The organism is Legionella qingyii, from assembly GCF_003184185.1.
This window is the reverse complement of record NZ_QHJG01000002.1, coordinates 74,900-190,242: the sequence shown is the minus strand read 5'-3', so window position 1 is coordinate 190,242 and position 115,343 is coordinate 74,900. Positions and strand designations below refer to the sequence as shown.

Sequence of the window (115,343 nt, the reverse complement as noted above, 5' to 3'; positions counted from 1 at the left end):
ATGACCAATGAATTCCAGTCGGAGACGATTGAAATCATTGATAAAACGAGGATCAATGGACACATCTATAGAATTTAATTTACCTAATTGTTCGGCAGTAATTGCGATAACATCAACCAATTGATCATTTACATAAATTTTAAGTTGTGACAGTAAAGGAATCAGTGCTGGTGATGGTGTAAACTGGAGATGCAATACCGCCTGAAATACCAGTTCATCTTTGCGTATACTGAAGTCGATATTTCTGCCTGTAGAGAAGCTACCTAAAGTAAAGTTCCCCTGCTGCTGATTTAAATCATTAAAATACAACTGAACTTTTCGTGTTGGAACATTGGCAGGAGTAGATAATACAGGCTTTGTAGGAGCGGGATTTGCTGAAATATAAGGAGCAGCATATAATCCAACGTTCGCGCCCCCCAAGGCCAGCAATATAATCCAGATTACTCTTCTTATCATTATCTCATCCATTAGTTTTTAAATTTTATTTCAATTCAGATAATCCATGATTACAGATTACTCTTTAATTGAGGCTTATGTGGAAGAAATGTCCCCATCCAAATAATAGCATTGGTAAACCATAAGAGTATTTTTCGAATTCTTTGTGGTGTATATTCTATGATATCGTAATAACCACGCAAGTCCAGAGTAACTACATCTTGCATGCTTTTAAGAGGATTATCCTGGCTAAACCCTTCGTGCCACAATAACCAAATATCCGCTCGCGCGAAAGTACATTGGATAAAGTCAATATTTTGCCTCAGAGATAACTCATACAATCGAATGCCTGCCTTGCGATGAAATGTGTAGGCAATGGTTCCAGGGAAAGCAAATTCATCGTCTTTGTGTTTAAGTAGAAGGCTTACCCCCTCTCCTGCACCCAGCAAATCCTCATGCTCCATTTGTATCCCCACCCCTTTATCAGAATAATCCCTCAAAGTGCATTGAAATACTTGACCATCCGATCGCCTGATCGCTGCAGGCATAACAAAAGTTACACGAGGTGCTTTACGTCTTTGCCTTGCTTCAATGCTTACTCCAAGAGCCCCTCCAAGAATAGCTATATTATATAAAGACCAGGTTGCAGTTATAAGAACAGCTAAAATTGTTGCCGCTGGATCAAATGTCAAACGAAAGCCTACTGCGATTAAGCCAGCAATATTAATGCATAATAATATGATATAAGGTCGTGCGGTCATCCAATCTACATGTGTTTCTGGAGTAACATCTCCTTTAGGTGTGACGTTAAATCGACCCTTATGTGGATTGATTAAAGCCATAGTCGTAGGGACCGCAATATACCAGGCCATCACTGTTTCATAGATTTCATTCCATAGGAAATGACGGAACCGTCCTTGAATTTGGTTATTCGTCACTACTGCATGAACAATATGAGGTATGGCATAAAGTAATATCATCACTCCAGATGCATAAACTACATAAGCATTCAAAATTAAAAATGCCGCAGGGGTGATGAAAAAGATTAAGCGAGGTAGCCCAGAAAGAAAATGCAACATTGAATTAAAATAGCAAAGTCGTTGGCCAAAGGTTAAGCCTTTACCCAACAAGGGATTATCCATACGCAAAATCTGTATCATACCACGGGCCCATCGAATACGTTGACCCACATGGCTCGCAAGGCTCTCAGTTGCCAGGCCTGCTGCTAATGGAATTCGAATGTAAGCAGAATTATAACCGAGACGTTGCAGTCGTAATGAGGTATGAGCATCTTCGGTAACGCTTTCTACCGCCAGACCACCAATTTTTTCCAATGCAGAACGGCGCAAAATACCGCTCGAACCACAAAAGTAAGTTGCATTCCAGGTATCATTTCCATCTTGAACTACACCATAGAATAAGGCACTTTCATTGGGTGTTTTCCGAAAAGATTTCAAATTGCGCTCAAAAGGATCTGGTGAGAAAAAGTGATGTGGAGTTTGTAAGATAGCAAGATTAGGGTCTTTTAAAAACCAACCTACAGTCAATAGCAAAAAAGGATTGGAAATCACATAGTCGCAATCAAAAATTGCCACTAACTCACCATTTGTCTGCTTCAGAGCATAGTTGATATTTCCAGCTTTTGCATGCTCATGGTTAGGACGCGCTATATAATGTACACCGACCTCCTCAGCAAATGCTTTAAATTCGGGACGATTACCATCATCCAGAATATATATATTAAGTTTTTCTTTTGGCCAATCCACACCCAAAGCAGAATATATCCCAGGTTTAAGGATACTTAAATCTTCATTATAAGTTGCGAACAAAATATCTACCGTGGGCCATGTAGAAGGATCAACGGGCAATGGTACAGGCTGACGCTGTAATGGCCAAAGACTTTGAAAATATCCCAATACCATCACTAGCCAAATATATGTTTCAGCAAAGATAAGTAAGCTCCCAAATACAACACTTGCGGTATCATCCCAGACCAACGTATATGCGTATCTCCACCACAAATAACGACATGAAACAATCACAGAAAGAACCACTAGCATAACAGTACTGACACGACCAGGAATTTTACGAATGCTCATAGCCATTACCCAGAGGAGCACTACGAAAATAAATTGTGCTACCGGCGCAAATGGTTGAGTAATACAAATTAATAACAATATGGCTGAAAAAATACTTAATATAATAAACACTGCACGGCGTACAACATTATTTACTTGTCCAAAATGTTTTATAGTTTGCTTCGCTACTTTACTGGCTATAATCTTTGAAGGTAATTGTTCTATCCAGGAATAGTAATAAGCAAGGATTCTTTTCAAAAAAGTATTTGTACCATAAAACGTTCTTCTACTTGATTCAGGAAAGAACAAAATAAACCATAGGCTTTGAATTAAATAACGAAACATGTCTCCGGGACGAGGATATTTCCTTGAGATATGTGGAAAAAAATAGTGATGATTCTTAAGTACCATTTGCCAACTGCGTGATTCCAGTCTTAAAAAAGTCCAGCCTATTAATTGGGATAAAATAATGAATGTTGTAGTAAAAAATGAAGTTTGATGTCGCCGAAAATGATGGTAAGTTTTTTCAACTTTTTTATATGTATTATGAGACAAAAGTAAATACAGGACATTACTCATTTTGTATTTCCAAAATCATAGCTCATGCACCAATTGGCTAATGCTTTGCTATCCAAATAAGAGTGCACCCAAGTCAGGCCCACAGCAATCGAGGTAACACCGATCCCTCCTCAAACATAGCCCTCTTTGAGAAAAAAAGCAATTTTATCTATGATGTTACATTTCAATTCATTGCAGTCTGTGTTCTGCAAAGCGAAACAGTAATTTACCGTTCGATTTCTCGAGTTACGATATGCATTTTTACTCAAGCTACAACCCACTGGCATCACTTTAAGTGAGTTAATGAAGCATGAATTGACTCCCTCCTTTTTTCAATGAGCTCCTCTGCTTTAACAATGATTAGATTTTCTTGTACGCTTTCCCCTGGATGAGTTTGTTTGTGGAGTTTTTTATATTGCTCTAACTCTTGTTCTCGCATATAGAGTTCAAATTCCTTGTAAAAGGCCTTTCCCTTCTCATCGCCTAGAATATCAATGAATTGTTCATATAAACCTGTTTTGGGATTACTATAAAAACATATATCCATAAATTTTTTTTGATAAATAGATGAGAACTGATAGGGTTCACCGACAAATTCTGGTATTTGGTTAAACAGGATATCCACGCCTATTGCCTGAGATGAATTTTTTGCTTGATATAAAAGCTCTATCACTTGCTGACGTTTTTCTTTAGGAACAATAACGGAGCGAACCGCTGCAAATTTTTTGTTTTCATCATTTAAAAAAGGAGCGCCACCTACCCGAGCACCTCGCTCAGCAAGCGAGAGTTTCATATGTTCATCTGACATATTTTTCAATGTGGCAAGAACACCATGACCAGTAAAACCCGTTGCCTGAAAAGCCATACCTTCTCTATCTAAACGACTTAATATATCCTCAACTGTGGTATCAGATTGAAGTTGATTTAACGCAGCCAATAAAGGTTCGAATTGTGAAGCATATTCTGGATGTTTTTCCCGAATAAAGTCATTTAAATACTCATCAAGTACCTGAACCCCTTCATCGAATAAACCGGAACCAAACTTGACATCCGCGTTAGGAAATTTAAGAACCTCATTCAACTTTTCTCCACCGAATATAAAGTAAAGTCTTCGCCTGGCATAATATTCTCTATAATCAAGTTGATGAGCATCAAACAAAAGTTTAAGTATTTCCTGGGGAAAGGTATTCAAGGCAGTTATGGTAATAACCGATTGATCTTTATCGTTTTTGGCTAAGAAATTAGCTCCCGCTTTCCTCAATATTGGTATAGCCTCCAGATTATGAGATTCGACAGCCGACAATAAGGCAGTATTGCCCTTAGCGTCTCTTAGCTCAACCAACTGAGCTTTTTTTTCAGGTTCCTCACGAACCAAACCCATGATGTGCTCTATTTCTTCATTGTGCTTATTTAAAATCGCTGTATGTAAGGGTGGTTCTCCTTTATTATTTTTTTTCAAGATCAAATTAGGGCTATGAGTATAAAGGTACCCCGTAGCATTTCCCCAATACCCCTTGGCGAACAACAAATGAAGCGCGGTATTTCCTTCTCGATCTTGTACCTCTAATGAACCCCCATTTCGATGCAAGAGTTCAACAAGTATTTCGGAGTTAATTTCTGCGGCTACTAATAACGGAGTTTTTCCTTGTGAATTTCTATCTTCCAGCGGAAAAAGATCTTTAGCAATTAAATGCTCCACAACAAAAACCTGTCGGTTTTTTATTGCCACAAACAATACGTTATCACCCTCGCCATCCTTATCATGAATAAGTGAAGGATCTAAACTAAGAAAATAATCAAATAATTTTATATTACCCAATTGTGCCGCTAATAGCAGAGGAGTCATTTGAAATTTATCCATCGCTGCTAAAGAAGCGCCATGTTCCATCAACCATTGTACCGCTACTAAATCTCCTCTATTTACGGCATCAATCAAAGCATAGTCTTTTTCATTTGAAGTACTACGGGCCACTAATAAATCAGCGATCTCAAGTTGAGACGCCTCTAAAGCAAGTTGAAAAGCTGATTTTCCTTGATTGTTTTGCAAATCTACAGATAGACCACGCTCCAACAGATATGAAACACACGCTACATGTCCCTGGCGTGCAGCCACGAGCAAAGCGTTTTCACCATTATCATTCACTATTGTCAGGTCTGCACCTTTTTCTTCTAAAAACTTAAGTGCATTTAAATGTCCATTTTCAGCAGCAAAAATAATCGCCGCTTCCCCTTGATTATTTTTTAGATGCAGGTCCACCCCATTTTCAAGTAGGTACTCAATAATTTTTAAATTTCCCCTTCCAGCAGCAACCATTAAGGGAGTATTGCCATAATTATCTCTAACTTTTGCGGCAAATTCTTCTGGAAATAATTTAATTGCATCCAATCGATCATTCAATGCGGCGAAATGAACTCCAGACCAGCCATCTTTGGTTTGATAATGAAGTAAATTTTCTTTATTTCTTGTAATATTTAAAATAATCTGCAATGCCGTAACGTCACCTAAGGCACTCGCAACCAGGGCAATTTTTTCGAGTCCTTCTCTACGCAAACCATTTGGGGGCAAGCCCTTCAATCTATCATACTGTTTTGAGATAACCAGCTTCGTAGAGGCACTTAATTGAGGATTAGATTCTAATAATGACAGCGTCTTTAATGATGAATACAAGTAACAGCACTCTAAAGGGGTAAATCCATTGTCATTGGTAATTTCAAGTATTGAACTATTAAATTCTTCTGCTTTACTCAGAAGCACTTTCAGAATTTCAGGTTGATCATATATTGCAGCCAGATGCGCAAGTGTATTACCGTTTTCATCTGTCATTAGAAAATTTTCTTCATATACGCTGGACATGAGCTTTGCGAATTGAACCAAATTTCCCTGTCTAATTGCAGCTTTGAGTAATTCCTCTTTTCCCATTAAATATTCATCCTATCTATCACTCTATTAATCAAAGTATAGTTCGATTGAATGAAATACTATGAGAAAGTAAATAAGCAAATCCTGCTGTAAGAGCCAAATCAAAGAAAAATCTCAACATCATACATCAGATGGATTATCCATTCTGATAAAGAGTTAACTCACGTAATATTGCTGTGGCATATGCTCCAGCAGGCAAACTAAAAGATAACTCAGCTAAATTATCCTTAATTATGCAGGTGAATTGCTTTACATGCAGAATATTAGCCCGCCAATCCTCATCCAAGCCATAATGCTCCAAAGCTGCTAACCAGGGTTGCCAATCAAGATAAATTTTATTAATCAATTGCAATGCTTCATCTTTGACTTTGTATTTACTTTTTCCAGGTAAAGGACTCGCGGGAGAGATATCTTTGTCTTGAATCCTTTGAAGTAATTCATTATCAACGTGATCGATAACAAAAATACTGTTTGATCCTTGAAGTTGCATCACATCACCAGGCAGGGGTTTATTCCAGCATTGTTCTCTAACACGATGCGATAAAATCAAATTGTAAATCCATGAGCGTGCGGCAGAACAATACATGCCCCGTAAAAAACGGTCTTTCACTTTACGACCACGGACAAGCATCTCTTCTGCTTTTAACATATTGCCTGCATTGCGACCAAATCGCTGTTCTCCAAAATAGTTTGGAACGCCATGCTTTTTTATCCGCTCGATGCGTTCGAGTAAATCTTCTTGATTAGAGATTTCGCGCAAACGTACAATAAACTGATTTCCAGTCAAAAAACCCGGTTTCAGTTTTTTATAATGGCGCGTGCATTCTAAAATGCGCCAGCCAGGTGCCGCAAGCTGTGCAATTTCTGGAATCTGCTCCCCCGGAGCATGAATACTCAACCATTGGGTAGTCAGTGCTTGTCTGTCTTTTAACCCCGCATAGCCAATAGATTTTTCTGGCTTATGTACTAATTTTGCCAATGACTTAACCACCTCCATAGTGGTTAAGCCTGTTTTTTCTATTTTCAGGACAATATGTTCGCCTTCTCCAGAAAATGGACTATCAAAAAATTCATTCACCTGAAAATCTTCTGGGGTACATTTAAAATACGAAGTGGACTTTGGTAGTCCATTAACATAGGACCAATCTAAAGAATACATTGACAACAACCCTTGCTGAAATTTACTCTACCTTTTACCAAAAATTTGATAAAAAACTATATAAATCAAAAAATTTTAAGTGCATACTCAAATATTTGCTGCACAATTTATATTAATTGTTACTAAATGGATAGATTAGCAATGAATGCAACATTTCCACGAATACGTAAAGCGGTATTTCCAGTAGCTGGTTTAGGGACTCGATTTTTACCCGCAACGAAAGCAGCCCCCAAAGAAATGTTAACTGTAGTCAACAAACCTTTGATTCAATATGCGGTTGAAGAAGCTTATGCTGCCGGCATACGCCAAATGATTTTTGTCACATGTCATAATAAACGTGCCATTGAAGATCATTTTGATCTTGCCTATCAGCTTGAAAATGAATTAGAACTTCATCATAAAAATGAACTTTTATCTATAGTTAAATCAGTAACACCTGATGACATGGAATGTTTTTATGTACGACAGGCAAGGCCCCTTGGTCTGGGACATGCCGTTTTATGTGTTGAACAAATCGTTTGCAATGAAGCATTTGCTGTAATTCTTGCTGATGACTTAATGACAAATACACCACCTGTTATCCAACAATTAACCCAAATGCATGAGCGGTATGGGCATAGTATTATCGCGGTAGAAAATGTTCCTCAAGAATTAACAGAGTGCTATGGTATTATTCAAGGCGCGCCTTGGGAACAAGGCCTTTTGAGCATACACCATCTGGAGGAAAAACCTAAACCCCACCTTGCTGCATCAAATATTGCAATCGTTGGCCGTTATGTTCTAACTCCGGGTATTTTCGAGCAAATTAGAATGTTGCCACGTATGGACCATAAAGAAATTCAATTAACTGATGCAATTAATGGGTTAGTAAAGAAGGAAACTGTTTTAGCATTACCTTATGAAGGAAAACGATATGATTGTGGAAATGTCCTCGGTTTTCTTAAAGCGAATGTAGACTTAGGAAAAGAGCACCCTACTGAGGGAAAAAATTTTTCCGAGTGGCTTTTAACTTAAATAATTTAGATTGAGAATGTATATGGAACAACTTACGAAAATGAACTCCTGGAAAAAACTCGAAAAATTGGCCAAAACATACAATAGTCAAAATCCAGAAGCAAAAATTTTCTCTATATCTAGTGACAACATTACTCTGGACTACAGTGGACAACACGTTAATGCCCAGATCATGGATTCACTTATTGAACTTGCTAATGAATGTAATCTGCATGAGAACATTAATGCCATGATGAGTGGAAAGCCTATTAATAATACCGAAAATAGGCCAGCCTTACATACAGCTCTTCGTGCCCCTGACAATAAAGTCTTATTAGTAAATGAGAAGAATATTATTACTGATATAGTCAATGTTCGTAACTCGATGAAGCTTATTTCCACAAAAATTCGAAATGGGGAGTGGCTTGGTTATTCTGGTAAGCCTATTACTGATGTAATTAATATAGGAATAGGCGGCTCTATGCTTGGCCCCTTATTTTGTATCAATGCATTAAGTGATATAGTAACGGACAAATTAGACTTTCATTTTATTTCCGATTTAGATCCAAACGCATTTCCACGCGTGACTAAAAAACTAAATCCCGAAACCACGCTATTTATTATTTCCTCGAAGTCATTTACTACACCGGAAACCTTATCTCATTTCCAAAATGCCTTATCGTGGATCAATCAGAAACAACATTTTAATCAACATTTTATCGCAATCACTGCAAATGTTAAGAAAGCAGAAGAAATGGGGTTTGAAACTATTCTTCCTATATGGGATTGGGTTGGAGGACGCTATTCCTTCTGCTCGGCAATTAATTTAATTTCCTGTATTGCCATCGGTTTTGAACATTTTTCAGAAATCCTTGATGGGGCATACCATATGGATATGCATTTCTGCACCGAGCATTTTAATAAAAATTTACCGGTTCTTTTGGCTTTATTAGGAATATGGGACATTAATTTTTTAAACATTCATAACTTGTTAGTTATGACTTACTCCCAAGACTTACAATATTTTGTTCCTTATCTTCAACAACTTGATATGGAAAGTAATGGAAAATCAATAAACAAGCAGGGTCGTAGAGTAGAATATGCAACTGGCCCCATTATCTGGGGAGGCTTGGGTAATCATGCACAACACAGTTACTACCAGCTATTGTGTCAAGGAACTAATAAAATAGCGGCTGATTTAATTTATCTTCGTAGTTTCGATGATAGTGTAATTAATAAAATATGTCATGCTCACAAGGAAGTCTTAATAAAAGGTGGAAATCATAGTGAGAATCCTCACAGTTACATTCCAGGGGAAATTCCTGTAAATCTTCTCAGCATGAACGATTGCTCTCCACGAACTCTTGGCTCATTAATTGCCTTATATGAACATAAAATTTTTGTCCAGGGTGTTATTTGGAATATCAATTCATTTGATCAACCTGGAGTTGAAAGCGCTAAAGAACTATTTAGACAGAATCAATGGATTAGTTAATGCTTATAGCAAGATTCGCTCTATGTTTGTTTAGCATAATCGTTTTAAAAGCGCATGCTGTTGATATTAATCCGAAACAATTTCTATTGAATCAGGTGATTTGGGGTGAAACCTATTATCGTGATGATTTTGTGAAGAATTCGCTAAATCGCTTACAATTGATCGCCCCTAATGACCCTGATGTTCTTGCAGCGCGAATTAGACTAGCTATACGGCAAAAAAACCTAATTCTCGCAGAAGAGCTGCTTGAACTATTAAGGCAGAAGGCACCTAATTCAATGGATTACAAACAGGCTCAAATGAGCTTATTTCTAACTGAAGAAGATACAAAGCAAAAACTTCAGCGAGCAAGAGTAATGGCGATGTCTGGGCATCTCGATTTGGCTAAAACTCAATACGATGCGCTATTTCATGGGGTTTTTCCCACTCCTGAATTAAGTGCTGAATATTGGCGCATCTTATCCAGAATTCCAGCGCAACGCCAAAATGCGTTCAATCACCTGCAAGAAATATATAATTATTTGAATGAACATCAAGTTTATTCGAGTAGTAACAATCAAGATAATTGGTCCTATGCCCTCAAAGAAACCCTTTCAGATTTATGGGTTTCTAGTGGAGAAATCGCATTTCAATCGGGTAATATGGATTTGGCTGAAAAAAGATATCAGCAAGCACTCCTACTTGATAAGACGAATTATGATGCTTGGGTAGGAGTAGGTGAAGTAGGTTTTGCCCGAAAGAATTTTGTCGATTCAGAAAAAGCATTTAAACAAGCTTTACTCGTTAGCCCAGGCAAAAGTAGTGCAATCTATGGGCTACTTGGCATCTACAAACGTCAATCATTACAAAAGGCATTAAATTACCTAAATAGTTTACCCGAAGATCTAAAATTAAAATTTAAAGACGCAATGCTCAGTTTGGAGAGTTCTTCGTTCCAAGAACAAGCAGAACAACTTGAAAAAACAAACAAATGGATAAAAGCAATAGAGAGGTACACCCAAGCACTAAAAATTGCTCCAGATGATGTTTGGTTAACTTATCATTTAGCCTTAGCGTTGAACCATATAGGTCAATCCAAAAAAGCAGATGAGTTGTTTCAACGATTGATAGCAAAACAAAAAATGAATCCGGTTCAAGTATATGCTTATGCACTTTATTTATCGAGCACTGATCAGTTGCAAAAAGCATTGGCTCATCTTCATACCATTCCACAAAAACAATGGAATGTAGGCATGCATCAGTTGGCAGAACGGATATCTACTGAATTGATTTTACAACATGCACAGCAGTTGCGAGATAGCGGCAATATACAAGGTGCAGAAGCTTATTTAATGAGTCAAAAGCAAATCACTCCCATTAAACTCACTTTAGCAGATTGGGCTTTATTGGATGGTAAATTTGTAAAAGCACTAGACTATTATCAAGATGTGAAAATTCATGAACCACTTAATGCTGATGCAAATCTCGGGGTTATAGAGTCACTAATCGCTCTAGGAAAAAAGAGTGAAGCACGCCAATTGCTAGAACATTTACGAGAAATGGAATTAAGGTTCAATCCCAACATGCAAAGAAAAATAGCAAATGCTTGGAATGCTGTAGGGGAGCCTCAAAAAGCATTAGCTATGTTTAACCAAATCAAAAAAGAAAGCATTCATGCGGCACCCAGCCAAGATAGTGCGCTGATCATGCGTGATGCAGCCCGCTTGGAAACACAACTTAGAATACCAAAATTAGCACAAGAAGATTACAAAAGATCCATGCTCCAAAGCAAGATAACATCAATATGGCCTGCCAGCAACGACTATTATACTTGGCTGACCCGTAATCATGTAGAGGATGATTGGCTAAAACGCAGCATCCGTTCTGAGTCAGCCCTACTTTATCAGCAGCAAGAAACACGCATTACTGTAGACGAAGATTATTGGCGATTGGCAGGTACAGCTGGGACCTCCGAATTGCGTGCCGAAGATACCATAGCTCAAGCAGATTGGGGTTATGCCAACGGTCGTGCATTTTTAAGAGCTGATAGAGTCAATTTAAGTGCAGGAAGTTTTACTACAGTCAATGGAGTTTATTTTGATGATTTTGGCACTTGTGCGATTAATGGATGCACTACTGGCATCGCACAACGAGCTAAGGGTATTGGCTGGGACGGAGGATGGCAAAATCCAACTTGGGGATTTGATATTGGCGAAACACCTATAGGATTTCCTGTGGGAAATTGGATTGGGGGTATCAATTATAGCGGTGAAATACGACATATTGGCTGGACGATTACGGCATCACAACGCCCAATGACTAACACGCTACTTTCTTTTGCAGGAGCAGTTGATCCAAATACAGGAATTGCATGGGGCGGGGTTGTTGCTACGGGACTTACTTTATCGCTCAGTTATGATCGGGGCGAAGCAAATGGTTTCTGGGCAAATATCATTGGTAGTGAATTAACTGGGAAAAATGTTGAGTCTAATACCCGTATTCTTTTATTGGATGGTTATTATTATAAAATAATCAATGAAGATAATCGCCGTTTTATCATCGGACTTACAAATATGGTCTGGCACTATGATAAGAATCTATACGGCTTTAATATTGGACAAGGCGGATATTATAGCCCTGACTTTTTTTTATCATTTACAGTCCCAATTAATTATCGACGACGAGTCGCAAACTGGTCTTATGAGTTAGGAGGCACAGTAACCTGGTCACGTGCGGTAACCCAAGATCTTGTTTCATATCCACTACCCAACCTTATTCCAAATTTTGACACTACACAAAACTCCATTCAAACTGGTGGGCCTAGCGTAGGTTACGGTTACTCATACCACGCATTAATAGAACGTCGGCTAGGTTCGCATTTTATTATAGGGGGACTGGTAGATATCCAACAATCAACAGATTATACGCCTAGCCATCTCTCTCTCTTTCTTCGTTACTCATTCGAAGGTTGGCAAGGTGACATGGACATGCCTATTGTCCCACTAATACCCTACTCCAACTTTAGATGATATACCTTTAATTGTTAGCTGGTGAAATGTTACTCGGGTTTTAAAAATGAAGAAACCGCTCAATCCCAGGTTACGTTGCGTTTCACCCTGCTCCTCATTTGAATAGGTTAATTAGTAATTGCTAAGGATAAGGTACCCAGTTACTTTCACCTTTCAATAAAATATAAAATTTATCTTGATATTTCATCACAGTTACGCCTTGATTGGATGAAACAAAGGGGGTCTTTGGCAAGTTTTGTGTTAATGTTTCTAAACTTACATAATCCTGATTAAAGATTTTTCCATCAATCAAACGAGCAATTAATTCTGAAACAGCCAAATAACTGCTTGGATCATTTATTTGGATTTGTGCAGGCTTTGCTTTCATCCCAATAAATTTAATACCTACAGGAACATGAGTAACACTCGGGCCAGGAATATCACGTAAACCTGGCATTTGTAATTTATCACCAACAAGATTATCTCCTTGATCCGGGATAAAAACTACCATCACTTTATGACCTGACTTTTCTAATGCAGTGAAAAAATTCATCGTTTGATCTAAAAATCTTTTTGCTCGCGGTTCATAAGGTGCCGGTTTATTTTCTCCAACAAAAGTATTACCATCATGGAGTGAGATATCATTAAAATAGGTAGCATTCCGTTTCATACCTGAGAGATTTCGTTGCTTAATCCATCGCTCCTGTAATTTACTATCATCTGAAAGCAGTTTTCCATCAAATGAAAGCACATCAGGGGGTATACCTGCTCGTGACATTAAAGGTACATTAGCTAAGCCACCATATTCTTGTATCTGTTTAAGAAAATTATCAAATAAACCATCATGGTCAAGCACCATCTCCAGAGAAAAACCAAGTTTAGCCAGGTTATCTAAAATATAACAATCTTGAGCAACTGGTTTATAAAGATCCGCATGTGGCGTCTGGCCGCAGCTTGCACGTAATAAACGTATTGCTGCAGGACCGCTATACGATGAAACCGAATTAAAATCATTAAACATAATATCAAATTTACCCCATATAGGATGATCTCTTAAATGCACGGCCTCTATATCTGCCCAAGCCAACGAACAGATCTGAATAAAAATTATGTCAAAAGTCTGTGCATCAGTAGCAAGAGAACTGGGGAAAGAGGTACGTAATTTTTTTTGCTGCTCATAAAATTGATTCAAGTACGCATTAAGATTTTCATTGGTAGGTGGCAAATTACTGCTGAGCTCTGTTCCACTCGTCTTAACTTCAGTCTCAGCTAGAACGTTATTTGTAACGCTCTTGGTTTGAACTGGCGAAAGGTTAATGGTTGGGGCGGTCAGTGTGAGAATGTTTAGCCAAGTTAAGGCAATTACAGTAAACGAAGTAATTCGAATCCACTGAGAAAGAAACAGGTAGGCGACTAAGAGTACAAAAGCCATTCCCACCAGTTCCCAATTAATAATTCGATTTAATAAGTCAATAAGGTAGCTGAAGTTGAAAGCCAAAAGATTTGTCCACTGACTCGCAATTGTACTGAAACCAGGTAGCCAGGTATCATTGTAAAATACCGCTAGACCTATTGGAATAGCTATCCAATTACGACAACGATGGAGTAGTCTTGAAGGTAATGGAAACAACAAAAACGCCAAAAAAACCAGATTATTAAAAGGATGAAAATTTAGATATCCAGCCCATAAAAGAGCAAATTTCAATAAAAAATAATAGTTCCAACCATCTATATCACGCCACTTGGAATGGATTTCTTGTTGTAGCTGTACTGTTTCCATCATTTCTATTTTTAATCCATAATAATCGATAAATTAATTTATCTATCTAACCTTATCAACAGTATTTTACAAAAGATATGACAGAACCGACAGGATAGGCGTTTTTAACTTTTTTTAGTTTAACAGGATGTGCAATATATTCAATGTAAAATAGTAATTTTTCATTTGCTCTTTCTCAATCTATTCTTGACAGACACCCCTTCATCTTGGTACTTTTTGGATAAAATTTAAAATATAAGTCAATATGCTCAAGTTTAATACCATTTCTATCATTGGTGCAGGTCATTTAGGAAGTGCTTTAGCACGTGGTCTCATTAAAAGTGGATATCCTGCAAGTTCAATAACATTCAGTAATCGCGATCCCAGTAAATCAGAACGTTTAGTTAAGGAACTGGGCGTGCAGTCAGCAAAAACCAACATTGAAGCGGCTCAAAACGCGGAGATCCTTATTTTTGCTGTAAAACCTCAATATATGCAGGAAGTATGTCAGGAAATTGCGCCAGCCATGCAATCAAGAGAACCTATGATTATTTCTTTGGCAGGTGTAATAGACATTGATAATATAACTCGTTGGCTCAACAAGAAAAATCTGGGGGTTATTCGTGTAATGACCAATACTCCAACTGAATTTTGTAAGGGAACCTCTGCTTTATTTGCTAACTCCTTCACAACATCTGAAAAAAAACAATTAATTGAAACTCTTTTTAATGAAGTAGGATACACTTTTTGGGTAGAGCAAGAATCCATGCTTGACACACTTACAGCCCCGATTGGTTGTGCTCCGGCTTATGTCTTTCTATTTCTCGAAGCGTTGCAAAAGGCGGCCATGAGTAGAGGTATCCCAGAAGAGCTCTCAGAAAAAATCGCCCTGGAATCTGTGTTTGGTGCAGCAGAACTTGCTAAAAAGTCTGGGCGCTCTTTTGCCCAATTACGAGCAGGTGTAAGTACTCCTCATGGTGTAACAGCCCACTCCTTAGAGAAACTGTCTTTTACTGATTTTTTTGATCTCTTTAAACAAATCTATGAAGCAGCAGAAGAACGTATTGAACAAATAACCCAAACATTGAATATTCGAGAGTAAGATTGTAGCACTGTATAACTCGCAAATTTTTAGTCGCCGTAACCCGGGTTACCCCGTACTTCAACCAGGCTACAATTCGTAACCGTTTAGGGAGTATGCTTGGATCTTGGGAAACGGTTGGATTTTCGAGGAAGAAGTGCCAAATACAGCCGTTCAGTGAGTAGGGCGTAAACACTTATTACAGTTCTAATGATTTTTTATGTTCAGCCCTAGGTAACTTATCCAAGACTCGATACAGGCCTAACCCAAGGATTTAATTTAGTTATAGCTGTTGGTAACTTACCTATGCTACGTTGTGCTTCAGCCCTGTTTTTATATTCCCCCACCGTCAGCACATACCAAACACCTTTAGCATTGGTAAAATGTCTTATTTTAGCATTTTCGGCAAGTAACTTATTATTCTGCTGAAAACGTTCTATATCTTTTTTATTATGGCTCGCAGCGACTTGTATGGTATACAAGTTGATAGTTGTATTATTACTTGAAGATTGATCTTTCTTATCTTTATTCTGTTTTGTTGCTGGAATTTCAACTAATTTTGATTCACGCTTGAGATCTGACTCTGGGTTTTCACGTTGAAACTCAGACTCAGGAATTCTGGCCTCTTGTTTTGCAAGGCTCTGCATTTGCAATTTAGGAATCACAACGACCTTATCAATAATTGCTACAGGAGGATCATTGAGCATCTCATCGTTAATATCATCTAAAATCTGTTTTTTGGGTAAGGAAGAGTATACTAACTGTCGCGTTGAAGAATCTTGCCAAGAAGCAATTTGGCTCTCAAGTACTTCAGGTTGTGCCTGTTGTTTTATTGCTAGATCTCTTACATTTCTATTTTGGTTAGAACCAGTTATTGAATGATAAAATGATGAAAGATCATAGTTTTGAGCAAAATAAAATCCCACAAGCCCCGCAATAAATGCCACACTCGCAGCAAGGCTTGCTTTTTTAACCAGTTTTAAGGGTTCTTTTTTCTTTTGGGTGGCGCACTTAAATACAAATGCCTCTAGATTGCTGTTAATCTTTGCTAGATTCCCTTTTGTTAATTGATAAAACTGCTTAAACTGTGTATCAGTTAATGGTTTACTGATCAAATGTGTAGCCATAGCACGTTGTAATACATAAGTCCTTGTTTCGCTTTCATTCAATGAGCCCAATTCAATAGTGTGGACTAAATTCTCAAAAAAAGAAGCGACTAAATTATTAAGCGTTGCAACGATTGAATAGTCAGATATTAAACAAAGATGGAAAAAACTGAAATTCTCCTGGCTCTTTATTGCTAGCATTGCTTCCTTGATAAAAGACTCTGGCAAATGTTGCGCATCATCAATCAGTATCAACACATGTGCTTTACGTTCGTTTATTTGTGCCACTAAAGAACTAATATCAGTATGTTCATCGCAATTAAGATGCAGCTGAGTTGCAATATCCTCAATGATGTTTTCTCGATTGCAAGGAGGCTTCACGGTAATAAAAATTGATTTGATCTGTTGATCTAAGTTGCCTTGCAACAAAGTACCAAAAGAAGATTTACCTCCTTCTTTTTCAGATAAAACCGTAACGAGCACGTTATTAAAAAGAATCAAATGGTTAATGAAATCAATCTTAGCGAGCCAAGATCCTGGTTTAAATAATACTCTTGGTTGAATAACAGCCGCTAAATCAGACTGAATCATTCCCTCTTTCATTTTTATTCTCCTCTTACAGCTGCAACAAGTGCATTACCCAAACAATCTTCTGTTACTTCAGAGTCGAGATAACAATCACCAGGCTTTCTAATCAGCACAAAGCGTAAACGGTTATTTTTAATTTTTTTATCCGATTGCATCAACTCTTTGAGTTTTTCTAAATTGATATTTCGTGGAATTTTATGTGGTAGACCTGCCAGTTGCAGAATTTGCTCTACTTGTTCGACCAATTGTTCATCAACTAAATGCATTTTATACGACAGAACTGCTGCACAATATAAGCCAATTGCTACTGCTTCACCATGTAACCATTGTTGATAATGGGTATAAGTTTCCAGTGCATGAGCAAAAGTATGGCCAAGATTCAATAAGGCTCGTTGCCCAGTTTCCTTTTCATCCGTTACAACAAATTGAGCTTTAATACGGCAGCACTCAGCTATTAATTGAGGTAACTGCGGGTTCTTGGTAGTTAATCCCTGTCGGAGCGCTTCACTAAGCAGTTTGAAAAATTCATCGCCAGCAAGCAGAGCATATTTTATCATTTCCGCCAAACCAGCACGAAACTCTCTTTCAGGAAGAGTGTTTAATGTATTTAAATCAATAACTACTGCTTGTGGTTGGTAAAAACTGCCAATCATATTTTTACCCAAAGCATGATTAATTCCTGTTTTTCCACCCACGGAAGCATCAATTTGCGATAATAAAGTTGTAGGAATTTGTATCAGCTTTACTCCACGCTGATATGTTGATGCTGCAAATCCAGTCATATCACCAATTACTCCTCCACCTAAGGCTATAAGAGTCGTATCCCTATGGTGTTTTTTCTGGATTAATGCATCATAAATAGCGAAAAGACTTTGTTGATTTTTATATTGTTCACCATCTTCTAAAATCAACACGTCACACTGAGCTTTGGTAAAAGCGGACTGCACGTAGTGCAAATAAAAAGGAGCTATTGTTTGGTTGGTAACAATTAAAATTTGCGAAGAAGTTACAAGAGTTTGCAAAAAATCCGGATTTTGCAAACCATTGCGACAAATAACAATAGGATATTGATGTTCCGTTAAAGAAACATCAACCCGATCATAAATCTCAAAGTTCGCCATAAATATATTTTATTATATTGTTTGCAACAGCCTTGACTGTTAATTTATCTGTTTCAAAACTAACATCAGCTAACTCATTGTAGAATGGCTCTCGCTCATCTCTCAATAATTCCAATCTTCCTTCAAGATCTGTTGTTTGTAGCAAAGGACGCTTGGTATCTCGCTTAGTTCTTTCAAATTGTTGTTGCAATGAGGTTTTAAGATAGATTACGGTGCCACGTCCTGCTAATGCATTTCTGTTTTCAGGAGTAATTACAACACCACCACCCGTTGCCAAAACAATATTGGTTTTTTGAGTTAATTCTTCTATAACTTTTTGTTCGCGACGTCTAAAGCCCTCTTCTCCTTCAATATCAAAAATCCAAGATATATCGGCGCCAGCACGCTCTTCAATAACTTCATCCGAATCAAAAAATTCTAATTTGAGCTCCTTTGCCAAAGCACGACCTATAGTGCTTTTACCTGCACCCATGGGTCCGATGAGAAAAATATTTCGTACTTTAACTATGCTCATTTTTTATCACATACCTCTTTAACTGAAATGTCATTAATTAAAGATCGAGTCCGAAATAACTTCCCATTTTAGCATTGGACTAAAATATGATTCAGTAGCCAAAAGTGGGGGATATTTGGGGCTCAACCCTAACTGTATTTTTCGCAGTTAGAAATTCCCGCCCATTATTCTACAACAAATGAGCATATTTTATAACTATTTACTCTTATTCATTTATATTATATCACTTCATTAATAAAAAAATGCCCTGTTAAAAGCAAATTATAAATAAAACAAACCTTAATTGCTGAATTCATAGCAATTTCTCTAGGGTCTGTTGGCATTTCATTTAATTCCACCTAGTTTCTGCGGCTTATGCACGGGCTCTATACGGAGACACACTAAAATCTACCTATTTTCAATGCCGCCTTTACTGGATTTCGCGCATAAAGTGCAGTGCGTAGATAAATGAAGCAATTGTCAACAGCCCCTAATCACTTAATAAATTTTATTTTTCATCAAATCGAACTGCTTTTCTCCCCTCAATTGCCGTAATTGATAATGAATTTGTTATTATTTTGGGGGTTATAAAAATAAGTAACTCATCATTTTGAATACCAATTTGCGTGTTTTTGAATAAATTTCCAACTACCGGCAACTGACCAAAAAATGGTACCCTCGTAATGGTCTTACTCTTATCTTGCTGATAAATCCCACCAAGCACTATGGTTTGTCCATTACTGACCAGAACATTCGTCTGAATTTCTTTAGTTGCAATTGCTGGCACCCCATTAAATGTCAGGTTGGGCAATGCCCTATCCTGATTAATCTTCAACTCCATAAGTATCTTGTTGTCCGGGGTAATTTGTGGTGTTACCTTTAGGCTTAATACAGCCTTTTTAAAGGCCACTGCCGTAGCACCACTTGAAGTCGCTTCTTGATAAGGAATTTCCTGTCCTGAATCAATTACAGCAGGCTGTTGATTTGCTGTAATGAGCCTTGGACTGGATATCAATTCAGCTAGTCCCTCACTTTCCAAAGCGGAAAGTTCAAGATCAAGCAGAATATTATCGCCAAGCTGTGCTAATGCAATACCTACAGAAGCTGGGGTAGCACCGGTTATTGGGGCAGCGACTAAATCCAGGTTTAATCTGTCTGTAAAGGGTTTGACATTTGCAGGAGCGACGCCCTGCGCTAATTGATTTGCCCCTTCTAGAGTACCACTGAGATGGGTTGGTTTAGATACCCCCCAACGAATTCCAAGGTCCTGAGCAAAATCTTTCGTTACTTCGACGATACGAGCCTCAATAAGCACTTGTTTGACAGGTATATCTAACTGCTTAATCAAATCTCTAACTTCATCAATTTTAGAACCAATATCTTGAATCCAGATGGTATTTGTACGTGTATCGACACTCACGGTACCCTTCTCAGATAAAAGAGAATTTTGTTTGTCTTTAATCAAAACGGCAAGATCGGTTGCTTTAGCATAATTAATTTGTATTAGCTCAGAACGTACAGGCTCAATTTTTCGGATGTTTTGTTGGGCCTTGAGTTGTTCTGCCTCCATTTTCTCAAAAACCCCTTTTTTATCAATCAGAATTACATTACCTGTTTGCCGCTTTTCTAAACCTTGGGTAGTTAAAATAATATCCAATGCTTGATCCCATGGAACATTATTCAATCTCAGAGTAATATCACCTTGAACCTGATCACTCACTACGATATTAATTCCTGTAAAATCAGCCAGCAACTGTAATACGGCTCGTATGCTGATGCTTTGGAAATTTAAGGAAAGTCTTCTCCCAGAGAACACTTTCTTTTTCAATTTGCCCTGTTGCACCTCTTCTGGAGTTAAAGGAATTACATCAATCATAAATTGTTTATTAACCTGATATACAGATTGGCCAAAGCCCCCTTTATTGAATAAAGTCATATGTGCATTTTTACCAACTTGCTGAAAAGTAACTATTTGTACAGGGCTGTGGAAATCTGAAACATCGAATCTCTTTCTTAAGTTCGGAGGAACTTTAGTATTTAAAAATTTAACTAGAATTTCTTTACCATGCTCTTCAACCTGGGTCGGAACACTCGTGCTGGAAACATTGACTATGGCCCGACCGCCCTGCCGTTCAATTCCTCGAAAATCAAAATGATTAATCACATAATTTGTCTTGGCTGGGCGATGAGTAATTATAAGTTCTTGGGGCGGTTGGAATAACTCATTGCTTTTGCCATTCAAAATAAGAGTATAAACTTTCCCAGAAATTGTACCTGAAAAAGGCACTGAATAATTTAACTCCAATACAGCCCGAACACGCGAACCCACCGCAACAACAGAGTACTTATTAAGCGATCCCAATTTAATTTCTTTTGCTCTCTGTTGGGGAGCTATCTGCAGATTCGAGTCAATAAAATCAAGAACAATACGTGCCGGGCTTTGGGTGACAAAACTTGCAGGCTCTTGCTTTATCGGCTGGGTAAACTCGAAATCCATACGCAACTTTTCCTCCGGTAAAGGAATTACCCCACTTTCCTGAAGATTGTGTTGTTTCTATTAATTGAATTGAATTATTCTTAATTGAAACAATACGACCATAATTTTGTCCCATATAATTACCTATTCGGACATGAGTAATATTCTTGTCAGGTAATTTAATCAATGCCCATGTTTCGTTTCCTTGCGTTAAAGTACCTACAAATTTTAATGCGTCTAAAGGATATGCCTCCAAAGGTTCCTTTGGCCTATTTTTATCTGGAGCATTAACATCAACTTCCGTCCTTTTTTGAGCCGTAGGCTTAAATGGATTTCGCCTGTTACTATTATCAGGAAATTTAAAAGTAGGTAAAGGTGTAAATGAAGGGATTGGTTCAATATCTCGTGTTTTTCTAAATTTTACTTCATGGATGTATCGCACCAAATCATCATTACTACTGGAACAAGCAACCAATAGTAAAGATAATGAACAGATAGAACTAATCCCTAGTTTTCGTCTCATCATTGTGTGCGATATCGATATATTTTGGCAGTGATGCTCATTATCAACTCATCCCCCGAAACTGCTTTATCATCTTTGGAAGACACCCTTTCAATACTAAAGTCATGTAACGTTACAATACGATCCATTTCGGCTACACGACTAATAAACATAGCCAATTGAAAATAAGTTCCTACTACTGAAATTTTTATAGGTAACTCAATATAAAAATCGTGCATTACCTCAGGCTGTGGCGCAAATAACTCAAATCTTAAACCTGATGCGACTCCTGTTTTGGAAATTGTTTCCAACAAGCCAGGCATCTGATTTTTTTCTGGGAGCTGTTTAAGCATTTCGGCAAATCGCCCCATCATAATCTGCAATTGTTGGCGATAAGCTGGCAAATTAATTAATTGGCGTTGCTTCCTTTCAAAATCAGCCTTCAAAGTGACCTCTTGAGCTTGTAATTGATCAAACTGAGTAAAATTATCTTTTATGATCAACCAATACCCTAGAGCAACAATCAAAATACTAACACCAACAAGAACACAGCTCTTCACTACTAATGGCCATTGTCCCACATTTTCCAGAGTTAATTCATTCAGGTTAATACTGTTCATAGTTTTAACCCAATCTGGAATTGAGGAGCAAGCACAAAAGTTAACTTAAACTCATTCTCTGCTGACTCCTTTATAGCTTTTTCTTTATCTGTATCTTCTCTTTTGATTTCACTTAGAACAGGATCATGAATCCATTCATTATTTTCAATGTTTTTCATTAATATGGAAACAAAAGTATTTGATTCAGCATAACCAGTGACTGAAATAACATCTCTTTTTCCCTCTATCTGAGTAAAATAGATACCTGCCGGGATTACATGAATCAATTCATCAAATAAATGAACCATTAATGTTCGCGTAGACTGTAAATGCTGAACTATAGACATTCTGGAAATAAGCATTTCTCTAGTTTTTTGTAAATTTTTTATTTCGCTTATTTGCGCATCCATTTCATTAATTTCTTTCTGAAGCATTTGATTCCGTATAATTTGATTGCTTACCAAACCCGTGGCATAAGAATTAATTAAAAATACAATAAACGCAGCGAATACGATGCACAAAAGCAGCATGGTCATAAACAGCTTTTTCTCCTGATCACGCTTGAGTTCTCGCCAAGGAAGAAGATTAATTTGCGTCATATGGTCTCACTTAATTTCCCTTAGAGCCAAACCACAAACTACCATAAGCCCTGGTGCATCATTATTTATAGAATCTAAATGTACCATTTTACCTGGAGTCATGTGTGCAAATGGATTGGCGATCGTGGTGCTCATCCCCAAACGCTCTTGAACCAAAGCCACTAAACCTGGTAAATTAGCTAATCCTCCAGCTAATAAAACATGATCTACATCTCCATCCTGACTTGTGGAATAAAAAAACTGCAAGGTACGTTTGATTTGCAACAAAATGTCTTCTTTAAAAGGTTCTAACACTTCCTTTTCATAATCCGCAGGTAACTCTCCATTATCCTTAGCCAACGCAGCTTGCTCCGAGGTCATTTTGTAGTGTTCGGCAATCGAGTCTATTAATTGTTTTCCTCCAAATTTTTCTTCTCTTGAGTAAACTAATTTCATTCCTTGTAATACAAATAAATGGGTGTAGATTGCACCAATATCAATGATGGCAATTGTTTTATCTTGTCCAGATGCAGGTAAATCTTTAGCAATTTGTTGCGCTGCTCGTTCCACGGCATAAGATTCTACGTCGATCACTACAGCATCCAAACCTGAATGAACTGCAATATCAACACGTTGATTCACATTTTCTGCTCTTGAGGCAACAATAAGCACGTCGAGCATATTCTGGTTTTTTTCGGAAGGACCTAAAATTTCAAAGTCAAGGTTGATTTCATCAATTGGATAAGGAATATATTTATCTGCCTCTGTAACAATCAATTCTTCCATCTCTGCGTCATTTAAACCCTCATTGATTTGTATTACTTTACTGATTATTGAGGAATCAGGCACAGCTAGAACGGCTTGTTTACATGAGGTATGTAAGCGGTCAATTATTTTCTTGATACACTGGGAGACTGCATCAATATCTTTAATGGTGTTTCCATCCATTGCATTTGCAGGCAATACTTCTCGACCATAGTTTTCAATAATAAGTTCATAGCCTTGACCTGAAAGCTCCAAGATTTTAACTGCTGTTGATGTAATGTCTATTCCGAGAATTGAACGATGCTTGGGCTGAAACAATTTGAGCATGTCTCTTATTCCCTTGAGTCTTCCATGCATTCAAAAAATACTCCTCTAAGATCATATGTTGATGTTAACGTAACCTATTAAAAAATTACAATGTTTTCTACCTAGTTAAACTTATTAAAATGATTACATGTTGTCATTTTCGCCATTCAGTTAAAACAACTTGCACTACTCAAAAACATTTAATATAGTGAAAGACCAACTTGTAAGGGGATTTCGCATTTATGCTTTGAAAAGGAGATTTTCATGACTAGGTTAGAAGAGTTAATTTATGCATTGGCAACCGTTATAGTTCGTTATCATGACAGCCAAGACAATATCGAGGCTAAAGATAAACTAGTTACTGCAGTTGACCCTATAATACACAGAAAAAAATCTCATGATCGTGCAGTAGAAATAATTCAAAACGAAAATTTTGTTCCGTACCTAGAAGGAAGGATCGCTGCGTGTACAAAGGGTTATCATGGTCGAGAAGAATTCCTTTTTTTCCTTTTAAATAAGATCTCTTTTCTAAAGGAACAACTCGATATTAAAACTCCGTTCAAGGAACACGAATTAAAAGTATTTCAAGAACAATTAACTCAATTATTCATTGATTTTAGAAAGTTATTAAACATAAAAAAAGGGTTTAAGCATCCAGTAATGCTCCAAGATTCTAAAGTTAAAGAGTTATCTGGTTTATTGAATGATCGATATATAGGAAGTAAATACTGTAACTCAGGTCAACTACTGATTGATGAAGTTCTTTTTGTACTTCATATGACGCCCGAAGATTCTAATGAAGAACTCAAAGATATTGCAGCAAACATCTGTTCAGAACAACAAACTCTTCTCGAGTTGCAAAGCGAAAAAGTGAACAAATCAGCTAAAGAATCAGACAAAGAATCTGAAAAAATAGAGTTAGAACAACTAAAATTGTTAGTGAAGACACAAAAATCTGAGTTTGAAACCCGGATAGAGGCGTTAAATGAAAAAAATAAAGAACAGCTTACGACTATTGATGCATTAGCTAGTGAACTGGAAAAAAGAAAAGCGGAATTACAAAAACTACAGTCAGAGCTCGAGAACATCAAAAGACAAAGCGAAGGCGAAGCACCCTTCAGACGTTTCTCAGCATACCCTCCCATTTTTGGTCTTGCTGGAATACCCGCATTACAAAGACATGGAGGAATTAATTCTCGATTTTTTTCACCATCAATCCAAAATCTGCCTTCCTCATCTCAAATTGGATCAACAATAGAGGAGCTTGATGATAATGTTTCAAAGGTGACAATGGAGTAAAGCATCGATATATTTAGGCAACTCCCTATGTTTCATTGGATTTTTACTACAAAATTCAATGAAACATTAGAAACCAGTGTAAAATTACCCTCTTTTTTGCACAAAACTCGCAATCTTATAGAGAATCACTGTATAATATCCCCCAAATTTCATTAAAATCACATGACTCTATGAAAATGGCATACTTCTGGCGTAAAGGTCTATGGGCGCTGATGAGCCTGTCTTTTGTTTTAATTGTAGCAGGCTGTCTGTTGTACCTCTATCTTGAAAGTCAACTTCCCAATGTAGATTCGTTGAAAACAGTACAATTACAAGTACCGTTACAAATTTTCAGTAAGGAAGGTCTGCTAATTCAGGAATATGGCGAGAAAAAACGAATCCCAGTTACTTACGATGAAATACCACCTATGTTGATCAATGCTTTGATTGCCACTGAAGATCAACGTTTTTTTGAACACCCTGGTGTGGATGTTCTAGGTCTTGGCCGTGCGGCAGTTCGTATGGTGAAAACGGGTACAAAATCTCAAGGTGGCAGTACCATTACCATGCAGGTTGCGCGTAATTTTTTCTTAAGCCGTAAAAAAACCTTTTTGCGCAAATTTAATGAAATTATGCTGGCCATAAAAATAGACCGAGAGTTGAGCAAGGAAAAAATTCTCGAACTATATCTTAACAGGATCTATTTAGGTAATCGTGCTTATGGCGTTGGCGCAGCAGCAATGGTTTATTTTGGAAAGCCGCTCAAAGAATTAAATCTAGCAGAACTAGCAATGATTGCAGGGCTTCCGCAAGCCCCTTCAACACAAAACCCCATCGCAAATCCACTTGCTGCGAAAAAACGTCGAGATCACGTCTTAGAACGCTTGCTTGAAGAACATTATATCAACGAAGAACAGTATCAAAATGCCATAAATCAACCAATTACTGCTAAGTATCATGGCAGTCCTATTGACGTAAAAGCTCCTTACGTTGCTGAAATGATTCGTCAATCTTTATACGACAATTTCGGCCCTGATGCTTACACTAAAGGCTACAAAGTTTATACGACTATTGATGGGAAATTACAAAACACAGCCAATGATGTCGTCGAAAAAAATTTGATAGCCTATGACCATCGGCATGGTTATCGAGGACCTGTTGCCACTATTGGTGAGAATGACAGCAAATCCTTAAACTCAATTCAAAAAATTCTAGAAAAATATCCAGAACTGAATCATCTTACGCCAGCAGTCGTTACCGAAGTCGGTGATAAAGAGGCAACAGCCACCTTACAAAGTGGGCGCGCTATTATTATTCCTTGGGCCGGTTTATCTTGGGCTAGACCAGCACTTAAAAATGGCTGGGTTGGAAAATCGCCATCTAAAGCCATGCAAGTTGTTGCTGTGGGAGATATTATTTATGTTCATTCAACAAAGGAGCATTGGGAGTTAGCACAAATTCCTGAAGCTGAGTCAGCAATGGTAGCACTCGATCCTAAAAATGGTGCTATAGAGGTCCTGGTTGGAGGGTTCAACTTCCAAAAAAGTAAATTTAACCGTGCAACTCAATCAAGTAGACAACCTGGATCCAGTTTTAAACCTTTTGTCTATGCCGCAGCATTAAATAATGGTTATACCTTAGCAACATTAATTAATGATGCACCTATTGTCGTTGATGATCCAAGCCAACCGAACTTATGGCGTCCTCATAATGTGAATCTTAAATTCAATGGACCAACACGTTTAAAACAAGCTCTGGTTCAATCAAAAAATCTCGTGTCCATACGTATCCTTGATGATATCGGTATTAATTACACGATTGATTTCCTGGCTCGTTTTGGATTTAATAAGAAAACTCTTCCTAGAGGCTTATCTTTGGCTTTAGGTAGTTTGTCAGTCAGTCCTATGGATCTTACTGCTGCTTATGCAGTGTTCGCTAATGGCGGTTATAAAATTGAACCTTATCTCATCGACCACATTACTGATAAAGATGGTAAAATTTTATTACAAGCCAAACCAACTGTTGTTTGTAACAATTGTGACGGCAATGTAGATCATTCAACGTTGGCACCACGAGTTATTCCTGAAGATATTAACTTTTTAATGTATACCGCTTTAAAAGATGTAATTCAGCATGGCACTGCCCGCGCAGCCAGAGTGCTTAATCGTCAGGATATAGCAGGCAAAACCGGAACAACTAATGATCAAGTGGACGCATGGTTTGCTGGGTTTAACTCTGATCTCGTGGTAACAACCTGGGTTGGTTTTGATAATCCTAAATCCTTACACGAATATGCAGCAGGACTCGCCCTGCCCTTATGGATCGACTTTATGAAAGTTGCTTTGAAAGGAAAACCTGAAAGTGAAATAAAACAACCTGAGGATGTAGTCGCAGTTCGTATTGATCCACACAGCGGCTTATTAGCACATCCAAATCAGGCAAATGGTATTATCGAGTATTTTCGTAATAAGGAAGTTCCATCGGAAGAAGATCCAACACCTATCTATAATGCGAATAATGATCAGCAACCACTTCCAATGAGCGAAGATAGTCTATTTTAAAATCAATGCAGCCCGGGAGCAGCGAAGCGCCCCCGGGTATCCTAATAAAAACTCCCAAGTTACGGCACACGTCCTTCACTCAGACTACAAAACACTCAAGTGATGCTATTTCCATCTAATAATCGTGTCAGAACGCGCCTCTGTTAAAGCAATAATATTGCTCTGTTACGAGCCAATACCAACATCATCACTACAAAAAAAGTTCTCACTCTGTCAGGTTACATTCATAAAGTTTAAAAATTGTGACACTTAATATTCACTTAATATTAATACAATATGATATAACCATAGGCAGAGTGTTTTTTCATGAATCCCAAGCCCTATTTGAATAGATATTTGGTGCACAATCAGATAATCAAGAGGTCATTATGAAAACGAAATATGATTTTTTTTCCGATAAATCAGAGACAGTTAAACATAATTTTTGGAATACATTTCGTCAGGGGCCAAGCAGTAACGCAACCTTTCAACTGAGAACACTTGCTAAATTATCCAAAGTTGGTTTTGTAGGTACTTTAGTTGGATGCACAGTACTCTATGGATGGGATCAGTACGAGCAACATAAAACCCGGGTTATTTTTGACTCAACAAAACCCAAAGGACATGCCACTTTGGAAAGAGCAACTGCTCTCACTCCCAAGGACTTAGATACTTGGGACTATAGTAAGGAAAATAGCCTTGTCCAAAGATATGGTCAAGGAGCCATGGTAAAAATTGGAGGAGGAAAAAAGGAAGGATTTAGAGGCATAATCCCCTTCCCTGCATGGTTGACATGGTTACAACCGTCCGAGAAAGTTCGTTCCAAACCATTAGATGTATCTGATGTTTGCCATGTTGGTATTGTTATTGAACCTGTCGATGGTGATAAAGAAAGTCGTCCATTAATTATTGGACGCCAAAGTCCGATGGGCCCATTACCAACCCTAAAGTCAGCAATTGAAGCTGGATGGAAACAATATGTTAATCCAGCACCAGGATTGACAATTACTTCTGTGATGACAGAAAAATTAAAGACTACCATTGCAAATGAATCTCCACATATTGCTAAAGGAACTTCTTTTGATGCCACGGTAATTCATGATTTAGCAATCCCGATTGAATTTGTCGAACAGGCGATTAAGGCAGCCGAAGACGATTTGAACCCTGTAATGACATTTGCATGGGATAATTGTATAACAACAAAATCATACGTTTTATTAAAATTAGCACAAAGTGTTGATGAATGGGCTAAATCTGCAAAAGAAGATGCACCAACCAGGGAAAAGGCAGATAAATTTATTATTGGCTGCTATACAATAATCGGAGATGATATGCATAGAGGTTATGGAACGTTGAATAATCCCAAAATAGCTCATGAACTAGAAGAATTTGGCAAAGTAACAAAAAGAATTGGGCGCGATGAAGAAAATTTAAATGCTAAAAATAAGTCCGTTCCAACTCTTTAATGCGGATTCAAAGATTTAATTCTGGTTGTGTTCGTTTTAGAGACGATGCATTTCTCCTGAATTACGACCCAACATAATCCAGGAGAATGTTTACTCTGTTAATTGAGTATTATCGTCCAGCCAATGCTATAGCTGCAGGTGTATACTCATAACCTAAATCACGAGCAACTGCATCAAACGTAATCTTACCCTGATGAACGTTTAATCCATTGAGTAAATGCTTATCATTCAATAAAGCCAGCTTCACACCTTTAGTTACAATACTTAAAACAAAAGGTAATGTTGCATTATTCAAAGCAAACGTTGATGTTCTTGGCACCGCGCCGGGCATATTCGCAACGCAATAATGCACCACATTATCAACAACATATGTAGGCTCTTGATGTGTTGTGGGACGGCTTGTTTCAAAACATCCACCTTGGTCAATAGCCACATCAACTAATACTGAACCAGGGCGCATTGATTTAAGCATAGCTCGAGTGACTAATTTTGGAGCTGCTGCACCGGGGACTAATACTGCACCAATTACCAAATCAGCACTGGCAACATATCGCTCTATAGCATCAGCAGTGGAATAAATCGTATTGATCTTAGAACCAAATTGGAAATCCAATTCATTTAAACGTTGCAAAGAACGATCCAGAACAGTCACTCGTGCTTCCATACCCATAGCCATACGTACTGCATTGGTACCAACCACACCACCACCAATAACTACTACGTTTGCCGCAGCTACTCCAGGAACACCACCTAATAAAATACCACTACCACCTTGAGCCATTTCCAAGCAATGAGCACCTGCCTGAATAGACATACGTCCGGCAACTTGTGACATAGGAGCCAATAATGGCAAACCACCACCTTCCTCAGTTACTGTTTCATAAGCAATAGCAGTAACTCCAGACTCTTTCAGCATACGCGCTTGGTGAGGATCTGGGGCCAAATGCAAATAGGTAAATAAAGTTTGACCTTCACGAAGACGCTTGCACTCAATAGGTTGTGGCTCTTTTACTTTTACAATGAGTTCAGCTCTGGAAAACACTTCATCTGCGCTATCCACAACCTCAGCACCAGCATGTCGATAATCATCATCAGAAATACCGATTCCTAATCCAGCACCCTTCTCAACTATAACAGAGCTCCCTACTCTTATAATTTCCCCAATACTAGAAGGAACAAGACCCACGCGATTTTCTTGAGGTTTAATTTCTTTTGGAACACCTACTAACATACATTTTCCCCTCTAACGGTTTTTTAATTGTGCTATTAACTGCGGCACGAGCTCGAATAAATCACCAACCAAACCATAGTCAGCGATTTGAAAAATAGGGGCATCTTCATCCTTATTGATTGCAACAATAATCTTAGAGTCTTTCATCCCTGCCAAATGCTGTACAGCGCCAGAAATTCCCACAGCAATATAAAGCATTGGTGCAACTATCCTTCCGGTTTGCCCCACTTGATAATCATTAGGAACAAACCCTGCATCTACAGCAGCACGGGATGCTCCCACAGCAGCACCAAGCTCATCAGCTAATTCTTCGATCAACTGAAACTTCTCAGCACTTTGCAACCCTCTTCCACCAGAGACAACAATTTTGGCACTGCCTAAATCAGGTCGCTCAGACGTGCTTAACTCATGCTTAACAAATTGGCTTTCTTTGGCGATAAATTCTTTATCAATTTGTTCAACCAAACAACTTCCCTGACTTGCGGTTACTGGATTAAATGCTGTTGCTCTAATGGTTAAAACTTTTATGGAATCAAGAACGCGTACTGTTTCTATTGCATTACCTGCATATATTGGATGTTCAAAGGTATCTTTATCAATAATTTTACTAACATCAGAAACTTGAGCTACATCCAGTCGAGCTGCGATACGTGGAGCAATATTTTTACCAAAAGTGCTGGCAGATACGATTATGGCATTAAATGAATGCGCAAAGGAAAGAATCAAATCGCTTAATTGCTCTGCTAAAGCATGTTCATAACAAGGTTTATCAACGTACCAAACGGCATTTACTCCTGCAAGAGTTGCAGCCTGCTCTGCTACTGCCTTGCATTGATGTCCTACAATAAGTAAGGTCGGTTCTTTATCCAACTCCAATGCCGCAGCTAAAGCATTACGAGTAGATGGGTGTAATGTTTGATTATCATGTTCAACGAGTACTAAAGTGCTCATCACTCCCCCTTATCAAAGCACTTTGGCTTCATGCTGTAATTTATCCAATAATTCGGTCACTGAGTCAACTTTAACTCCACCACTACGAGTCGGTGGAGCAGTAACATTTAATACTTCAATATGTTTTTTAAGTGACAATCCCAGACTATCCAGTTTCCTAATATCCAACGGTTTCTTTTTGGCTTTCATAATATTGGGGAGGCTGGCGTATCGTGGCTCATTTAAGCGTAAATCGGTACTCACTACTGCGGGCAAATGCACACTTATTGTTTCAAGACCTCCGTCAATTTCACGAGTGACTTGCAGATGATCGCTTGTTGCTTCTATTTTAGAAGCATATGTAGCCTGTGGCCAATTTAATAGAGCAGCCAACATTTGTGGCGTTTGATTATTATCACCATCAATAGCTTGCTTACCCATCAATACTAAATCTGGTTTTTCATCATCAACAATCTTTTTTAATATTTTAGCGATATTAAGGCTTTCCAATGAGTCTTCAGTATGAACCAAAACGGCTCTATCAGCACCTAATGCCAAAGCATGCCGCAATGTTTCTTGCGAACTATCTCCGCCAATACTTACTGCAATCACTTCGGTAGCCCAATTATTTTCACGTAAGCGTAATGCTTCTTCTACAGCAATTTCATCAAAGGGATTCATTGCCATTTTAATATTTTGTGTTTCAACTCCGGAATGGTCCGATTTGACCCGAATTTTGACATAGGGGTCGATTACACGCTTCACTGCCACGAGAATTTTCATAATTCCTCACTGGATAATCAAAACAAATGCATCTTGCCAGAGATACCGTGCTAAATTCAAGGGGTTATTTTTATTTAACCGAATTCGATAACGATATCGTCATCAGATATAATGCATAAAATTTAGTATGAAACAAGATAACTAGTCGCAAAATTGCTTTTCTATCGCCAAAGAACTAAGTCATACCCAATAAAGAAAGTTGTATCTGAGAGTCTTCTTTTAGGAGATTAATTACACGTTCAGCCCGATCAACTGCTAAGGCGGTTTTTCCTCCCTCAGTATAAACACTGGGATTTTCTTTCACAATTTGCAACGCTTCATAGGTTTGAGCAATTTTCTCTTCAATCTTCAATTCATCGTCTTTATCTATAACACGCATTCTCAATAAAAATGCATCTAATGCGCGATATTTCCCGCCTCCTGCTCGCCAATTTCTAAAAAATTGCAGTTCTAATAATCCAAGGTACGATTCAATTGGCGCCGCAATCATTTTTAATTGGGGGGTTTTGAAGTTCTCACTAACACTTTGATTTTGACTTGCAAGAATTAATTCGCGGCATAAATTTTCATCGACCATTGATGCATCAAATTTCATTTCAGGAGAAGCACAAATTAATGGCGTTAAAAGAGAGGAGCCTATTTGCAGACTCATCTCATAGCATTGTCTGGATGCCCAAAAAGTCATTTCAAGTAAACGAACTAATAAAGTAGTAGTGGTTGTAGCAGAAACCATAGTAATTTTTTGCAAAGTAGTTCCAAGTTTTTGCAATTCTTGTGAGTTGGTAGACCCAATATACTGTCCACCTTTTAACAAAGCGAAATAAAGTGCATAAACAGCAAATAATTCTTCTACAAAAACAAAAGTACCAAAACTAATGAAAACCATTGGAAGAAATGAAATTAAAGCACGTATACCCTTCGGTTTTATTTTTCCGACTTCGTCAAAATATCCTGTTGACTGGTCAAGCAATCCTAGAAGGCTTGCATAAAAATTACGCTCGGTAAATGTTCTAGAAGTATTCCTTAAATGTTCTATCCACTTTTTAAGATCTTCCCGAGTAGTAATTTCATCAAATTTAATGGATTTAAAATCCTGGGGTGAGGTAAGTTTTCCGTAACAGAGGCTTAATGTTTTAAAACAAGCCCCGTCATTGCGAGCTTCAGATAAATTTTTCTCAATCCATTTGACTTCTGGGCTAAACCTTTCGATAAGGTCTGGATGAAAATTTAAAGACAATTTCTTATAATTTTTTTTAATTCTTGCTTTATCTGGACCGTCCTTAAGCAACAACTTATTAATTAATTTAATAAAATCAGCATCCAGGCGTAAAAGAGCTTCTTGATTCAATTCACTGTTATAACATTTTTTTTCTTCATCATAACTGGCATAGATACTAACCAGAGTTTTTAATTCAGTCTCTATAGTCATAACCTCTCCCTAGATTGGCTATCAGGATCGATACTGTTAAAACTCTGGTGGCCCTCCAGAGTCTTAGTTATCTTACAGTACAATCCATTTTATGGAACCAATTCTTCCGTTTAACATATTCAGTAAAAAAGCCAACAACCAACAGACTAATATAAAATGCACTCATCACATCACTTAAATAATGAAAGCATAACAAGATTCTTGATGCCGCAACTAACAGGGCAACAACAAGTAAAACATAAAAATAACGAGGAAAAAGAATTCCCAATCCTGCAGCCAAACTCATGACTGTTGTTGTATGCCCTGAAGGCAAAGACCAATAATTTGAACTCAATTTAAACCAATAAAATCCAAACTCATTACTTGCGAACAATAACTCAGGACGAGCACGACTCAAAGCAACTTTCAAAATCAAACACACCAAATTGGCTAAAAGCACACAACCAAGTAAATACCAAGATCGATTTTCGTAAACAGTATTAACTTGTATGTATCGGAAATACAATCCTGCAATAAAAAACAAAACAATATAAGCAATCCATTTGCCCAAGGCAGTCAATACACCCAAAAAGGGTAATTTGGCCTCAAGATTCAACTGATGAAAATAAATTGCCAACAACCGATCTAAAAAATAATAGGCTAAAATAACAAAAATTGCATAAAAAATAATAACCCAAGGTTTTTTCATAAAGTTAAACAACTTTTCAAATTGCGTCATAATTTCAAATCCTTCTTTTTAGTTCTCACGTAAATACCAAGGGATTGTAATAACAATCATACGTGGATCTCTCTCTAAAAAAAGCAATGCACGTAATCCTGGCGCATGGATATTATGTAATAAGTACTCATACCATTTAGGTTCTACTAACTCAGGTATAATAAGGGCAATAAGTCTATTTTGCCTCTCTTTTCTTACTTTTCTCACAAAATTTAATAAAGGCTTATAAATGCGGCGATAAGGTGATTCAATAATTTCTAATTTAGGGATTCCTTTATCTGCCTTTTGGGCTGGCAATTCAATTTTTTCAGACCAAAGCTGCTTCAAGCGATCAACGTCTCCAGAGCCTGCATCAATAAAAACAGCTGTCACATCATCCGAAAGCAACATTCCAAATTGAATTGCTTTAATAAGATAGCAAGACATAATATAAGCGTATAAGGATGTAATGACGGAATTGCCGATACTATGGCACCAACACCTGCCGATATTCCGACCGTAACATTTAACAAATAATCCAATATTAATGAAATTGCTGCCCCCAAACCATAATTCCGCCCAAGATTATCACTGGCAACAATATATGACCCTCCTCCTTGTGGATAGGCTGCGGCTGTTTGTCTATAAGAAAAATATAAAGACACAAGAACAAGAACAACTAATAGAGAAATAGTAAAAAAATAATGTAATCCTATTATCCCCGCTGATAATAACACTGTGAGTGCAGCTTCGGGACCATAAGCTGTCGAAGATAATGAGTCTAATCCCAGTGCAGGAACTCCAGTTAATACTGATAATTCTTGCTTTTTCCTTGACTTTGAAGAAAGAGGTTTTCCCAAAATTTTATCTAATATTGGCATTTCCCTATAACCTAAAAATTTTTAATCATTGTAATCATTCAATGAATCTTAATAAAGTCATCTTACTACAAGTAATTAAAGAAGGTCTTATTCATAAAAGCATAAAGTCGAGCAAGTGATTTGTTTACATAAAAATCAAGAAGAATAACAATTCAAAATCCATTTATTAAGCAAGGAAATACATTAACTTGGATTTAACAAGATTTTCTAAAAAACTAATGCAAGTACTTGTTGTCATTACATTTGTAACCAAGGGGGCTATTAATAAAACCAAACAATTAAAATTCGGTTGTGGTGGCACATGACACAAAATCCAACATACTCGCAGGAACATCATGGTTTCGCTGCGTTTCACCCAAGCTACATAGTAACTTAAAAATATTCACCCTAACATTTGTATTTTTTAAGCAAAATTGTTGATGAACATATCTTCTTCAACAAGAAAATCACCCTGTGGCTGCTGTTTCGGTTTATCGGTAAAAAACTGTTGCTTTTTAGAATTTGAGTATGTAGACGTTAAAGTGTCTTCCCTAACTGATTCCACTAAACTTGGAGTATCTCTATATCCACCCAGACAATATCTCTGCCATTGACCATCCAACTCCATCTCAACAAAGCAATGATCTGAGTTAACAACAATAGAGACAGGAACTTCAGGATACAATTGTTGCATTTCCTCTTTAAAAGCAATAGCTCTTATACGACAACTTGCAACACTTAATTTTCTCGCTTCCTGAAGATATTCATTACCGTTATGTACCGTGACCCCAGTGGCATTACGTAGTTTTCCACGATCTTTACCAAACTTGAGGTATTTCATTAATAAGCGATGAATCTGTTGGTGCTCTGAAGAAAGTGCACTCAACGTATTAAAAACAGGATTTGCTCGATAATTCTTGTGCATACGTAGCAATAAATTAGTAAAAGCTTCTCGTGGCTCGGCTGTTGGTTTAAGTAATCGAATGTAATGTAAACGATTTTCCTTAGAGTACTTTATTTCAAAATCGTCCTTTTTTAATCCTTTAATTGCGATATCCAGTAATGTTTCACCTGGATGCAAAGATGGCAAAGCCTGCCAATCTTCTGTCAAACTTAATCTTTTTTTTCCTTCTAATAGAACTAGATTTGATTCTTTTTTTCTATTATTGATTAGTTTTTCTGTTAACCCTTCAGGATGAAACTGATATTTACAGCCCACCAGATTTTCGGTCGCATTCATTCCCACTAATTCAAAATATTCAAATGGCGATGATGGATTTTCATGAATCACCAGATCGGAATACACTTCATTACGGTAATACTTTGCGGATGGTGTCAAACTCAGTAAATCAATTGATCTAAATATTGGTTCTCGATGTGATGGTTGAGACACGAAAGCCCTGGTATCGATACCACTTCGATATGTTTTTTGTTTTATTCCATTCTGAGTTGCAATCCGCTTTTTCAAGGTCTGCATTTCTAATTGCTCTTTTTGATCGTATGTAGAATTTGCAAGCTCTATATCAATAATTCTTTGCTTGGTTTGGTTTAAATGCTGTTCATCTAATTTAGATGAAAATATTGCTGCAACCTGATTAAGATGTGTCTCAATAGACTCACGATCATCTGTCAATTCTCGACAAAATTTATAATCAAGAAAATGAATTTGTGTTGTATCTAATTGTTGGTGTTGTGCTTGTGCAAGCACTGTAGCCTGGTTTGCTGGTTTTAATTTGGAAGCCAGTAAATCATCAAAATCCGCACCATTAATCGCACTTTTTAAGGACTCTTTATCTCTTTTGATCAGTTGTCCGTTCTCCCAGGTATATAGCTCATGTCCTTCAGCAAGCAAACCAAGCATATGCTTTAGCATCAACTCACGTTTACTTGTTGGCCAACTGGAAAACGACCAGTCAGAGAAAATATAAATTTGACCAGTAGATAATGACTCAAGATCATCACCCTCTTCTTCGTTCATCTCCTCCTCTTCAATAGTGGGTGAAGGATTACTCTTTAATTTCTCCAATGTGTCACGAATATCCCCGTCAAAAATACCTTGGGTTCGGGCAAATGCCCGCACATTGGCATAGGAAGTTGCTGGGAACCATTCACCTAACCAACCTGTTTTTCTCTGTAGCGTCGGGAGTAACGTTGCAATAAGCTTTAATGCAACATCAACCTGCAAATTAATGGGATATTTTTGATATTTTTCAGCACGAAAGGGTAAAAGGAGTTGTTTCAAATCGGATGCTTTCTTTCTATCCTCTTGATTAGCCCATCGTTTGGTTTCAATCCGCTTAATTTCATTATCGACCACCGCCAATAATGTGCTCATCAATTCTTTACCGGTTGCAGGTAAAATTTGCAAGCTAAATGGAGGGAGAAATTGTTCTTGCGCTGCAATCATCGTTTCGAAATCATCAATCTGCCCCTGATTTACAGTTTCATCTGATTTTTTTCTACATTTTGTTGCTTCACGAAGTCCAGCCTCCAGGGTTTTGGGTAGCACATGTCTTCCTCTGTGTACAAGATTAGGATCGACCTGATTTAAAACTTGCATCACATTTTGTGAACAGAACGTTGCATCAGAGGGAGTAATACCTTCTCTGTCTTTTTTATCCTGCTGATTTGACCATTGAAAAAGAGATTTAATCACAGCCCAGAAACTGGTTCGGCTTTTTCCTTGTTTATGAAGTCGTTCAGTAACCTTAACTTGTTCTTGATATGCAGTAAGAAATTTCTGTCTTTGTTCACTATCAGTATGTTTAAACACTAATAAGCTTGAATGAACCGCAGGCAGAACTTCTGCTTCTCCTGAAGCACGCCAGAAGGTAACCAGTAACTGAATTAGTTTTGCTTTTCGTTCTTGAGTAGCAGTAAGGAATCGCTTGATTAATTCATCTGAATCCTCATTTCCAGTCATTTCAGCAGCCAATCGCTTCATCCACAGAGAACCGCCTGCTAGCGCGTTTTTTATTTGGGTTGCATTGAATTCCGTATTGCAATAGCTCAGAAGTAACGTTGTCAATTCTTCTATAGTGCTTTCTTGGAGATTCTGAATGAATGCTTCTGTTGATACGCTCATTTGTCGTTCATAATTATGACAGATGACGCCATATTTATTTTTACCTGTACAAACAAACACCGTAATTACTTCTTTATGTCCATGTTTGTTGCCGGCAGTAGTTAGTGATTGGGCCGCCTGTTTTAAGCGCCCCCAAGGCTTATTGCTATTGGAGACAACAAACAAAATATCACCTGGCTCAATAGCACAATCTTTCATCACTAACATAATTACTCTTCCTAATGTCTAAATTTATTAAAAACGACGACTAGGATGCCCATGTTCGTTTCTAGAACAACTTTCAAGTGTTTGCTCGCAGATGATCAATGATAATAAAAGAGCGATGCCTGTATCTTCATCACCTCCTGCCTGCTCTAAGCCTTTAGTCATTTTGTCAATTGTATCGGAGTCAAAATCGAGTTCTTTAAGTCGGGAAGCAACATCTTCTGGTTTAGAAAATGAGAGCACACTGACTTCAGCTGCATGTTCTTTCAACAGTTTAAGATAAGAGTCTCTTAGTATTGTTAAATCTGAAGAGCTGGGAGATGTTCCTTTGATTAATTTATATCTTTTAATTACGTTATCAACGTATGTAATTGCATCTTGATTATCTCTAAGCGATTCACTGTTGCTCTTTTTACGTAAGGCTTCATATTGCTCTTCAAAATTTCTCGCTTTACCTAATGCCTTAACAAGTTCCGGCTGCAATTTATTCAATACTGGCATTTTGTCTCCTAGACTAGTTAAATTTCGGCCAGAATGTTATCACGCACAGATCAAGCAATCAACTTTATGACTGCATTTTAATCAACAATTTAAAAAAATCATCTTGCATCAAGTAGAACTAAGAAATCGCGTTAAAAATGAAAGACATCGAGAGAAAAGGAGACTTTAGATCCATTTTACTTGTTATTGGAAGCAACTATTCGATAGAATCAGAATACATTGATTACTGGTCAGTTTTTTTTAATGATAGAATTTACTTTGATCCAAAAAATATGTATTTGGGCCATTCCCATTTTACTTGCCATCACCTTACATGAAGCAGCTCATGCGTACGTTGCATATCGTTGTGGAGATACTACAGCAAAAATGTTTGGTCGATTAAGTTTAAATCCTCTTCGTCATATTGACCCGATAGGTACTGTCTTCATACCCTTACTGGTTGGTATTTTAACTCAATTTAATTTTGTCATTGGTTATGCAAAACCGGTCCCAATTAACTGGAACCAATTGCGTCACCCTAGACGTGATATGATTCTGGTAACTCTTGCGGGACCATTTGCGAATATTCTTATGGCATTTTTATGGGCTGCCTGTGACAAAATCGCCCTTATCTTAAATCCAAACACCTCGATGGCAGTGCTTTTTCTTTACGCTACAGCTCAAGCAGGTGTATTTATTAATTTGATTTTGGCCGCATTAAATTTACTGCCAATTCCACCTCTAGATGGGAGTCGAGTAGTTAGTAGCCTTTTACCTCCTAAACAAGCTATGACCTACTCCAAAATAGAACCCTATGGATTTTTTATTCTAATTCTTTTAGTGTTTACAGGTGTTTTGGGCATGATACTGACCCCATTAATCAATCTAGGACTTATCGCACTAAGCTCCATTTTTAAGATATGAATGCTGACGATTTGAGAGCTCAATACAAAAATTTTAGATGGTACATTCTTTTGATATGGAATAAGTATTCGCTATGAATATTCTTGCTGATGCCTCACTTCCAGGATTGAAGCAGGCTTTTCCAAAGCCTTTTCACTTAACCGAATATAATCGTCCCGACGAAATAGCTCAGTTACTTCCCGGACAAGATATTCTCCTTTGTCGTTCTACGCTAAAAGTAAATCAATCTTTATTAAAAAATCATCGTTTGCAGTATGTTGCTACTGCAAGTAGTGGTACTGATCATCTGGATCACTTCTGGCTAGACTCTCAGAATATTCAGGTAATCGACGCAAAAGGCTCTAATGCGCAAGCAGTTGCTGATTATGTGGTTGCGTGTCTTTCTTTTCTGGAACAACAACATCTTATCCATGGGAATAAAGCAGGCATCATTGGTCTTGGAAAAGTGGGAACCAGGGTTGCTGCACGGTTACAAGCAGCCGATTTTGAAATTGTCACTTATGATCCTCTCAAAGCAAAACGTGAACCTGCTGCTTTTCAAAGTTGTACTTTAGAGGAATTGTATCAAGTTGATCTGCTATGTATCCATGCAGAGTTACATAGTAATCATCCCTATCCTACTGCCAATTTAATTAATCAAAATTTTCTCGATCGCTTAAAACCCGGTTGCATTATTATCAATGCAGCACGAGGTGGAATTGTTAATGAAGAAGAACTTCTCCACTCATCAAAACCACTAATCTATTGCACCGATGTATATCTTAATGAACCTGAGATTAACCCACGAATCATCGATAAAGCCACTATCTGTACCCCCCATATTGCCGGTCATAGTCTTGAGGCGAAATATGCTGCTATTGCTTTGGTAAGCTCCGCTTTGCACCAAATTGCAGGTCTTGCTCCACCACAATTTGCAGTTCCTTCGTTGCCTCAATTTTTAAGCTATGAAAAGGATAAATTATGGTACGAAACTATTTTAGAAATTTACAACCCCATTGAAGAAACTTCTTCATTAAAACAGGCTACGGACAAAAAAGCTGCATTCTTAAATTTGCGTAAAAATCATCAAACGCGCCATGACTTTTCTCAATACTTTGCGGACTCAATTTTGAACTATAAAACCAAATTATTACTAGGTATATAAAAACAAGATCAACTAGAGCTCAAATTGATAGCTTGATGCTCATTATTAAATCCAAACTGGTCCATTGTAAATTAGGAAATCAAATGATACTCTTTTTCCGATTTTAAAAAACAAAGGAGTATGTGTTATGTCTTTAGGAGTAAAATTATCAACTTTTGCAGCAGCATTAGTTCTCGCTGGTTCGGCTTTTGCAGAGGAAGCTGTATGTCCTAAATTGAGTGATATTCAATCTGTAGGAATTACAATGGCTTCGCAGCTTGGTTACAATTATTATATTGGTTATTCAGTAAATCACTACAATACTTCTTCTAGCTGGGGATTTGCGATTGGGCCTGTAGAGGCAGAATCTGAAGAAGATACAATAGATATCACTAATGATATTTTAGCAGGTTTGACTGCTCCAGGTATTCCTGAGTCTGGTCAAGGCGATGAATTAGTTTGTATTTATGAAACAAATAACCCTGACCTTTTTGCAGTGGCAATTAAAGACTATGAAGAAATGTCACCTATGAAGTTCAAGCAATACATACATAAAGCTCGTTAAGAAAAACTGTAGCTTGGGTGACGTTTCATGAAACCCAGGCTACAAAAAATTACAACCCTCTGTTTTACAAATCATCTAACCAAATTATTTATGGATTAATCTTTTTACTACCTCTTGATCTGAAAAAGCATATTTTACTGAGCCAATCTGTTGATAGGCCTCATGTCCTTTACCTGCAATTAATATCACATCATTTTCAGCGGCTTCATTTAATGCATAGGCAATTGCTTCTTCACGCTCAACAAGTTGAATGACATTGGAAGATTTTGGTATACCTTGTGCTATCTCATTGACAATAATTTGTGGATCTTCTGTGCGTGGGTTATCACTGGTAATTATGATTTGATCCGCAAGCTTACTTGCAACACGTCCCATCACCGGTCTCTTGCTTTTATCCCTGTCACCCCCACAACCAAACACCACCCACAAACGACCTTTTTTTAATTGATTTAAAGTAAGCAGCGCATTTTCCAATGCATCGGGAGTATGTGCATAATCTACAAGTACATAAGGAGCATTGGCAATAATTTCCATCCTTCCGGGAGCTGCTCTTAATTCTGTCATCACCTCTACAACTTGCGTAGGTGCATAATCAGAAGCCAATAAACTACTAAATACAGCTAAGCTATTATAAATATTAAATTGTCCTAGGGCTTTTATTCTTAATTGATGCTGTCCCCATGGTGAGCGCACTTCAATTTCTGTACCCTTTATATCCATGGACCAATCTACGACTTTTACATCACAATTCTGGTGTATTCCATAAGCTAATTTCTTTACATGAGGCTTAACTGCCTCCGCCATTATTCTTTGATAAGGATCATCTTGATTAATAATCGCCCATTGTAATGATTCTCTGGCAAACAACATGGCCTTTGCAGCTGCATAATTTTCCATATTTATATGATAATCCAGATGATCCAGTGTTAGATTGGTAAATATTGCCTGCTTGAATTCAATCGCATCAACTCGATGCTGGGCAAGAGCATGAGAAGATACTTCCATGCATACTTGCCTGATACCTTGATTTTTATATTGATGTAATAACCTCTGTAAACACAGCGCATCAGGAGTTGTATTATCCAATAATTGGAGGTTATCTACATTACCTTGTCCAATTGTACCAATATATGCTGCTCCTTGTCCCAGTAAACGATGGGCCTGAGCTAATTGATAGGCAATTGTTGTTTTGCCGTTGGTTCCAGTTACTCCGGTTATCGTTAAATGGCGACCAGGATCGTCATAAAACTGCTTTGCAATTGCGGCCAGCTGCGTCGCTAACTCTGGAACAGGAATACAAGGAATCGACTCAGGTAATATGTAGTCCTTGGGGAAATGAGAGGGATCATAAGCAATCGCAACAGCACCGGCGGAAACAGCTTTATTTATAAATAAACGGCCATCAGCTGCTGCACCTGCATAAGCTACAAACAAATCCCCTGGTTGAATGCGACGACTGTCATTTTCCAGACCTGTCACGGTACAATCCGATTTTACGTGATGCATCCAAGGTTTTAATAATTGTGAAAGTTTCATCACTAGGTTCCTAATAGTTCTAAAAAATAGCCTGGATGCAGCGCAGAGAAACCCAGTTTATGAAATACTGCATCCCAGTTCCGCTATGCTACCTAGGCTACATTTATAAAGATCGTTTACGGGCCGCGCTTTACCCTACCAGCTCATCAGTAGGTATATTAAACAATCGCAAAGCCCCCGACATCACTTTAGCAAAAAGGGGAGCTGCAACTGCTGCAGCATAATAACCTTTACGTGAAGGTTCATGAATTATTACTACTACAACAAACTTGGGTTTTGAAACCGGTGCAATACCTATAAAACTTGCAGTATATTTTCTGTCCTTATAGCCATCCTTTCCAGCTACACGTGCTGTCCCTGTCTTTCCTGCTACTCGATAACCAGGTACTCTTGCTGCTTTTCCAGTACCATCTTTCCCTAAAACTGCTTCCATCATAGATAAAACCTGTTGAGCTGTCTCAGATTTCATTACCTGCACACCTGCTGTTGGTGGATCATTATGCAGTAAAGTTACTGGAATCAATTTACCTTTATTCGCAAAAACCATATTAGCCTTAGCTAATTGCAATGCTGTAACCGACAAGCCATAACCGAAGCTTAATGTTGCCAATACAAACGGTTTTGCATCTTTAACACTAACAATTCCTCCCTCACTTTCCCCAGGATAAGTACTTTCTGTTCGTTGTCCAAAACCGCAACGCTGCAGCAATCCAATTAATTGTTCTGGAGGGCTGGCTAAAACCATCTTTGTGACCCCTACGTTACTTGAGTGTTGCAATACACCCGTTACATCAAGGACACCATAATTATGAATATCGCGAACCGTACGGCCTTGAACACTCATCCAACTTGGATTCGTATCAATAATCGTTGAGGGCTTAAATAGACCGGTTTCCAAGGCACTGGCAATACTAAACGTTTTAATGACTGAACCAGGCTCAAATGTATCGGTAACAGCTCGGTTCCTGTAAGTATCTTTATCGTAGCGTCCCCGAGAATTGGGATTATACGAAGGAACATTAGCCATAGCCAAAATCTCACCGTTTTCTGTATCAACTACCACAACAGAACCCGATTTTGCAGCAAATTCATCAACCGTTTTATTTAATTCACTGTATGCTAAATATTGTAAACGCCTATCAATACTTAAAGCCATGTCACGTCCCGGACGTGGTTCTTTTATCACACCTAGTTCTTCAATAATTCGTCCTAAACGATCTTTTATCACTCTTTTTTTACCAACAACCCCCTTCAGCCAGTCTTGATAAGCAAGTTCAATTCCCTCCAGACCTTGATCATCTACGTTGGTAAATCCGATTAATTGGGAAATGCTGTCCGAATCAGGATAATAACGTTTGAATTCCTTTTGAAAATTAACACCAGGGATTTTTAACGTTTTTATTTTTTTAGCCAAGGGCGGTGGCAATTGTCTTTGTAGATAGAGAAATTCCAATTCTTTTTTTTCTGCATCTACTATTTTTCTACTTAATTGCTGGGGAGTTAAATTGAGATATTCAGCTAAGGACATAAATTGTTCTTTGTCGGGTGAAAACTCTTTCGGATTCACCCATACCGATTCTACAGGAGTACTAATTGCTAAAGGAGTACCATTCCTGTCCATGATCATCCCTCGATGTGCAGGAATATCTACAACCCGCAAACTGCGGGCATTTCCTTGCCCTTGTAAAAATTGGCGATGCAGTACAGTGAGATCAACCATACGCCAAATCAAAATGAGTAAAATCAATGCAAAAAAAGTAGATACTACAATCAGTCTGTTTAAATGAGTTGAGTTTTTCATGGATATAATCCATCTGTAGCCAGGGTAAAGGCCATGCCATAACCTGGGTTTGATTGCACAAAAACTCCCAGGTTACCATCATACTCCACCCAGGCTACGTTACACTAAAACCAAACGGCAATGGTACTCGTTTAAAACAAAAACTTCTACTGCTGTGCTTGTAACCAATAAGTATTTGTGGATGTTGGTAAAACCATTTGTAATTTTTCAGCAGCCAACTCCTCTACTCGTGCGGGTGTAGCTAAACTTGCTTGTTCTAAGAGTAATTGCCCCCATTGCAGCTGTAAATAGTGAGTTAACTGCTCCTGTTGTTCTACTTTACTTAAAGTCACTCGGTATGAATTGGTACTATATACAACAGCCAAAGCACTCACTAACACTGCAACTAATAATATAATCAGCATATATAATGATTTTGACATATGCATATCTGCCAGTTGACCATTAAATAAGGTACCTTGATTGATTACTTTCGCCGCAGCGTTCATGCTAATTTCTCCCCTATTCTTAGTACAGCACTTCGAGATCTAACATTCTCTTTTACTTCAACTTCTTGTGGCATAATCGCCTTACCTATTCTTTTAAAATTTGTTTTTAATGCCTCATAACGAATGGGCACTTCCGGGGGAGGCTTGGCCCCTTCTTCTTTATTACGCATAAATTGTTTGACTATGCGATCCTCCAGGGAGTGAAAACTAATCACTGCCAGCCTTCCTTGCGGCGCTAGAACATTTAGACATTGCTCCAGACAACTCTTTAAATCATTTAATTCCTGATTGATGTAAATTCGTATTGCTTGAAACACACGTGTTGCAGGATGCTTGTGTTTTTCCCATTTAGGATTTGCTTCTTTCACAATTTCTGCCAATTGCAAGGTTGTGGAAATAGGAGCTATATTTCTTGCAGCAACAATTGCCTTTGCGATTCGGCCTGCAAAACGTTCCTCACCATACAATCTGAAAACAGAAGCCATTTCTTCTGCTTCGGCTTCATTAACAAATCGCGCAGCACTCATTGGTTGAGATAAATCCATGCGCATATCCAATGGTCCTTGCTGCATAAAGCTAAAACCTCTTTCTGGATTATCCAATTGTGGTGAAGACACGCCTAAATCCAACAAAATACCATCTACTTTTCCCAACACTCCTGCTTCGGTGGCAAACTCCTCAATTCGTGCAAATGAACCTTGAAATATATGAAAACGCTTATCTTGGCCAAAATGTTCCCTGGCATATGCGATTGCTTCCAGATCTTTATCGATGGCATATAAACGACCTTGATCGTTTAAATGACGCAAAATTTCCCTACTATGACCTCCACGGCCAAAAGTACCGTCAAAATAGATGCCTCCACTTTTAATCGCCAGGGCTTCTATTGATTCATGAAGTAATACTGATTGATGCATTGCCATTTTTGTTTCCATTACAAAGAAAACGTTTTCATTTCATCGGGTAAGCCACTAGTTCCGGAACTTTCCTCAGCCAACCATTGTTCACGTCGGGTTTCCCAAAGATCCTTATTCCAAACTTCAAATTTATTTCCTTGGCCTATCATCACTACATCTTTTTCCAACTGTGCATAATTTCTTAAAACAGTGGGTAGTAACACCCGCCCATTCGCGTCTAATTCGACATCAGTCGCATGTCCAATCAATAAACGCTGTATTCTTCGTGCGGCAGCATTAAAACTGGGTAATTTCTGCAAATTATCTTCAATTATCTGCCATTGAGCCGCGGTATAGAGCAATAAGCATGTTTCCTCAGTATCAATAGTCACCACCAAAGGCGTTTTATCTTCAGCACCCAGCGCGGATCGATAACGCGTAGGGATTGCTAAGCGCCCTTTAGTATCAATGGTGATGGCATTTATTCCGCGAAACATGTTTTTTTATGTGGAAGTTTTTTTCTTCCACAATTCTCCACTTTTTTAATATTTTACCCCACTTTTCTACACTATAGAAACACATTTCTCCATGCGTCAAGATAAAAAACCACTTTTTAGTTAATTTATTGATGGATTATGAAACGAATGATTAAAAATTGATTTGCATGAAAAAATTGCGACCATGCATTGAATTAAAAAATTGAGACCTGCTTTATGGATTTCATCCAATCATGCAGGAAATTAGGAAATGCTTTATTTAAAAAGGAGCTATTTAAAACATAAGATTTATGAAGTGATGCACAATGAATTTGGATTACAGACATATGACTTTAAGTCTGGTTCGCACAAGGTTTTACCTCTAACTAAAGACTATGCATTAAAATACTGCCCAGAAGAACCAAAAAAGCTTGGTATTTTTATCTACATTTGGCTTATTCAATTCATCAACGCAGCGAGTCTTATTCCTTGCAGAACCAAATCAGGAACCAGATGATCATACAAGCCTTGTTTTTCAAATAAGGAGGCAAAACCACCTGTTGCCAATACCAATGCTTTTTCAGCGCCAAAAGCCTCCTGATTCAGACGTTGAATCAATTCACGGCAAGCACCAATTGCACCATAATAAACACCGGATTGAATGCTTTCTATTGTCGAGCGCCCCACTGCATTTTCAGTTTTTATGATTTCTACAGCAGGTAATTTTGCTGTATTTTTTGATAAAGCATCAACAGAGAGCCTAACTCCAGGTAAAATTGCACCGCCCATATATGCTTTTTGAGCACTAATAACACAAAAGGTAGTTGCAGTGCCGAAATCAATAACAATCACATTTTGGTTTGGATGACTATGAGTTGCTGCAATTGCATTGGCTATTCGGTCAGCCCCGACTTCAATGGGGTTGCGATATTTGATATTAAGACCCGTTTTAACTCCAGCCTGCAACAAAAAAGGTTCTAGAGAAAAGTATTTAACACAGGCTGAACGCAAGGAGTAATCAATTTGGGGTACCACAGAACAAATACCAATCTGTTTAATTGATTCCGGAGAACAATTATTTTCTCTTAAAACACTTTTTAAAAAGATGCCCAGTTCATCAGATGTACTTACTTTAGAGGTATGACGAAAACGAAGCTTTATCTCTTCTCCATCAAAAACACCACCATAGATATGAGAGTTTCCAACATCAATACAAAGAATCATAATGTCATGCATCCAGATTTAAAAAACACGATAGTAAATTGCGATTCTCTTATTAGCAAGTTATTAGTCAGCAAAAATGAATGTATATAATAGATTTCTTCGGAAACACACTACAGAGAGAGGAGTGCGAGGAGACATGCAGTGCCCAACCAGGGTGTGTACGCAAATACATAATGATTCGAGTACCATATCGACGAAGCAATCATCTTCTAAAGTAGAGTTTCTGAAAAAATCAAATGAAAAAGCCCTGCATAACGCAGGGCAGAAGTGGAGATTATCATGCTGATTCTTCGCTAATAGGACACCAAAACATCACTGATGCCAAACTGATTAGTAGGGTTTAACAATCACTGTCGTACCAATATCAGCAAAATCTTCGTTTAACCATTTTGCTGCACTGGGTAAAACACGGATGCAACCATGGCTTGCATTGTAATTAGGTACTTCATATGCTGCATGAATGGAATAGCCCCCATGGAAATGCATACAGTATGGCATTTTTGCACCACCATGTGTTTCTAATGGATAAATACTGGAGGTACAATCTTCGCCTTTTTTAGAATAAACACTGAATGTTCCGGTTACAGTACGACATGGTTTACCAGCATCTTCACAGAAATCCTTTCCCCCGGAAGCACTACCAGTATTTACCCTATTACCGTCTCTATCGTAAGCTGCCCATGCTGTTGCTTTAGGGTCAAATACAATCACTTTTTTCCCTGTTGCCGGTCTTTTCATGGGAAAGTAATTTGAGCCCTTATGGTCTGATTGCATGCTCATCGTATAATGAGTATAGCCTGCATCATCAACTACAGGGACTGACCTATCCATGGAAGCACAGGATGTTGCTAAAGCACACACTGGTACCAACACTAGATATTTTTTCACTTTATTTCTCCCTCTTTTTTTCTTATTTATCGGGAGATTTAAAAATAGGTTTAGGTTTTTTTATAAATATTTTTTACACTGTGTTTTTTTTATGCGCTCTAAGACTATTAAATGATTACTTTTGGGGTTGTTTTGGAAGCATAAATTGGATGGCGCGCATTAACTGTTTATCAGTACACTCAAAGCACCCCCCTCTTGCAGGCATTGCATTTAGACCCTCGTCAGTATGCTTAAAGAGTACCTCCATCCCTTGTTTTAAACGCATTTTCCAATCGGATTCTTCGCCAATTCTGGGCGCACCGAGAGGAATTAATGGTTTTTTTTCATGACAATTTGCACAAAAATGATGATAAATTTGTTCGCCTTCATTTTTGGTACCACTAATTGATTGCAAGAACTCTTGAGGATGATGAGTTTCTGCATGAACCGGTAATTGGCATATCCATAAAATCGCTGCATAAATACTGAAACGAATCATCATGTAATTCTCCTGAAATTGGCATAATATTTGCTATTTACAACAAGTTACTCAAAGAGGGATTATTTGTGAACAAGTGCATACTAAGTGTTTTACTATTTTTTGCAAGTACAGGATTACATGCTGATACAATACAATCACTTGAAGTATTAACGAACAAAATAGAACAACATATACGCAATGAACTTTCTTCATATAAAGAGGGAACAATTCGGGTTACGGCGGATAAAATTGATTCTCGTTTAAATCTCAAAGCATGTGCTGAAGATAAGCTCCTTGTTTTTAACCCCTACCAATCCCCTATCTTAAGTACCAGTACAATGGGTATTAAATGCCAAGAAAATGACAATCACTGGTCCTTGTATGTTCCTGTTAAAATAACCGTTTTAAAAACGATCTATGTCGCAAAACGTGCTCTAATAAAAGGCAGTCGACTTACTCAAGATGATATCTATCAAACAGAAATGGATGTACAACGATTAAATAAAGGCTATTTCACTGAAAAGGACTTATTAGTAGGACAAATTTGTAAACAAAATATTTCACCTAATAGCCCGCTGAATCCTCATAATATTGAGGCAGCAAAATTGATTAATAAAGGAGAACATGTTTCTATTGTAGTCAATGATAATAATTTAACTGTTAGTATGGATGGTGTGGCTCTGGAAGATGGTACATTAGGTGAAACCATTAAAGTGCGTAATCTTTCTTCCAAAAAAGTTATTGAAGCTCAGATTACTGATGCAAAGAAAGTGAATGTTATTATCTAAAAAAATCAATAACTAATTAAAATTTACTAAAGATTTTTAAAATGCGGCCGATAAATTTAGAAGTCAAACGTGATTGAGGATAAATTATGTTTAATCAAATCAGCGATGCAGTTCCTGTAAAAACTTTAGATGCAGACAATCGTTTAAAAACAACACATCAAGAAAAAATCAAAAGTTTGATTGAAGATCCCTCTTCACTTGTCAGCATCAGTGACACCTCCAAGCAATTAGAGGCAATAAAAAACTCCCTTAAGGAAACATCTGAAATCAATGAGGCTCGAGTTTTATATTTCAAAACAGAAATAGCGCTGGGAAATTATCAGATTGATAGTGACAAAATTGCCATGAAAATGTTAAATGTAGAACCAGCTTAATTTCTAAGGGCAATTATATGGATAATAAAGAGAAAGTATTGAGTAGCTGTTTGGCACAAGAAATTAATTGGATAGAAACGCTCAATTCTTTGTTAGTTGAAGAAAAAGAAATATTGATGTCTCGAGAATTTAACAGACTTGAAGAGTTTGCGAATAAGAAACAGGAATTATCGAATAAATTAGAAGAAAGCGCCAAACAACGGATGCAAATTATTAATCATACCGATCCCAATCAAACTATGAATCAGGTTTTAACAGAATTTCTTAAGGATTGTAGTATTGAAGAGGTAAATCAGATCAATCAACTTAATATTAAGCTTGCTGAACTTCTCTCACGCTGTCGCGAATTAAACGCAGTAAATGGACAAGTAATAGCCAATAATCTTTATATCCGTCAAGAAATTGTCAATACACTGTCAGGAAATCAAACAAATGCGATCAGTGTTTATACGTCCCATGGGAACATAGAATCAACAAAAGATAATTCACATCATCAAGAAGCTTAAAAATACAAAGCACTACATTCTGGGTGAAAGCAAAGCTGAACCCAGAAGATACATCAACAAATCTAAGGTGTGTTGACAATTCACCTACCGCCTACTTGCCAATAAGCAAAACCAAATATAAATAGAGTTATTTTTGCTCAGAAATCAAAAAAATGTATAATAGGATACAATTTTTATTTTTTATTCATATGAAATTTTTTACGAGAAATTACGACAGAACTGTTGTAGTTGAATTTTTCTCTGATAAGTCAACCACAGAGAACGTAATAAAGGAGAACTCTAAAAATTTGTTAGGAGTTCTTTTTAAAGAAGAAAATCGATTATTTTACTCATCTCTACTTGAAAGTTATCCTGATCTGAGTCAATTAACTTCTCAATCTCGTTTATGCTTGATTGGTCACAGTGCTCCAGGAAAACAAAAATTTTCCAGTTGTGACGTAGATATGCTGGTAGAACGCTTGGTAGAAGATTGTTCCTTAAAAGCAGTGAAACGAATTACGTTCATTGCATGCTATCTTGGAGAGACGAAAGCATTCATAGAGGAACTCCAATTAAAATTAGCTCATGAAGGTATTTATACTGAGATAGCCGCTTATAAAGCCTATTTGGTTATTGACAGCTCAGGACATCGTTGGGTTGATTTAGGTGAAAAAGATGGATTGGTCGAAGCAGGAAAACAAAAGATTGTAATGGGCTGGGAACATGGCTCTTTGGGTACTCCACCAAAACAGGTTGTTTTGGTGGATACGAATGAGATTAACCCCCATTACGTAGATGAGCTATCTGAAGAGGATTATGAGGATGCTGAACTAATCCCCACTCAAGTAGATGATTTAGAAAATATGTCGAAAAAAAGGAATTTAACCCTATTTAAAGAAGCAATTAATTCCGCAGCACCCTCTCTGGCTTCGAAAGGAAGTTTAGATAAAACTTCATATCAAAAGTTTTTTTAAAATTTAAATTAAATAGGACAAGTTTGGAATTTCTGGGTTTCGCTTTGCGTCACCCAGGCTCACGAACTAGATTAAAAATCGTAGCATTATCGCATACGAAGAGCCCCATCCAAGCGAATCACCTCACCATTTATCATCCCATTTTCAATGATATGCGCTACTAATGAAGCAAATTCCTCAGGCTTTCCAAATCGCTTGGGAAAAGTCATAGTTGCTATCAAATTGTCTTGTACCTCTTGTGGCATATTCAACAGCATTGGTGTAGCGATTAGACCGGGGGCTATGGTATTCACGCGAATGGCAAGCTGAGCTAACTCGCGTGCAGCAGGAAGAGTCATCGCAACGACTCCGCCCTTGGAGGCACTGTATGCGGCCTGGCCAATTTGCCCTTCAAAAGCCGCAATTGAAGCCGTGTTTATGATAACCCCCCTCTCCTGTGAATTACTTTCCAACTCCAAACCGCTCATTGCGTGTGCTGCAACCCTCATTACATTAAAAGTACCAATTAAATTGACATCAATAACCTGTTTAAAGGCGGCTAAAGGCATCGCGCCCTCTTTTCCAACAATACGCTTTGCTGGAGCAATTCCTGCACAATTAACACAAACTCTCGGGACTCCCAATTGCTCTATAGTCTGTTGCATTGCCTTTTCGACCGATTCATCACTGGTTACGTCACAACTGATAAATAAATCAGCTTCGCTCTGGTCGTCTATTTGCTTATCCCATGCCACAACTCGCATTCCACGCTTTCTCAGGTAATGAACACTTTCTTTTCCCATACCTGAAGCACCGCCTGTTATCAATGCGATTTGATTCGTAAAATTCACTATTATTCTCCATAATTTTTAACCGGGTTCCGCTACGCTACGCCCAGGCTGCAATGAACTGGCGTCTGTTATATTTCGCAAGCTTGAGCCAAAATAGTCAAGTTAGTAGCGATGTAAACAGGTCCTAAAAAAACTCTTTACTCAATTGTTTGAATTCAGAAGTCCCAGCTTTTCTTAACCATTCAAAAAAAACCATTTCAGAAGTAACCAAATGAATCCCTTCATTTTTCATTCGCTTCAGTCCATATTTCATATTTTGCTCACCACGACAACTTACTGCATCGACAACAACAAAAACATCAAATCCTGCTTCTCTCATTTCCAATGCTGTCTGCAAAACACAAACATGTGCTTCAATGCCAATAAGGATTAATTGCTTCTTATGAAGCTGTTTTAATCGCTCCACATATTTAGGCTCAGCCATGCACGAAAAACTTACTTTATCAATACAGTGTTGTTGATCAAAATACGATTGAAATTGCTTTAGAGTTGAACCGAGACCTTGCGGATATTGTTCGCTAACCAGAACCGGTACGCCGATTTGTCTGGCCAATTTTAAAAGCCATTCACAGCGCGCAATAAATGCTTCACTATTTAATACGGCTGGTGTTAATTTTTCTTGCACATCAACCAATAATAAAAGTGAATCCTCTTTATTAAGTAACATCCTTATTCTCCTTGGCGAATCAATTTAAAGACTTATAACAGCATACAGCCTGGATTTGAAACTGCAATCCAGGCGGTACGTATTAGCAGAAAAAACCGAGTAAAAACCTAAATTCCTGCTATATCAATTGTTCTCATTTTTACATCCATCTGCTTATTACCACGCTGAATGGATACAGTTATTTGCTCGCCTACTTTTATTTCGGTAAGCATGTTATATAAGACATCGTAGTTAGGAACAGCATGCCCGTTAAGTGCAACAATAATATCACCTAACTCGATACGTCCCCAAGCATCTCTGTGAGTACCTCGCAAATGAGCTTTATCCGCGGGTGTATTGTGTAGCACATCCGCAATTAATATCCCTTTACGTATACCTAATTGACGAGCAACATTAGGAGGCACACTTTGAATACCTATACCAGATAATACAACTCGACCATTTTTAATAATTTGCGACACGATGCGATCAATATCATCAGCAGGGACAGCAAAACCAATTCCGGCAGACGAACCAGAATTAGAATAAATCATCGTGTTCATACCAATTAACTGCCCAGCACTATTCAATAACGGACCACCTGAGTTACCGGGATTAATTGGTGTATCTGTTTGAATCATATTGCGAATTGTAACTCCGCCAATTCCAGGAACCTTTCTACCCAGGGCAGAAATCACCCCCTTAGACAAGCTATGATCCAGACCAAAAGGATTACCGATCGCAATAGCCTTTTGCCCCACCATGAGCTCATGCAGATGTACCACTTCAAACGGTTTAAATTCTTTAAGTAGAGCCAAAGCTTGCGGCGATTCAATCTTTAATACAGCGATGTCTTTACGTGGTTCTGCACCAACAACCTTAGCCGGTACTGTCAAATTACCTAAAGTAATAGCCAACTTATCAGCCCCTTTGATGACATGATAATTAGTGACTATATACCCACTGTTATTCCAGACAATTCCAGAGCCTGCGCCATCTGACACTTGTTTTTTCTGTAACGATCTGTTTGTGATTGTTGCTAGCCTGTGAACATAAACTACCTTAGGTGCGGCGTCATGAAATACTTGCACTGTATTTTGTTCATCAGGAAGAAGAGAGTTTACACTTGTACTATGTCCTGGCAAAGCCAGAATTGAACATAACATGAATGTCATAAACCATAAATAACGATGTTTTGCCATCAATATATCTCCATCAATTAGCTTAAAATCTTGCATTCCTGCAAAAAATGCAAAATGAATTGTAATATAAACAACCATAAATGTCACTAAATGAATTATGAGAATAATTTTCAAGCAAATATCATGGACTGATTTCTCTCCTCTCCTTTCTCTTTTTCTTCATTGCCATCGTGCCGTTCATCCAGGTGGGTTGTAGGTGCCTTGGCATCTTTAATTACCTGATTTTCTTGTTCCTTAGGTGATGGATTATTTATTTCTTGTTGTATTTTATCTACCTCAGTACGTGCCACATGCTCTACTCGCGTTTGAATCAAAGAAATTCCGGGACTTACTCCAAAGTATTGCATCAAAAATTGTATTGGTATCATCAGCATATCTTTAAAAGTCATAGATGAGGCTTCCATGGTTTTGACAGCTATAGTTTCTGTATTATCGATATGACGCAGATATACTTTTTCCAATAGCGCTGAATGCTGTTTATACACATTATCCAAACTGTCATTTCGAGCTTTTTCTTGATTCAAAAGAAACTTTTGAAAATCAGTATGCGCATCCCATAGGGTACCTCTTCTTTCTTGTAATTGCTTGAGTTCAGTATCATAAAATGCGATCTCACGATCAATTTCCTCTCTTAAGCGATCGCATGCAGTTTTGCGCTCAGATGAAATCTCCCCACACACTATTGAGCCCGACTCTTTTATAATAGCTTTGGCATAACGCTCAACCAATTCCTTTTTTTTGCTTAAAATCTCCTCTATTTTAGTATCTATATACCTAATTGCATCTTTATTCGTACCTAGAACTTGGTAATGAGAATCAAACCGTTTCTCACTTTGCATTTGGGTACGCATTTTTTCCAATTCTTTAACTTCCTGAGATAAAGCCCTACTTTGTGCCGTATCATTTAATTGCTTATCTCTGCTCAACAAAATTTGTCTAATGAATGCGGCCAAAACAACAACTGTTCCCAATACTGCAGCACAAATAAGCGCTATACTGACTGGCTCCATAATCAACTCCTAGAATGAGACAAATGAATTAATTGAGTATGAATTTCAATAGCAAAATACTGGCTAAAAGTTTGATATGAATCAATCGATGGCCATTGAGCAGGTATACTCGACATACGGCTCATCGCCGCCGAAAAAATTGGAATATAGTTGTCTTTAATAAAAGGTTTTATTTCTGTCAGATTGGAGAAGTTCCTCACCAAAGCAGTAGCATTTTCTTCCAAATGCGATAATTCTACTTTTTCAATAACATCAGACAAATCGTCTTGACCCTCTAGGGATTCTTTAATCCAATCGAGTAAAGCAACACGAGGCCTAATGAGCAATAATTGATGACTTGTTTCTATTGAGGGCTCCATCAACACGATATGGTTGTGTAATTCAAATTTAAAACAACAAAGAAAATCAAGAAAATTGGTTTCTATTTCATTACGTGCTTTATCACCTAACCAACGACAAATTTCATGGCGAAACATTTTTGAAAAATGTTGTTCTATTTCATCCAGGGTTGCATCATCTGAATTTTGTTTTTGCAATACATAAGCAGTATTATCAATTTGCAATAATCTAAGATCAGGTAATTTTGTATCGGGTAGTTGTGAGGCAAGAAATGATAAAAAAACAGCCGTAGGTTTTAATATTACTATTTCATGTTGGCTATGGCGCATAATCTCTCCTTGATTTGTACCTAAATCTCTCACCAACAGATTCACAGCACACGCTTAATCCATTGAACCTGCGCATTCACTTAAGATCTTTTTGTTTTTAAACATTTAGTGTTTTACGAAAAAATCTTAAAAACCCACTGCTTCAATATAATAAGCCGTCGCTACAATCTTTAGCAAAATGATTCAGCTTGATTTAACTCATCCTGAATACAACAGGCACCCTATTTAAAACGATAGACCATATATCGGCACTTAGCGAGTCACCTTTAATTTTTTCTTAATATTGACCTTAACTCCTTCTTTTTTTACAGTACCTCACCATAAAACCTTAAAGTACAACAAACGTGGATAAACAAAATTTATATGAACAATTTAGTAAACCATTACTGAACTGGTTTGCTCTTTATGGACGTAAAAACCTGCCATGGCAATTGCCTCGTACACCATACAGGGTATGGATTTCCGAAATTATGCTCCAGCAAACACAAGTTCAAACTGTTATCCCTTACTTCGAACGTTTTATGCAACGATTTCCTAATATTAGAGATTTGGCTCAAGCAAGTGAAGATGAAGTACTCTCTTTATGGTCAGGACTTGGTTATTACAGCCGCGCTAGAAACCTTCATCAAACAGCAAAAAGCGTGATGCAAAACCATGGCGGTGTTTTACCTGATAATTATCAGTTATTAAAAGAATTACCAGGGATTGGTCCCTCAACTGCAGCAGCCATTGTGTCACAAGCCTTTAATCAACCTGTTGCTATTCTTGATGGAAATGTAAAACGAGTACTGACGCGCTTTTTCGGCATTAAGGGTTATCCTGAACAAGCACAAATAAAAAAAACTTTATGGGAGCTGGCTAACTTGTGTATGCCTCAAGAGCAATGTGCTGATTACACTCAAGCGATTATGGATTTAGGTGCAATGTGTTGTACCCCTAAAAATCCAAACTGCCTAAATTGCCCTTTACAGAATAGCTGTCTGGCATTTAAACATAAGGAACAACATCTATACCCAACAAAAAAAATAAAAAAACCATTACCCACCCAATACCAACAATTACTTGTCTTATACAATGAACAAGGCCATATCTATTTAGAAAGAAGACCTCCTGTCGGATTGTGGGGAGGATTATGGTGTTTGCCCAATTTAGATGAAGGAGATTCTCCCCTTGATTTTATTCGTTTGAACTATGATTTATCTGGAGAAACACCCCGGAAGCTGATTGCTTTTAAACACCGTTTCAGCCATTTTCATTTGGAAATCAATGCATTCAGCATAAAAACTAAAGTCTTAGGTAAGATCCTATCTGAAAAGCAAGGAAAGTGGTTTGCAAAAGAAGAAATAAACTCATTAGGGTTAGCTCAGCCCACCAGTAAAATATTATATTTTCATTACAATATGCCCATTTAATGATCTTTATGGTATAACGAAGTCATTTTTTTGTTGGATGACTTTTTTTAATGAAAGAATTTATTCAATCTAGTGCTGTTTTAAATAATTTGGTCCTGTATATTCAAAAAAATGGAGTTTCATTAAAAAATTCTTCACCCCAAAAGAAAACAGTTGCTAAACAGAGCGAAGACCCACTTACTATAGAACAGCAAAAATTCAAACAAAATCGAGCAGCAAGAATAATTCAGCATGCATATCGCAGCTATAAAATGAAACAAAAAATAGGGGAGAATCCTTATAATTTTTATTTATCCATGATGAATGAAGAGGAAAAACAACGCATCCCCGCCCATATCCTATTTGGAAGTCATATAGCCGAAATGAGATCTGATTCAGTACATCGAATAAATAATCCTTATATTTACTCCGAAGCAAGATATCATCGAGACGATGATTTATCTGGAGTCTTATTGGACAATTTAATTGCCTCATTCAATATTAGTAAAACATCACGTGAAGCAAATGACTATATACCTGTAACCTTGCTTGGCAATGCTCCTGTTGAAGACATTGCCAGACGTTATTTTCCCCAAGAAGAACCACAACCTCAAATTATTAAAGATGCAATGCATTCTATTGCGTTGGTTGCTGTACCCAATGACAATCCTAATTCCCATGAAATAAAGGGGATTCTCAGTATTTGTGGCTTAGTAGCAAGTCCTTGGGAAATTGCAATCAATATGAAAAAACTTCCCTATCCTCTTATAAAGCCAGAGAAAATCAACCCGGCACTCAATCTGGTTACAACGAAAGAAGCATTATTAAAAAGTAAATCATGTAATAAACTTGATTTAATTGCTAATAGTTCACAACATACAACCAACAAATTGGCCAAAGGACTAAAACAATTATTAATCAATCTCCCTGAATTAAATGAAAATGCGATTCAACGTATTGCACTTATACTCAATATGACCTGTCTTTTTTATGAAAATAACTATCCAAAATTTGCTTTCTTACTTTATACAATCATTCATGAAATCAGTCTGGGTTTATTACAACAAAAGGACATGAGATGTTTAGAAAATGATTATTCCAGATTCATACACGAATCAAAAAATGTATTACTCAATACATTAGGACTAGAAAAAGAACAATTAGCAAAGACAACTTTTTTTGCTTCACTTGCAATGTCCGGAACCAATGCATATGTCATTGCCATGCATTTGGCCCAGAAAATGAAAACTAAAGACAATAAATTACCGACAATTAAAGTATACGGAACCGGATATTATGAATTTGAACTGATTACGAAAGATACCAAATCTTCTGATGCAGATGTGTTCATAATCTCCGCGGGTCCGATTGTCAACGAAGAGGGCATTATTCCAGGCATTGATATTAATCAATTAATAAAACACGAATTTATTGATAGAAAACGTGAAAAACCCATCACAGTTATTATTGATGCAACTACTGCATTGCATAAAAATTTGCATTTAGACCCCGCTCTTCAATCTCTTGTTATAGAAGGAAAACTATCAATAATCATCCATGAAAGCCTCCAAAAATTTGGTCTCTTTCATACAGACCAGGCTCAATGTGGAAAAGTATATGGACTATGCTCAAAAGAAAGCTATGCAGAGGAACTACTTATAGAATTACAGAAAAATGCCCAGAATGATTTTAATCATCACGTCGATCTGCGCATAGGTGCTTATATAAGTATGAATTGCAGCCAAACTTTAGAAGAAGTAAAACACCAGCATTTTGCTAATGGTGCGCTTTTAAGAAATATGCTCGCACAAGCTCAATTAATAGATACCGAAGTAATCAAAAATCCAGATATGCTCTCCAACCCCGATGAGCTATATTTTGTAAATTTTGCTCCCCAAAAATCCAAGTCACTTGAAGAATCAGCTCAAGAACACATTGAATCAAGAGATAGTTTCGGACATTTTTGCACAACCCAATCCGTAATAAGTGATTTCATAAACTCTGAAGAAATAATGCAAACCCGAATTAGTGCTGATGCTTCAGATACCATTGATACCTTAATCCAAATATCACAATTATATTTATCAAATTTTTATACAAATGACGAATTGTTAGAAATCCTCATTCAGAATGCTCGAAAATCCGATTCCTTATCATTCGACGAGCAAATTATTTCACTCGCCCTGCTCAATAATATAATTGACCGCATTTCTGTTGATTCACCCATCATGTATAAAAACTTAATTGTGCTTTTTGCTTCGATAAAGTGCTTACGTGAACAGTGCTCCTTATTAAAAGACCGTCAATATATTGCAAAGGTAGATAGTTATTTATTGAAGTTACAAAACAAAATTATTATCACCTGTAAACCAATACATCCTCAAGATTTCATTCAATCCATTCAAAAGAAGTACCAGCAAGGGAACTCATCCGCTTCCATGGCTCCACAATTACAGTTAGATGACGAATATTCCAGAAATAAAAATGGATTACTATTTTTCGATTTATCTAGCTCAAATTATTCTTCTCAATCGTCTAAACAGTCAAATGACTATATATGTGGACCTAGAACTATGTATTTTTAAATACTTGGCCTGGGTGCAGCTCAGCGAAATCCGGGCTAGCTTTTTTAACTTAACGAACCTCCACTAGCGAGTATTCGAATTGCTTCTTTTGCATCAGGTTGTCCTAGATTGGCAGCGGCATTGATCCAAAACCAGGCTTTCTTTCGGTCTTCTACCACTCCTTTACCATAGTAGTACATATAACCTACAGCATACTGTGCATCAGGCTGACCTTTTTGAGCTAATGGTTTTAAGCGAATAAACGCCTTGCGATACTCTTCAAGTCTGAAATTTTCAATTCCTTCTCGTAAATTGATCGCATTAGTCATAGTACACCCGGCAAGAATAGAAATAAAAATTACAACGAGTAATAGGTTAAATAAACGTCTCATAAATTTTTATTCCCCTTCCAAAGGCTTTGCTACTGGTTCAAAGATTAATTCATTTTTAGGTAAACTTAAACTCTCTAAAGTACCATTGCGTTCGACCAAAATTCCAGACGCCATAATGCGCTTAATCACTGCACCGCCAGGAATGGTATCACCCAATTTATACGTATTTTCTTCCCCATCAGCAGAACGAATGATTACTTGAGAATCATTTATCTGATTGGCAAATAAAATGCCTACTAAAGTAACATTCAGCATTGATTTCTTAATAGTGGATAAATTATCAGAAACATAAACACCAAATAAAGAAGAATGTAAAATAGCATCAAAAGAATTTTGCTTTGATATCACAGGCATCTCATTTGTGGTTTCAGGCTCTGCCTGGATCGGTACAGGGGAAAATAGCAAGGTAGCGTACTCAGTAATAATCAGTATGGAAAGAAGCGAAATTAAGGCGATAATAATCCATTGTGCGTATTTTGCTGAAAATAAAGCTTGAATATCAAATTTCATTGTCAAAACGCCCCTGAAGTATAAACTTGCCTAGACCTAGACTCCTTGCAGTGCTTTGGAGAAGTAGAACTTGCCTATATATAGAACCCCCACTAGAATATCCTACATAAACCGCTCTGAAAAGATCGTCCGCCCATAAATAACCCTTTTTCCAAATTCGCTGTGAAGAGTGAAGTATTAGGAGACGCAGAGGGAAGAATCGGGATGTACGTACCAGTACATGAGAATTCGAGCACTGCATCGACGAAACATTCTCCTCTGTCAAGTTTGAACAGAGGTCTAATGAAGAAGGTATCGATATAAAAAAATTTACAGCCCTAAGGATAGTCCAATGAAAAAGAATCACTTTGAAACTCGAGCCATTCATGCAGGTCAGAAACCTTGCCCAAGTACTGGAGCAGTCATGACGCCTATATATGCAACATCAACCTACAAACAAATTGCCCCGGGCGAACATCTTGGCTACGAATATTCCCGCACGCATAACCCCACTCGGGGGGCCTATGAAGGATGTATTGCCAGTTTAGAGTCTGGGGAGCGGGGTTTTGCTTTCGCTTCTGGAATGGCTGCAATTAATACGGTTGTTGATTTATTGAATGCCGGAGATCATGTTGTTGCCATGGATGATCTTTATGGAGGTACTTTTCGATTATTTGACAAAGTCAAAACCCGTACATCCGGATTATCCTTTTCTTTTGTAGACATGACTGATGCACGCAATATAGAAGCTGCGATTACACCAAAAACACGCATGCTTTGGGTAGAAACACCTTCAAATCCCATGCTAAAACTGGCCAATTTGCGGGAAATAGCAACCATAGCCAAACGCCATAATCTCATCGCGGTTGCCGACAATACTTTTGCAACTCCTTGGATTCAGAGGCCCATTGAATTAGGATTTGACATTGTATTGCATTCGGCAACTAAATACCTCAATGGTCATTCAGACGTAGTCAGTGGCGCCGTGGTTGTTGGTGACAATCCAGATTTAGCGGACAAAATCGCTTTTCTCCATAATTCCTGTGGCGGAATTGCAGGTCCATTTGACAGTTTTCTGGTTTTAAGAAGTTTAAAAACCCTGTCATTACGTATGGAACGACATTGCGAAAATGCCCATCATTTAGCAAATTGGCTGAGTAATCAGTCCAGAGTTAAAAAAGTCATTTATCCAGGCCTTGCAAGCCATCCTCAACATCTGTTAGCTAAAGAACAAATGCATGGGTTTGGCGGCATGATATCCATAGTAATTGATGGTGGCATTGATGCCGCCAAACGCTTTCTTGCTCGCTGTGAATTATTTACTCTGGCCGAAAGTCTTGGCGGTGTAGAAAGCTTAATCGAGCATCCAGCAATTATGACACATGCATCTATCCCCCCAGAAAAACGTAAAGTGTTAGGAATCGAAGATGGATTTATTCGGCTCTCAGTGGGCATAGAACATGTGGAAGATTTACAAGCTGATTTGGAATATGCACTGGCATATTAAATTTTGATTGGTATCCTGAGTGCAAAAGTTAATATAGGAAAAATAAATGCAGACTTTACAAACTATAATAGAGCAAGGTTTTGAACAACGCCAAACGTTATCAATTGATACAGCTCCTCCGGAACTCATCACAGCAGTAAATGAAGTGCTTTCTTGTTTGGACAGCGGTCAATATCGAGTTGCTGAAAAAATAAATAATGAATGGGTTGTACATCAATGGATAAAAAAGGCTGTTCTTTTATCTTTTAGACTTTACCCCAATCAAGTAATAGATTCAGGTTTTTGTCAGTTTTATGACAAAGTACCGCTTAAATACAATAACTATACTGAAGAACAATTTAAACAAACGGGGGTACGCGTGGTACCGCATGCCATGGTTCGCAAAGGAGCATACATTGCAAAAAACTGTGTTTTAATGCCCTCTTACGTCAATGTGGGTGCATATATTGATGAAGGAGTCATGGTAGATACCTGGGCTACAGTAGGTTCCTGTGCCCAAATCGGTAAAAACGTGCATCTTTCGGGCGGAGTAGGCATAGGTGGCGTGCTAGAGCCTTTGCAAGCTAATCCGACAATTATCGAAGACAATTGTTTTATCGGTGCCCGCTCAGAAGTAGTTGAAGGGGTCATCGTGGAGCGAAATTCTGTCTTATCTATGGGCGTTTATTTAGGACAAAGTACCAAAATATACAATCGTCTCACTGGGCAAATTACGTATGGTCGTATCCCGGAAGGATCTGTGGTAGTAGCTGGTAGTTTGCCTAGTGAAGACAAAAGTTATAGTTTGTATTGCGCGGTCATTGTGAAACAAGTGGATGAAAAGACCAGAGCGAAAGTAAGCATTAATGAACTATTGAGAGCTAACTAGCATATGATTGAGCCGAAAAAAATGGTAGAAGGTTTAGAAGAAATCGTGGCGAAGCTCGTTAGCTTTCCCTCGATTAGCCCCGAGGATGCAGGTTGCCAAGAATTTATGATCCAATTTTTGGAGCAAGCGGGATTTACTTGTCAACGGATGAATAAAGATTCTGTATCCAACTTTTTTGCATCTTATGGAGAATCTGGACCTTTCCTAGTATTTGCGGGCCATACGGATGTCGTTCCTGTTGGTGATATCACAAAATGGTTGTCTGATCCGTTTGTGACACAGAATAAAAACGGAATGCTCTACGGACGTGGTGTTGCCGACATGAAAGGAAGCCTGGCTTGCATGTTGCTGATGGCGAAACGATTTATTAAAACCTATCCCAAATTTCAAGGAAGATTAGGTTTTCTAATTACTAGTGGTGAGGAAGGTGATGATTATGATATGGGCACCCCTTATGTCATGCAGCTCTTGCAAAATCAAGGCATTCAAATTGATTATTGCATTGTTGGTGAACCTTCAAGTAGTCAAAAAGTAGGTGATGTGATTAAAATTGGTCGACGCGGTTCATTAAGCGCCAAAATTAGGTTACATGGAAAACAAGGTCATGTTGCTTACCCGCATTTGGCTGACAATCCAATCCATAAAATTAGCCCCACATTAGCGAAACTGACCACTACACTTTGGGATCAGGGTAATAATCATTTCCCACCAACATCCATGCAAATTACTCACCTTCAATCAGGAGGGCATGCAGCAAATATTATTCCTGGAGATCTGGTTTTACATCTCAATTTTAGGTACTCAACAGAACAAACACACGGCGCATTAAAAGAAAAAGTTCTTGCTGCTTTTCAGGAACATGATCTCAATCCTGTCATTGAATGGCGTCTAAGTGGAGAGCCCTTCTTGACAGCTCAGGGCGCTTTATTAGAAAGTTGTAAGCAAGCAATCATCGAGCTAACTGGAAATACACCTGAGCTTTCTACCAGTGGCGGAACATCTGATGGCCGCTTTATCGCACCCTATGGCGTTGAAGTAGTAGAACTTGGCCCTGTTAATGCCACGATTCATCAAGTGAATGAATGTGTCTCCTTAAATGAGCTGCATCAATTAGAAAATTTATACTTTTCAATTTCTGAAAAATTGTTAATCAATTAGGCTCTGTTTCATTACACTAGCTTGAGCTAAAGTGGTCTATACTTTGAGAAAAGCAATTGAATTTATTGTAGTTTCATTGTTTTCATAACCTGGGTGAGGCGTAGTGAACCCAGGCTGCAATTAAAATGGCACTATAAGGAGAGACGAGCATGAACGGTTGCAAATTAAGCCCTGTAGCTCTAGGTCTTGCATTTGGAGTTCTCTGGGGTGTATCTATTCTAGTCATGGGATTACTGGCTTACTATTATACCTATGGTCATGGTTTTGTAATTGCATTAGGGACTTTATATCCTGGATATGCGCCTTCAATCCAAGGAAGTTTACTAGGCGGTGTTATAGGTTTTATTGACGCATTCATCACAGGTTTTATCATCGCCTGGTTGTACAATGTATTTTGTTGCTGCAAATGTGTGTGCTGCGACAAGAAAAAGCATGAAGAAGTTAAATAACGCTAGATAGTCTAGCCTGAGCAAAGATGCGACCCGTAAACCGATAGAAGCGGTGCAAAAAAGTAAGGCAAAAAACCCGGGTTCCGCTGCGCTTCCCCCAGGCTAGATATAATAATTTAGTTTACAACATGCCATGTGCCATCTGGCTGACGACATGCACTACCACGTAATGTTTGTGGTTTTCCATCAATAATTGCCTTAGTTAGATATTCACGGCAAGGCAAATGCTCACGATAATAAGTACGAGTGGGTTGTACTGTATAGCTATTTCCAGTGTCTGGATTTGACCAATGCACTGATCTGCCGGTGGGTGCAGTTTCTAAGGCGCGTTGCATTTCCATTCTATCCACTTTATCCATATATTTACCAATTTGACCACCCAAATAAGCACCAGCAATAGCTCCACCTGCTGTTGCTGCCAATCTAGCTGCTGGGCCACCTCCAAATTGACTTCCAATTAACCCGCCAATAACTCCACCTGAGATAGTACCGACATCTTGATGATTCATTGATGCACAACCAACTAATAATAAAGACAAAGATGCAACAGCTATTTTTTTCATAACATATCACCCAATTTAAAGGTTATAAAAATCGGTTGTAATTCTATCATCACGTTCAGTTATTATCCATAGCTAAATGGGTCTGGGTGAACCGCGGTGGAGACCGGGTTACGGTCCTTCGGATTGCACTCAGGCTACATTATTATTAATCGTGGCGAACTCGCTCAGAGATTTGACACAATAACTCATATCCCGAAGTACCTGCAGCTTTTGCGACTCGCTCAACCAAAATATGCGTCCCCCAAAGCTCAACAGGTGCCCCAGGTTTTACTTCTGAATGATCGGTTAAATCCACAGCAAGCATATCCATTGAGACTCGTCCTACTATAGGCACTTCTTTGCCTTGGACCCAAACGGGTGTGTTTGCCGCTATATGCCGTGGATAACCATCACCATAACCAGCAGCAACAATACCAATAATCGAAGGCTTTTCGCTTTTCCAAATCCCACCATACCCAACTTGGGCTAAAGGAGGATTATGATAAACAGCACTAATTGCTGAAACAAAACGCATTACGGGGAGCAAACCCAAATCAATCGCGGTCTGATTAGTGAAAGGAGATACACCATAAAGCATAATACCAGGCCTGACAACATCGGCGTGAGTCTGTGGAAACGAAATAATAGCGGCCGAATTGGCGATACTGCGTTGACTAAATCCAGCGACTGAAATACTTTCAAATAAAGCAATTTGTTGGGAATTTTCAATGCGCTCTGGCTCATCAGCGCAAGCTAAATGAGTCATCAAGCCAATCTCTTTATCCACCCACGGACATGATTGTAATGCATCCATGACTCCTTGCAGCTCATGCGTTTTAAAACCTAAGCGATGCATACCCGTATTCACTTTAACCCAAAGTTTAATGGGTCTATCTAAAGGGGTATTTAATAGCCATTGTACTTGGTGCGGTTGATGAATAACACAACCAAATTGATGCTGAGCCACCACCTTAAACTCATCAGGACTAAATACACCTTGAAAAAGAATGCAATGAGTTCGAATTCCTATTTTGCGAAGAACCAGAGCTTCTTCAATACACGCGACACCAAAAGCATCGACGTGTCCTTCCAATATTGGTGCGACAACATGTACACCACAGCCATAGGCATTGGCTTTAACCATAGCAATTATTTTCTTGCCAGGAGCCAAGCGTCTTATCCGCGCTAAATTATGGTGTAATGCATTGGGTTCTATCACCAACCGGGTTGGTCTGGACATCTTAATCTACCCCTTGATAACCATTGTAAGCTAAATCTTCAAAACGAGTGTACTTACCAATAAAGGCTACACGTACCTTACCAATAGGGCCATTTCTTTGTTTTGCTACAATTATCTCTGCTGTTCCTTTATCTGGACTGTCTTCATGATAGACTTCATCTCGATAAATAAAACAAATTAAATCGGCATCTTGCTCAATCGCTCCAGATTCACGTAAATCCGACATTACAGGACGTTTATCTGCGCGTTGCTCCAAACTTCGGTTCAACTGAGATAAAGCAATCACTGGCACTTGTAACTCTTTTGCCAGCGATTTAAGGCTGCGTGAAATTTCAGAGATTTCTGCCGTTCTATTATCAGCACCAAAGCCTGGTACTTTCATTAATTGTAAATAATCCACCACAATTAGACCAAGATTTCCATGATCTTTGGCCAACCGCCGGGCTCGCGCACGCATTTCACCAGGACTTAAAGCTGGAGTATCATCGATAAACAAAGGAGCTTCCGAAAGCATATGCACGGCAGAGGTGACACGAGGCCAATCATCATCATCCAATTTACCCGTTCTAATTTTATGCTGATCAATACGGCCTAAAGAAGACATCATCCTCATTGCCAAAGAATCCGATGGCATTTCCATAGAAAAAACAAGTACGGGTTTTCCAGATTTAATTGCAGCATGTTCTGCCATATTCATAACTAAAGTCGTTTTACCCATGGAAGGACGACCTGCAACAATAACTAGATCAGAAGGCTGTAATCCAGAGGTCATTTCATCCAAATCAGACAAGCCCGTAGCAAGTCCAGTAATGGCATCGCCATTATGGTAAAGTGCATCAATTTTTTCCACTGCACGAACCAAAACTGATTTTATATTTTCAGGTCCGCCATCACCCGCTGTTTGTTCGCCGATAGCAAAAACTCTGGTTTCTGCCATATCAAGTAACTCAGGGACTTGTCTGCCCCCAGGATTATATGCCGAATCAGCAATCTCAGTGGCCACAGCAATAAGCTGTCTTTGCACTGATTTTTCTCGAACTATATCAGCATAAGCAGATATGTTAGCAACGCTGGGGGTATTATTAGCCAGTTCAAATAAATAGGCTTCACCACCTGCATCATCTAATTCGTTGTAAGACTTTAATGCATCTAGCAGAGTCACGACATCAAAAGGTTGATCTTTCTTTACCAACGAAGAAATTGCTCGAAATAAAATTCGATGCTCAGTGCGATAAAAATCTGCTTCACATAATTTATTGCTGACTTTATCCCAAACCTCATTATCTAACATTAATCCACCAAGGATGGATTGTTCTGCTTCCACTGAATGAGGTGGGCGCTTTAAAGGATCAACTGTCTTTTTGGAATTTTGCAGATCATACATGGTAGTGACATAATGAGAGTTTGGAACGGTGTCTATTGTAATGATCTTTTAAAAGGATGTCACCCTGAACAACCGGACAAAAATCATACCTTCATTGAATTACATCTTTTTTGTCATTCCCAGGGAGATGGGAATGACAAAAAATTAATTTTGTTTGTCAATTATTGCTTTTGCCAAACTTGAGTACGGCCTAATAAAGAAATACCTACATATCCTCGAACCAAGAGTTTATTGCCTTGGACAGTGAGCTTGGCGCGATAGACTTTACCTGACTTAGGATCTAATATTGACCCACCGCCCCATTGATTATCACCTTCATTTTTCAATCCCCACATAAACTGCAGTCCTTGGATTTTCTTACCTTTAAATGCACCAGGACATTTCTCACAAATACCAGTATCACCAGGCTGTGGAAATACCTTATTAATAACCGCGCTTAAAGTACCTCCAGATTCACTAATGGTAACAACTGCTCTTTTCTGACCTGTTTTATCATCAATTGTTACCCACGTACCTACCGGTGCTTGAGATGCGGCAAGTGCTGCAGGCAAATAGATTACAGCAACAAAAAAACCACAAGCTAGCTTCCATAAGTTCATAATTTTCTCCATGTTTACAATCATTTATAGCTTATGCCATGATCGAAAACTATGCCAGTTCTAAATAAAATATATTTCTAAATTGAGTGTTTATCTTGGATAAAATAAGGCATTGTAGCCTGAGTGCAACACAGGAGAACCCACAGGACTTAAGAAAAACCCCAATCTCTTCGTTAAAAACATTTTTTGCCTCAACCTTGGGGTTTTTCGTAAGTCCTGCCCATTTTTTAACATGAATAATCTTCTTAATCCCAAATTCATCTGCACTATCCCAAAGCTCAAGAGGAGTAACATCAACTCACATTAGGTTAGGGGCATAAAAAATTGTTCTACATCCTCTTCACTTAAAGTCATTGCTTTAGCAGGATCAGCAGATAAAATACCTTCTACTAATAGTCTCTTTTTCTCTTGCATCCCTAAAATGGCTTCCTCTACCGTACCCGATGTAATCAACTTATAGACAAACACAGGATTTTCTTGGCCTATACGATGTATTCGATCGGTCGCTTGGTCCTCTACTGCTGGGTTCCACCAGGGATCATAATGAATTACTGTATCAGCACGCGTTAAGTTAAGTCCAGTACCTCCTGCTTTCAAACTGATAAGAAAAACAGGCGTTTTTCCTTCTTGAAATTTTTCCACCATTGCCTGCCGATTTAGCGTCTGACCTGTTAACTTTAAGTAATCATAATTTCTTGTATGCAGCTCTGCTTCAATCAATTGCAACATCGAAGTAAATTGTGAAAAAACCAAAACGCGTCTTCCCTCACCCACCAAATTATCTAATAAATCCATTAGAGCCTCGAGCTTGGCAGAGGTTCCATAGGCGATTTCTGCTTCCGGTAATGACAATAATCTGGGATCACAACAAACTTGACGTAACTTCAGCAGTGCATCTAGAAGAAGAATATGGCTTTTCCCTAATCCTTGTTTGGCAATAGCATCACGAACTTTTTTCTCCATACTCATACGAATCGCTTCATAGAGATCCCGCTGTGGGCCAACAATCTCTATTGTACGAGTCATTTCCGTTTTTGGAGGCAATTCACGAGCCACCTGATTTTTGGTTCTTCTCAATATGAACGGTTGTACTCTCTTAGTCAGCACTTCTCGTCTACCCAAATCTGCATATTTCTCAATAGGAGTTCTGAACCAAAGCCTAAATTGTTTTGCATCACCTAGTAGCCCAGGCATTAGAAAATGAAATAAAGACCATAATTCACCCAAATGATTTTCCAAAGGTGTACCGGTCAGACATAAACGATGGGTAGCGTGGAGCTGCTGAATAATTTGCGTCGTTTTGGTACGCGCGTTTTTTATAAATTGTGCTTCATCCAATATAAGATAATAGAAAGAATAAGCTATAAATTTATCTTTATCACGTTGAATTAATCCATAAGTAGAAACAACAATATCATAGTCATCAAAATTATCCTGATGACGTTCCGAACCATGATAAATTAAAACCTTTAATTGGGGAGTAAAACGTTTTGCTTCAGCCTGCCAATTTCCAACAAGACTTGTTGGGGCAACAATTAAAGTCGCTGCGTTTATACGACCTTGTTCTTTTTCATATTGCAAATGAGCCAAAGTTTGTATTGTTTTACCCAATCCCATATCGTCGGCAAGAATTCCACTAAAATGACTTGTTCGCAAAAATTGCAACCAATTCAATCCATAGCGTTGATAATCTCGCAAATGGGCTTCTAATCCGGCGGGAGGTTGAACTTCAGGAATTTGAGTTAATTGAGAGAGTTGTCTGATTTGCTCTCTTAGGGTTTCAGCGCCTTGCCAACGTGTTTTAGTTGCTGCAATAGCTAACTCAGCCTCTCGCATTAGAATAAGTTGATATTTATTAATTTGCACCTGTTGGTTTTCATCTATATGACGCAAACCAAACTGCAGCAACAAACGGACTAAAGGCTTAATTCGTCCCATTTCTAACTGCAGGGCTCTCCCATCGTGCAATGGCAATTTGACTAATTGTGTATCCGGAAGATTATCCAAATCATTACCACTGTAACGGTGAATCAAGTCAGCTACCAAAGGTACGATACTGACTGGTTTACCCTCAACCAAAATTCCCAATTGATATGAGAAAAAATCAGTTGTATTTTCATACAGATCCGAATACCACTCAACATCATCAGCATGAACCACTTCTTGATACAAAGAGCTAATACACTCAACTCGCCAGTCATGGCTTTTTAACTCAGGTACTAATTGACTGTAAAGAAATTCCAAATCTGCCAAGACGTTAATATTCTGCAAAATAAAATCAGCTTGTTTTACTTTTTCCCATTGTTCACGTTCCCAAGCTCTTGGTACTCTTAACTCAAGTATGTTCTGTACTTCATTCCATTTCGATTTCTCAAAATCCCTATCACGCTTATATTCAATTAAAACCCCATCCTGATGGCAAACAACTGTGTCACACTCTTCAGAAGCTGCTATCTTTAAACCCGCATAATCAAAAACAATCTGTGCTGTAAATAAGGCATGCAATTCTTCTTCGGTATCATAAAGCCAAGAGGATTCTTCACCATGTTCACTAACGGCATCCAGGATAAGTACCGGTATTGGCATAACTTTTCGAACTTCACGCTCTTTAAAAACTTGTGGCATGGGAAATTCAGGACAGGTTTGGGCCATTTTCTTTGCTAATAATTCGGTCTGATCCATTGGGATTGGTGGTGCTTCCAATAAATAGCCTAATTGCTTTATTGGATATGGGGTAATTAAACGCCCCATTTTGCTTTCCAAACAATTAAAATACCAACTGTCATCCAACAATAATGGTTTCAATGCTTTTCCTTCATGCATTAATAACAAATTTTGACTGCCATTATGAGATAACACCCATTCACAGGTACCTTGAATAGGCTCGCTTAAGTGAATTGGTTCATCCTGATTCTGTATAAAAAAAGCCCTCCCAGTGGCAACAACCCTCTCTAATAATTCGCTATTGCGAATAGTTAATGTATCAAACCAACCTGAAACACCACATTTAAACAGCAGCAGCGCTACCAGCTCATTATCATCATCAATAAAATGTTGCTTTTTGGAATCCGAAAGACTATTGAAAGGAATCATTTTTCCATAACCGCCACGTTTTAATAACTTGGCTAAAGCTAATTTAATCGCAACACGATGCTCATAGCCATCAAGTCTTAGCTCTATGAGATAAACTAAATGATGAGTCACTTCAGGTGCTTTCACTACAGCAGCTTCTTGGGCTCGCAAATTTTTCAACCAGCTGTCAAGTCTTCTGTTTAACTTAGCACCAGAGCTCGATTGAGAACTTCCTATTTCTCTATCACGCAAAGCAAACAAACAAGCAGCAGCATGTTTACAATTATATTGATACGCACAAGTACAATGCGCTAATTTCTTTGGCCAAGCCTTCAAATCCATATGTATATCATAAATCTGGCTTGAACTGCCTTTGACTCGTCCTTTTAACAATCCATCACTGAAACGAATATTGAGCACATGTCCATTTTCAAAATACTCTTGACCACGCAATAATATTTTGTCTTCAAAGACTTCTGGCATTTTTGAGAGTGCTTCATTTAACATAAGTGTGTTTTTTACTGGGCAAAGGAACTATTTTAGTCAATTTTTAAATTAATTAACAATTTTATCTTTAAATTAAATGTTCTTTATATAAGGCTCTGTTGACAATTCGCCAGATTAATACAAAATGATGAGAATTTAGAGCAACCGAAATGCACGAAATCTGTGAGAGTCGGAGCGGGTGAAACCTCATCATTTTGATTTAGATGGTAACGTTGTCAACAGGCCCTGCTTTAGCGAACCTTGGGTCTTTTTAGAGTATATATAATGCAGAATAAGCTTGCTGTACTTATGGCACAAATCAATCCTACAGTAGGTGCCTTAACGTCCAACAGAGATAAAATTATAGAGATTATAAAAGGCAACCAAGAAGAGCACAATGTAATTCTCTTTCCTGAACTGGCTTTAACAGGTTATCCCCCAGAAGATTTACTTTTTCGCAAAGAATTTCAAGAAGCAGTTAACGAACATTTAAAACAAATACAAGCTGTAACAAAGGATTGTTATGTTTTGGTAGGACATCCTGGTCATAACCAAAAACAGCTGTACAATAGTGTAAGTATTTTTCATAAGGGGCAAAAAGTTGCTGAATATCACAAGCAAAATTTACCCAACTATGAAATTTTTGACGAGGCACGTTATTTTACTCCAGGCAAAAAAAATCCATGTATTCTGGATATAAATCACTACAAAGTGGGCGTGTTGATTTGTGAAGATTTATGGCATCCAGGCCCCACCGAAGATTTGATAGAGAATGGAATTTCTGTCCTGCTTATTTTGAATGCTTCTCCATTTGACTGCGGCAAATATCACAAAAGAGAATCGCTTTTAAAATTTTATGCGAAACGAGGTATATCCATAATCTATGTGAACCAAATTGGTGGCCAGGATGAACTGTTATTTGATGGCCAATCATTAGCCATTGACCCACAAGGCACAGTTTGTGCACGTGCCCCTGCATTTAAAGAAGATTTATGCACCGTTGAGATCCAAGGAAACTTAATTAAGGGGGCAGTGTCTCCTCTTCATAAGTTTGAACCATTAATCTATGACGCATTAGTTTGTGGTACTCGCGATTATGTAAATAAAAATCATTTTCCTGGAGTTTTGGTTGGACTCTCTGGAGGAATTGATTCAGCATTAACATTGACTGTAGCAGTAGATGCTTTGGGAGCAGATCGAGTTCATGCCGTGCTTATGCCTTCGCGTTATACCGCACAAATGAGTAATGAAGATGCATTAGCTCAAATAGAAAGATTGAACGTATCGCATTCCATCCTATCGATTGAACCCGCTTATAATGCATTGATGACCACCTTAGAACCAGAATTTGCAGGACTAGCTTCTGATACAACTGAAGAAAATATTCAGGCACGCATTCGTGGTTTGTTAATTATGGCATTGTCTAACAAAACAGGAAAAATGGTACTCACAACATCGAATAAAAGTGAGTCCGCTGTAGGCTACGCTACATTATATGGAGACATGGCCGGAGGATTTGCGGTATTAAAAGATGTACTTAAAACCCAAGTTTATGCGCTTGCTCGTTACCGCAATAGTCTTTCTGAAATCATTCCTGAACGCGTTCTAACCCGTGCTCCATCCGCTGAATTAAGAGCAGATCAGACAGATCAGGATAGCTTGCCTGACTATGAGATATTAGATGCAATCATTGTTGCCTACATGGAACACTACTTAACTCCCGAAGAAATCATTCAACAGGGTTTTTCTGCGGAAACAGTAACTAAAGTGATTCAATTGATCAAGCGCAATGAATATAAACGCCGTCAATCTGCACCAGGAATTAAAATTAGCCCAACTGCTTTTGGAAAAGACTGGCGTTATCCGATCACCAATGGTTTTTAACGCACGGTTCTTAGGAGAGCAATGACTGGTAACAATCATCGCTTATCCGACTCGCATTGGGTCTGGGAGGTGTAGACTCTGAGACTAATTGTCAACACCCCCCAAAGAAGTCAAAAAACTATACGATGCTGATATTTTGATGCTGAGTTACATGATTCATGGCATTATGTAATTCAGGAATATTTAGCTTGATGTTTCCTTGCTGATCAATCCATTGTAAGTCAATAAGTGTTTGCAACGTACGTTTATCGTTTTTATGAAGCGCATAGCTTAAAATATCTTCCAGAGATGCTTTATGTTGATCGATTCTTGCTTTAGTGAACGAGCCAAAAAAGCTACTTCTATCTTTTGCTAAGCTCACTTCATATCGAGCACAAAATGCTTTTTTTAATTGAGTCGCAGTGATGTTATGGGGTTCTTCATCACCAGTCCCTGGCTCAATAAAATTAAACTTTGATTTGTATTGTTCATAAAACATATTAGCCAAGATCATATGAAGATCGGCTGTTGGATGAATATCATCCCAGAATGCATAACCTTGCGCAGGAGATGTACCATTGGGTAAGATGACAAAATCGTCAGAGGTTGTATAGGGTTGCGTTAACTTTTTCGGATCAAATCCATAATCTTGTGGGTTTTGGTAAGCATTCACAAAAGTACTATTAATGTCAAATATATCAAATGAGCAAAAAGGGTACATTACTTTAAGCTGCTCACTTGCTTTGGCAAGCTCTTGATTAAAGTAATTGACACAGTCAGATGCATTTTTGCGCGCCTTTTCCCCTTTCTCACCTTTCATATTTTGAAAACGCGGTGTCAAAGAGAGATCAGGTAAATTGAACCAAATAAAATTTCGATACCCACTTTGTATTAAGAGTTCGAGATTTTTTGTTCGCTCCTTAATTGCTCTGTCTACTTCTTGGATTGAAGGTTCCGCATTTACTGTAATTAAATCATTGGCTCCAGACCATTCTATTACCAGAGACTGACTTTTATGTTTTGAAGATAGTTGATGCTCTTTATCATAAGCAAACAACTTGTCACGCATTCCCTTTAAAGTAGGAAGAATAATTCGGCTAAAAAAACGAATCAAACTTGAACTTGGGGTCCAGGCATAATCATACGAACTTAATCCGCCTTGATCATAGGAACGGATAAAATCTTTACCTTCAAACTTGATAAATAGATCATTATCCAAATTATAATCGTACATAATTTCATCAATTATTTTTCGGTCTTTGCTTATAATTGCGTCGGCGATGTCGTCGTTAGAATACTGATACTTCTTTTTAACTTGTTTGATCATAAAATCACTGGCAAAAAATGCTCCAATCATATCAGCCCAAACATACCCATTAGTAAATCGGCCTTTTGCTGAGGTTCCTGATAACCCAGCAAAATAACGCATCGGAATACAACCTAAGATATAGGCTTCGTTTGCAGTCCCTCTATCGCTTAAACTATCACCCATCATTACTACATGTGAAATTTTGGATTGTGTCATGATGTTCATCCTTGTATTAGAGTAGATTTTTTGTACAACCTACATTTTTTACTATATCAGCACGATGCAACGTGTTCCCCGGTCTTCATTTATTCCACAGGACTTACGAAAAATTCTAAGGTCGAGGCAAAAAATGTTTTTAATGAGGGAGTTTAGATATACTAAATGACCGAATTAAAAACATTTTTTAACAAAGAGATTGGCTTTTTTCGTAAGTCCTGTTCCATATAAACTTTGAGCCTCGAGCCTTTAGTGTTGTCAACCTTCGGGTCATGTAAGAGCGCTAATATGACCTTAAAGACATCATTAAAATGTGCAAAACATGAAACAATTCACTTTGTCAGAGACCTGACATACCAGCTATGAAGATTTAAGCTATTTTCTTTTCCGTATACGTGGAAATTGATAGGTTTGAATATTGTGGTACAAAACGATCATCCCTCTCCTCATAGGAAGAGTGGGGAAACGTTTATTTACCAAATTGAGTATATACAGGGATCGGCTAATTAACAAATTAATCAAATACTCATCTCACAAGTCTAAATATAACTACGATAAGATTTCAAGTTAATACACAAAATCCATCGGGAACTACCATCAATTTTTTATTGCTTTATGAAGTTGAGGCAAGACCAACCAAGAAGAGAACATGGGCATTATAAAACTATAATGCTGAAATCAGGAGGGCCTTTAGCGTATACTCCTCAAGATTGACATAGTCGAAAATAATTTACCCCGGTTTTGTTGGCACACCGGGGAGAGCATAAAAACTAACCATTAGTTAAAGATTTCATTTCCTCAATTGCCGATTGTTCTGCAGCAATTTTACGTTGTTGCCAAAAAGTCGGTAACTGTGAAAGAGCTTCATATCTATTTTTATCTAATTTTTTAGAATGTTCTACCGTGGTCTCTTTAACAACTTCTTGTTTAGAGAAAGTAGATTTCTCTTCTGTATCAGTCTCATCAACAACCTCTTCCTTAGATAAAATAGGTTTGTTGGTAGTTACATTTTCTATTCGAGACTTCAGATGTTTCTCGATAAGCGCAAATTTCTTCATGTTTATCCTGCCTTGGCCAGGAGCTGTTTTCTTCATCTCATCAACTGCTTGTTGATTCTGCTTATTTTTATTTTGCAATATCTGAGAAAACATACTATTCATTTTATCTAGTTTCGATGAAGCAATTGATTGAGCGGTGTTCAATTGCAATAAATATGCTTTTAATTGCAAAACATCTGCGTCTTTAAATGCTCCTTTCTGATTGGCCAACCAGGAATCCAGCTTAGGATAATCTGTTAATGAAATTTTATTTGCACTACCCATGCTGTTAATCCACCAGAGGCTCGTCCCTTCTTTTTCTGTATGTCGTAATACAAAAGTTGAAGTAATACCTTTTACAGCAAGATCTTCGTTAGTTAATGCAAGGTTTGTTTTGGGATTCTCTGGATTGATGAGTAATTGAATTTTAGCAAGGTATTCTTCTCTTGCTTTGAGGCACTCTCGTTTAATTTGTTTTAAATGCACAGAGTTTAATTTTTCTACGTCTCGGTTTTCAAATGTCGCCAGCTTCTGTGACAGCTCTTCGCTCGGAGTCAGAGGATATACCTCTCCCGTTGCATCAACCCAAGAAAGTTGCCATTGAGAATTTTTATAACTTAAAGTAAAAACAACTTTATCTTGTTGTGCGGAGGATTGCTCTTTTGCTGCAGCAAGATTATTAAAGACTAGCACGTTTTCGGATGCTTGCAGTGCTTTTTGCAGTGCTGCTTGACGTTCAATTTCTCGATTTTTCTTATCTTCCAATGTCGCCTTATATTGGGCCATAAAGCTATTAATCTCTATTAATACTTCCTCTTTAAGCTCCATAATGAATTTAGGAAGCTGAGCGTCTTCAACGACTTGATAGTCGGGTACCGCATCGATTAATTCAAGAAAGAGGAAATAATTATAAGAGCTATTTACATTCCACTCACCATCGCTAATCATGAGCTTTAACTCTTGCAATCGAGTAAAAGCATCAGGAAAATCTTTCATCACATTAATTGATTGTTCAATTTTTTCACCACGAGTTCTGGTGTACTGATAAACCCAACCTGTTAGCCATGATTTTACGGGACGCTGATAATTTTTTTCTGCTCTTTGAGCAATAGCGACTATTTTTTTGCGTCCTTCCTCTGATTCATTTGCAATTATAGCTACTACTTGTTCAACAAATTCTTTAGGTATTTTCAATGATTTTTTTTTTGGCATTTTGAAACTCCTTTTCATGATGCAAAATTCATCATTACATTAATGTTTATTTTATACAAGTAGAAAATTATTATGCTAAATTGATCGCATGCGTATAGTCATGTTAATTTTTCTACATCGCGCTAAGTTCTAACAATTGCTTTTTCCTAAACATCATTCCATTAGCCGATGGCCTAGACTTGCATCTTCCGAAAGATAAAAATTGAGTCACTTTAGCTTTAAAACTTTTGCTCTAATAAATATATCGAGCGTTCGCTTTAATCCTTGTTGGCGTCGGCATCTCCTCATATAAGGTATTCTTAAATAAGAAATGCCAATTGGAAGTATAGACATTGTTCCAAATTTTGCCATAAGGACATTCCATCTTTTAAATTCATAGCAGTTTAATTGTTTCTGTTTATATCGAGGAAACTACCTATTTTTAATGCAGTCTTTACTGGATTCCCTGTATAAAGCGTGGTACATAGGCTAATGAAGAAATTGTCAACAGACCCTAGAATATCGCTGGCAAATGGTACGGAAATTACAATTTTTTTTATAATCAAAAAGTATATCCATCATTCTTATTTCCAAAAAATATGCGTGTCTAATACTTGCAAATTTAAAGTAACACGTTAACATGATTCGACAAAAAAATAATAACAAAGGGATGTTATGAAATTTGCTTTTTTTTCAGCTACTTTATTATCTAGTGGTATTGCTGTAGCTGCAGTACCAGTCAATGGATGGTATTCCAGCGTATTTGGTGGATATACTCACATATCTGGAAATGTATCAAAATATCATTTGGGATTTCTGTTTGATGATGTCGCTTATGAAAATGGCTATAACGCCGGGGTACGTTTAGGCTATCAAAGTAATCCTATCCGTTATGAATTAGAGTACACCTACTTACGAGCTAATACCAAAGACTTTGATGTTGACTTAATTGATCAAACTGGGGTATCAGGTAACACTAATGCTAACGTAGGTATGGCGAATATTTATTATGATTTTGCTGATGTTATCATGCCGACAATTTCTCCTTTCTTAGGATTAGGTATTGGATATGCTTATATTAAGACTTCTTTGAACAGTACAGGTCCCTTTGGAGCAGCCTCCTTTGGCGTCACAGAAGGTGCCTTTGCCTATCAGGGAACTGCTGGACTAACTTTTAATTTTGCAGAAAATTGGGCATTGAATGCCTCCTATCGTTATTTGGCAACAGCCAGTAACGACGATTTTGGAAAGACGCTCCAAGTTCAGATGGGTAATGTCGGTGTCGTTTATCGCTTTGATCAATGTAATTATAAGTAATTTTATCTTGATTCGTCAGCTCATCCCGAGCACACTGAGGGCTCTATGAGACACGGTTTTATAATCAATGTCAAAATCAATTGACCCATCGTCTTCAACATCTGAGGCGACGGGTCGTAAACGATTAGTCCATACATTAATTCTTTTGTTAATACTGAAGTGTTTTTTTAGGACTCAAAATCTGCGGCTCTTGCCATAAAGTCATAAATAAAACCATAACCAAAGGACCAACAAATAAACCAAGCAAACCTAAAGTTTCGACTCCACCCAGAATTCCAAATAATACCGCTAAAAAGGGTAATTCAATTGCACCACCAATCAAAGCAGGTTTAACAAAGTGATCTGCAACAAACATCACAAGGGTTCCCCAAACCAAGACTACGATTGCACCAATCATACTGCCTAATGAAAACAGAACCATTGCTACCGTAATAAAAACTATAGGAACAACAAATGGGATCATTGCTGCGAGTGCAGTTATAAATCCGACTAAGGTAGGTGCAGGGAAACCAACCAAACCATAACAGACTCCCATTAAGATACCTACTCCAAGTCCTACTACTATGGTTCCATTAACTGTAGCCCTCAATGCTCTGGGTAATCTATCTGCATAACGAAACCATCTTTTTCCCAAGCAATATTCCCCTACATGGTAAATCTGCGATAATAATTGATCGCCATCACGATAAAAGAAAAATAAGCTTAACAAAGTGAAGCCTAATTGGACGCTACGATGAGCTAAACTTGCCCCTATTTGTTTCACATAATAGCTCGTAGGTGTCAGCGATAAGTGAACATTAGACAATAAACTCTTAATCATTCCTGGCTTACCAATATGCTCATCCCAATAATTAACTAAATCATTTCCGAATAATGGAAAGTCTCTTAAAAATCCTGGGGCAGCACCACCTTGTTGATTAATCTCTTGAAGAAAATTAATAAATATCTGTAATTCCTTAATCAACAGTCCCAATAACCAGCTTAAAGGAAGTAAAAACAACAAACCAATTAAAGTCGTAAATAGTAAAGCGGATAAGTTATTTTTGTTCCCAAAAAAAATACGCCATTTTTCATATAAGGGATAAGTAGCGATAACAATTATGGAAGCCCATATTAATGATGGGATAAAACGATGAATAATAAATAGACTAAGAATTACAATTCCAACAGTTAAGCCCATGCTAATGAGCTCTTTATGGTTCTCATTCATTAGGCAAAACTCCATGCTAAAAGTTGCATCAATATCCAGGAAGGCACTGCAGCCAATACATCATCAAACATAATTCCAAAACCACCACGTACTCTTTGATCGACGTAATCAATAGGTTGTGGTTTCCAAATATCAAAAATTCGAAACAAAATAAAACCACAGATCATCCATTTGACTCCCTGGGGTGCCATAAACATAGTTAACAAATAGCCTACAACCTCATCCCAAACGATTCCTTTATAATCATGCACACCCAAATCTTGTGAAACTTTCTCACATACCCACACACCCAATAAAAATGCAATAAGCGTAAAAAAAAGATAAACCAGCCAATTGGTACCCATAAGCAGTAAATACACAGGTATTGCAGCTAATGTGCCCCATGTTCCTGGCGCTGTCGGCATTAAACCACTACCAAAACCAAAGGCAATGAAATAAGTAGGATCCTGAAAAACTTTTTTTGCTAAATTTATTTGTTTCATTTCTTATTCTCTTACTTAGCTAATCTTAAAGGTTGGATCAAAATGCATTAACTTACAATAGTCACTACCCTCTGAGTTCTTTTTGCGTCCCTAGGCTAAAAATGGGAGTATCCTGTTGGTTTTAACTCATGGTAGTGATTGTTTGCATCTTTCATTCTTAAACCAGCTCTCTCCTCAACTACTCCGATGGGATAACAATGCAAATTAGCACTATTAAAATCGCTCAATAATGAGGACAAATGATGTTCAGGTACAGTAAAACATAATTCATAGTCATCGCCGCCAGTCAAAGCCAAATCTAGTGCATTATCAGTCCAATACTTATAAAGCAAGGGATGTACTGGAATTGCCTCTTTATTAAGACAGGCGCCAACTCCACTCGCAACACAGATATGGTTTAAATCTGCACTAAGCCCATCCGAAATATCTATAGCTGCAGTTGCATGACATCTTAAAAATTCAATTAAATCAACTCGAGGCTTAGGGTATAATAATTTATCCATTAACTCCCCTTTATCTTGCGCAGAAATGTCTTGATTTTCAAGAAATTTAACTGCCAAAGCAGCAGCACCCAACTCACCTGAAACTACAATAATGTCACCAGGTTTAGCTCCACCACGTGATATCACTTTACTTTTGGGTGCAGTCCCAAAAATAGTAAGTGTAATCGATAAAGGACCATGGGTTGTATCGCCACCTATTAAAGTCATATCAAATTGGTTGAGCGAATCTTTTAATCCTTGAGCAAATAAAGCAAGCCACCGCTGATTGAGTTCTGGTAAGGTTAGAGCAAGAGTAATCCAAGAAGGCTTTGCCGCCATAGCGGCCATATCGCTCACATTAACCATGACTGATCTGCATGCAATATCATAGGCATTCCAATGTGGGAGAAAATGTACTCCTGAAACCAGAGTATCCATGCTCACCAGTAAATTCATTTCATGGGGAACACATATACAGGCAGCATCATCTCCAATACCTAACAGTACATCATCACGTTCATAATCTAGTGGTTTAAAAAAATGCTCAATAAGTGAGAACTCATCCATAGTTATGACTGATTTCGACGGAGCGTACTTGTTGGGCCAAACTATGTAATACACCATTGACATAGCGATGCCCATCTTGGGAACCAAATTCTTTAGTCAATGATATTGATTCATCAAGCACGACTTTATAAGGAATTTCAGGGCAATATAATAATTCAAAAGAACCAATACGTAATACAGTCAGTTCAATTGGATTTAAGCCAGTAATTTCTCTATCAAGAAAAGGAGTAATGTTTGTTTCCAATGTTTCAACATGGGCTGGAACGCCATGCAAAATACGGCAAAAATAATCTACATCCACTTTATCCATATTGTTAACGATTCGAAATTGTGCTTCGATTTCATGTAAATCACTTCCAGACATTAACCATTGATAAAGAGCCTGAAGTGCTAATTTTCTGGCTTTTCTTTTACCGCTTATTGACTGCTTTTCCACCTTAACCTCATGAATTCTTTATAAACATCTATAAAACTCCCCTCTCATTGAGAGGGGCATAAAAATAGCGAACACCAGGGTATTAATAATTCGCCTTATTGGAGTTATGTTCCGCGAACATATTGCGTTACATCAACAAGTAAATTTTTACCCTAGTCTTTATTCATCTGGTCTATAGTTTGTCTGAAGTCACTTACGTCCTTAAAGCGTTTATAAACAGAAGCAAAACGCACGTAAGCTACATGATCCAAACTATATAATTCCTTCATGACCAATTCACCAATGATCTGAGAGTCAATCTCTCGTTCTCCGCGACGGCGAATTTCCTGTGTAATCGCAATAATCGATGCCTCTAATGCATCAACACTGACAGGCCGTTTTTCCAAAGCACGCAACATACCTGAGCGTAAATTATCAATATTAAAAGGTTCACGCCTGCCATCACGTTTTACAATTAACGGCATAATTAATTCAGCTGTTTCAAAAGTAGTAAAACGTTCATGACATACAAGACATTCTCGTCTTCTTCGCACCTGGGCACCTTCAGCGACCAGGCGTGAGTCTACTACTTTAGTTTCTTCTGCATGGCAAAACGGGCAAAACATAATTATCCATAAACCGGAAACTCACGACACAAAAGCAGTACTTGTTCTTTAACTTTTGCTATGGTCGCCTCATTGTTAATATCATCAAGAATATCTGCTATCCAATTGGATAAAAGCGTCATTTCTTTTTCTTTAAATCCTCTTGTTGTAACCGCAGGAGTTCCCAAACGTAAGCCACTGGTTACAAAAGGAGAGCGAGGATCATTAGGGACTGTGTTTTTGTTCACGGTAATATTTGCTTTATCTAAAGCTGAGTCGGCATCTTTACCCGTGATATTCTTGTCTATTAAATCAACCAATAATAAATGATTGTCTGTGCCGCCTGAAACAATTTTATAACCACGACTCATAAGCACTGAGGCCATAGTCTTGGCATTCAACAATACTTGCTGTTGATAAGTTTTAAATTCAGGTAGTAAGGCCTCAGCAAAAGAAACTGCTTTGGCAGCGATCACATGCATTAATGGTCCGCCTTGGTTACCAGGAAAAACAGATGAATTCAATTTTTTCTCTATTTCCTCGTTAGCACGACATAAAATCATTCCACCTCTTGGTCCTCTGAGTGTTTTATGGGTAGTTGTGGTTACTACATCAGCATAAGGTACTGGAGAAGGATAAAGACCTACAGCAATCAATCCGGCAACATGCGCAATATCAGCCATTAAGTAGGCACCGACCTTATCTGCTATAGCTCTAAACCGTGGCCAATCAAGGACACGTGAGTAAGCAGAAAATCCGGCAATGATTAGTTTAGGTTTATGTTCTACGGCTAAACGTTCTAATAAATCGTAATCAATTAAACCGGTATTTGCATCAACTCCATAAGGAATTGCATCATAAAGCTTTCCAGAAAAATTAACTTTGGAGCCATGGGTTAAATGACCGCCGTGAGGTAATGACATACCTAAAATGACGTCACCAGGAGCTAATAGAGCCATCATTACGGCCGCATTAGCTTGCGATCCAGAATGAGGTTGAACATTTACATAATCTGCTGAAAATAGTTTTTTAGCGCGGGCAATTGCTAACTCTTCAGCGACATCAACATACTCACATCCGCCATAATAACGTTTGCCCGGGTACCCTTCAGCATATTTGTTAGTTAATACAGAACCTTGTGCCTGCAAAACACGTGGACTTACATAATTTTCCGATGCAATAAGCTCTACATGCTCTTCTTGCCGGCGTTGTTCATCAACAATCGCTTGAAATAATTCATCATCAAAATTTTCTATAGTATAGCTTTGGTCAAACATGAGTAATCCTTGGGAAAATGGTTAAGGTCTAACGATGATGTCATTACGTACCTTTCTAACACCATCCACGCTTGCAGCAATAATCCCTGCTCTTTGCTTCAATCTTGGGGTAGCAACAAAACCACTGAGTTGCACTTCATCTTTAAAAGTTTTAACTTGTACTGCGAAACCCGTACGCCCCAATTGATTCACTAGGGTTGCTTTTACTTTAGTAGTGGTAGTCGAACTATCCAAAAACTCTCCTGTGCTTTCACTTCCAGGAGAAGCAACACACGCTATAATAATTATAGATAAAAGTCCCACAAACAGCATTTTAAGTGAGTTACGCATCCCCAAACCCCCTAAAGAAAAACCTCATAAGACTACCACAAAATTTACCTGGTTACGAATTGTGAATATAAATCGGAATTATTACTGGAATTTTGATTTAAAAAAGCACATATCCTGAGCTATGATCATGCATAACCCAGGAATATCAAACATCGATTCCATTCAAAAGTTATTTTCATTATTTAGTAACTACAACCTTGGAACCAGATTCTGAAGGATGATGTTTCACCACCTGATTTTTTTTCTCATCATGTCCATGAACATCTTTCTGATTTGTATTGTTTACCACAACTTGTTTTTGATTGGGAGTATGTCCATGTGTCTGTTGATTATGGCCATGTATTTTAGCCTGGACAGGTGCACCATTTGTTTTTTTATGACCTCGATGATAAGGAGAAGGATGACGGTAGTCATGAGGACGCTCATCGAAACCATAGATTTCTGCTCGCGGAGGAACAGAGTGATAATAACCAGCATCATAATATTCTGGCGCGGTGATCTCACATGAAGTCAAAAAGGGTAATAACAAAAGGCAAGGGATTAAACGCTTCATGAACAACTCCTGAAACACAAATAAAAAAGGGAAGGTGCACTTGCATGCAACTTCCCTATCGTCAAATAAGCTATTACTTATTTTTAGAAATTACTTATTTTTTTGCTGTAATCTCAACTTTATCGCCTTTAATACCTTTGTTCAGGTAATTAACGATACGTACAGTGCTATTTACATTAGTCCAACCTGAGTAAATAGTACCATATGGAGATTGGATTAAAAGGTTCATACCAGAGTGGCAGTAACCATAGTAGTACAAATTGATGTAATGAGGTGCATCATAGTAAAATATAGTGAATGGATCTAAAGGAACACCATCATCAAAAGAACCATATACACGAATATTATCAACACTGTTATTGATGATTTCAATTTCGCAATAGCCTGGGTACATCATTGATTTACCAGCAGGTTTATGATTTTTGTCAGCCTCTGTAGCTTTTGGATGCAAGTGTGCATTTGCAGCAAAAGCTTGACCAATCAAGCTAAAACAAAGAGCAAATAATAAGGACTTCAACTTCATGGTTTCTCCTTCGTTTAATGAAAGCAGCATAGTAACAAAGTGTTGTATTTAGTCAATAGGATATTTTTATAACCATGAAATAAATAAAATTGAAACTTATAAACACAATAAGGGTAATAATATTCAGCTTTCATGTTATATTTGGCGAGTTTCAAAATTATCGTTTTTTTTAAGCATTTAGGGGAATATTAATGAAAAAGCGAATGATCATCATGGGAGTAGCCTTACTGATCGTTTTCGGTGGGATCATTGCTTTTAACCTGATCAAAGCATTTTTGATTAAGCGTTTTTTTGCAAGCTACCAACCACCTGCTGTTTCTGTCGCATCATCCGTTGCCAAAGCAGTAGACTGGCAGCCAACCATTCATGCTGTCGGTAATTTCGTTGCATTTAATGGAGTTGATGTAAGCGCCCAAGCTTCAGGAAACGTGGTAAAAATTGACTTTGAATCAGGACAGTATGTCGATAAAGATGCCCCATTAATTACTATTGATGATAGTGTAGATCAAGCCATATTAAAATTTAATCAAGCAGAATTAACTCTGAAAACGCTTAGCTATAAACGCCAAGATGACTTGTTTAAACGAGGCGCTGCTCCTATTTCCAATGTGGATGAAGCTAAAGCAAATCTCGATCAAGCCCAGGCAAAATTAGATCAAACTCAAGCCCAGATCAATCAAAAGCACATTACAGCGCCCTTTGCTGGTAAATTAGGTATACGACAAGTAAACCTGGGCCAGTTTATCAGCCCGGGGCAGACAACAATCGTTTCATTACAATCACTTGACCCATTGTATTTAGAATTTTATCTCCCAGAACAATTGTATAAACGTATTCGACCCAATCAAGCTATTACGTTTTCCGTAGAAGGATTTCCCAATGCGCTTTTTGAAGCCAAAGTAACTGCGATTAACTCTAAAGTGGATCTGAATACACACAACATGTTGGTTCAGGCTACTCTTGCGAATTGCCCTACAGCTGCAATTAAAGCCCCTGAAAATTCTCCATTAGTGCAAACCCGAAAAGAGCCAATGGGTAATAAACGAATTGTTACTTGCAATTCTGATTTAAACAGCAAAAACAAAATTCATAGTTTTACCTTCGTACCAGGTATGTTTGCTTCAATTGAAATAAGCCAAGCTCCCGAGCCTAATACAGTCATTGTTCCTTCAACTGCTATATCTTATAGCTTATATGGTAACGCTGTTTACATAATAGAAAAAAATGCGGAGGGTAAGAAAAACTCAGATGGTTCTGATCTACTCACCGTCAAACGCGTTTTTGTTACCACAGGCGAGCAACGTGGAAATTATACCGTAATCAAAAAAGGAATTAAGGCAGGACAATTGGTTGTAAGCGCCGGAGAAATAAAATTACAAAATGGCACGCCCGTTGTAATCAATAATGATGTCAAACTGAATGAAGTCAGTAATCCGGATTTGTTAGGACAATAAACTAAATTGAATCATAGTAGCCTGGGTGAAGCAAAGCGAAACCCAGGTTAATTTTAATATAGGCATAGCACACCTATTACAAAATTTTTTAATCAGGAACACGTTATGAAGTTTACCGATCTTTTTATCAAGCGGCCCGTACTTGCCATGGTAATTAGTTTGCTCATTCTGCTTTTTGGTATTAACTCCATCTATAAGATGCAAATTCGCCAATACCCGCGTATGGACAATACAGTGATTACCATTATGACTGGATATCCTGGTGCGGATGCCGATCTTATTGCAGGCTTCATTACTTCACCTTTAGAAAAAGCGGTTGCCAGTGCAGAAGGGATTGATTATATGACCTCTTCCAGTACTCAAGGCTTAAGCACTATTACTCTAAATATTAAATTAAACTTTGATCCTCAAGTGGCTTTTACTGATGTGATGAGTAAAGTGCAACAAACGCTAAATCAATTGCCCAAAGAGTCTCAACAACCAGTTATATTGAAAACATCTGATAGCTCAACAGCATTGATGTACATCAGTTTAGACAGTACCGAAATGACACCCCAGCAAATCACTGACTACGCAACCCGTGTTGTTCAACCACAACTGCAAACTGTAGACGGTGTTGCTAAAGCAGAGATTTTAGGTGGTGCCACCTATTCCATGCGAATTTTTCTTGATCCGGTTAAAATGGCTGCTCTGGGAGTTTCCCCCTCAGATGTATCTGTTGTTCTTGCCAAAAATAATTTCCTCACTGCAGCAGGAAATACCAAAGGTGAATACGTTGCAATCAGTATCACTGCAAAAACGGATCTTAATGACACAACACAATTTAGTAACCTGATTGTTAAAAGTGATAAAGGTTCTATTGTTCGCTTACGCGATATTGGCAGAATTGAATTAGGTTCACAAGATTATGATACATCGGTTACATTTAATGGTAAAAAAGCGGTATTTATATCCATTACCCCCACACCAACAGCCAACCCTCTGACCGTAATTAGTGATGTACGAAAAATACTTCCCTCCGTTATTAGAGAGTTTCCACCCTCCTTAACAGGAACAATAGTTTATGACGCGACAGCATTTATTAGAGCATCTCTGGATGAAGTAACTCATACTATTATAGAAGCAGGCCTAATTGTTATCGTAGTGATTTTTTTATTCTTAGGCTCTATTCGTTCGGTACTCATTCCTGTGGTAACCATTCCACTTTCATTAGTTGGCGTATGTACCTTGATGCTTATTCTAGGATACAGTATCAACTTACTTACCTTGCTCGCTTTTGTTCTAGCCATTGGTTTGGTAGTCGATGATGCCATTGTGGTTGTAGAAAACGTCCATCGACATATAGAGGAAGGAAAAACTCCTTTTGATGCTGCATTGATTGGCGCTCGAGAAATAGCCACTCCAGTAATTGCAATGACTATTACCCTTGCCGCTGTATACGCACCAATTGGATTTATGGGAGGATTAACCGGTGCTTTGTTCAAAGAGTTTGCATTTACTTTAGCCAGCGCAGTAATCATTTCAGGAGTTATCGCCTTAACTCTTTCTCCTATGATGTGCTCAAGGGTATTATCTAAAAATATAAGCAGCGGCAAATTCGTGCAATTTCTCGATAATTTTTTCAATAAGCTTAAATTGAGATATCAAAATGCGTTGCATAGCTTGCTAAATACCCGCGAGATTATGTTGTTCTTTGCAGCAGTTGTTATCCTGATGCTACCTTATCTCTATACTCATACCGCAGCAGAAACAGCACCTGATGAAGACCAGGGTTTCTTTTTCGTCATGGCAATGATACCTCAATTTGCCACACTTAATTACATCGAGTCATTTACTAAGCCATTTGATGAAATTTATAAAAGCTTTCCTGAAACAGAAAATTATTTTACCGTAAACAATAGCAGCCAAACCATCTCGGGAATGGTATTAAAACCATGGAATCAACGTAGTAAAAGCCAGTTTGCTTTAAAACAACCACTGCAAGATAAATTATCACAAGTTGCGGGTTTAAACGCTTTTGCAATTGTCCCCCCCCCTCTTCCAGGTGGTGGAGGCGGAACACCAGTTCAATTTGTTATTAAAACCACTAACGACTTCCAAAGCTTATTGGATGTGTCACAAAAACTCACCGAAAAAGCTCAAAAAAGTGGTTTATTTATTTATGTCGATAATTCTCTTAAATTTAACAAGCCCCAAATTATACTGGATATCAATCGCTCCAAAGCTTCTGAAATGGGATTAGATATGCAAGCAGTTGGGAGCAGCTTAACCAGTGCTTTATCAGGTAATTACATCAACTATTTTAATTTGGAAGGACGTAGTTATCAGGTTATTCCGCAGTTAAGTCGCTCGTTCCGCATGACCCCGGAACAATTAGGGCAAATATATGTGAAAACCATCAACGGAACTATGGTTCCTCTTTCAACTGTAGTTACTGCTGTGGAAAAAACAGCTCCTAATGCCGCCACACATTTTCAACAAATGAACTCAGCAACCATTCAAGCAGTCATGATGCCTGGAAAAACACTTGGCGAGGGTCTTGAGTTCTTACAAAATGCAGCCAACGATACATTACCTAAGGGGTTCTCATATGACTATGGTGGTGAATCAAGGCAATTTATACAAGAAGGAAGTGCCCTGATATTTGCATTTATCTTTGCAATCATAATTATCTTTTTGGTACTTTCCGCTCAATATGAAAGTTTTCGCGATCCTTTAATCGTCTTAATCAGTGTCCCCATGTCCATCTGTGGCGCCTTAATTCCCTTGAATTTGGGTCTGGCGAGTATCAATATTTACACTCAGGTTGGCTTGATTACTCTTATCGGATTAATCTCCAAACATGGGATTTTGATCGTAGATTTTGCCAACCATCTACAACGAGAAAAGAATTTGGATAAACGAGCTGCCGTAGAGGAAGCTGCAGGTATTAGATTAAGACCCATTCTCATGACCACTGCAGCCATGGTATTTGGTGTATTGCCGCTTTTGATTGCTAGTGGCGCAGGAGCAGTAAGTCGCTTTGATATAGGTCTGGTTATTGCAACGGGCTTGTTAATCGGAACAGGATTTACTTTATTTGTGGTTCCTACCTTATATACATACATTGCAGAAGACCATCGCTTGAAAAAGGCTGAACCTCAGTTTGATGAAGCAAAAATTCCTGATGTTCAAGTGCCTAACCCAAAAGAACAACATCCCTAATATAAAATGCCCGGGTGCCACGCAGAGGAACCCGGGTTTAAAATATCACAATTTTCCCGAGTTCCGCCGCTCTGCAGCCCGACTGCAAAAGCTAAACCTGTAATTTTCCAACCCCATATTATTGTAAGCTTATTGGCTCAACTTATGGTTGAATTTGTGGTAACATTTCGTCTTTTTATCAGTACAGGTTTAATCATGGATAAAATCTATTCCCCTGAAGCAATTGAAAAATCATGCTATAAAAATTGGGAAAATCATCATTATTTCCAGCCTCATGGTGACGGCAAAAGATATTGCATTATGCTCCCTCCTCCCAATGTTACAGGTAGCCTGCATATGGGGCACGGTTTTCAGCATACGATTATGGATGCATTGACCCGTTATCATCGGATGTTAGGCGATAAAACTCTATGGCAACCGGGTACTGACCATGCTGGTATTTCAACGCAACTCGTTGTTGAACGTCAACTTGAAGCCACGGGAACCTCTAGAAAAGATCTTACCCGCGAACAATTTTTAGAACGCGTTTGGCAATGGAAAAATAAATCTGGTAATACTATAACGCAACAAATGCGACGTTTGGGTGCTTCAGTAGACTGGAGTCGCGAACGATTTACTATGGATGAAGGATTATCAGCCGCAGTGCAAAAAGTGTTCGTACAACTCTATGATGAAGGTTTGATTTATCGTGGAACTCGTTTAGTGAATTGGGATCCTAAATTAGGTACTGCAGTATCGGATCTCGAAGTGCTCTCTGAAGAAGAAGATGGTTTCCTCTGGCATATTCGCTACCCAGTTGTGAACTCAACCGAGTCTCTTATTGTTGCTACCACCCGACCTGAAACGATGTTGGGAGACACTGCGGTTGCCGTACATCCTGAAGATCCACGTTTTAAACATCTTATTGGGCAAGAGGTTTATCTTCCACTTTGTGAGCGGACGATACCTATTATTGCGGATGAATATGTCGATAAAGAATTTGGCAGCGGTTGCGTTAAAATTACACCCGCCCATGATTTTAATGATCATGAAGTGGGTAAACGTCATCAACTTCCTGTTATAAGCATCTTAACTAAAAAAGCATCTATTAATAAAAATGCTCCTTTAAAATATCAAGGAATGGATCGATTTGTAGCCCGAGAACAAATTATTAAAGATCTGGATGCAGAAGGCTTATTAGTTAAAACAGAACCACATAAATTAAAAGTGCCCCGTGGTGAAAAATCGAATGTCATTATAGAACCCCTGTTAACCGATCAATGGTATGTCAAAACTCAACCTCTCGCTGAACCCGCAATCGCTGCTGTGAAAAATGGTGAAATTCGCTTTATTCCGGAAACCTGGAGCAAAACCTATTTTCAATGGATGGACAACATTGAAGATTGGTGTATTAGTCGCCAATTATGGTGGGGACACCGTATACCCGCATGGTATGACAGTAATGGTAATGTCTATGTAGGATATAGTGAAAATGATGTTCGCTTTAAATATAAAATTAAAGATTCAACGGTATTAAAACAAGATGAGGATGTCTTAGATACCTGGTTTTCTTCGGCGCTTTGGCCCTTTTCAACTTTGGGTTGGCCGGAACGTACTCAAGAATTAGATCAGTTCTATCCAACTTCGGTTCTGGTTACTGGTTTTGATATTATTTTTTTCTGGGTAGCTCGGATGATCATGATGGGGCTAAAATTTACCGGAAAAATTCCTTTCAAAGAAGTGTTTATTACCGGCTTAATTCGAGACAGTGAAGGACATAAAATGTCCAAATCTAAAGGGAATGTGCTAGATCCACTGGACATTGTTGATGGTATTGATCTCGAGTCGCTCATTACAAAACGAACCTCTAATTTAATGTTGCAATCTGTTCGGGACAACATCATTAAAAACACCCGTAAAGAATTTCCTGAAGGTATTAGCGCCTATGGAACAGATGCCCTTCGTTTTACCTATTGCTCTCTTGCATCTACCGGTCGAAATGTACGCTTTGATATAGGACGAGTTGAAGGTTATCGTAATTTTTGTAACAAATTGTGGAATGCAGCACGTTATGTTTTACTCAATACAGATGAAGAGCAAATAGATTTCGATGATGGAGCATTCCAATATACCCCTGCAGATCAGTGGATTTTATCACGCCTGCAACACACCATAAGTAAAGTACATCATTATTTCGAAACCTATCGATTTGACTTGTTATCAAACACGATTTACGAATTTGTCTGGCATGAGTATTGTGACTGGTATCTCGAATTATCCAAACCCATCTTGCAAGATGAACATGCACTGAGCGCATTGAAACGCGGTACTCGTAAGACATTAATTCACGTCCTCGATCAGATTCTTAAAATGTTGCATCCTTTAATGCCATTCATTACAGAAGAAATTTGGCAACGGACTACAAAGTTAACCAGTGATAATGGTGCAAGCATTATGATCAGTGCTTACCCCCAAGTGAACCATGAGTTCATTAATGATGTAATTGAAGAAGAATTAGAATGGTTAAAAGCAGCGATTCAAGCAGTACGTACCATCCGTAGTGAAATGTCTATATCACCTGCCAAGCTTATTCCGCTTTATATTCGGAATATTACACCGATGCTTAAAGAGCGAGTGGAGAAATATCAACACACGTTAAAAGCATTGAGTAAATTAAGCCAGATCCATTATCTGGAAGCAGATGAAAAGATACCCGTCTCTGCAACTGCTGTCCTTGGTGAAATTGAATTACTCATTCCAATGGCTGATTTAATTGATAAAGAGGCGGAACTGACTCGCTTAACAAGAGAGCTTACCAAGTTAGATAAAGACATTAGTCTTGCTGAGGGTAAATTAAATAATCCTAAATTTACTGATAAAGCGCCTGCGGAAATTATTGCTAAAGAACGTGAAAAATTATCGCAAGCACAACAAACTAAAGAAAAGCTCTTACAACATAAAATTAGAGTTGAGTCATTGTAAGAAATAAACTCCAGCGAGTTTATTGTAGCCCGGGTTCAGGTCCGAAAGACTGGAACCCGGGTTTCGCTTTCGCTACACTGCCATTAAGTTAAGGGTTTTTGTCATTCCCGCGTAGGCGGGAATCTATTTCTTAAAGTGGCACTGTGCCTCGCTAGAAATGGGTCCCGCCTACGCGGGAACGACAGTTTTTTCCTTAGCTTAATGGCAGTGCCGCTTCGCTCCACCCAGGCTAAAAATTATGAAATTGAGCCGTTTCCGTTTCCAACAACTCTATGATTGATCCACCAAGCAAGAAACAAGGTGGATATAATTCCCAAATAAACGCCTATATTATTCCAACTGGGTCCTACCAATTGCAAAGCATCAGGACTTTGAAAAATTGAAAACGGGATTGCAAGCAATACATCCATAATAGCAGAACCAGCAACCAAACCACAGGCAATGAGCGTCCCCTTTTGTTTACGAATCAACGCTTCTTCTTTAACAGGTATTGCGCGTTTTAAACGTCTTTTAACAAACAAGGCAATCATTCCCCCAATAAATAATGGAAATGAAGAAGAAAGTGGCAAATACATTCCTATAGCAACACCTAGAATGGATAAATTTAAATAGCGTCGTAATTGAAAAAAATGATTAAGAAATATAATAATCAAAATAATTGCCGAACCAATAAACATCATGTTCCATGGTAATGAATTTCTAAACACCGCTTCGGTGATGGCTGCCATTAAAGCGGCTGTGGGCGCAGGTAAAGATTGACTTATATCCATGCCTGCATGAGGCATTACACCTGCAATCCCATATACATTGAATAATAGTTGCATTACTGGCGGAATAACTAAAGAGGAGATCACCACGCCCAGCAACAGCATCAATTGTTGTTTCCATGGGGTTGCACCAACCAACTGACCTACTTTCAGATCTTGGGTATTATCATTGGCAATCGCCGCAATACCAGTTACTACTGCGCCAATCATAATCGTAATTGCCTCAGCAGCCTGAATTTGCTCGGGTTTTAGAGGTAATGGCAATAAGTGATCAACCGCGACTAATAACAACCAGGCAGCAAAAAGCATCCCTGAAATAACAACAGAACTTCCGGGACTAGCTGTAACACCAACCATACCTGAAAAATAGGCAGTAATAACTGAAAAAATAAACCCTATAATTAAGACATAAAGAACAGCAATAAAAATTAGGGTTGGAGAATATTCATTATCCAAACCGACTGGATGTAAAGGAAGAACAAGTTGAAAAAAGAGAAACAGGATTGCAGCTAATGCGCCTGTACCTATCAAGATATAAGGCAATGGAATATCCTTATCGGTTCGTGGCACCTGAGCATCAACACCTTTAGACGTATATGTTTTCAGAGAAGTTCGGATACTTCTGGAAAGTGGTTTAACTAATTTTAAAAAAGTCCACACTCCAGCAAACAACATAGCACCTATTCCCAGATAACGCATTTCACTATTCCATAAAAGGGATGCAGCTTGCTCTGCAGGGTGCTGATTTAGAAACTCAGGATAAAATTGACTTACAACAGGTAATGCAACTAACCAGGATAACACTGCGCCTAAAAAGATACTGATTGCCATATCATGGCCAACAAGATAACCAGCACCAATCATTGTAGCAGAAAAGCCTGCGCCTAGACCAAATAGAGAGCGTTTTACCACAAACCAATAATTCCAACTATTTGCAATTACTTTAAATCCAGTTTGGAGTAATTCAGTAAGTGCGCCTATTCCCCCCCCGATTAATATGTCTTTGATACCTGTTTTTTCAGCGGATGATTTTAATACCTCGGCAATTGCCCTCCCTTCCGGAAATTTTAACGATGGATCATGAACCAAAATACGTCGTAAGGGAATGGAGAATAAGACACCCAGAACTCCACCACTAACTGCAATGAAAAAATTTGTCATGTAATCAAAATGATTCCAAAAACCAATAATTATCAATGCTGGAATGGTATAAACAATCCCACCAGCAACGGCCTCACCAGCAGAAGCCGCAGTTTGCACTGCATTATTTTCAAGAATGGTAGAGTTTTTAAAGAAACGTAAGATACCCATGGAAATAATTGCAGCAGGTATAGATGCTGAAGTTAAAATCCCTAGTTTCAAGGCAAGGAACGCATTGGACATTGCCAACAATACGGTCAGTATTATAGCAAGAAACACCACTCGAAAAGTAAGTTCGGCTACCTTTTTATCGGCAGCTATAAAAGGAGTATCAGCCATTAACGACCCCAAACACTATGTTTTACTTCAGGATTTAATAAAGAAGAAATCTGTGACAAAGGTATTTTTACTGTTTGCGGACCATAAACATATGCTGCTACCTGATACGTATCAAAGATAATATTTATTCCATTTGCTGAAAAAGACCAGATTTTATAATTTTTTTCTACAGGCTTAGTACCCTCTTCGATCCATTTTTTATCTGAAAGATTTTTCTCGGTAATTTTTTTACTGCAAAAACTGGCTATAGGTTTTAAATAATTCGTTTCAGGTCGGAATAAGTCAGCTAACTCAACCTGGCTTCCATGGATAAAATTCAATACTGCCACCGTATTTGAAGGATGTGCAGCTCCTCGGTGGTAAATAGAAATATTAAAAGAAACGCTCAATGCATTTTTTGTTTTGTATGGCAAAGAGTACGTGACATTTAAACCGGATTTTCCAGGTGCATCTGCAGGAATGTCCGTATCAGCAGCAATTTCTTTAAAAAAACTTCTTTTGGTTTTTTCCATGAAGTCTTGTACTACTGCATTAATACGTGGATCACTAAATCCTTGTGGATATTTCACATCAATAATATATATGGGGGTTTCTTTTTTTATTGATATCGGATTTACGGCCCAAGTAGCAAACGAGCCTACGATAATACTTAAAGATAGAATTGTTTTAAGTGGTTTTAACATACATTTTTTTCCTAGTAAGTATCTGGTTTAGAAACCCATTCCCCTGCAATCATCATACGATGTGGTAAAGGATATGCAAAGTAATAACAAAGAGCAGCACTGTCATTAACAGACCACCATATCAAATCAGCGTTCATACCTTCAGCAATAGTCCCTACCTCCTTTTGCAAACCTAATGCTCTTGCCGCTTGGCTGGTGACTGCAGCTAAAGCTTCGGGAACCGTTAATGAAAAGAATTGGCAAGCCATACTCATCATCAAACGTAATGACGTAGTTGGTGATGAACCAGGATTACAATCGGTAGCAACAGCCATACCTACCCCAGCTCGCCGCAGTAATTCTACCGGAGGTTTTTGCTTTTCACGCAAAAAGTAATAAGCACCAGGAAGCAAAACAGCAACTGTGTTTGCCATTGCCATAGCAGATGCGCCTTTTTCATCTAAAAACTCCAAATGATCACAAGATAAAGCACCAAACTCAGCTGCAAGCTTGCTTGCTCCGATATTGGATAATTGCTCGGCGTGACATTTTATGGGGAGCTTTAATTCCTGAGCGGCTGCGAAAACTTGCTCAGTTTGTTTCAATGAAAAAGCAATGGACTCACAAAATACATCCACTGCATCTACCAAATTCTCTTCACATAATGCAGGCAGCATTTCTTGACAAAGTACATCAATATACGCTTGGCTGTTTCCTTGAAATTCAGGGCCTATTGCATGGGCTCCAAGGAAGGTTTTTCTAACCCTTAAGCCCGCTAATTCGCCTAAACGTTTAGCTACTCTAAGCATTTTCAATTCATTAGCCAAATCCAAGCCATAACCTGACTTAATTTCCACTGTAGTTACACCGTCAGCTCGTAAAGCAAGAATTCTTGGCAAAGATTGTTTGATCAACTCCTCTTCAGAAGCGGCTCGAGTGTGCCGGACAGTAGATAAAATTCCACCACCCGTTTTAGCAATTTGGGCATAACTGACACCAGCCAGTTTCATTTGAAATTCAGTCGACCGATTACCCCCGTAAACCAAATGAGTATGGCAATCGATAAGACCTGGGGTAATTAATTGCCCCTGACATTCTTCTTGATGCGGGGCTTCATAAAATTGTTTTGGCAATTGTGCTTGCGCCCCACACCAGACAATAAGACCCTCTTTAATCGCAACAGCTTGTTGCGTTAATTGATTTCCTTGAGCATCGATGGTCGTCGCATTTAATAATAATTTGTCGCAGACAGGCATTAAAAATCCCAATGTTGAACTTGATGAGGAGGCTTAAGCCAGGCTTTATGGTGCTTCGTATCATATATATCCCATTCTTTAGACATATAAGTGTCCTTGTCTACATCCAACAAAAGCCAAGTCAAAAATTCAGCGACTGTCTCGGGTGAAACCAATCGATTTTCATCTTTCAAGCGCTTATAAAAGCTAATTTTCTCATAATCAGGATTTTCTTTACTTCGAGCGATTGCTTGCATATTTGTATCAATTATCCCAGGCATAACACTAGCAAAAGCAATTGAATCAGATTCCAGCTGCCAGCACTTGGTTAACATCGATAAGGCGGCTTTAGATACACAATATGCAGCCCAGCCTCTAATCGCGAAATAGGCAGCTCCAGAACCGATATTTAAAACACGGCCATCAGTCAATTTATCATAGATTAATTGTGGAAGAAAAAGGGCCGCATTCAAATTTGTATTTAATGTTTGATTCCAGTCTTTAGGATCAATTTCCTTCATGGGAACCAATGGATTTAAAGTTCCTGCATTGTTAACAAGAGCGCTAATTTGATTGACATCGTGCAAACGATTTTTAATTGACGCCAACCCTTCACATGTTGATACATCGGCGCAAATGTATTGGATGTTTTCAGAAAAAGCTGCTGTTTCTTGCAAAGCCTTCTCTGTTCGCCCTACAACTAAGATTGATTGCTCTCGTTTTGCCAAAGAAAAAGCTAATGATCTTCCTATCCCACTTCCTCCACCGGTAATAACAATCACAATATCCTCTTACTCTTTTTTATTTAACGTGCGATAAATAATACCAGACATTGAATAAAGTTGGCATAATTTTATGCGCGTGCATTGCTGGATAAGTAAATTCTGTTATAGATTGGACAGGAATCAAATCTTTTGACACGACACCATCATGTTATAATGAATTCAATAATAAAATAATCGAAGGCCAATCAAAATGAGAACTCCTGTTTGCATCAGCTTCTTTCTAGGACATATCGTGTTATGCAACTTAGCGTCTGCAACAACGATACAGTGCCCTCAGGTTATTCAAACGAATCAATCGTTACACCACGAAATCACAAAATGGAATGAATTCTCGGATAAATTAAATGACGCCAATCATTTTGAACGTATCACATTTTATTCAGGACATCCTAAAGAACATGCAAGCCTTGCACCTGATACCGAGTCTTCAAAAAATAAAAAATTAACATGGACATTTGGTGAACAAGAAACTTGGATTGCCTGTGAATATACAAATACCAAAATTCAATTGATTCAAATGATTCCTGCAGAAACAAAAAGCTGTACTGTAACTTATAATGCAGATTTTTCTAAAGTAGTTGCTATCAATTGCATTTAAGCTCAGAGTTAAGATAGCTTAAGAATAAATATTAGTAGGATTTAATGGATAAGGATAAATGCAGATTTTTATAAAACGCATCTTAGATAAATTGTAACATCATCATTTGAGCAGAGGGAGAATTTAATGTTTGAACATCTTTCCAATTACCAACGTGCCAATCCTGCACTCTGGCAAGGTAGAAAAGATACGATTAATGCTGAACGGTTCTTTCAAAAAATTATTTTTCCTGTAAAACAAACCGATCTAATCACGAAAGAGAAAAAAACGGTTTTACTTGGTTTTGCCAGCGATGCAGGTATTCGTCGTAATATGGGAAGACCAGGAGCAAAATTAGGGCCGGATCAAATCAAAACACAATTAGCAAAGCTCCCATGTTCTATCGATAAGCCAATTTTTGATTTAGGTACTATTTTTTGTGAAGAAGATGAGCTGGAAACTGCGCAAACTCAATTTGCCAATTTAATCAGTTTTTGTCATCAACAAGGTCATCAAACAGTTGCCTTAGGTGGAGGCCATGAAATTGCCTGGGGACATTATCAAGGTTTGGCGCCCCATTATACTAAATTAGGAATTATTAATTTTGATGCACATTTTGATTTAAGACCCCACCAAAAAAATCAGCCAGGTACATCAGGAACTCCCTTTTCACAAATTGCAGCGTACTGTAAAGAAAATAGCCAACCCTTTAATTATTGCTGTATTGGAATCCAAAAAATGGGAAATACCTCTTCCCTTTTTGAACGAGCTGACGAGCTTAATGTTAATTATTTGACTGCTGAAGAGTTATATTCGAACAGCTTAGCGTGGCATTTGGCATTTCTCGATGATTTCATGCTCAATCTGGATCATATTTATCTGACACTCTGTTTAGATGTTCTAGCTGAGTCATTTGCTCCTGGCGTGAGTGCACCCCAACCTTTAGGACTCACTCCCTGGCAAATTGTACCACTCTTGAAATACATTATTCAAAGTGGCAAAGTAGTTAGTTTTGATGTCGCTGAACTATCACCGCCTTTGGATCAAGAACAAAAAACTGCTAGACTGGCTGCTCTTATTATCGCAGAATTGCTACATACTATTTAAGGAGTCAATTTCATGAAGAACACATTACTAGGGAGTACTCTGTTTGCGCTACTTGGTACTCAAGTACATGCTGATGTTACTCAGCCAGTAACACCTCCGCCGCAAACTCCAGCCACGGTACAACAGCCCCCTTCTACGCCCCAGCCTCAAACTCAAGGCACTGTACAACAACCCTCCGCTACGCCAACGCCTCCAGGTCAAAATATACCATCAATAAATCCAGCACAGGCACCCGCAGCACCAATCAATTGTGAGTATAAAATACCTGCAGAAACCAAAACTATTGATCAATCATTGGTTCTGAAATGGGCTGCAAAAGCAGTGACTCAATCTTTTGACTTTGACCCAAATAATTTAGACGCTCAACTGCAAAAATTGCAACCTTGTTTCACTGAGCAAGGATGGACTGGATTTAATACTGCTTTGCAAAAATCAGGTAATCTGGAAGCCATTAAATCTCAAAAACTAACTGTGAGCAGTCAAGTGGATGGACAAGTTATCTTAACAGAAGCGAAAGACAATCAATGGAAAATTAATTTGCCTTTGCAAGTTGTTTATCAGAATGACAAAGAAAAAGTAACACAATTACTCAGTGTTGATGTGACTATAGGCCGTAAGATAACTGGGGACTTGGGAATTACTCAGATGATTGCTGCTCCAAGAGGGACAGTAACTCAAAAACTACCACCAGATTTTAACCCTAATCCTGCCACTGTCATGAATCCAAACACTGAAAATACTACAACTCCAACTAGCTCAACTGCACCAAATCCAGCTACACCGTCAACTCCAATGACAACCACACAACCAACTACTGCAAATCCCTCAGCGACTCAGTCACCAGCTACTACTGGACAACCTACTTTGCCAGAAAAGAGCTCGACACAACCTTCGCTCCCACCCCAGTAGTTCTTAATTCGGAATATTGCCGTTCCTACCTGAAAATTTATAGCCTGGGTTCCGCATTCGCGTCACCCAGGCTATAGTGAAATTAAACTTAGGGGAGATGAATAATTCATCTCCGCTCATTATGCATGTACAGCAGGTTGATTGGCACCCGCTTCATTTGGATATTCTAAAACAATAACTTTTGTACCTATTTTGAAAAAGTTTTCACTTAACCATTTGGCAGCACTTGGGAAAATACGTATGCAGCCATGGCTGGATGGGTGTTCAGGAACATCGTATGCTGCGTGGACGGTATATCCTTGATAAAAGTAAGTGCAATAAGGCATTTTAGCGCCGCCTTTAGTATCTACAGGATATTCCCCAGATTTGCAATCGGCTCCCCTTCGATTATAAACTTTAAAAGTTCCAGTAACAGTTCGGCACGATTGGTTTGAATTTTCTTCACAGAAATCAATACCTGCTGATCCACCACCAGTCAATAATCGATTACCATCCTCATCGTAAGCAGCCCATGCAGAAACTTTTGGATCAAAAATAAAGCGTTTTTCACCTGTTGCCTGAATCTTCTGCGGAAAATAATCACGACCTCGTTTATCCTTTGTATAGTGAACTGTTCGATGCACATAACCTGCGTCATCTGTAATTAAAGTAGACGGATCATTCTCAACACAGGATGTTAACCCCCCAATACACAGTAACAAACCTGCCCAAAACAACTTATTCATTTAAATTTTATCTCCACTTGATTAAAACTTTCTTGAAATTCTCTTTCTTTTCCCTAGATCGCATTTCCCTTCGAATAGTTACAAATTACCGCGAGATCTAGAAATTGGTCAGCATAGGCTCTCTAGACCTGCAGTGAGAGATAAGTAGTTACGTTTACTACTTATCTTCATTTGATATTTCAATTTTGATACGTTCAATTAAAACTTATGATTCCAATTTTCTGTATTTAATACGTGACGGCCTATCCGCTTCATCACCCAAACGGCGTCTTCTATCCGCTTCATAATCACTGTAATTTCCTTCGATAAAGGTAATTTGTGAATCACCTTCAAAAGCCATCAAGTGAGTACAAATTCTATCTAAGAACCATCTATCATGTGAGATCACAACAACACAACCAGGGAAATTGAGAATCGCGTCTTCCAAAGCACGTAGAGTTTCAACATCCAAATCATTACTAGGTTCGTCAAGTAGTAATACATTCCCACCACTTTTCAATAATTTTGCTAAATGAACGCGATTACGTTCACCCCCGGAAAGTTGGGACATTTTCTTTTGTTGATCGCTACCTTTAAAGTTAAAGCGGCCTACATAAGCACGTGAAGGCATTTGAAAACTACCTACTTGCATTATGTCATGACCATCAGAAATCTCTTCCCATACTGTTTTATTGGGATTTAATTCATCACGTAATTGGTCTACGTAAGCCAATTGTACCGTTTCCCCAATACGGATAACCCCATCATCCGGCTCTTCTTGACCAGTAATCATTTTCAAAAATGTAGACTTACCTGCTCCGTTAGGACCAATAATCCCTAAAATACCCCCTTTAGGGAGTTTAAAATCTAAATTGTCAATTAAGATTCGATCTCCAAATGATTTGGTGATTTTTTCTCCTTCAAGAACCAGATCACCCAAACGCTCTCCAGGTGGAATGTATATTTCATTTGTTTCATTACGTTTTTGAAATTCCTTCGAATTCATTTCTTCAAATCGAGCAAGGCGAGCTTTATTTTTAGCATGACGTCCTTTAGGTGAGGTGCGAACCCACTCTAACTCTGCTTTCATTGCACGCATATGTGCATCTTCTTGCTTCTGCTCCATCTCTAGACGTGCTTCTTTTTGCTCAAGCCAGGAAGAGTAGTTACCTTTATAAGGTATCCCTTCACCACGATCCAATTCTAATATCCACTCTGCCGCATTATCCAAGAAATATCGATCGTGGGTAATTGCAACTACAGTACCAGGAAAACTTTCAAGATAATGTTCTAACCATGCTACAGATTCTGCATCTAAATGGTTGGTTGGTTCATCAAGCAACAACATATCGGGGTTAGAAAGCAATAACCGACATAATGCAACTCGGCGACGCTCACCTCCTGATAATTTACCCACAACAGCATTCCAATCAGGTAATCGCAGCGCATCAGCAGCAACATCCAACTTCCTATCTAAATCCCAACCGCCACCTGCTTCAATAGCATTTTGCAACTCACCTTGCTCAGCAAGCAACGTATTCATTTCATCGTCACTCATTGGTTCTGCAAAGCGCATACTAATTTCGTCGAAGCGTGCAAGTTTTTCTTTCATTTCCTTCACGCCCTCTTCAACAACTTCCCGTACGGTTTTATCCGGATCCAATTTAGGTTCTTGTTCTAGATAACCGATTTTAATTCCTGGTTGTGGCCTTGCCTCTCCTTCAAATTGAGTATCAACACCTGCCATAATACGTAATAAAGTTGATTTACCAGAACCATTCAATCCTAAAACACCGATTTTAGCGCCAGGAAAAAAACTCAATGAAATATCTTTTAAAATAAATCGCTGATTTTCAACAATTTTGCTGACACGATTCATGGTAAAAATATATTGTGACATAACTACTCCGTCTTCTTTAAACTGTCTTTGTAGCCTGGGTGAGGCACCGCCATAACCCGGGGAAATAATACTCGATATTTCCGGGTATTACGGTCAAGCCCTCACCCGGTTACAACAATATCTTTACTATTGCTATTCAAAATTCATGGTCTTCTACCAATCAAGAATTACTTTACCTGATTGACCTGATGCCATAATTTGAAATGCCTGTTGGTAATCATCCACTGGGAAACGATGCGTTACAACTGGTGAAATATCCAGTCCGCTTTGTAACATAGCAATCATTTTGTACCAGGTTTCAAACATTTCACGCCCGTAGATACCTTTAATTACCAATCCTTTAAAAATAACTTGGTTCCAATCAATAGCTGTTTCCTGAGGAGGAATACCTAACATGGCCACATGTCCGCCATGGTTCATTGCTTTCATCATATCATTAAGCGCCATAGGATTTCCTGACATCTCCAAGCCTACGTCGAACCCCTCCAGCATGCCCAGCTCTGCAGTAACATCAGCCAGCTTTTCATATTTAACATTTACTGCACGAGTTACACCCATTTTACGGGCTAAATCCAAACGGTAATCATTCACATCCGTAATGACTACATGACGAGCACCTATATGTCTTACTATTGCTGCTGCCATAACCCCAATAGGTCCAGCACCAGTAATCAATACATCTTCTCCAACTACATCAAAAGCCAAGGCACAGTGAGTTGCATTGCCAAAGGGATCAAGAATTGAGGCCTGTTCGTCGGTAATGTTATCTGGAAGAACGATAACATTGGTGGCAGGAATAGATAGATATTCTGCGAAGCATCCTGGTCTATTGACGCCCACACCTAAAGTATTACGGCAAAGATGACGTTTACCTGCGCGGCAATTTCGGCAGAAACCACATGTTAAATGTCCTTCACCAGAAACTCGTTGTCCTACATGTAGTCCTTGCACTTCCTGGCCTATTGCAACAATTTCACCAGAAAACTCATGGCCTACAGTCATCGGTACGGGGATAGTCGCTTGAGCCCATTCATCCCAGGAATATATATGGATATCAGTACCACAAATCGCTGTTTTTTTAATCTTAATTAATACATCGTTGACGCCGTATTCAGGCATTGCAACTTCTTCCATCCAAATTCCAGGTTCCTTTTTCGCCTTGACTAATGATTTCATAAAAGTACCTCAAAAATTAGCTCGTCCCTATAGAATTAAGAGAAGAGCGTTTTGCTTTAAATAACAGAAAATTCCTTACCTACTGTTTCAAAGGCTGCGATCGCTTTATCCAAATGATGTAGCTCATGTGCTGCAGACATTTGGGTTCGAATTCGAGCCAACCCTTTAGGTACTACAGGATATGAGAAACCAACCACATAAATACCTAACTCCAACAAACGATTTGCCATGCGCCCAGCCAGACTCGCATCACCCAACATAACGGGGATAATTGGATGTTCTCCTGGGATTAGCTTGAATCCCAATTTCGTCATCCCTTCACGAAAATAAAGGCTGTTTCGTTTTAATTTTTCAGCCCAGTGGTTATTTTTCATTAAATTATCTAAAACCACACAAGAAGTATGCGCAATAACTGGAGCCAAAGTATTTGAGAATAAGTAGGGTCTGGAACGCTGACGTAACCATTCAACGACAGTCTTGTTTGATGCAGTATAACCGCCAGAAGCGCCCCCTAAGGCCTTACCCAAGGTACCCGTAATAATATCAATACGATCGCTAACGCCAAAATGTTCTGGAGTTCCCCGACCAGTTTCCCCCATAAAACCAACTGCATGTGAGTCATCAACCATAACCATGGCATCATACTTATCTGCCAACTCACAAATTGCTGGAAGATTTGCTAAAATTCCGTCCATCGAAAAAACACCATCTGTGGCAATCAAACGAAATCGTGCATTTTTAGCAGCAATCAATTGTTCTTCCAATGCTTTCATGTCGTTATTAGCATATCGATACCGCGCAGCCTTACACAGACGAATCCCATCAATGATACTGGCGTGATTTAATGCATCACTAATAATCGCATCTTCCTCACCTAATAACGTTTCAAAAAGACCCGTATTCGCATCAAAGCATGATGAATATAATATAGTATCCTCTTTGCTTAAAAATTGACTGATTTTCTGTTCAAGCTGTTTGTGAGGAGTTTGGGTACCACAAATAAAACGCACAGAAGCCATACCATAACCATACTGAGCCAGTGCTTTTTGCCCTTCAGCAATAAGTTGAGGGTCATTAGCCAAACCTAAATAATTATTAGCGCAAAGATTGATTACTTCTTTATGATTTACTGTGACAGCAGCTTGTTGCTGGCTAGAAATAACACGCTCTCCTTTGTATAAGCCTTCACTCTTAAGTGTCGCTATTTCAGTTTGCAAATAATCAGTAAATTGCTCAAGCACTGCATTCTCCCAGTCGTTAGATTATATTTATTTCCCTGTCATTCAACATCGTGAATGATGTATGGGTAATTATAAATCGGTTAAGAAAACTCTTAAAAATTGCAGATCATAACAAACTTTAAACAGAGTCACCACGAAATTTGGGATTCAAACATTATTTCTTAGCACATGGGCTATTTTTTTGCTAAGATTGTGCCAAAGTTTTGAAAGTGTATTGACAATTCACTTCTGCCATCTTGTTTCACAGCTATTTGCGGAATTCTAAAATCACCAAAAGTGGATCACTGCGAATAACAAAAACGTTGGCAAATGAATAATCAATCTTAACCTAAAACAATCAACACGGTAGAACAAATGAGTTATCAAAGCGCACGCATTAACATGGTCAAACAACAACTTCGAACTGGCGATGTTTTAAACGAATCCATCCTTAATTTGTATGATGTTGTACTAAGACACGAATTCGTTCCCGAACAATTTATCCATTTTGCTTATTCAGACATGCAAATACCCCTTAATCACGATCAACGCATGCTTACTCCTTTGGAAGAAGGAAAAATTCTACAAGCATTGGATTTGCAAGGTCATGAAACCGTTTTGGAAGTAGGAACTGGCAGTGGATTTTTTACCGCGTTGCTCAGCAAGCTATGTAAAAAAGTAATCAGCATAGACTACTATGCCGATTTCACTACCAATGCGGCACATCTATTAAAAAAACACCACTGTGACAATGTAGAATTAATTACTGGTGATGCCAGTCAAGGTTGGTTAGAAAGTGCTCCTTATGATGTCGTTGTATTTACTGGTGCCAAAGAACAAATAAATGAGACTCAAAAATTACAGATACTTCCTGGTGGAAAATTATTTGTTATTGAAGGAGCTTCTCCTGTCATGCAAGGCCGATTGTATGAACTAGATCATAGTGAAAATTGGCATGAAGCACTGCTTTTTGAAACAAACATTCCTTTATTGATCGATAAATCAATGCAAAAAGAATTTGTATTTTAGGATTTAGTTTAAATGAAAAAATTGTTGATTTGCTATCTCATGGCTTTTGGTCTGTTGTCGCAAGCATTTGCCGCAACAGACTTAATGGATATCTATCATCAAGCTCTTGAAAATGATCCTATATTCAAAAATGCCTATGAAACGTATATGGCTAATAAAGAAGCTGTTCCTCAAGCCTGGGCAGCATTGCTACCCCAAGCAGGTCTTACAGCGCAAACAAGCCGAAACTTTCTGCATGTGAATGATGGCTTTTTCAGCGTTCAAGACGACTATTACAAATCCAAGATGTGGCAAGTTTCTGCATCTCAGGCTATTTTCAATTATCAAGCCTGGGCCAAAGTAAAACAAGCAAGGGCATCTGTTAAAGCAGCACAAGCTACTTTTAACGATGCAGCTCAGGATTTAATTCTTAGAACAGCTAAAGCCTACTTTGATATATTGTTTGCCCAAGATACTTTAAATTTCGCTGAGGCAAAAAAACGCGCAAACATGCGCCAGTACGAGCAAGCCAAACAACGCTTTGAGGTGGGTCTTGATCCAATTACTTCTGTTTATGAAGCAAAAGCAGCTTATGATCAATCGGTAGCTACGGTTATTGCCTCCCGTAACAACCAAATCAATCAAAGTGAAAATTTAAGAAAATTAACGAATCATGTTTATGAACTCATTGCGCCTCTGCGGGATGGAAAAATTCCTCTCATTAAGCCAGAACCTAATGATGTAGATGAGTGGATAGATACTGGTCTTAAACAAAACTACAAATTGTTGTCTGCCAAATGCAATCTTGAAGTAGCACGTCAAAATATGAAAGCGCTGTCTGCTGGCAACTGGCCTACTGTTGCTATCCAAGGCAGCTCAGCAGAAACAACAAATGAAGTCAACACATCCAGCCCTTTCTTACCGGAAAATCAAAAACAATCTAGTGTTAGTTTGGCGTTGAACTTTCCTGCATTTCAAGGAGGACTAGTACTCTCCCAAACTCGGCAAGCAAAGCATAATTTTCGGGCTACCAGCGAACGAGTCGAACAAACTTATCGAGATGTGGTAGTAAACAGCCGGATTGCTTTTAACACAATTACTGATGGAATTAGCAAAGTTAAGGCAGACAGGCAAACTGTTATTTCCCAACAGAATTCATTGGAAAGTACAGAGGCTCAATTTGAAGTAGGCACTCGTACCATGGTGGATGTAGTGAATGCCCAACAGCGTCTTTTTGAAGCTCAGAACCAACTTGCTAATGACCAATACAGTTTGATTAATGCCGTTCTAACTCTAAAATATCTTGCCGGAACATTAAACGTAAATGATCTTGAGCTGATTAATTCATGGTTAGAAACAACTCGTGTTAACGGATTAGTTTCTGCTGGAAGCACTACCACTAAATAACAATTTTTTATTCAGGTTTTTATAATGTCCAATCCCTCCCAAGTTGAAAAAAAATTACTTCATTATACAGGTAAAGCAATTGCAGATTTTAATATGATCCAGCGTGGTGATCGTGTTATGGTCTGTTTGTCTGGTGGCAAAGACTCTTTTACGCTTTTAACTATTTTGGATCAATTACGCCGGCGTTCTGGTAATAAATTTGAACTCTTTTCCTTTACCCTAGATCAGGCTCAACCTGGTTGGGATGATACTGCAGTGCGGCAATGGCTCGCCGAGCGTTCAATTCCTCATGAAATCCTAACTCGAGATACTTACAGTATCGTAAAAGAAAAAATTCCCGAAGGTAAAACATACTGTTCTTTATGCTCACGCTTACGTCGCGGGATTATCTATCGTTATGCCGAAGAACATGGCTTCAATAAAATCGCTCTTGGCCATCATCGAGATGATCTGGTTCGTACCTTAATGATGTCCATCCTATATAATGGTGACATTCGCTCAATGCCACCCAAATTGCTCAGCGATAATAAAAAGCACATAGTAATTCGTCCATTATGCTATGTTCAAGAAAAAGACATTATCACGTTCGCCAACGAGCAATCCTACCCTATCATTCCCTGTACACTTTGTGGTTCTCAGGAAAATTTAATGCGCAAAAAAGTAACACATTTAATTAATCAACTTGCCGAAGAAAATCCTAAAGTTCCAAGTAATATCCTGCATGCGCTGCAAAGCATCAAACCCAGCCAACTTATGGATCAAAATATGTGGAATTTTAGAAATCTTGAAAATGAATTAGCCACCAATCAAACAATCAATACCAGCGAACTCTTTAGCACAGAAGAATTCGACTCAGTAGAAGTATAAAATTGTTTTAAAGCCCGGTGAAAGACCTGTCTCTTAGTCACAAGTTGAAAATCTTTGGGGAAAAGTCAGATTTGAGTACAAATATGGCTTTTCAGTGAGATGTGCATAAGAGTGTAGTGAACAACGTAGCCAATCCCGGGTTTTAATTAACAAAACACTCTTTCTTGCTTTTAGTCTAGGCTTTTCCTTTTCGTTTTTTTGAATTATTTGCATCAGTCGAATCTTATAAACCACAAACACAATGAGCACCAACAAACCAAATAGCCCTAGTTAAGCACACATCCTTAACTAAACCGTAACATTTTAATAACATTTTTGTTACAATAATGTTTTATTAGATGGCACTTTAGTCTAAAATTAGAATACTTTCGCTTAACCTTTTCACTTTATTTTGTTAATAGAGGATCTATCCCCATGTTTACAAATACATCGGTTGACTCACGTATATTTCGAATTTATGCCAAGCGTTACTTTAAATTTGATTTTGTAGCAGCCATAGTCGTATTTCTCGTCGCCATACCATTATGTCTAGGTATTGCCTTGGCTTCTGGTGCACCACTTTTCTCTGGAATTTTAAGTGGCGTTATTGGTGGAGTTGTCGTAGGTTGCTTAAGTGGCTCGCACGTTAGTGTCAGTGGACCTGCAGCTGGTATGGCGGCGGTGGTAGTAGCTGCCCTTACTCAACTAGGAGATTTCAATTCATTTTTAGTTGCTCTATTTCTTGCCGGTTTACTTCAAGTGGTTATAGGAAGTTTGCGAGCTGGATTTGTCGCCGATTACGTCCCTTCCAATGTCGTACAAGGTCTACTCTGTGCCATCGGTATTTTATTAATAATCAAGCAATTGCCACTTGCATTTACTCTTTCTGCAGATTTCAACGAACTCAAAATGCATTTGTTAGAAACCGCTGAAGAAATCTCATTAAGTCCCATTCTTGCTGTGTATAAGCATATAAATACTGGGGCGATGCTGATTACGATTCTTTCTCTCAGCACATTAATTTATTTTGATGTGACGAAAAATAAAATACTAAAAGAAATACCGGCACCAATCCTCGTCGTTATTTTGGGCGTGTTGCTTAATGAGTTGTTTTTGTGGACCAATTCAAGCATGATTCAAAATTCGCCGCAGTTAGTTAACATTCCCCAAACAGATAATTATCGTGAGCTATTTAGCCAATTGGAATATCCCAACTGGTCTACTTTAGCGAATCCAAAAGTCTATCTTTATGCTTTTATCATTGGCATTGTGGCTTCTCTTGAAAGCTTATTGAATCTTAAAGCAGGGGAAAAACTGGATAAAAAACGACGCCATCCCTCCTCAAACCGAGAATTGGTTGCTCAGGGAGTGGGAAACATGACCGCTGGTTTAATTGGTGGGATTCCCATTACCTCTGTAATCGTAAGAACCTCAATCAATATTCAAGCAGGTTCGACAAGCAAAGTGTCAGCAATTTTGCATGGTGTTTTTATTTTCCTTGCGGTGATGTTAATCCCGGGCACGTTAAATAAAATTCCCTTATCTTCTTTGGCTGCAATTTTGATCTATACCGGATATAAATTAAATAAACCTTCAATTTATCGCTCTATTTATGCTCAAGGTAGTGATCGATTTATCCCATTTATCGCTACAGTGATCAGCATCATTGTATTTAACCTCCTAACAGGCATTTTAATCGGGCTGGGAGTAAGTTTGTTCTATATATTAAAATCAAACAGTCAGGCACGAATTAATATCCTTAAAGAAATTCATCCTACTGGAGAAATTAATCGTTTAGTACTCCCCCAGCAAATGACTTTTCTTAATAAAGCCGCTTTAGTTGCCGAGCTTGATTCCATACCCAGGGAATCACAGTTAATTATTGATGCGCGTTATACTCAGTATATTGATAAAGAAATTTCTGAGCTTCTAAAAGAATTTAAAGAGGAACAAGCGCCCAATAAAAAAATTGCATTGAATCTGATTGGCTTCAAAGAACATTATAAGATTCATAATTATATTGATTTTATCAATGTAACCACATACGACGTGCAATCGCACCTGTCTCCAGCACAGGTATTAAATATTTTACATGAAGGAAACCAACGCTTCCTCAATGACACCCCAATCCACCGTTCGAATCAATTGGACATTAAACTCACAGCGAAAGGGCAACATCCTATTGCCATTGTTCTTGGTTGTATTGATTCACGAGTTCCAGTAGAAACAATTTTTGATATGAGCTTTGGTGATGTTTTTTGTGTGCGGGTTGCTGGAAACGTGGTGAACAATGACGTTCTGGCCAGCATTGAATATGCTTGTCATGTTGTTGGCGTTAAACTCATTGTCGTTCTGGGCCATACGCGTTGTGGCGCCATTCAATCTGCGTGCGACGGAGTTGAAACAGGCCATATAACAGAATTGTTGGACAAAATTAAACCAGCGATCAATGCGGAGAGCGAAACTGAAACAAATCGTCACAGTAAAAATAAAACTTATGTGGACAATGTTACTGAGTTAAACGTAGCCCATACCATGCAGGAAATTTATGATCGCAGCTCTATTTTGCATGACATGATCGAGCAAAATGATATTGCCCTAGTTGGTGGGGTTTATAATGTTCAGACAGGTAAAGTTCATTATAAAAATTATGAGTATGAATTAAGCCAACTTGGAGGAAAAAATTACGAACACCTGGCTTCCAAACTAAATACATTATTAGAAGAAGCCAAGATTAAGATTTAACATCTCTAGATAGCTGCTGCGAAGCAGAGCCCAAGATAAAAATGATTTAATAACAATGGGCTCCGCCTCGCAGGCTAGATGCCTCACGCCAATTAATCTGTTATTGAACAGAAACTTCTGTATAATGCTTTGCACTCAAGAACAATACTATTTTCAGGAGCAGAAATGCGTGCGTCTCAATGGTTTTTAGCAACTCTCAAAGAAACTCCAAACGATGCAGAGATTGTTTCACATCAATTAATGCTGAGAACTGGAATGATTCGTAAACTGGGTTCAGGCCTTTATACCTGGATGCCTTTGGGTTTAAAAGTATTACGTAAAATAGAACAGATAGTCCGTGAAGAAATGAATCGCATCAACGCAATGGAGTTGCTCATGCCCGCAGTACAACCTGCTGAACTATGGCAAGAAACTGGGCGTTGGGATACCTTTGGCGGGCAGCTTCTCACCATGAAAGATTCTAATGGTAGAGAATATTGCTATGGCCCTACTCATGAAGAAGTAATCACAGATATTATGCGTAATGAGTTACAATCCTATAAACAATTACCCACAAGCTTTTATCAGATCCAAACTAAATTCCGCGACGAAATCAGACCTCGTTTTGGTGTGATGCGTGCACGAGAATTTATTATGAAAGATGCATATTCATTCCATTTAAATCTAGAAAGCCTGCAAATGACCTACAAAGATATGTATCAGGCTTATTGTCGTATTTTTGATCGCATGGGACTTAAATATCGCGCAGTTGAAGCCGATACGGGTGCTATTGGAGGCTCTGCATCACATGAGTTCCAAGTATTGGCTGACTCTGGTGAAGATTTAATTTTCTATAGTGATAAAGGAGATTATGCCGCAAATATTGAACAAGCAACCAGTTTAAAACCCGAAAAAGCAACACCCACCACTCAAAAAATGATTCTGGTTGATACTCCAAACCAAAAAACTATAGCTGAAGTGTCAAAATTCTTTGGTGTAGCAAGCAGTCAAACCATCAAGACATTGATTGTAAAAGGAAAAGAACACCCTATGGTGGCTTTAGTTTTAAGAGGCGATGATGAGCTCAATGAGGTCAAAGCAATAAAACATCCTTTGGTGCATTCTCCCCTACAATTTATTGATGAAGAAACTGTCTTAAAAACCTTGAAGACCCCCATTGGCTCTCTTGGACCAGTCAATTTACCAATTCCTGTAATCGTGGATCATCATGCTCTTGCTATGGATTCTTTTATTTGTGGTGCCAATCAAGCAGACAAACATTATCAACATGCTGCTTGGGATAAAGATGTGAGTGAATATCTTGTTTATGAATTACGTAATGTAAAAGAGGGCGATATCAGTCCAGATGGGAAAGGAATACTGCACTCTTGCCGCGGCATTGAAGTTGGTCATGTCTTTCAGCTGGGAGATAAATACGCTAAAGCCATGAATGCTGCAGTAATTAATGAACAGGGTCAATTAGAGACTATGTTAATGGGATGTTATGGCTTAGGTATCACTCGTGTAGTTGCAGCAGCAATCGAACAGCATCATGATGAAAATGGAATTATCTGGCCTCAAAATATTGCACCATTCCAAGTAGTCATAATTCCTTTAAATGGGCATCGTTCACAAGTAGTTCAAAAACAAGCAGATGCACTATATGAGCGTTTAAAAGAATTAGACATCGATGTATTAATTGATGATCGGAATGAAAGAGCTGGCGTGTTGTTTGCAGATCACGATTTGATTGGTATTCCACATCGTATCATCGTAAGTGAACGAAATATGGAACAAAACTGTGTGGAATATAAAAACCGAGCTACTGGAGAAACACAACAACTAAGTTTGGATAAAGCAATTGATACAATAGTTCGACTGGCCTCAAACAAGTAGGCTGAAACCCGGGTTCCACTGTGTTCCTCCAGGAAAATTTAGAGGATATTACGTTTATCGTAACCGTTCATGGGGGAATGGTTGGATTTGAGCGCAGGTTGCGCGAATATGATACTGAAAAAACGTAGCATACATCATCAGTATGTGAGGCTTCCGAAGTGTTATTTTTCGCGCAAGATGTGCCAATAGGGCATGAACTTACCGCTTATCTCCAGGGTTACCTTCAGTATTCAAATAAGACAACACTTCATTACTTTTTAATGCTTTTATTCCGATTGCAGTAATTTGATTAAAGCTTACATCTAAGGTATATAAAGTTGCAGTTTCAGCTAAAGTTAAAGCGCCTTCATCTCCAATATAATTATGACTCAAACTTAAATTTTGCAGTTGTATCGCTTTGGTTAAAATTTTTGCACCTTCATCCCCAATAAGATTATTATCCGCATATAAATTAGTCAGAGAACTCATTTTTGCTAGAGCTGCGATACCCTCATCACCAATTAAATTATTGTCGATATTAAGCAAGGTAAGATGACTCAATTCAGATAAAAACTGAGCCCCTTCGCGACCTATGCTACAACCAGCAGTTGAAAGCCATTCGAGAGAACTGGCCTGGGCCAAAAAAGCTGCCCCCTCATTTTGTAATGGATTGTTATCAAGAATGAGATAAAGTAAATTGGGATTTCTTGCTATAATCTCAACGCCATCTTTATCAATATTATTGTTTTCCAAGTCAATAAAGTTGAGGGATTGATTTCTATCAAGAGACTCTACACCCTCATTCCCTAAGCGGTTGTTACCTAAATATAAACTTTTCAATGTTTGATTCGAAAACAATGCTTTCGCACCTTCTGCTCCGATTTGACTTCTTTTTAGAGAAAGATGAGTTAGTGATTTATTTTTTGCTAATGATTTCGCCCCCAAAGAGCCTATAGGATTACCATCAAGTGAAAGAAATATCAAAGTAGTATTATTCGCTAAGGCCTCCGCTCCATAGGAGCCAATATGATTATCCCCCAAAAGAAGGTAAACCAAAGAAGTATTTTTAGCTAATGCCTCAGCTCCAAGTGAACCAATACGGTTTCCAGTCAGGAAAAGATATCGAATATGGGTATTAGTAGAAAGTAATTCGGCACCTTGATAGCCAATCTGATTGTCCGAAATGCTTAAACGATTGATTTCCGGGTGCTTATTGAGAAAGGATAAAATTTGTGGAATATCACGATCGTGTATATGACACTGATCGAGAAATAAACCACCATTACTGGCACGTAATTCTATATTTTCAACACATTCATTAGATTGGGAATCAAAATTTTTTATTTTATCTTTCGCAAATAGTGGTGAAATCAGTACGCTCAAGACAAGCCAAAGACTTAAAGCTGCTTTTCTCATTATAAAACCTAATCCTTTTGTTAAATTCTGATATCCTCAGGACTTACGAAAAACCCCAAGATCGAGGCA

Annotated in this window: 95 protein-coding genes (1 of these 95 cut by a window edge); 33 read left to right on the top strand and 62 right to left on the bottom strand. The window is 38.2% G+C overall.

Going from position 1 to position 115,343, the window contains the following annotated elements:
• The 4 genes from bcsB to truD all read right to left on the bottom strand — a co-directional run.
• Positions 1-456 carry the 5' portion of a cellulose biosynthesis cyclic di-GMP-binding regulatory protein BcsB gene (gene bcsB, locus DGG96_RS01790; RefSeq protein ID WP_110141303.1) on the bottom strand. It extends 1,797 nt beyond the left edge of the window, so 456 of the gene's 2,253 nt are visible here — the first part of the coding sequence; it begins with the start codon at positions 454-456; its stop codon lies off the left edge, out of view.
• Positions 457-506: 50 nt separating this feature from the next.
• Complete coding sequence (bcsA, locus tag DGG96_RS01785) at positions 507-3,092, bottom strand: UDP-forming cellulose synthase catalytic subunit (RefSeq protein ID WP_110141302.1); 2,586 nt, start codon at positions 3,090-3,092, stop codon at positions 507-509.
• Positions 3,093-3,357: 265 nt separating this feature from the next.
• Positions 3,358-5,991: an ankyrin repeat domain-containing protein gene (locus DGG96_RS01780; RefSeq protein ID WP_110141301.1), complete on the bottom strand. Its 2,634-nt coding sequence runs from the start codon at positions 5,989-5,991 to the stop codon at positions 3,358-3,360.
• 136 nt (positions 5,992-6,127) lie between these two features.
• Positions 6,128-7,150 carry a tRNA pseudouridine(13) synthase TruD gene (truD, locus tag DGG96_RS01775; protein WP_110141300.1) on the bottom strand — a complete coding sequence of 341 codons (1,023 nt, stop codon included), beginning with the start codon at positions 7,148-7,150 and terminating at the stop codon, positions 6,128-6,130.
• Positions 7,151-7,291: 141 nt separating this feature from the next.
• On the opposite strand from truD, the gene galU reads away from it, so the two are divergent.
• The 3 genes from galU to bcsC are packed head-to-tail and all read left to right on the top strand — an operon-like array spanning position 7,292 to position 12,646.
• Positions 7,292-8,164, top strand: a complete 873-nt coding sequence (gene galU, locus DGG96_RS01770; RefSeq protein WP_110141299.1) for a UTP--glucose-1-phosphate uridylyltransferase GalU — start codon at positions 7,292-7,294, stop codon at positions 8,162-8,164.
• 22 nt (positions 8,165-8,186) lie between these two features.
• Entirely contained in the window at positions 8,187-9,638 is a 1,452-nt protein-coding gene (gene pgi, locus DGG96_RS01765) for a glucose-6-phosphate isomerase (protein WP_110141298.1), read from the top strand.
• Positions 9,638-12,646 (top strand): cellulose synthase complex outer membrane protein BcsC, encoded by a 3,009-nt coding sequence (gene bcsC / locus DGG96_RS01760; RefSeq protein ID WP_110141297.1) that lies wholly within the window; start codon positions 9,638-9,640, stop codon positions 12,644-12,646. Before pgi ends, bcsC begins: the two co-directional genes overlap by 1 nt.
• Before the next feature lie 121 nt (positions 12,647-12,767).
• Here the strand turns inward: bcsC and bcsG are convergent, their stop codons facing one another.
• On the bottom strand, positions 12,768-14,408 hold the full coding sequence (gene bcsG / locus DGG96_RS01755; RefSeq protein WP_110141296.1) for a cellulose biosynthesis protein BcsG: 1,641 nt from the start codon (positions 14,406-14,408) through the stop codon (positions 12,768-12,770).
• A 241-nt stretch (positions 14,409-14,649) separates the two neighbouring features.
• Here bcsG and proC point away from each other — a divergent pair, with 241 nt between their 5' ends.
• Positions 14,650-15,486: a pyrroline-5-carboxylate reductase gene (gene proC, locus DGG96_RS01750; protein WP_110141295.1), complete on the top strand. Its 837-nt coding sequence runs from the start codon at positions 14,650-14,652 to the stop codon at positions 15,484-15,486.
• A 218-nt stretch (positions 15,487-15,704) separates the two neighbouring features.
• Here the strand turns inward: proC and DGG96_RS01745 are convergent, their stop codons facing one another.
• From DGG96_RS01745 to DGG96_RS01710, 8 genes are all read right to left on the bottom strand, one after another.
• A complete protein-coding gene (locus tag DGG96_RS01745) occupies positions 15,705-17,174 on the bottom strand; it encodes an SPOR domain-containing protein (RefSeq protein ID WP_110141294.1) in 1,470 nt (489 codons plus the stop codon).
• A 2-nt stretch (positions 17,175-17,176) separates the two neighbouring features.
• Positions 17,177-18,280 (bottom strand): 3-dehydroquinate synthase, encoded by a 1,104-nt coding sequence (gene aroB, locus DGG96_RS01740; protein WP_110141293.1) that lies wholly within the window; start codon positions 18,278-18,280, stop codon positions 17,177-17,179.
• Positions 18,267-18,794 (bottom strand): shikimate kinase AroK, encoded by a 528-nt coding sequence (gene aroK / locus DGG96_RS01735; RefSeq protein WP_110141292.1) that lies wholly within the window; start codon positions 18,792-18,794, stop codon positions 18,267-18,269. The genes aroB and aroK overlap by 14 nt, the downstream gene beginning before the upstream one ends.
• Before the next feature lie 487 nt (positions 18,795-19,281).
• On the bottom strand, positions 19,282-21,270 hold the full coding sequence (locus DGG96_RS01730) for a type IV pilus secretin PilQ (RefSeq protein ID WP_110141291.1): 1,989 nt from the start codon (positions 21,268-21,270) through the stop codon (positions 19,282-19,284).
• On the bottom strand, positions 21,191-21,775 hold the full coding sequence (locus DGG96_RS01725; RefSeq protein WP_110141290.1) for a pilus assembly protein PilP: 585 nt from the start codon (positions 21,773-21,775) through the stop codon (positions 21,191-21,193). Before DGG96_RS01725 ends, DGG96_RS01730 begins: the two co-directional genes overlap by 80 nt.
• Positions 21,772-22,371: a type IV pilus inner membrane component PilO gene (locus DGG96_RS01720; protein ID WP_110141289.1), complete on the bottom strand. Its 600-nt coding sequence runs from the start codon at positions 22,369-22,371 to the stop codon at positions 21,772-21,774. The genes DGG96_RS01725 and DGG96_RS01720 overlap by 4 nt, the downstream gene beginning before the upstream one ends.
• Complete coding sequence (locus tag DGG96_RS01715) at positions 22,368-22,949, bottom strand: PilN domain-containing protein (RefSeq protein ID WP_110141288.1); 582 nt, start codon at positions 22,947-22,949, stop codon at positions 22,368-22,370. The genes DGG96_RS01720 and DGG96_RS01715 overlap by 4 nt, the downstream gene beginning before the upstream one ends.
• A gap of 6 nt (positions 22,950-22,955) precedes the next feature.
• Positions 22,956-24,020 carry a pilus assembly protein PilM gene (locus tag DGG96_RS01710; protein WP_110141353.1) on the bottom strand — a complete coding sequence of 355 codons (1,065 nt, stop codon included), beginning with the start codon at positions 24,018-24,020 and terminating at the stop codon, positions 22,956-22,958.
• A 243-nt stretch (positions 24,021-24,263) separates the two neighbouring features.
• On the opposite strand from DGG96_RS01710, the gene DGG96_RS01705 reads away from it, so the two are divergent.
• The 3 genes from DGG96_RS01705 (at position 24,264) to DGG96_RS01695 (ending at position 29,283) form a co-directional block, all read left to right on the top strand.
• Positions 24,264-25,298, top strand: a complete 1,035-nt coding sequence (locus DGG96_RS01705) for a hypothetical protein (protein ID WP_110141287.1) — start codon at positions 24,264-24,266, stop codon at positions 25,296-25,298.
• Between the two features lie 170 nt (positions 25,299-25,468).
• The gene (locus DGG96_RS01700) at positions 25,469-27,838 is read left to right on the top strand and encodes a penicillin-binding protein 1A (protein ID WP_110141286.1); all 2,370 of its coding nucleotides are present in this window, start codon (positions 25,469-25,471) and stop codon (positions 27,836-27,838) included.
• A 368-nt stretch (positions 27,839-28,206) separates the two neighbouring features.
• Positions 28,207-29,283 carry a hypothetical protein gene (locus DGG96_RS01695; RefSeq protein ID WP_110141285.1) on the top strand — a complete coding sequence of 359 codons (1,077 nt, stop codon included), beginning with the start codon at positions 28,207-28,209 and terminating at the stop codon, positions 29,281-29,283.
• Positions 29,284-29,392: 109 nt separating this feature from the next.
• Here DGG96_RS01695 and ald read toward each other — a convergent pair whose 3' ends face one another.
• The 9 genes from ald to DGG96_RS01655 all read right to left on the bottom strand — a co-directional run bounded on the left by ald (position 29,393) and on the right by DGG96_RS01655 (position 39,003).
• Positions 29,393-30,514, bottom strand: a complete 1,122-nt coding sequence (ald, locus tag DGG96_RS01690) for an alanine dehydrogenase (protein ID WP_110141284.1) — start codon at positions 30,512-30,514, stop codon at positions 29,393-29,395.
• A gap of 12 nt (positions 30,515-30,526) precedes the next feature.
• Positions 30,527-31,465, bottom strand: a complete 939-nt coding sequence (locus DGG96_RS01685; RefSeq protein WP_110141283.1) for an electron transfer flavoprotein subunit alpha/FixB family protein — start codon at positions 31,463-31,465, stop codon at positions 30,527-30,529.
• 12 nt (positions 31,466-31,477) lie between these two features.
• Positions 31,478-32,227 carry an electron transfer flavoprotein subunit beta/FixA family protein gene (locus DGG96_RS01680; protein ID WP_110141282.1) on the bottom strand — a complete coding sequence of 250 codons (750 nt, stop codon included), beginning with the start codon at positions 32,225-32,227 and terminating at the stop codon, positions 31,478-31,480.
• 175 nt (positions 32,228-32,402) lie between these two features.
• Complete coding sequence (locus DGG96_RS01675; RefSeq protein ID WP_110141281.1) at positions 32,403-33,656, bottom strand: J domain-containing protein; 1,254 nt, start codon at positions 33,654-33,656, stop codon at positions 32,403-32,405.
• A gap of 67 nt (positions 33,657-33,723) precedes the next feature.
• Positions 33,724-34,374 (bottom strand): phosphatase PAP2 family protein, encoded by a 651-nt coding sequence (locus DGG96_RS01670; protein ID WP_110141280.1) that lies wholly within the window; start codon positions 34,372-34,374, stop codon positions 33,724-33,726.
• 18 nt (positions 34,375-34,392) lie between these two features.
• The gene (locus tag DGG96_RS21145; RefSeq protein ID WP_233590462.1) at positions 34,393-34,764 is read right to left on the bottom strand and encodes a hypothetical protein; all 372 of its coding nucleotides are present in this window, start codon (positions 34,762-34,764) and stop codon (positions 34,393-34,395) included.
• Complete coding sequence (locus DGG96_RS21140) at positions 34,743-35,234, bottom strand: APC family permease (RefSeq protein WP_233590461.1); 492 nt, start codon at positions 35,232-35,234, stop codon at positions 34,743-34,745. The genes DGG96_RS21145 and DGG96_RS21140 overlap by 22 nt, the downstream gene beginning before the upstream one ends.
• A 403-nt stretch (positions 35,235-35,637) precedes the next feature.
• The gene (locus tag DGG96_RS01660) at positions 35,638-38,505 is read right to left on the bottom strand and encodes a hypothetical protein (RefSeq protein ID WP_110141279.1); all 2,868 of its coding nucleotides are present in this window, start codon (positions 38,503-38,505) and stop codon (positions 35,638-35,640) included.
• Between the two features lie 27 nt (positions 38,506-38,532).
• Positions 38,533-39,003, bottom strand: a complete 471-nt coding sequence (locus DGG96_RS01655; RefSeq protein WP_110141278.1) for a coiled coil protein — start codon at positions 39,001-39,003, stop codon at positions 38,533-38,535.
• A 243-nt stretch (positions 39,004-39,246) separates the two neighbouring features.
• On the opposite strand from DGG96_RS01655, the gene DGG96_RS01650 reads away from it, so the two are divergent.
• From DGG96_RS01650 to DGG96_RS01640, 3 genes are all read left to right on the top strand, one after another.
• The gene (locus tag DGG96_RS01650; RefSeq protein ID WP_110141352.1) at positions 39,247-39,906 is read left to right on the top strand and encodes a site-2 protease family protein; all 660 of its coding nucleotides are present in this window, start codon (positions 39,247-39,249) and stop codon (positions 39,904-39,906) included.
• Positions 39,907-39,979: 73 nt separating this feature from the next.
• A complete protein-coding gene (locus tag DGG96_RS01645; protein ID WP_110141277.1) occupies positions 39,980-41,050 on the top strand; it encodes a 4-phosphoerythronate dehydrogenase in 1,071 nt (356 codons plus the stop codon).
• 127 nt (positions 41,051-41,177) lie between these two features.
• The gene (locus DGG96_RS01640; protein ID WP_110141276.1) at positions 41,178-41,594 is read left to right on the top strand and encodes a DUF4949 domain-containing protein; all 417 of its coding nucleotides are present in this window, start codon (positions 41,178-41,180) and stop codon (positions 41,592-41,594) included.
• Positions 41,595-41,678: 84 nt separating this feature from the next.
• Here DGG96_RS01640 and DGG96_RS01635 read toward each other — a convergent pair whose 3' ends face one another.
• The 8 genes from DGG96_RS01635 to DGG96_RS01600 form a co-directional block, all read right to left on the bottom strand.
• The gene (locus tag DGG96_RS01635; protein WP_110141275.1) at positions 41,679-43,130 is read right to left on the bottom strand and encodes a UDP-N-acetylmuramoyl-L-alanyl-D-glutamate--2,6-diaminopimelate ligase; all 1,452 of its coding nucleotides are present in this window, start codon (positions 43,128-43,130) and stop codon (positions 41,679-41,681) included.
• 130 nt (positions 43,131-43,260) lie between these two features.
• The gene (locus DGG96_RS01630) at positions 43,261-44,931 is read right to left on the bottom strand and encodes a peptidoglycan D,D-transpeptidase FtsI family protein (protein ID WP_110141274.1); all 1,671 of its coding nucleotides are present in this window, start codon (positions 44,929-44,931) and stop codon (positions 43,261-43,263) included.
• 146 nt (positions 44,932-45,077) lie between these two features.
• Positions 45,078-45,419 carry a cell division protein FtsL gene (gene ftsL / locus DGG96_RS01625; RefSeq protein WP_058468367.1) on the bottom strand — a complete coding sequence of 114 codons (342 nt, stop codon included), beginning with the start codon at positions 45,417-45,419 and terminating at the stop codon, positions 45,078-45,080.
• The gene (rsmH, locus tag DGG96_RS01620; protein ID WP_110141351.1) at positions 45,416-46,342 is read right to left on the bottom strand and encodes a 16S rRNA (cytosine(1402)-N(4))-methyltransferase RsmH; all 927 of its coding nucleotides are present in this window, start codon (positions 46,340-46,342) and stop codon (positions 45,416-45,418) included. The genes ftsL and rsmH overlap by 4 nt, the downstream gene beginning before the upstream one ends.
• Before the next feature lie 11 nt (positions 46,343-46,353).
• Positions 46,354-46,812: a division/cell wall cluster transcriptional repressor MraZ gene (gene mraZ / locus DGG96_RS01615; protein WP_110141273.1), complete on the bottom strand. Its 459-nt coding sequence runs from the start codon at positions 46,810-46,812 to the stop codon at positions 46,354-46,356.
• A 438-nt stretch (positions 46,813-47,250) separates the two neighbouring features.
• Positions 47,251-48,015 carry a type III pantothenate kinase gene (locus DGG96_RS01610; RefSeq protein ID WP_110141350.1) on the bottom strand — a complete coding sequence of 255 codons (765 nt, stop codon included), beginning with the start codon at positions 48,013-48,015 and terminating at the stop codon, positions 47,251-47,253.
• A 330-nt stretch (positions 48,016-48,345) separates the two neighbouring features.
• On the bottom strand, positions 48,346-48,903 hold the full coding sequence (locus tag DGG96_RS01605) for a L,D-transpeptidase (RefSeq protein ID WP_110141272.1): 558 nt from the start codon (positions 48,901-48,903) through the stop codon (positions 48,346-48,348).
• 115 nt (positions 48,904-49,018) lie between these two features.
• Positions 49,019-49,384, bottom strand: coding sequence for a c-type cytochrome (locus DGG96_RS01600; RefSeq protein WP_110141271.1), 366 nt, complete (start codon positions 49,382-49,384; stop codon positions 49,019-49,021).
• 65 nt (positions 49,385-49,449) lie between these two features.
• Here DGG96_RS01600 and flgA point away from each other — a divergent pair, with 65 nt between their 5' ends.
• The 4 genes from flgA to DGG96_RS01580 all read left to right on the top strand — a co-directional run bounded on the left by flgA (position 49,450) and on the right by DGG96_RS01580 (position 51,984).
• The gene (gene flgA / locus DGG96_RS01595; protein ID WP_110141270.1) at positions 49,450-50,151 is read left to right on the top strand and encodes a flagellar basal body P-ring formation chaperone FlgA; all 702 of its coding nucleotides are present in this window, start codon (positions 49,450-49,452) and stop codon (positions 50,149-50,151) included.
• Positions 50,152-50,237: 86 nt separating this feature from the next.
• Positions 50,238-50,525: a flagellar biosynthesis anti-sigma factor FlgM gene (gene flgM / locus DGG96_RS01590; protein ID WP_110141269.1), complete on the top strand. Its 288-nt coding sequence runs from the start codon at positions 50,238-50,240 to the stop codon at positions 50,523-50,525.
• Positions 50,526-50,542: 17 nt separating this feature from the next.
• Positions 50,543-51,031, top strand: coding sequence for a flagella synthesis protein FlgN (locus tag DGG96_RS01585; RefSeq protein ID WP_110141268.1), 489 nt, complete (start codon positions 50,543-50,545; stop codon positions 51,029-51,031).
• A 152-nt stretch (positions 51,032-51,183) separates the two neighbouring features.
• Positions 51,184-51,984, top strand: a complete 801-nt coding sequence (locus DGG96_RS01580) for a C80 family cysteine peptidase (protein ID WP_233593688.1) — start codon at positions 51,184-51,186, stop codon at positions 51,982-51,984.
• Between the two features lie 86 nt (positions 51,985-52,070).
• Here DGG96_RS01580 and DGG96_RS01575 read toward each other — a convergent pair whose 3' ends face one another.
• The 5 genes from DGG96_RS01575 to DGG96_RS01555 all read right to left on the bottom strand — a co-directional run bounded on the left by DGG96_RS01575 (position 52,071) and on the right by DGG96_RS01555 (position 56,340).
• Complete coding sequence (locus DGG96_RS01575; protein WP_110141266.1) at positions 52,071-52,814, bottom strand: SDR family NAD(P)-dependent oxidoreductase; 744 nt, start codon at positions 52,812-52,814, stop codon at positions 52,071-52,073.
• A 124-nt stretch (positions 52,815-52,938) separates the two neighbouring features.
• Positions 52,939-53,481, bottom strand: coding sequence for an isochorismatase family protein (locus tag DGG96_RS01570; protein WP_110141265.1), 543 nt, complete (start codon positions 53,479-53,481; stop codon positions 52,939-52,941).
• 107 nt (positions 53,482-53,588) lie between these two features.
• Positions 53,589-54,662, bottom strand: coding sequence for a S1C family serine protease (locus DGG96_RS01565; protein WP_110141349.1), 1,074 nt, complete (start codon positions 54,660-54,662; stop codon positions 53,589-53,591).
• A gap of 110 nt (positions 54,663-54,772) precedes the next feature.
• A complete protein-coding gene (locus DGG96_RS01560; RefSeq protein ID WP_110141264.1) occupies positions 54,773-55,672 on the bottom strand; it encodes a hypothetical protein in 900 nt (299 codons plus the stop codon).
• A gap of 2 nt (positions 55,673-55,674) precedes the next feature.
• The gene (locus tag DGG96_RS01555; RefSeq protein WP_110141263.1) at positions 55,675-56,340 is read right to left on the bottom strand and encodes a hypothetical protein; all 666 of its coding nucleotides are present in this window, start codon (positions 56,338-56,340) and stop codon (positions 55,675-55,677) included.
• Between the two features lie 344 nt (positions 56,341-56,684).
• Here DGG96_RS01555 and mutY point away from each other — a divergent pair, with 344 nt between their 5' ends.
• Together mutY and DGG96_RS01545 are read left to right on the top strand one after the other, a co-directional pair.
• The gene (gene mutY / locus DGG96_RS01550; protein WP_110141262.1) at positions 56,685-57,752 is read left to right on the top strand and encodes an A/G-specific adenine glycosylase; all 1,068 of its coding nucleotides are present in this window, start codon (positions 56,685-56,687) and stop codon (positions 57,750-57,752) included.
• A gap of 50 nt (positions 57,753-57,802) precedes the next feature.
• The gene (locus DGG96_RS01545) at positions 57,803-60,316 is read left to right on the top strand and encodes a hypothetical protein (protein WP_110141261.1); all 2,514 of its coding nucleotides are present in this window, start codon (positions 57,803-57,805) and stop codon (positions 60,314-60,316) included.
• 44 nt (positions 60,317-60,360) lie between these two features.
• Here DGG96_RS01545 and DGG96_RS01540 read toward each other — a convergent pair whose 3' ends face one another.
• Positions 60,361-60,687, bottom strand: a complete 327-nt coding sequence (locus DGG96_RS01540) for a tetratricopeptide repeat protein (RefSeq protein WP_110141260.1) — start codon at positions 60,685-60,687, stop codon at positions 60,361-60,363.
• A 6-nt stretch (positions 60,688-60,693) separates the two neighbouring features.
• Positions 60,694-61,197 (bottom strand): type II secretion system protein N, encoded by a 504-nt coding sequence (locus tag DGG96_RS01535; RefSeq protein ID WP_110141259.1) that lies wholly within the window; start codon positions 61,195-61,197, stop codon positions 60,694-60,696.
• A 331-nt stretch (positions 61,198-61,528) separates the two neighbouring features.
• On the opposite strand from DGG96_RS01535, the gene DGG96_RS01525 reads away from it, so the two are divergent.
• The 4 genes from DGG96_RS01525 (at position 61,529) to DGG96_RS01510 (ending at position 65,158) form a co-directional block, all read left to right on the top strand.
• On the top strand, positions 61,529-62,683 hold the full coding sequence (locus DGG96_RS01525) for a trans-sulfuration enzyme family protein (protein WP_110141257.1): 1,155 nt from the start codon (positions 61,529-61,531) through the stop codon (positions 62,681-62,683).
• Between the two features lie 46 nt (positions 62,684-62,729).
• On the top strand, positions 62,730-63,551 hold the full coding sequence (gene dapD / locus DGG96_RS01520) for a 2,3,4,5-tetrahydropyridine-2,6-dicarboxylate N-succinyltransferase (RefSeq protein WP_110141256.1): 822 nt from the start codon (positions 62,730-62,732) through the stop codon (positions 63,549-63,551).
• Positions 63,552-63,572: 21 nt separating this feature from the next.
• On the top strand, positions 63,573-64,709 hold the full coding sequence (gene dapE / locus DGG96_RS01515) for a succinyl-diaminopimelate desuccinylase (RefSeq protein ID WP_165831560.1): 1,137 nt from the start codon (positions 63,573-63,575) through the stop codon (positions 64,707-64,709).
• A 149-nt stretch (positions 64,710-64,858) separates the two neighbouring features.
• A complete protein-coding gene (locus DGG96_RS01510) occupies positions 64,859-65,158 on the top strand; it encodes a bacteriophage holin (protein WP_110141254.1) in 300 nt (99 codons plus the stop codon).
• A gap of 116 nt (positions 65,159-65,274) precedes the next feature.
• Here DGG96_RS01510 and DGG96_RS01505 read toward each other — a convergent pair whose 3' ends face one another.
• The 5 genes from DGG96_RS01505 to DGG96_RS01485 all read right to left on the bottom strand — a co-directional run bounded on the left by DGG96_RS01505 (position 65,275) and on the right by DGG96_RS01485 (position 72,502).
• The gene (locus DGG96_RS01505; protein WP_110141253.1) at positions 65,275-65,721 is read right to left on the bottom strand and encodes an RT0821/Lpp0805 family surface protein; all 447 of its coding nucleotides are present in this window, start codon (positions 65,719-65,721) and stop codon (positions 65,275-65,277) included.
• Between the two features lie 145 nt (positions 65,722-65,866).
• Positions 65,867-66,940, bottom strand: a complete 1,074-nt coding sequence (alr, locus tag DGG96_RS01500) for an alanine racemase (RefSeq protein WP_110141252.1) — start codon at positions 66,938-66,940, stop codon at positions 65,867-65,869.
• 1 nt (position 66,941) lies between these two features.
• Positions 66,942-68,324, bottom strand: coding sequence for a replicative DNA helicase (gene dnaB, locus DGG96_RS01495; RefSeq protein ID WP_110141251.1), 1,383 nt, complete (start codon positions 68,322-68,324; stop codon positions 66,942-66,944).
• 161 nt (positions 68,325-68,485) lie between these two features.
• Positions 68,486-68,923, bottom strand: a complete 438-nt coding sequence (locus DGG96_RS01490) for a DUF2147 domain-containing protein (RefSeq protein ID WP_110141250.1) — start codon at positions 68,921-68,923, stop codon at positions 68,486-68,488.
• Positions 68,924-69,226: 303 nt separating this feature from the next.
• Positions 69,227-72,502 carry a DEAD/DEAH box helicase gene (locus DGG96_RS01485; protein WP_110141249.1) on the bottom strand — a complete coding sequence of 1,092 codons (3,276 nt, stop codon included), beginning with the start codon at positions 72,500-72,502 and terminating at the stop codon, positions 69,227-69,229.
• A gap of 264 nt (positions 72,503-72,766) precedes the next feature.
• Between DGG96_RS01485 and DGG96_RS01480 the strand changes: the two genes are divergently transcribed.
• Positions 72,767-74,365 (top strand): NAD+ synthase, encoded by a 1,599-nt coding sequence (locus DGG96_RS01480; RefSeq protein WP_110141248.1) that lies wholly within the window; start codon positions 72,767-72,769, stop codon positions 74,363-74,365.
• A gap of 118 nt (positions 74,366-74,483) precedes the next feature.
• Here DGG96_RS01480 and DGG96_RS01475 read toward each other — a convergent pair whose 3' ends face one another.
• Positions 74,484-75,869: an SGNH/GDSL hydrolase family protein gene (locus DGG96_RS01475; RefSeq protein ID WP_110141247.1), complete on the bottom strand. Its 1,386-nt coding sequence runs from the start codon at positions 75,867-75,869 to the stop codon at positions 74,484-74,486.
• Positions 75,870-76,639: 770 nt separating this feature from the next.
• Positions 76,640-78,118 carry a hypothetical protein gene (locus DGG96_RS01470; RefSeq protein WP_110141246.1) on the bottom strand — a complete coding sequence of 493 codons (1,479 nt, stop codon included), beginning with the start codon at positions 78,116-78,118 and terminating at the stop codon, positions 76,640-76,642.
• Positions 78,119-78,772: 654 nt separating this feature from the next.
• Here DGG96_RS01470 and DGG96_RS01465 point away from each other — a divergent pair.
• On the top strand, positions 78,773-79,414 hold the full coding sequence (locus DGG96_RS01465; protein WP_110141245.1) for an outer membrane protein: 642 nt from the start codon (positions 78,773-78,775) through the stop codon (positions 79,412-79,414).
• 148 nt (positions 79,415-79,562) lie between these two features.
• Here the strand turns inward: DGG96_RS01465 and DGG96_RS01460 are convergent, their stop codons facing one another.
• From DGG96_RS01460 to DGG96_RS01420, 9 genes are all read right to left on the bottom strand, one after another.
• Entirely contained in the window at positions 79,563-80,624 is a 1,062-nt protein-coding gene (locus DGG96_RS01460; protein WP_110141244.1) for an AI-2E family transporter, read from the bottom strand.
• The gene (locus DGG96_RS01455; RefSeq protein ID WP_110141243.1) at positions 80,624-81,106 is read right to left on the bottom strand and encodes a phosphatidylglycerophosphatase A family protein; all 483 of its coding nucleotides are present in this window, start codon (positions 81,104-81,106) and stop codon (positions 80,624-80,626) included. The genes DGG96_RS01460 and DGG96_RS01455 overlap by 1 nt, the downstream gene beginning before the upstream one ends.
• Positions 81,107-81,201: 95 nt before the next feature.
• Positions 81,202-82,155: a thiamine-phosphate kinase gene (gene thiL / locus DGG96_RS01450; protein WP_110141242.1), complete on the bottom strand. Its 954-nt coding sequence runs from the start codon at positions 82,153-82,155 to the stop codon at positions 81,202-81,204.
• The gene (gene nusB / locus DGG96_RS01445) at positions 82,148-82,591 is read right to left on the bottom strand and encodes a transcription antitermination factor NusB (RefSeq protein WP_110141241.1); all 444 of its coding nucleotides are present in this window, start codon (positions 82,589-82,591) and stop codon (positions 82,148-82,150) included. The genes thiL and nusB overlap by 8 nt, the downstream gene beginning before the upstream one ends.
• 152 nt (positions 82,592-82,743) lie before the next feature.
• A complete protein-coding gene (gene nrdR / locus DGG96_RS01440; protein WP_058468406.1) occupies positions 82,744-83,196 on the bottom strand; it encodes a transcriptional regulator NrdR in 453 nt (150 codons plus the stop codon).
• A gap of 2 nt (positions 83,197-83,198) precedes the next feature.
• Positions 83,199-84,452, bottom strand: a complete 1,254-nt coding sequence (glyA, locus tag DGG96_RS01435; RefSeq protein WP_110141240.1) for a serine hydroxymethyltransferase — start codon at positions 84,450-84,452, stop codon at positions 83,199-83,201.
• Positions 84,453-84,473: 21 nt separating this feature from the next.
• A complete protein-coding gene (locus tag DGG96_RS01430) occupies positions 84,474-84,782 on the bottom strand; it encodes a BON domain-containing protein (RefSeq protein WP_110141239.1) in 309 nt (102 codons plus the stop codon).
• Between the two features lie 178 nt (positions 84,783-84,960).
• On the bottom strand, positions 84,961-85,335 hold the full coding sequence (locus DGG96_RS01425) for a hypothetical protein (protein WP_233590459.1): 375 nt from the start codon (positions 85,333-85,335) through the stop codon (positions 84,961-84,963).
• 94 nt (positions 85,336-85,429) lie between these two features.
• A complete protein-coding gene (locus DGG96_RS01420) occupies positions 85,430-85,858 on the bottom strand; it encodes a hypothetical protein (protein WP_110141238.1) in 429 nt (142 codons plus the stop codon).
• A 191-nt stretch (positions 85,859-86,049) separates the two neighbouring features.
• On the opposite strand from DGG96_RS01420, the gene DGG96_RS01415 reads away from it, so the two are divergent.
• The 3 genes from DGG96_RS01415 (at position 86,050) to DGG96_RS01405 (ending at position 93,477) form a co-directional block, all read left to right on the top strand.
• Complete coding sequence (locus DGG96_RS01415) at positions 86,050-87,312, top strand: efflux RND transporter periplasmic adaptor subunit (RefSeq protein WP_110141237.1); 1,263 nt, start codon at positions 86,050-86,052, stop codon at positions 87,310-87,312.
• Positions 87,313-87,417: 105 nt separating this feature from the next.
• Entirely contained in the window at positions 87,418-90,516 is a 3,099-nt protein-coding gene (locus DGG96_RS01410) for an efflux RND transporter permease subunit (protein WP_110141236.1), read from the top strand.
• A gap of 195 nt (positions 90,517-90,711) precedes the next feature.
• Positions 90,712-93,477 (top strand): valine--tRNA ligase, encoded by a 2,766-nt coding sequence (locus DGG96_RS01405; protein ID WP_110141348.1) that lies wholly within the window; start codon positions 90,712-90,714, stop codon positions 93,475-93,477.
• A gap of 236 nt (positions 93,478-93,713) precedes the next feature.
• Here DGG96_RS01405 and DGG96_RS01400 read toward each other — a convergent pair whose 3' ends face one another.
• Genes DGG96_RS01400 through DGG96_RS01385 form a run of 4 tightly spaced genes read right to left on the bottom strand, consistent with a single transcriptional unit; the run spans position 93,714 to position 98,402 of the window.
• Positions 93,714-95,723, bottom strand: a complete 2,010-nt coding sequence (locus DGG96_RS01400) for an OPT family oligopeptide transporter (protein ID WP_110141235.1) — start codon at positions 95,721-95,723, stop codon at positions 93,714-93,716.
• Positions 95,723-96,406 carry a DUF3298 and DUF4163 domain-containing protein gene (locus DGG96_RS01395; RefSeq protein WP_110141234.1) on the bottom strand — a complete coding sequence of 228 codons (684 nt, stop codon included), beginning with the start codon at positions 96,404-96,406 and terminating at the stop codon, positions 95,723-95,725. Before DGG96_RS01395 ends, DGG96_RS01400 begins: the two co-directional genes overlap by 1 nt.
• 11 nt (positions 96,407-96,417) lie before the next feature.
• Entirely contained in the window at positions 96,418-97,641 is a 1,224-nt protein-coding gene (gene hutI, locus DGG96_RS01390) for an imidazolonepropionase (RefSeq protein ID WP_110141233.1), read from the bottom strand.
• On the bottom strand, positions 97,641-98,402 hold the full coding sequence (locus DGG96_RS01385) for an SDR family NAD(P)-dependent oxidoreductase (RefSeq protein ID WP_110141232.1): 762 nt from the start codon (positions 98,400-98,402) through the stop codon (positions 97,641-97,643). Before DGG96_RS01385 ends, hutI begins: the two co-directional genes overlap by 1 nt.
• A gap of 193 nt (positions 98,403-98,595) precedes the next feature.
• Here DGG96_RS01385 and DGG96_RS01380 point away from each other — a divergent pair, with 193 nt between their 5' ends.
• From DGG96_RS01380 to DGG96_RS01370, 3 genes are all read left to right on the top strand, one after another.
• A complete protein-coding gene (locus DGG96_RS01380) occupies positions 98,596-99,003 on the top strand; it encodes an STY0301 family protein (RefSeq protein ID WP_110141231.1) in 408 nt (135 codons plus the stop codon).
• Between the two features lie 126 nt (positions 99,004-99,129).
• Positions 99,130-100,089, top strand: coding sequence for a formimidoylglutamase (gene hutG, locus DGG96_RS01375; protein WP_110141230.1), 960 nt, complete (start codon positions 99,130-99,132; stop codon positions 100,087-100,089).
• A gap of 12 nt (positions 100,090-100,101) precedes the next feature.
• Entirely contained in the window at positions 100,102-100,998 is an 897-nt protein-coding gene (locus DGG96_RS01370) for a DotI/IcmL family type IV secretion protein (RefSeq protein ID WP_110141229.1), read from the top strand.
• 119 nt (positions 100,999-101,117) lie between these two features.
• Here DGG96_RS01370 and DGG96_RS01365 read toward each other — a convergent pair whose 3' ends face one another.
• From DGG96_RS01365 to DGG96_RS01350, 4 genes are all read right to left on the bottom strand, one after another.
• Positions 101,118-101,723: a L,D-transpeptidase gene (locus tag DGG96_RS01365; protein WP_110141228.1), complete on the bottom strand. Its 606-nt coding sequence runs from the start codon at positions 101,721-101,723 to the stop codon at positions 101,118-101,120.
• Positions 101,724-101,928: 205 nt separating this feature from the next.
• Entirely contained in the window at positions 101,929-103,602 is a 1,674-nt protein-coding gene (ettA, locus tag DGG96_RS01360) for an energy-dependent translational throttle protein EttA (RefSeq protein WP_110141227.1), read from the bottom strand.
• 153 nt (positions 103,603-103,755) lie between these two features.
• Positions 103,756-104,778, bottom strand: a complete 1,023-nt coding sequence (gene tdh, locus DGG96_RS01355) for an L-threonine 3-dehydrogenase (protein WP_110141226.1) — start codon at positions 104,776-104,778, stop codon at positions 103,756-103,758.
• Positions 104,779-104,834: 56 nt separating this feature from the next.
• Entirely contained in the window at positions 104,835-106,019 is a 1,185-nt protein-coding gene (locus DGG96_RS01350) for a glycine C-acetyltransferase (protein WP_110141225.1), read from the bottom strand.
• A 354-nt stretch (positions 106,020-106,373) separates the two neighbouring features.
• Between DGG96_RS01350 and DGG96_RS01345 the strand changes: the two genes are divergently transcribed.
• The 5 genes from DGG96_RS01345 (at position 106,374) to DGG96_RS01325 (ending at position 113,879) form a co-directional block, all read left to right on the top strand.
• On the top strand, positions 106,374-107,027 hold the full coding sequence (locus DGG96_RS01345; protein WP_110141224.1) for a protein-L-isoaspartate O-methyltransferase family protein: 654 nt from the start codon (positions 106,374-106,376) through the stop codon (positions 107,025-107,027).
• Between the two features lie 12 nt (positions 107,028-107,039).
• Entirely contained in the window at positions 107,040-108,413 is a 1,374-nt protein-coding gene (locus tag DGG96_RS01340; protein ID WP_110141223.1) for a TolC family outer membrane protein, read from the top strand.
• A 24-nt stretch (positions 108,414-108,437) separates the two neighbouring features.
• The gene (gene ttcA / locus DGG96_RS01335; RefSeq protein ID WP_165831559.1) at positions 108,438-109,280 is read left to right on the top strand and encodes a tRNA 2-thiocytidine(32) synthetase TtcA; all 843 of its coding nucleotides are present in this window, start codon (positions 108,438-108,440) and stop codon (positions 109,278-109,280) included.
• Between the two features lie 414 nt (positions 109,281-109,694).
• The gene (locus DGG96_RS01330; protein WP_110141221.1) at positions 109,695-112,004 is read left to right on the top strand and encodes a bifunctional SulP family inorganic anion transporter/carbonic anhydrase; all 2,310 of its coding nucleotides are present in this window, start codon (positions 109,695-109,697) and stop codon (positions 112,002-112,004) included.
• A gap of 165 nt (positions 112,005-112,169) precedes the next feature.
• Positions 112,170-113,879 carry a proline--tRNA ligase gene (locus DGG96_RS01325; RefSeq protein WP_110141220.1) on the top strand — a complete coding sequence of 570 codons (1,710 nt, stop codon included), beginning with the start codon at positions 112,170-112,172 and terminating at the stop codon, positions 113,877-113,879.
• 198 nt (positions 113,880-114,077) lie between these two features.
• Here DGG96_RS01325 and DGG96_RS01320 read toward each other — a convergent pair whose 3' ends face one another.
• On the bottom strand, positions 114,078-115,274 hold the full coding sequence (locus tag DGG96_RS01320) for a hypothetical protein (protein ID WP_233590458.1): 1,197 nt from the start codon (positions 115,272-115,274) through the stop codon (positions 114,078-114,080).
• Between the last annotated feature and the right edge of the window lie 69 nt (positions 115,275-115,343).

Bases quoted from the DNA above. Each gene is read 5' to 3' on its own strand.
- DGG96_RS01570 (WP_110141265.1), bottom strand. From the start codon at position 53,481: ATGTTACTTAATAAAGAGGATTCACTTTTATTATTGGTTGATGTGCAA.
- DGG96_RS01485 (WP_110141249.1), bottom strand. From the start codon at position 72,502: ATGTTAAATGAAGCACTCTCAAAAATGCCAGAAGTCTTTGAAGACAAA.
- DGG96_RS01505 (WP_110141253.1), bottom strand. From the start codon at position 65,721: ATGAAAAAAATAGCTGTTGCATCTTTGTCTTTATTATTAGTTGGTTGT.
- DGG96_RS01705 (WP_110141287.1), top strand. From the start codon at position 24,264: ATGACTAGGTTAGAAGAGTTAATTTATGCATTGGCAACCGTTATAGTT.
- bcsA (WP_110141302.1), bottom strand. From the start codon at position 3,092: ATGAGTAATGTCCTGTATTTACTTTTGTCTCATAATACATATAAAAAA.
- DGG96_RS01650 (WP_110141352.1), top strand. From the start codon at position 39,247: ATGATAGAATTTACTTTGATCCAAAAAATATGTATTTGGGCCATTCCC.
- DGG96_RS21140 (WP_233590461.1), bottom strand. From the start codon at position 35,234: ATGCCAATATTAGATAAAATTTTGGGAAAACCTCTTTCTTCAAAGTCA.
- dnaB (WP_110141251.1), bottom strand. From the start codon at position 68,324: ATGTATGATCTGCAAAATTCCAAAAAGACAGTTGATCCTTTAAAGCGC.
- hutG (WP_110141230.1), top strand. From the start codon at position 99,130: ATGTTTGAACATCTTTCCAATTACCAACGTGCCAATCCTGCACTCTGG.
- DGG96_RS01600 (WP_110141271.1), bottom strand. From the start codon at position 49,384: ATGATGATTCGTTTCAGTATTTATGCAGCGATTTTATGGATATGCCAA.
- DGG96_RS01555 (WP_110141263.1), bottom strand. From the start codon at position 56,340: ATGCGCCATAGCCAACATGAAATAGTAATATTAAAACCTACGGCTGTT.
- DGG96_RS01660 (WP_110141279.1), bottom strand. From the start codon at position 38,505: ATGTTAGTGATGAAAGATTGTGCTATTGAGCCAGGTGATATTTTGTTT.
- DGG96_RS01415 (WP_110141237.1), top strand. From the start codon at position 86,050: ATGAAAAAGCGAATGATCATCATGGGAGTAGCCTTACTGATCGTTTTC.
- thiL (WP_110141242.1), bottom strand. From the start codon at position 82,155: ATGGATGAGTTCTCACTTATTGAGCATTTTTTTAAACCACTAGATTAT.
- ald (WP_110141284.1), bottom strand. From the start codon at position 30,514: ATGTTAGTAGGTGTTCCAAAAGAAATTAAACCTCAAGAAAATCGCGTG.
- DGG96_RS01340 (WP_110141223.1), top strand. From the start codon at position 107,040: ATGAAAAAATTGTTGATTTGCTATCTCATGGCTTTTGGTCTGTTGTCG.
- DGG96_RS01695 (WP_110141285.1), top strand. From the start codon at position 28,207: ATGAAAACGAAATATGATTTTTTTTCCGATAAATCAGAGACAGTTAAA.
- DGG96_RS01730 (WP_110141291.1), bottom strand. From the start codon at position 21,270: ATGGATTTCGAGTTTACCCAGCCGATAAAGCAAGAGCCTGCAAGTTTT.
- DGG96_RS01460 (WP_110141244.1), bottom strand. From the start codon at position 80,624: ATGAATGAGAACCATAAAGAGCTCATTAGCATGGGCTTAACTGTTGGA.
- DGG96_RS01380 (WP_110141231.1), top strand. From the start codon at position 98,596: ATGAGAACTCCTGTTTGCATCAGCTTCTTTCTAGGACATATCGTGTTA.
- DGG96_RS01545 (WP_110141261.1), top strand. From the start codon at position 57,803: ATGAAAGAATTTATTCAATCTAGTGCTGTTTTAAATAATTTGGTCCTG.
- DGG96_RS01475 (WP_110141247.1), bottom strand. From the start codon at position 75,869: ATGACACAATCCAAAATTTCACATGTAGTAATGATGGGTGATAGTTTA.
- DGG96_RS01395 (WP_110141234.1), bottom strand. From the start codon at position 96,406: ATGTTAAAACCACTTAAAACAATTCTATCTTTAAGTATTATCGTAGGC.
- DGG96_RS01630 (WP_110141274.1), bottom strand. From the start codon at position 44,931: ATGAAAAACTCAACTCATTTAAACAGACTGATTGTAGTATCTACTTTT.
- flgM (WP_110141269.1), top strand. From the start codon at position 50,238: ATGTTTAATCAAATCAGCGATGCAGTTCCTGTAAAAACTTTAGATGCA.
- glyA (WP_110141240.1), bottom strand. From the start codon at position 84,452: ATGTTTGACCAAAGCTATACTATAGAAAATTTTGATGATGAATTATTT.
- DGG96_RS01465 (WP_110141245.1), top strand. From the start codon at position 78,773: ATGAAATTTGCTTTTTTTTCAGCTACTTTATTATCTAGTGGTATTGCT.
- DGG96_RS01675 (WP_110141281.1), bottom strand. From the start codon at position 33,656: ATGACTATAGAGACTGAATTAAAAACTCTGGTTAGTATCTATGCCAGT.
- DGG96_RS01655 (WP_110141278.1), bottom strand. From the start codon at position 39,003: ATGCCAGTATTGAATAAATTGCAGCCGGAACTTGTTAAGGCATTAGGT.
- pgi (WP_110141298.1), top strand. From the start codon at position 8,187: ATGGAACAACTTACGAAAATGAACTCCTGGAAAAAACTCGAAAAATTG.
- DGG96_RS01710 (WP_110141353.1), bottom strand. From the start codon at position 24,020: ATGCTCAAATTGTTTCAGCCCAAGCATCGTTCAATTCTCGGAATAGAC.
- alr (WP_110141252.1), bottom strand. From the start codon at position 66,940: ATGTCCAGACCAACCCGGTTGGTGATAGAACCCAATGCATTACACCAT.
- nrdR (WP_058468406.1), bottom strand. From the start codon at position 83,196: ATGTTTTGCCCGTTTTGCCATGCAGAAGAAACTAAAGTAGTAGACTCA.
- DGG96_RS01320 (WP_233590458.1), bottom strand. From the start codon at position 115,274: ATGAGAAAAGCAGCTTTAAGTCTTTGGCTTGTCTTGAGCGTACTGATT.
- dapE (WP_165831560.1), top strand. From the start codon at position 63,573: ATGGTAGAAGGTTTAGAAGAAATCGTGGCGAAGCTCGTTAGCTTTCCC.
- truD (WP_110141300.1), bottom strand. From the start codon at position 7,150: ATGTATTCTTTAGATTGGTCCTATGTTAATGGACTACCAAAGTCCACT.
- DGG96_RS01330 (WP_110141221.1), top strand. From the start codon at position 109,695: ATGTTTACAAATACATCGGTTGACTCACGTATATTTCGAATTTATGCC.
- DGG96_RS01405 (WP_110141348.1), top strand. From the start codon at position 90,712: ATGGATAAAATCTATTCCCCTGAAGCAATTGAAAAATCATGCTATAAA.
- DGG96_RS01720 (WP_110141289.1), bottom strand. From the start codon at position 22,371: ATGAACAGTATTAACCTGAATGAATTAACTCTGGAAAATGTGGGACAA.
- rsmH (WP_110141351.1), bottom strand. From the start codon at position 46,342: ATGGCAATGCATCAATCAGTATTACTTCATGAATCAATAGAAGCCCTG.
- DGG96_RS01455 (WP_110141243.1), bottom strand. From the start codon at position 81,106: ATGAAACAAATAAATTTAGCAAAAAAAGTTTTTCAGGATCCTACTTAT.
- DGG96_RS01700 (WP_110141286.1), top strand. From the start codon at position 25,469: ATGAAAATGGCATACTTCTGGCGTAAAGGTCTATGGGCGCTGATGAGC.
- ettA (WP_110141227.1), bottom strand. From the start codon at position 103,602: ATGTCACAATATATTTTTACCATGAATCGTGTCAGCAAAATTGTTGAA.
- DGG96_RS01610 (WP_110141350.1), bottom strand. From the start codon at position 48,015: ATGATTCTTTGTATTGATGTTGGAAACTCTCATATCTATGGTGGTGTT.
- DGG96_RS01540 (WP_110141260.1), bottom strand. From the start codon at position 60,687: ATGAGACGTTTATTTAACCTATTACTCGTTGTAATTTTTATTTCTATT.
- DGG96_RS01410 (WP_110141236.1), top strand. From the start codon at position 87,418: ATGAAGTTTACCGATCTTTTTATCAAGCGGCCCGTACTTGCCATGGTA.
- DGG96_RS01470 (WP_110141246.1), bottom strand. From the start codon at position 78,118: ATGCCAAAAAAAAAATCATTGAAAATACCTAAAGAATTTGTTGAACAA.
- hutI (WP_110141233.1), bottom strand. From the start codon at position 97,641: ATGCCTGTCTGCGACAAATTATTATTAAATGCGACGACCATCGATGCT.
- DGG96_RS01715 (WP_110141288.1), bottom strand. From the start codon at position 22,949: ATGACGCAAATTAATCTTCTTCCTTGGCGAGAACTCAAGCGTGATCAG.
- DGG96_RS01490 (WP_110141250.1), bottom strand. From the start codon at position 68,923: ATGAACTTATGGAAGCTAGCTTGTGGTTTTTTTGTTGCTGTAATCTAT.
- DGG96_RS01745 (WP_110141294.1), bottom strand. From the start codon at position 17,174: ATGAAAGAGGGAATGATTCAGTCTGATTTAGCGGCTGTTATTCAACCA.
- DGG96_RS01510 (WP_110141254.1), top strand. From the start codon at position 64,859: ATGAACGGTTGCAAATTAAGCCCTGTAGCTCTAGGTCTTGCATTTGGA.
- DGG96_RS01425 (WP_233590459.1), bottom strand. From the start codon at position 85,335: ATGAAGCGTTTAATCCCTTGCCTTTTGTTATTACCCTTTTTGACTTCA.
- aroB (WP_110141293.1), bottom strand. From the start codon at position 18,280: ATGGCGAACTTTGAGATTTATGATCGGGTTGATGTTTCTTTAACGGAA.
- aroK (WP_110141292.1), bottom strand. From the start codon at position 18,794: ATGAGCATAGTTAAAGTACGAAATATTTTTCTCATCGGACCCATGGGT.
- DGG96_RS01680 (WP_110141282.1), bottom strand. From the start codon at position 32,227: ATGAAAATTCTCGTGGCAGTGAAGCGTGTAATCGACCCCTATGTCAAA.
- ttcA (WP_165831559.1), top strand. From the start codon at position 108,438: ATGTCCAATCCCTCCCAAGTTGAAAAAAAATTACTTCATTATACAGGT.
- DGG96_RS01580 (WP_233593688.1), top strand. From the start codon at position 51,184: ATGTATAATAGGATACAATTTTTATTTTTTATTCATATGAAATTTTTT.
- DGG96_RS01370 (WP_110141229.1), top strand. From the start codon at position 100,102: ATGAAGAACACATTACTAGGGAGTACTCTGTTTGCGCTACTTGGTACT.
- DGG96_RS01585 (WP_110141268.1), top strand. From the start codon at position 50,543: ATGGATAATAAAGAGAAAGTATTGAGTAGCTGTTTGGCACAAGAAATT.
- ftsL (WP_058468367.1), bottom strand. From the start codon at position 45,419: ATGAACGCTGCGGCGAAAGTAATCAATCAAGGTACCTTATTTAATGGT.
- DGG96_RS01535 (WP_110141259.1), bottom strand. From the start codon at position 61,197: ATGAAATTTGATATTCAAGCTTTATTTTCAGCAAAATACGCACAATGG.
- DGG96_RS01560 (WP_110141264.1), bottom strand. From the start codon at position 55,672: ATGGAGCCAGTCAGTATAGCGCTTATTTGTGCTGCAGTATTGGGAACA.
- DGG96_RS01420 (WP_110141238.1), bottom strand. From the start codon at position 85,858: ATGAAGTTGAAGTCCTTATTATTTGCTCTTTGTTTTAGCTTGATTGGT.
- DGG96_RS01565 (WP_110141349.1), bottom strand. From the start codon at position 54,662: ATGGCAAAACATCGTTATTTATGGTTTATGACATTCATGTTATGTTCA.
- DGG96_RS01780 (WP_110141301.1), bottom strand. From the start codon at position 5,991: ATGGGAAAAGAGGAATTACTCAAAGCTGCAATTAGACAGGGAAATTTG.
- DGG96_RS01345 (WP_110141224.1), top strand. From the start codon at position 106,374: ATGAGTTATCAAAGCGCACGCATTAACATGGTCAAACAACAACTTCGA.
- bcsC (WP_110141297.1), top strand. From the start codon at position 9,638: ATGCTTATAGCAAGATTCGCTCTATGTTTGTTTAGCATAATCGTTTTA.
- DGG96_RS01480 (WP_110141248.1), top strand. From the start codon at position 72,767: ATGCAGAATAAGCTTGCTGTACTTATGGCACAAATCAATCCTACAGTA.
- DGG96_RS01525 (WP_110141257.1), top strand. From the start codon at position 61,529: ATGAAAAAGAATCACTTTGAAACTCGAGCCATTCATGCAGGTCAGAAA.
- DGG96_RS01635 (WP_110141275.1), bottom strand. From the start codon at position 43,130: ATGAAACTTTCACAATTATTAAAACCTTGGATGCATCACGTAAAATCG.
- DGG96_RS21145 (WP_233590462.1), bottom strand. From the start codon at position 34,764: ATGTTGCTTTCGGATGATGTGACAGCTGTTTTTATTGATGCAGGCTCT.
- proC (WP_110141295.1), top strand. From the start codon at position 14,650: ATGCTCAAGTTTAATACCATTTCTATCATTGGTGCAGGTCATTTAGGA.
- galU (WP_110141299.1), top strand. From the start codon at position 7,292: ATGAATGCAACATTTCCACGAATACGTAAAGCGGTATTTCCAGTAGCT.
- DGG96_RS01430 (WP_110141239.1), bottom strand. From the start codon at position 84,782: ATGCGTAACTCACTTAAAATGCTGTTTGTGGGACTTTTATCTATAATT.
- DGG96_RS01365 (WP_110141228.1), bottom strand. From the start codon at position 101,723: ATGAATAAGTTGTTTTGGGCAGGTTTGTTACTGTGTATTGGGGGGTTA.
- DGG96_RS01325 (WP_110141220.1), top strand. From the start codon at position 112,170: ATGCGTGCGTCTCAATGGTTTTTAGCAACTCTCAAAGAAACTCCAAAC.
- DGG96_RS01725 (WP_110141290.1), bottom strand. From the start codon at position 21,775: ATGATGAGACGAAAACTAGGGATTAGTTCTATCTGTTCATTATCTTTA.
- DGG96_RS01670 (WP_110141280.1), bottom strand. From the start codon at position 34,374: ATGACGCAATTTGAAAAGTTGTTTAACTTTATGAAAAAACCTTGGGTT.
- mraZ (WP_110141273.1), bottom strand. From the start codon at position 46,812: ATGTTTCGCGGAATAAATGCCATCACCATTGATACTAAAGGGCGCTTA.
- DGG96_RS01645 (WP_110141277.1), top strand. From the start codon at position 39,980: ATGAATATTCTTGCTGATGCCTCACTTCCAGGATTGAAGCAGGCTTTT.
- bcsG (WP_110141296.1), bottom strand. From the start codon at position 14,408: ATGATGGAAACAGTACAGCTACAACAAGAAATCCATTCCAAGTGGCGT.
- dapD (WP_110141256.1), top strand. From the start codon at position 62,730: ATGCAGACTTTACAAACTATAATAGAGCAAGGTTTTGAACAACGCCAA.
- tdh (WP_110141226.1), bottom strand. From the start codon at position 104,778: ATGAAATCATTAGTCAAGGCGAAAAAGGAACCTGGAATTTGGATGGAA.
- DGG96_RS01640 (WP_110141276.1), top strand. From the start codon at position 41,178: ATGTCTTTAGGAGTAAAATTATCAACTTTTGCAGCAGCATTAGTTCTC.
- DGG96_RS01400 (WP_110141235.1), bottom strand. From the start codon at position 95,723: ATGGCTGATACTCCTTTTATAGCTGCCGATAAAAAGGTAGCCGAACTT.
- DGG96_RS01685 (WP_110141283.1), bottom strand. From the start codon at position 31,465: ATGAGCACTTTAGTACTCGTTGAACATGATAATCAAACATTACACCCA.